Origin of the sequence: Bacillus cereus group sp. BfR-BA-01380 (assembly GCF_022663535.1) — a bacterium.
Taxonomy (GTDB): domain Bacteria; phylum Bacillota; class Bacilli; order Bacillales; family Bacillaceae_G; genus Bacillus_A; species Bacillus_A cereus_BB.
Genome location: NZ_JAKUFS010000007.1, coordinates 57,672 through 173,014 on the forward strand (window position 1 = coordinate 57,672; position 115,343 = coordinate 173,014).

Here is a 115,343-nt window from a genome sequence, read left to right on the forward strand (position 1 = left end):
GTACCTGTTATTTGTATTGTCATTGGTGAAGGTGGAAGTGGCGGTGCATTAGGCCTTGGTGTAGGTAATTATGTACACATGCTAGAAAACTCCACATATTCGGTTATTTCGCCTGAAGGAGCAGCGACAATTCTTTGGAAAGATGCTACGAAATCAAAAGAAGCTGCAGAAACGATGAAAATTACAGCAGCTAATTTGAAAGAATTAGGTGTCATTGATGAAATTATTCCAGAAGCTCGCGGCGGTGCACATCGCGATGTAGTGAAGCAAGCGGAATATATGAATCGTACATTGCAGAAAACATTCCAACAATTAGAAGGCGTTTCGAAAGAGCAACTAGTCGAAAATCGCTATAAAAAATATATGAAAATTGGGCAAGTTTCGTTTTCAAACGCTTCCATTGGGGTAAAATAGAAAAAGCGTGCGTTCCATCTCGCGAATGCACGTTTTTCTTATGAAAAGACACATCTTCTCCATTGTCATTTTGTATTTCTTCATGTTATTTTAATATAGGGCAAATAATCTTTATGAGGTGAGTACTAATGAAACGTATTGGTGTTTTAACAAGTGGTGGAGATTCACCTGGAATGAACGCTGCTATTCGTGCGGTTGTTCGTAAAGCAATATATCATGATCTAGAGGTATATGGTATCTATCATGGATACGCAGGATTAATTTCTGGTCATATTGAGAAATTAGAATTAGGTTCTGTAGGTGATATTATTCATCGCGGTGGAACAAAATTATATACAGCAAGATGTCCTGAGTTTAAAGAACTAGAAGGACAATTAAAAGGGATTGAACAATTAAATAAATTTGGTATTGAAGGACTTGTTGTTATCGGTGGGGATGGTTCTTACCAAGGTGCGAAAAAATTAACAGAGCACGGTTTCCCATGTGTTGGTGTACCTGGCACAATCGATAATGATATTCCTGGTACGGATTTCACAATTGGTTTTGATACAGCTTTAAATACTGTTATCGATGCAATTGATAAAATTCGTGATACAGCTACATCCCATGAACGTACATATGTAATTGAAGTAATGGGGCGCCATGCAGGTGACATCGCATTATGGGCTGGTTTAGCAGACGGTGCAGAAACAATTTTAATTCCAGAAGAAGATTACGATATGGAAGATGTAATTGCTCGTCTAAAACGCGGTAGTGAACGCGGAAAGAAACATAGTATTATCGTTGTAGCAGAAGGCGTTGGCAGTGCGATTGAAATCGGTAAACAAATCGAAGAAGCGACTAATTTTGATACACGCGTTACAGTATTAGGTCACGTACAACGCGGAGGATCTCCAAGTGCGATGGACCGTGTATTAGCGAGTCGTCTTGGTGCAAGAGCAGTTGAGCTTTTATTAGAAGGAAAAGGTGGCCGCTGCGTAGGTATTCAAAATAATCAACTTGTTGATCATGATATTATCGAAGCATTAGCGAAAAAACATGAAATTGATGCAGAGATGTATCAGTTATCAAAAGAATTATCCATCTAATTGGTGTAATGCAAAGTTAATGGTAACGTTTTCATAAATATTTGGAGGTGCGGTATGCGCAAAACTAAAATTGTATGTACGATTGGTCCTGCTAGTGAAAGTATTGAGAAGTTAGAACAATTAATCGGAGCAGGTATGAATGTTTGTCGTTTAAACTTCTCTCATGGTAGTCATGAGGAGCATGGATTACGCATTAAAACGATTCGTGAGGCTGCAAAGAAAACAGGTAAAACTGTAGCAATCTTACTTGATACAAAAGGTCCAGAAATTCGTACACATGACTTTGTAGACGGACAAGCTGAACTAAAAACAGGTGCAGAAGTTGTTATTTCTACAGAGCAAGTATTAGGAACTGCTGAAAAGTTCTCTGTAACTTATGCAGGACTTTACGACGATGTAGACCCAGGTTCTCGTATTCTAATTGATGACGGTCTTATTGAGTTAGAAGTAATTGAAAAAGCAAACGGCGATATTCGCACAAAAGTATTAAATAGCGGTATGGTGAAAAATAAAAAAGGTGTAAACGTACCGAACGTAAGCATTAAGCTTCCTGGTATCACAGAAAAAGATATTCAAGATATCGTCTTCGGTATCGAGCAAGGCGTTGACTTCATTGCAGCTTCTTTCGTACGTAAAGCATCTGATGTATTAGAAATTCGTGAGCTATTAGAAGCACACGGTGCAGATTACATTCAAATTATTCCGAAAATCGAGAATCAAGAAGGTATCGATAATATTAATTCTATCCTAGAAGTTTCTGATGGTTTAATGGTAGCACGCGGTGACATGGGTGTGGAAATTCCACCAGAAGAAGTACCGTTAGTACAAAAGCGTCTAATCAAAAAATGTAACGTATTAGGAAAGCCGGTTATCACAGCGACGCAAATGTTAGATTCTATGCAACGTAACCCTCGTCCGACACGCGCAGAAGCAAGTGACGTAGCGAACGCTATTTTCGATGGTACAGATGCAATCATGCTTTCTGGTGAAACAGCAGCAGGGTTATATCCAGTTGAAGCAGTGAAAATGATGGCAAATATTGCATTGCGTGTTGAAAAATCATTGCAATATGAAGATATGTTCCAAAAACGTCTTAAAGAGCAATCTTCCACAATTACAGATGCAATTAGCCAATCTGTTGCACATACAGCGCTTGCACTTGAAGTAGCGGCAATCGTAGCTCCTACAGAGAGCGGTTATACTGCAAAAATGATTTCTAAATATCGTCCGAAATCTCCAATTGTAGCTGTAACATCTAATGAACAAGTATGCCGTCGTCTTGCGCTTTCTTGGGGTGTACAAGCGTATATGGCAGAAGAAAAAGCAAAATCTACAGATGAAATGCTAGAAACAGCTATTCAAACAGCTATGGATGCAGATATGATCGGTCTTGGTGATACAGTTGTAATCACTGCTGGTGTACCGCTTGCTGAAACTGGCACAACAAACTTAATGAAAATTCATGTTGTTGGCGAACAAATCGCTAAAGGACAAGGGATTGGCCGTAAAACAGCAAAAGGTAAAGTTGTTGTAGCGAAAACAGCTGAGGAAGCATTAGCGAACGTAACAGAAGGTTCTATTCTTGTTACAGTAAGCACTGATAAAGATATGATTCCGGCGATTGAAAAAGCAGCAGCACTTATTGTAGAAGAAGGCGGATTAACAAGCCATGCAGCAGTTGTTGGTGTATCAATTGGTATTCCAGTTATCGTTGGTGTAGCAACTGCAACTTCTACGCTAAAAAGTGGCCAAGAAGTAACAGTTGATGCAGCGCGTGGAATTGTATATAATGGACATGCGGAAGTGCTATAAGTAATAATATGTGGGGAAGGATGCGGATCCTTCTCTTTTTTTTACAAAAAAATAATATAAAAACCCCTTTCTTTTTAGGGGGGGCGAGAGCGTCTGGTCATGCATAGCAGCGGCTTATAAAGTGAAACTTTAATCAGTGGGGGTTTTCTTCATCCCCCACTGATTATTAGTTGAACCAATCGGGCTTTTACGGGCAGTTTATCTCCCGCCTAACTTCTTTGCTTTCGCTGAATTTTGAGGTGGGAGTATTACTGCCCGTTAATGCGGGATAAAGAAAGCGGAGTATACTGTTTAGACATGAGGGTCTAGAGGTTGGAGCTAGACAAAGATGTTGAAAAATTAAAATGGATCTACACCTCGCCGCCTTTCTTTGTTTTAAAACTTTGCGCGTGGCACAGGATCTGGCCTTGACCGCTCTTGTGCATAGCCAGTCCCTCTCGCCCGTTTAAAAAAATGCTTTTAATGGATTTATATAGAGGGAGAGGTGAGAGGAATGAAGGTATTTCTCTTTTTGTTTATTTTAATTCCAGCGTTAGAAATTACGGTGCTGATCGGATCGAGTCAATGGATTGGGTTATGGCCGACATTTTGTGTTATTATGCTAACGAGTATAATGGGAGCATATATAGCAAAGCGTCAAGGGTTAGCAGTATGGAGAGAGATTCAATATCGGTTCAGTAGAGGTGAACTTCCGGGCGATGCTGTATTGGATGCGATTTGTATTTTTGCAGGTGGTATACTTCTAATGATCCCGGGCTATATAACAGATTGTGTAGGAGTAGTTTTATTGATTCCGGCAGCGAGAAAACCGGTGAAATATATGATAATCAAATGGATGGAACGCAAAATAAATCGAAACCATACCATTATCGTGCAAAAATAACGCTTGAGAGAGAAGAACTCTTCAAGCGTTATTTTTTGTCGGAAAAACAGATGTATATTTATTCATTTGTAGAAAAACAAAGAAAAATATAGTATTTTTATTCATTTTTATAAATAAAAAAACAAGGAGGGATCTCTCCTTGTTTTAGCTGATTTTTATTAATGAAGTTTCACTTTACCCTTTTATAAACTTCCAAAGATCTTTAAATACATTTGCTTTATGCAATGTATTTAATAAAACGAGTGTTACAGGACCGATAATTAATCCTAAAAAACCAAATAGTTTAAATCCGATAAATAAAGAAAATAATGTTGGTAGTGGATCAAGTCCAATGTTAGATGATAATACCTTTGGCTCCATTAATTGACGCTGTACAATGACAACGATATATAAAATAAGCAACCCAAGCGCGAAGGTGGTATCTCCTGTAAAAAATACATAAATAATCCATGGGATGAAGACAGCCCCTGTTCCTAAATATGGAAGTAAATCCACAAATCCTGTAATAAGGGCGGTCGTAATTGCATACGGTACACGCAAAATTAATAGGCCAATTAGAACAATAATAGTCGTCATAGATATGAGTGTAAATTGTGCTTTTACAAATCCAAACAAAGCTTTTCGTAAATCCACAAAAATTGTTTTTCCATAACCGTGTAACCGATTAGGTAATAACTTTTCGACTTTACAAGCAAGGCGGTGCCAGTCAAAGCTAATAAAGAAAGTGGCTAACAAAACGAATACGAGAACAGTTAAGGTGGTTGGAAGAGCGCTAATGAAGTTTGTTAATCCGCTTATAATAGCTGTCAAAATAGATTTCATTTGCTGCGTTGCTTCCGCACCGAGATTTTGAATGTTTGTTGTAATCGTACTTTGTTGTGTTGCGCCGAGATGGTTAAACTTAGCAATTAAATCATTGTAGAGTGGCATAATATTGGTAAGTGCAAATTCCTGTAAATACTGAACTAGAGACGGGAATTTGTCTGGTACGATTTGTAACAAATATGTTGCTGCGGAAATCGCTTCTGTTACAAGATACGTAACGAACCCAACGATGGCGCCAAACACAAGAATGAGGCTGATAAGTACAGACAAAGCACGAGGAAATCGTAGTTTTTGATCGAGAAAGTTTACAACTGGATTGATCAAATATGCAATTGCAAAAGCGATAATAAATGGGTAGACAAGACTTGATATATATAATAGTGCGTATACTCCTAATATAGTTGCTGCAATAACAAAGAGAAGTCGAAGTGCCATGTAGAGTAAATTTCGATTCAAAGGTGTTTTCCCTCCCCTGTAAGAATGTTACGTATGAGTGAAACTTGTGTAATTATTCACTTGAAAATATGCATCAAATGATGAGATGCTTTCATGCCTCTTCTGTAAATGGTATGATATAATATAGGTTTTTTCTTTCTTATTTTACCTTTTTCTTATAAGAAAGAAAAGGAAAGTAATCACTTTTGATGTAAGTGGAAACGATTCTCTATTTAAAGAACGAATTCCTCTTTTTCTTTCAGAAAAGGGGCATATTTGAGAGTTCTTCATTATTCTCAGAAAGGATGTAACATCATGATTAGTCAGTCGACTTTATTTTTATTCATACTTCTTATTATTGGACTTATCGCGAAAAATCAATCTTTAACAGTGGCGGTTGGCGTTTTACTTTTGCTGAAGTGGACGTTTTTAGGAGATAAAATTTTCCCTTATTTGCAAACGAAAGGAATTAACCTCGGGGTTACCGTTATAACAATTGCGGTCCTTGTTCCGATTGCGACAGGAGAAATTGGCTTTAAGCAGCTTGTAGAGGCGACAAAATCTTATTATGCTTGGATTGCTCTCGCTTCAGGTATTGCTGTAGCGCTTATTGCAAAAGGCGGCGTACAACTTTTAGCACATGATCCGCACATTACGACCGCTCTTGTGTTTGGAACAATTCTTGCTGTAGCATTATTTAATGGAGTAGCGGTAGGACCGTTAATTGGAGCAGGAATTGCATACGCTGTGATGAACATTATACAGCTGTTTAAATAAAAAAATCTATTTTAATATAAATTTTTCGAATTCTATCCATTCACAAGAGTCAGATAATTGTTTATAATGTATTTAGGCACTTCTTCGATTTATATAACAGCATAGACCTACACCAGATAAAATAAAAACAACATGAAATAATTTTGTTAATATTGTTTTATACTGTTTTTATAAGTAAGCTCTCCGAAATTATATTTCCTCACTATGTATCGTTTGTAGCGTGGGGGTTCGGGGAGAAGCTCACGTCCATGCTCCAAAGCATGGGGCGATAAATAGATGTAAAAATGGTAATGATTGTGCCATTGTGTATTTCACTTGTTTAAGAGGTGAACGGATGCTCATTCACTTTCTTGAACAGTGAAACACACATTTTATTGAGACAAAGTATAAGGCTAGGGAGAAATTTCGAGGAAGAGGAGAGATTATAATGACTGTTATTCGAGGTTTAGAAGGGGTAGTAGCAACAACATCATCTGTAAGTTCTATTATTGATGATACATTAACTTATGTGGGATACAATATCGATGATTTAGCTGAAAATGCTACATTTGAAGAAGTTGTATATTTATTATGGCATCGCAAACTTCCAAATGAAGTAGAATTAGAGGAATTAAAAACACAGTTAGCTGAGTATGCAGCAGTGCCAAAAGGTATTTTAGAATATTTAAAAAGCACAAACTTAACAAATGCGCATCCAATGTCTGTTTTACGTACAGTAATTTCCATGTTATCATTGTATGATGAGAGTGCTGAATTAATGGATGAAGCGTCCAATTATTTGAAAGCGGTTAAATTGCAGGCGCAAGTTGCAAGTCTTGTTGCAGCATATGCGAGAATTCGTAAGGGGTTACCGGTTGTTGAACCTCGCAAAGATTTATCATTAGCAGCAAACTTTTTATATATGTTAAATGATCGTGAACCAAATGAAGTTGAGATTGAAGCGTTTGATAAGGCGCTTGTACTTCATGCGGATCATGAATTAAATGCATCTACTTTCACAGCGCGTGTTTGCGTGGCTACACTTTCTGATGTATATTCCGGTATTACAGCAGCAATTGGTGCTTTAAAAGGACCACTTCATGGCGGAGCAAATGAAAACGTAATGAAGATGCTAATGGAAATTGGTGAAGAAGAAAATGTAGAATCGTATATTCATAATGCACTTGATAATAAAGTGAAAATTATGGGCTTTGGTCATCGTGTATACAGCAACGGTGATCCACGTGCAAAACATTTACGTGAAATGTCTAAGCGATTATGCGTGCTAACAGGACAAGAGAAGTGGTATAATATGTCTATCAAAATTGAGGAGCTTGTAACTTCAGCAAAACCGCTTCCACCAAATGTAGATTTTTATTCTGCATCTGTGTACCATTGCTTAGGAATTGATCATGATTTATTTACACCAATCTTTGCAGTCAGCCGTATGTCTGGTTGGTTAGCTCATATTCTAGAACAATATGAAAATAACCGCCTCATTCGTCCGCGTGCAGATTATACTGGTCCGATTAACCAACGCTATGTACCAATCGGACAAAGAATATAGTGCGCTTTCATAAGTCTGACTTTTTCGTAAAGATATAATGATTGAAATATTTAAACTTAATTTATGATTTGAACTGAGGGGTTTATCCCTCAGTTTCATATATATGAAATTTCAAACATGGGGGTAATCACATTGACTACAGGAGAAAAAATTACCGTAACGAATGGCGTTATGAACGTACCTAACAATCCAATCATTCCTTTTATTGAAGGGGATGGAATTGGACCAGATATTTGGGCGGCAGCATCTCGTGTGTTAGAAGCAGCTGTTGAAAAAGCATATAATGGCGAGAAGAAAATTGTTTGGAAAGAAGTGTTTGCAGGGGAGAAAGCATTTAATCAAACAGGTGAGTGGTTACCAGAAGAAACGTTAGAATTGATTCGCGAATATTTAATCGCAATTAAAGGACCGTTAACAACTCCTGTTGGTGGCGGAATTCGTTCTTTAAACGTAGCACTTCGTCAAGAATTAGACTTATACGTATGTTTACGTCCTGTTCGCTATTTTGATGGGGTTCCTTCTCCTATTAAGCGTCCGGAAGATACTGATATGGTTATTTTCCGTGAAAATACGGAGGATATCTACGCTGGTATTGAATATGCGCAAGGTTCTGAAGAGGTTCAAAAGCTTCTTGCGTTTTTACAAAATGAAATGGGTGTAAAGAAAATCCGTTTCCCAGAAACTTCTGGACTTGGTATTAAACCAATTTCTGAAGATGGTACAAAGCGTCTTGTTCGCGCTGCAATTCAATATGCAATTAATGAAAAACGTTCTTCTGTTACATTAGTTCATAAAGGTAACATTATGAAATTCACAGAAGGTGCTTTCAAAAACTGGGGTTATGAAGTAGCAGAACAAGAATTTGGCGACAAAGTATTTACTTGGGCTGAATATGATCGAATTGTTGAGAAAGAAGGAAAAGATGCTGCGAATAAAGCGATGTCAGACGCAGAAGCGGCTGGGAAAATTATCGTAAAAGATTCAATTGCAGATATTTTCTTACAACAAATCTTAACGCGCCCACGCGAGTTCGATGTTGTAGCAACAATGAACTTAAATGGCGATTATATTTCTGATGCACTTGCAGCACAAGTTGGCGGCATCGGTATTGCACCTGGTGCTAATATTAACTATGTTACTGGACATGCTATTTTTGAAGCGACACATGGTACAGCTCCAAAATATGCAGGTTTAGATAAGGTAAATCCATCTTCAGTTCTTCTTTCAGGAGTATTAATGTTAGAACATTTAGGATGGAATGAAGCAGCGAACTTAGTTACTAATTCTGTAGAAAGAACGATTGCTTCAAAAGTGGTAACATATGACTTCGCACGCCTTATGGAAGGTGCAACTGAAGTGAAATGTTCCGAATTTGCTGATGCTCTTATTAACAATATGGACGCAGCGGTTATTAAAAACTCATAATTCAAAGTGGGGGAGAAATTATGACAATCAAACGCAAAAAGGTTTCAGTCATCGGTGCAGGATTTACAGGGGCAACAGCAGCATTCTTATTAGCGCAAAAAGAATTAGCAGACGTTGTATTAGTGGACATTCCACAACTTGAAAATCCAACAAAAGGGAAAGCGTTAGATATGTTAGAAGCAAGCCCTATACAAGGTTTCGATGCTAACGTTATCGGCACATCTGATTACGCAGATACAGCTAATTCTGACGTTGTAATTATTACGGCAGGTATCGCTCGTAAGCCAGGTATGAGTCGTGATGATTTAGTAGCAACAAACTCTAAAATTATGAAAAGTGTAACGCAGGAAATTGCGAAATATTCTCCGAATACAATTATTATTGTATTAACAAATCCAGTTGATGCAATGACATATTCTGTATTTAAAGAAGCTGGGTTCCCGAAAGAGCGCGTTATCGGTCAATCTGGTGTATTAGATACAGCTCGTTTCCGTACATTTATTGCACAAGAATTAAATTTATCTGTGAAAGATATTACAGGATTTGTTCTTGGTGGACACGGTGATGAGATGGTGCCGCTTGTTCGTTATTCTTATGCAGGTGGTATCCCGCTTGAAACATTAATTCCGAAAGAACGCTTAAATGCGATTGTTGAACGCACTCGTAAAGGCGGCGGTGAAATTGTAAATCTATTAGGAAACGGTAGTGCATACTATGCACCGGCTGCTTCTTTAGTAGAGATGGCTGAGGCCATCTTAAAAGACCAACGCCGTGTATTACCAGCTATTGCATACCTTGAAGGTGAATATGGCTATAGCGATCTTTACTTAGGTGTTCCAGTTATCCTTGGTGGTAACGGAATCGAAAAGATTATTGAATTAGATCTTCTTCCTGAAGAAAAAGAAGGATTAGATCGTTCTGTAGAATCTGTACGTAGTGTAATGAAGGTTCTTGCATAAAGTGAAACTTTAATCAGTGGGGGTTTTCTTCATCCCCCACTGATGGTTAGTCCGCCTAATCGGGCTTTTACGGGCAGTTTATCTCCCGTCTAGTACTGCTCGTTAATGCGGGATAAAAAAAGAAGGAAAAAGATTCGGGACTCCCGAATCTTTTTCCACTATTAGAAGGATATTTTTGTGAAATAATTTGAAAGCGTTAACAAAGGAGTGTCCTACACTATAATACGTAGACTTGTAGCGAATGTTCTCTTATCTTTATAAAGATTTATATAATATACCACTTCGAGTAGGATAATGAAAATATCGATTGGAGGGATTGTATCATGTTAAAGAAAAGAAGCAAATTAGGTCGTAAAATGGATGAAATTACAGTAGGAGAAAAGTTATCCGTTACAGAGAAAATAGAAGACAAAGATTTGTTATTATATTTAGGATTAACGAATGATTCGAATCCGTTATATATTCAGCATGATTACGCATCCCAAACTCCGTATGAAAAACCAATTGTACCAACTATTATGCTAACTGGGATTGTTACAACTGCAGTTACGAAGTACTTACCTGGTCCAGGAAGTCACGTCGTAAGACAAGAAATCGAATTTATAAAGCCTGTATATCACTACGCAACGCTCCAAATTCATTTTGAAGTTGTTTCCGTTGACCCAGAAAATCATTTCATTGAAATGCAAATGGTTGCGTACAATGAACAGGAAGAAGAAGTAATAAAAGGGTTACTAACAGTAGCACCACCGCATCATTTAACGACGATATTTGAAAGATCTTTAGATAACTTTTAAGTAGCTACACAGTTATCCTGTGAAAAAAGATTGAAAAGCATCTTTTTTTAATGGGCGAGAGGGACTGGCTGTGTATAGAGCGGTCAGGGCCTATTCCTGCCACGTCCCATATGTCTTATTCTATGGAGGACATATGCTTAAATATAATTTGAAAATTAGTGATATTCCCGCGATTTTATGGGGAGATAAGAGTGAAAAAATTTTTATTGCAGTACATGGAAATATGTCAAATAAGGAAGATGTAGTTATTCAAATATTAGCGGAAAAAGCCAATCAAAAAGGTTATCAAGTATTAAGCTTTGATTTACCTGAGCATGGAGAAAGAAAAAATGATAATACTCCTTGCAAAGTACAGTTTTGTGTTAGTGAATTATCTATAATTATGAATTACGCAAAAGAACATTGGAAAGAAGTAAGCGTGTTTGCATGTAGTATGGGAGCTTATTTTAGCCTTTTAGGCTATCAAAATGATGTGTTAGAAAAGGCATTATTTTTATCACCAGTAGTTAATATGGAACGAATTATCGAAAATATGATGAAATGGTTTAATGTAACACCAGAGCTTTTGCAAAAAGAAATGACTATAGAGACACCTATTGGTCAAAAGTTATATTGGGATTATTTATGCTATGTAAAAGAACATCCTATTAATACATGGAATACAGATACATATATTATGTATGGAGCCAAGGATGAACTGTGCGAATTTGAAACTATTAACTATTTTACAAAAAAACATTGTTGTGAATTAGAAGTCATAGAAACAGGTGAACATTACTTTCATACTGAAGAACAGCTAAAGATATTTGAACAGTGGTTACACAAACATATCGATTAACACAACGCGCATTTCCGATTTTATCCAACTATTCGCAGGCAGTGCTCATATGGATGAGTGGTTACAAATCTACAATGAAAAAAATCTTTTGATGTAGCGGTGAATGCAATTGCATACAAGAAAAAAGATAGATAAGGCATATGATTTTGTGCCCTATCTATCCTTTTTTTCTTATTATATTAATTATGTATAACGCCTCTTAGAAGAGAAGGGATTTTACCCACGCGGCCATAACATAATAAATACGCCGACGATACAAACAGAAGCTCCAGCCCAGTCGAATAAGTCGGGAGTTTTCTTATCAACCCACAAGCCCCACAGCAAACTCATGACAATAAACACGCCGCCGTAAGCTGCATACACTCTTCCGAAGCTTGAGAATACTTGGAACGTAGCGATAACACCATATAAAAATAAAATAACGCCGCCGATGATTCCAATTCCGATAGAACCACCTTCGCGCAGCCATTTCCAAATGAGGTAACCGCCGCTAATTTCAGCTAAGCCTGCAAGAAAAAAGATAATAAATGCTTTTAACATAAAAGCTCCTTTCTATTCTATATACATCTAAATTAAAAAAACGAAATAAAGTGAAACTTCCATCAGTGGGGGTTTTCTTCATCCACCACTGATGGTTAGTTGAACCAATCGGGCTTTTACGAGCAGTTATCTCCCACCTATCTTCTTCGCTTCTCTCTCTCAATCTTGAGGTGGGAGTATTACTGCCCGTTAATGCGGGATAAAACCATTTTTTTCGGTGGGCGAGAGCATCTAGCCATGCATAGAAACGGTCAGAGCCCTTTTCCTGCCACATGCAAGGTAAAACAAAGGGAGAAAGCAAGTGCAGGCTCTTCTGCATGGCCGCAATCTATATGTTGAAAAGGATCACGATTACTCCGTTAGATGCTCTCTAATTTTGAAAAGAACAGTGATTTTTAAACTTTTATATATAAAATGCATATTCATGTTTTCTTGTATAAGGGTAACATAAAGTAAAACAGTAGTCAGTAGCAGGACTACTTCTGAGATGTGGAATAAAGTCATGTTTTTCACAACACAATTGTATTGAGAGGGGTTTTGTTTTCTAGTATGATGGAAATATCGGGGAAGAATACTAGGGTGAGGAAGGTTTAGAGCCTATAACTTGGAGGAATAGAATGAGCAATCGAATTTTGGTCGTAGACGATGAGGAGTTTATTTTAACTTTAATCGAATTTAATCTGCAGCAAGCAGGGTTTGAGGTTATAACAGCGATGGATGGGGAAACAGCGCTGCATAAGGCGCAGACAGAACGCCCTGATCTCATTATATTAGATTTAATGCTTCCAAAGATGGATGGCATGGAAGTTTGTAAAGAACTGCGTCTAGGGCGTATAATGACCCCTATTTTAATGTTAACTGCAAAAGATGATGAATTTGATAAAGTATTAGGTCTTGAGCTTGGAGCGGATGATTATATGACAAAGCCGTTTAGTCCAAGGGAAGTAGTTGCGCGTGTAAAAGCTATTTTACGCCGTACGAAAATTCATGATGGACAAGCTCCGGAAGTAGAGGATGAAAATAGCATTGTAATTGCTGAATTAAGAATTTTACCAGATTTTTATGAAGCATATTTTAAAGGAGACAAGTTAGAACTTACGCCAAAAGAATTTGAATTACTCGTATATTTAGCGAAACATAAAGGGCGCGTGTTAACTCGCGATCAGCTGCTAAGTGCAGTGTGGAATTATGACTTTGCTGGTGATACACGTATTGTTGATGTTCATATTAGTCACTTGCGAGATAAAATCGAAAAAAACACAAAAAAACCAACTTATATTAAAACAATCCGCGGATTAGGTTATAAATTGGAGGAGCCAAAAGGAGATGAATAAATTTCGCTCAAGGCTTCTCCTTACTTTTATTTCTCTCATTGTACTTATTGTTGTAGGAACAGGGATATTGATGGAAAAAGTATTTGAAGGATTTTATGTTGATCATGTCCATGAGAGAATCGAGAAAGAAACAAAGTATATAGCTTCTGTTGTTGAGGCGGAAGGAATTGATCATGTTCTAAAGAACCCAAATGCATTTTCGAAATTAGAAGAGCATTTCGGTGTATACGTAACGTTTCTAGATGAACAAAAACAAGTTCAATATAATACTGCAAAAGAGCAGACGGTGTTACATAAAGAAGTGATAGAAGAACTTCTTCCTGAAGCAAGAAAACAAACGCATGCAGTTGTGATGAAGGAAACAAATGATAAATATCCTTATTATTATGTGACGTTTATTCAAGATACACAGGGGAAGAAAGGGTATCTTATTATTAACGCTTCTATGGAATCTTTGACAACTGTACATCCCAAAATGTGGGGCTTGTTAATTGGTGGCTTTATTAGTTCTTGTCTCGTTGTTATATTTCTTGGGATGAAAATTACAGCACAATATATTCGGCCGATTGAGTCTGTGACAAAAGTAGCTATTGAATTGGCTAAAGGGAATTATAAAGCGCGTGCTTATGAAAATCATTCAGACGAGACGGGAATGCTCAGTAAAGCGATGAACGTTTTAGCACGTAATTTACAAGAGATGACATTAGAGCAAGAAATGCAGCAAGATCGGTTGCATACACTTATTGAAAATATGGGAAGCGGTATGATTTTAATTGATAGCCGTGGTTATATTAGTCTTGTTAACCGCTCTTATAAAGAGATTTTCCATGTAACAGATGAAGAGTATTTGCATCGTTTATATTATGAGGCATTTACGCATAAAGAAATTGTCGAACTCGTAGAAGAAATTTTTATGACAGAGGTTAAAGTGCGAAAACAAATGTTGTTGCCTCTTGAAATTGAAAGAAAACATTTTGAAGTGTACGGTGCCCCTATTATTGGAACGAACCATGAATGGAAAGGGATTGTTCTTGTTTTCCATGATATTACAGAGCTTAAGAAGCTTGAGCAAATGCGTAAAGATTTCTTGGCAAATGTTTCGCATGAATTGAAAACACCAATTACTTCTATTAAAGGGTTTTCAGAAACATTACTTGACGGAGCGATGGAAAACCAGCAGTTTCGTGAGCATTTCTTACATATTATTTTGAAAGAAAGCGACCGAATGCAAGCGTTAATTGAAGATTTGCTTGATTTATCGAAAATTGAGCAACAAGAGTTTCAATTAAATATGGGTGTTGTCGACGTAAAGGAGTTATTAGAAGAAGTTGGTATGATATTAGATAATAAAGCAGCCGATAAAGACATTCATTTGCATGTTGATGTGAATGAACATGTTTCTGTCATAGGAGATGCAGTGCGGTTAAAACAAGTTTTTATTAACTTAATGAATAATGCAATTTTATATACGCCAGCTGGTGGAGCTGTTTCTGTTACGTTTTCTCATGATAGCCAAAACGTATATATAAAAGTGTCAGATACAGGTGTTGGAATAGAAAAAGAAGAGATTCCTCGTATTTTTGAACGTTTTTACCGCGTTGATAAAGCGCGCAGTCGTAATACGGGTGGTACAGGACTTGGATTATCTATTGTGAAACATTTAGTTGAAGCGCATCATGGGATGATTACTGTAGAAAGTAAGATTGGGGTTGGAACGACATTTACTGTTACTCTTCAAAAGTATAATAAAGTGAAACTTTAATCAGTGGGGGGCTTCATCCCCCACTGATTATTAGCCCGCCTAATCGGGCTTTTGCGGGCAGTTTATCTCCCACCGAACATTCTAGCCACTGGAGCTGGACAATGCTTTCGCTGAATTTTGAGGTGGGAGTATTACTGCCCACGAATAGCGGGATAAATAGACATTTACAGTATATTAACAATAGCTTCACTTTATATTAATAAAGGTCTGTTACTATAATACATGAAAACCCCTTCATCCAAGGATTAGTTTGGGACGAGAATAAGGAAGCTTATTCTCGTCACTTCCCTTTTGTATGACAAAATAGTTTCCACTTATTATGTTAAATATAGTTATTAAAGAAAGCCGTTATTTTTCTTCTCTCTTTCAATCGTGGTAATATAGAGAGAAGAAAAGGAACGGTTTTTTCTGTTGTATTGAGAAATCGTTTTAATTTTTTACAGGGAGGTTGTTCCATTTGGAAAAGAAAGTTGTTTTAGTTGATGGGAATAATATTGCGTATCGCGCTTTCTTTGCGCTGCCGCTTTTAAATAACGATAAAGGTATACATACAAATGCCATTTATGGTTTTACGATGATGCTCATGAGAATTTTAGAAGAAGAAAAACCAACGCATATGCTCGTTGCGTTTGATGCGGGGAAAACAACGTTTCGTCATAAAACATTTAGTGAATATAAAGGCGGCCGCCAAAAAACGCCGCCAGAATTATCAGAGCAGTTTCCGTTCATTCGTGAATTGTTAGATGCGTTTCATGTGTCTCGCTATGAATTAGAGAACTACGAAGCGGATGACATTATGGGAACATTGGCGAAAGAAGCGAGTGAGCAAGGTGTTCAAGTAAAAGTTATTTCTGGAGATAAAGATTTGCTTCAGCTCGTTTCAGACAATACGCGCGTTTGTATTCCGCGTAAAGGAATTACAGAAGTGGACGAGTATACGAAAGAAACATTATTTGAAAAATATAGCTTATCTCCAAAGCAAATTATTGATATGAAAGGGCTGATGGGAGATCAATCAGATAATATCCCGGGTGTCCCTGGTGTTGGCGAGAAGACAGCTATTAAATTGTTAACACAATTTGAAACAGTAGAAGCTGTATATGAAAATTTAGATAAAGTGAGCGGTAAGAAATTAAAAGAAAAGCTTGAGGAAAATAAAGAGCAAGCGTTGATGAGTAAAGAGTTAGCAACAATTATTACCGATGCACCAGTTACAATTCATTTAGAAGACATTGCTTATAACGGATATGAACATAGCGATTTAATTCCGGTGTTCGAGAATTTAGGGTTTCACTCTTTGTTAACGAAGTTAGGCGCAAAGGTTGCAGAAACACCTGCAGCTGAGTTAGATGATATCTCATTTGAAATTGTAGAAGAAGTAACGGAGGAAATGTTGCAGCAGGATAGCGCAATCATTGTAGAAGTGCAAGAAGATAATTATCACGAAGCGGATATTCAAGGGTTTGGTATTCAGAACGAAAATGGATGTTACTTTGTTCCGGCTGATATTGCTTTATCATCACAAGCTTTTACAGACTGGTTAGCGAATCCAGAAATGAAGAAGTATACATTTGACGCAAAGCGTGCAATTGTTTCGTTAAAATGGAAAGGCTATGAAATTAAGGGGATCGACTTTGATTTATTAATTGCAGCGTATTTACTTGATCCAGCGGAGACAGATAAAGATTTCCGTGCTGTTGCGAAAATGAAAGATACGCATGCTGTGCGATCAGATGAAGAAGTATACGGAAAAGGGGCAAAACGAGCTGTACCAGAGCAGGTAGTTGTCGCGGAACACGTAGCACGAAAAGTACATGTGTTATATGATGTACAGCAATCGTTTGCTGAAGAATTGAAACATAATGAGCAGTACGAATTATTTACTGAACTGGAAATGCCGCTTTGCCGTGTATTAGCTGATATGGAATGTAAGGGCGTTGCAGTTGATACAAATCGTCTCCGCGCTATGGGTGATGAATTGGCTGCGCAGCTAAAGAAAATGGAAGAAGAAATTTACGAGCTTGCAGGAACAGAATTCAATATTAATTCACCGAAGCAACTTGGTGTAATCTTATTTGAAAATTTAAACTTACCAGTTATAAAAAAGACGAAAACTGGTTATTCTACATCGGCTGATGTTTTAGAAAAATTAATGGAGCATCATGCAATTATTCCGAAAATCTTGCATTATCGCCAGTTAGGGAAATTAAATTCTACGTACATTGAAGGGTTACTAAAAGTTGTGTATACAGATTCATCTAAAATTCATACACGTTTTAACCAGGTGTTAACACAAACAGGACGTTTAAGCTCAACGGAACCTAACTTACAAAACATTCCGATTCGTTTAGAGGAAGGAAGGAAAATCCGTCAAGCGTTTATTCCGTCAGAAAAAGATTGGATTATGTTTGCTGCAGATTATTCTCAAATAGAATTACGTGTATTAGCACATATTTCTAAAGATAACGGTTTAATTGAAGCATTCCAACATGATATGGATATTCACACAAAAACAGCGATGGATGTGTTTGGTGTTGAAAAGGATGATGTAACTTCTAATATGAGACGCCAAGCGAAAGCTGTAAACTTCGGAATTGTATACGGAATTAGTGATTATGGCTTATCACAAAACCTTGGTATTACGCGAAAAGCAGCAGCTGATTTCATTCAAAAGTATTTAGAAAGTTTTCCGGGAGTCAAAGAGTACATGAGTGATATTGTGCAAGATGCAAAACAAAAGGGCTATGTATCGACATTACTGAATCGTCGCCGTTACATCCCGGAAATTACGAGCCGTAATTTTAATGTACGCGGCTTTGCAGAGCGCACAGCAATGAATACACCTATTCAAGGTAGTGCTGCTGATATTATAAAAAAAGCGATGATTATTATGGCGGATCGATTAGAAGAAGAAGGATTACAAGCACGCCTTCTTCTGCAAGTGCACGATGAACTTATTTTTGAAGTGCCGCCAGAAGAGGTAGAAAAGCTAGAGAAGCTTGTACCTGAAGTTATGGAGCATGCAATTGAGCTTTCCGTTCCATTAAAGGTTGATTATTCATACGGTCCAACGTGGTATGACGCAAAGTAAGGAAGTGATAGTATGCCAGAATTACCAGAGGTTGAAAATGTAAGACGAACGCTAGAGCAACTCGTCAAAGGAAAAACAATTGAAGAAGTAATTGTAACATATCCAAATTTGGTGAAAGAACCAGATGATGCCGAGCTTTTCAAAGAGATGCTGCGCGGTGAAACGATTGAAGAGGTCAGACGCCGCGGCAAGTTTCTTCTTATATATGTAACCCGTTACGTCATTGTGTCTCATTTGCGAATGGAAGGAAAGTATATGCTTCATGAAAGTGATGATCCAGTTGATAAGCATACACACGTCCGTTTTCGTTTTACAGACGGTACAGAACTTCGTTACAAAGATGTACGGAAATTCGGTACGATGCATGTATTCAAAAAAGGTACAGAGTTTACAGTTATGCCGCTTGCGGATTTAGGGCCGGAGCCTTTTTCAACTGAGTTAACATCTGCATATTTACAAGAAAAATTGCAAAAAACGGCTCGGAAAGTAAAAGTTGCCTTGCTTGATCAACGTATTTTAGTAGGCCTCGGTAATATATATGTAGACGAAGTGTTATTTCGTTCACGTATTCATCCAGAGCGAGAAGCGTCTTCTTTAACAGACAAAGAATTTGAAACGTTGTATGAAGAAATTGTGGCAACGTTAACTGAAGCGGTAGAGCGCGGTGGAAGTACGATTCGTACATATGTGAATTCACAAGGAAAGATCGGTTCATTTCAAGAGCGTCTTTACGTATATGGGAGAAAAGGTGAGCCGTGTGTAACATGCGGCACTTTACTGGAAAAAACAGTTGTTGGCGGACGTGGTACACATTATTGTCCGGCTTGCCAGCCGAAAAGTTAAACAACTGAAGCAGTTGTAAAAAATATTTACTTACGGCAGTATCATTATATTTTTCACAATAACATCGGATAGGCTTCTGTCATATATATAAGCAAAGCTATATATAGGGAAGGAGCTTATCGATGTATCATTATTTCTCTCTTATTTTATTAGCTTTTACGTTAAGTTTAGATAGCTGCAGTGTAGGGCTCACGTACGGGCTCCGGAATGTTCGGATTCCACTGAAATCAATTATTGTAATTGGGATTTGTTCAGCTGTTGTGATGATACTCTCAATGGGAATCGGACATATGATTGCTCAAATTTTTTCACCGGTGCTAGCGAAAAGAATTGGAGGATTCGTTCTTGTAGCAATCGGTGCGTGGGTGTTGTATCAGTTTTTTCAAAGTGATAAAAAAGAGGATGCGCTGCAAGAAGAAAAAGTCTGGAACTTAGAAATTGCGTCTCTTGGTCTTGTCATTCAAATTTTACGAAAACCGACTGTTGCTGATTTTGATAAGTCTGGGATTATTTCTGGAATAGAAGCGCTTCTTCTTGGGATGGCACTTTCATTAGATTCATTTGGAGCTGGGATTGGGGCGTCTTTACTTGGATATTCTCCGTTCATGATGGCAGGATTAGTTGCGGTAATGAGCTCGCTATTTTTGTTCAGTGGAATGAAAGTAGGAACAATATTATCAAATATGCGATGGTTACAAAAGTTCACGTTTTTACCAGGTGTATTACTTATTATTATTGGAATTTGGAAAATGTAGGAGACGTGAAACGATTGTTTCACGTCTTTTATTATAAGGGGGATTATGATGACAGTTGTAATTGGATTAACAGGCGGCATTGCCAGTGGAAAAAGTACAGTATCAAAAATGTTTCAAGGTTTTCACATTCCAGTCATTGATGCGGATATTATTGCAAGGGAAGTTGTGGAGCCTGGTAAGGAAGCGTATAACGAAATTGTAAAAGCATTTGGAAAAGAAGTGCTTGAGGAAAATGGAGAATTAAATCGTCCAAAGCTGGGCGGCATTGTATTCCACAATGAAGAAAAACGATTGCTGTTAAATGGTATTGTGCATCCCGCTGTACGAAAGGAAATGAATGCACAAAAGGATCAATACATAAGAGGAAATGCGCAAGCGGTTGTGCTTGATATTCCACTTTTATTTGAGAGTAAATTAACAAGTCTTGTAGATCGAATTTTACTTGTTTATGTAGATAATGAGACGCAAATCACAAGATTAATGGAACGTAACAATTTTACAGAAGAAGAGGCAAAAGCGCGAATTGCTTCGCAAATGCCATTGCAAGAGAAAATAGCATTAGCAGATAAAGTAATGAATAATAATGGCACAATAGAAGAGACGAAAGCGCAATTGAGTAGCCTTTTAAAGGAATGGAACATTATTAAATAAAAAATTTGAAAATGATGAAATTGTTTAGTGACATATCTTCTTTTTGTGTTATACTATTATTGGGATTAGAGAGAAATAGTATAACGCAATCAAGGGGGATAACATATTATGATTCGTGTGGCAATTAATGGGTTTGGACGTATTGGGAGAATGGTGTTTCGTCAGGCAGTAAAAGAAAGCGCATTCGAAATTGTAGCGATTAATGCGAGCTACCCATCTGAAACGTTAGCACATTTAATTAAATATGATACAGTTCACGGTAAATTTGATGGTACAGTAGAAGCGTTTGAAGATCATTTATTAGTAGATGGTAAAATGATTCGCCTTTTAAACAACCGCGATCCAAAAGAATTGCCTTGGAAAGAGTTAGAAGTAGACATTGTAATTGAAGCGACAGGTAAGTTTAATTCCAAAGAAAAAGCAAGTCTTCATGTAGAAGCTGGTGCGAAAAACGTTATTTTAACTGCGCCAGGAAAAAATGAAGATGTAACAATTGTTGTTGGTGTAAACGACGAGCAACTTGATATTACAAAACATACCGTTATTTCAAATGCATCTTGTACAACAAACTGTTTAGCACCTGTTGTAAAGGTGTTAGATGAGCAGTTTGGAATTGAAAACGGTTTAATGACAACAGTTCATGCATACACAAATGACCAAAAAAATATTGATAATCCACATAAAGATTTACGCAGAGCTCGTGCATGCGGCCAGTCTATCATTCCGACAACAACAGGTGCTGCGAAAGCGTTAGCAAAAGTTCTTCCGCATTTAAATGGAAAACTTCATGGTATGGCACTTCGCGTTCCGACGCCAAATGTATCTCTTGTTGACTTAGTTGTAGATGTAAAACGCGACGTAACAGTGGAAGAGATTAATGAAGCATTTATGAATGTTGCGGGCGGTGCATTAAAAGGAATTGTCGCATTTAGCGATGAGCCGCTTGTTTCTATAGATTTTAATACAAATACGCACTCTGCAATCATTGATGGTTTATCTACAATGGTAATGGGCGAGCGAAAAGTAAAAGTACTTGCTTGGTACGATAACGAATGGGGTTATTCTCGTCGTGTTGTAGACCTTGTAAAGCTTGTTGTAGATCAATTTGCGAAACAAGAAAACGTACAACATATTTAATAGATGAGAAAAGGGCAGGCGTTAGCCTGTCCTTTTTTCTTTTTGTAATAGAAAAATATTACATATACTTTCTGTGTAAATCACTTAGAACAGCTATGGTTACTGTGATTTTGAATCTTTTCCTTTTTTTTAGAAAAGTAAAAGGGAAAGTGGAGTCGGAAAAATAAAAAAACTGTTGTTGCAAAATGAAAATAAACAAAGTATACTAACATTCGTAAACTTAAGAGCTGAGGTGGTAGTCACTACTTAAAGGGTTAGGACCTCTCTGGACTAACTTTCCCCCGTGGTAGTGGAGCAAGCCAAATTGCAAATTAGTTTTCAATTCGAACAGTTAAATTAAATTTACAAGGGGGAACTGTAGAATGGATACTATGGACACTATGGGTCGTCACGTAATCGCGGAACTTTGGGATTGCGATTTCGACAAGCTTAATGATATGCCTTATATTGAAAAATTATTTGTGGATGCAGCGCTTCGAGCAGGCGCTGAAGTGCGTGAGGTTGCTTTCCATAAATTTGCACCACAAGGTGTAAGTGGAGTTGTAATTATTTCTGAATCTCACTTAACAATTCATAGCTTTCCGGAGCATGGTTATGCAAGTATTGATGTATATACTTGTGGGGATCGCATTGATCCAAATGTTGCTGCGGAGTACATCGCTGAAGGCTTAGGAGCAAAGACGAGAGAAAGTATTGAACTTCCTCGCGGTACAGGTAGCTTCGAAATTAAGCAAAGAGAGACAAAAGCTCTTTAAAAAAGAAGATAATTGATTTAAAATGTAAAGAGGTGTATAATACACCTCTTTTTAGTTTATCCCGCTATTTGTGGGCAGTAATACTCCTACCTCAAAATTCAGCGAAAGCATTGTCCAGCTCTAGCGGCTAGAATCTCCGGCCGTTTCGCCCCCTCGGACGAGGCAAAAAGCGCCTCTCCGCCCTGTGCGTGGGCGTCCTGTGATTCTGAGCGAGCCGCTTCCGCTTTTCTTAAGAAGTTAGGTGGGAGATAAACTGTCCGTAAAAGCCCGATTGGTGAGGGCTGATTAAAGTTTCACTTTATATTGTATTACTCGTATATCTATTATATAAGAAGGAATTCGTTTATACATAAGTGTATGTAATCAAGTGCTTATAATATAGAAGAGAAAATTCTTGTTTAAAATGTTTTAGTTTTGTTAAGATAAAATTAAAGTGTAAAGGAGTGAACGGATTGCGCTGTCCATCCTGTTTTCACAATGGTACGAGAGTATTGGATTCACGTCCGGTTGACGAAGGACGATCAATTCGCAGAAGAAGAGAGTGCGAAAGTTGTCTCAATCGCTTTACAACATTTGAACGTGTCGAAGAGCCGCCGCTCATTGTTGTAAAAAAAGAAGGGACACGAGAAGAATTTAACAAAGAAAAAATTTTGCGTGGTTTAATTAAAGCGTGTGAAAAGCGACCTGTAACATTAAGACAATTAGAAGAAATCACGCAACATGTAGAACGGGAATTGCGTAACTTAGGAATGTCAGAAGTAAAAAGTGATATGATTGGTGAAATGGTCATGGAAGCGCTTCGTGACATTGATGATGTTGCATATGTGCGTTTTGCATCTGTTTATCGACAATTTAAAGATTTGAACGTATTTATTGAAGAGCTGAAAGATATTCTTCAAAAAGAACGAAAATAAAAGAGCTAGAAGCGTAAGCTATTAGCTCTTTTTTCACTCATAATGATAATAAGAATGGATGATAGAAAGGATTTGCAAGGATGGAAAGACAGTCATGGATGGAACTGTTGCCAATTGACCGTTATAAAGTAAGTGCAAGGGGGCTGCTCAGCAACTATGATCGTAAAGTGCTGACAATGTTATATCAACCACTAATTGGCAGTAAAGCTTTTAGCCTATATATGACGTTGTGGGGCGAGTTAGAGCAAGAGCGTTTATTTGGAAAAGAAAATACACATCATTCTATTATGGTAACAATGCAAATGCAGCTCCCGGATATTTATGAAGAACGTCTAAAGTTAGAGGCGATTGGACTTTTAAATGTGTATGTGAAAAAAGAAAAAGATATTCGCATGTTTATTTATGAGTTACGGCCACCGCTTATGCCAAAGCAATTTTTTGATGATATTGTATTAAGTATTTTTTTATATAACCGCTTAAGCAAGGCGAAATATAATCAAGTAAAGCAATATTTCTTAGAAGAAGAATTTGACTTTGCTTCATATGAAAATGTAACACGATCTTTTAATGATGTGTTTGGTTCTTTTAATCCAGGACAAGTTGAGCATGCCAAGGAAGAACTGCTTATACCAAATGCAACTGTGATGCCGAGCAGAGCAGAGGGGAATGCGCCGCAAATTTGGAATGATTTCTTTGATTTTTCATTATTTGTAGAAGGATTATCCGCGCTTGTGCCGCGCAGAGCAATTACGGATCAGATGCGTGAATGTGTGATTATATTAGCTTACGTATACGGCATTGATCCGTTATCCATGCAAAATATTGTTCTTGGCGCTGTTACGGAGCATAATACAATTGATATGGAACGATTGCGAAAAGGTGCGCGTGATTGGTACCAATTTGAGAATGGACAGGCACTTCCTAAGTTTAGTGAGCGGACGCAGCCATTGCATGCACGGACGATGAAGGAGAAAGAACCGACAACACAAGAAGAGATGCTCATTAAACAGCTAGAAGAAATTTCACCAAGAGAGTTATTAAGAGAAATTTCGGGCGGGGCTGAGCCGACGAAGACGGATTTGCAAATTATTGAAGACGTTATGTTGAGTCAGAAATTAACGCCAGGTGTTGTAAATGTACTTATTTATTATGTCATGCTTCGTTCTGATATGAAGTTAGCGAAATCGTATGTAGAGAAAATTGCCGGACACTGGGCCCGTAAAAAGATTACAACAGTAACGGAAGCGATGGGACTTGCGAAAGAGGAAAATCGTCAATATCAAGAATGGGCAGAAACAAAGAAAAAAGGAAGAGCAACGAAGAAAACGGTCCGTAAAGAACTTGTGCCAGACTGGTTAAAGGAACAAACAGAAGATAGCGAGCCATCACATCGCAGTGAAGAACAGGGAAAATTAGAAGAAGAGCGTAAAAAGTTAGAGGAAGAGCTGAAAAAATATAAGCGAAACTAATAGAGGCGAGCGCCCTTTGAGGTGAAAAAATGGAACCAATTCAAAATACATTTGCGAAGTTAATGCAAAATGAAAATTTTAAAAATAGATATGAAGTACTAAAAGAAGAGGTAATGGCGCATCCGTGTGTAAAAGCATTTATAGAAGAACATCAAGGTGAAGTAACAACGACGATGATTGAGCGCAGCCTTGTGAAGCTATATGAGTACATTGGGCAAAGCGTTGGATGTAAAGATTGTCCGAACTTAGAATCATGTAAAAACATGATTCAAGGGTACGAACCTAAGCTTATTATTCAAGGGAAGATGATTGATATTCAATACGATCGCTGTGTGAGAAAAGTGGCTTATGATGAGCGGAAAAAGCATGAGAAACTGATTCAAAGTGTATATATGCCAAGCGATATTTTGCAAGCTTCGATGGAAAATTTAGATCCATCTGATTTAGAACCACGTATTCAAGCGATTCGTGCTGCAAATGAATTTTTAAGTGAATATGAGGTAGGGAAAAAAGTGCAGGCACTCTATTTCTACGGATCATTTGGAGTAGGAAAAACATATCTTTTAGGGGCAATTGCCAATGAACTAGCACTGCGCAAAATTAGTTCTATGATTGTCTACTTACCAGAATTTTTGCGTGAAATTAAAAGTTCATTGCAAAATAATACAATAAGCGAAAAAATTGATGCGGTAAAACGTGTTCCGGTACTCATGTTAGATGATATTGGAGCGGAAGCGATGTCAAGCTTTGTGCGCGATGATGTACTGGGGGCTATTTTACAATTCCGTATGCTGGAGAACTTACCGACGTTTTTCACATCTAACTTTGATTTTAAGCAGCTCGAGCATCATTTAACGTATACACAGCGCGGAGAAGAAGAAGAAATGAAAGCAGCTCGCATTATGGAGCGTATTAAATATTTAGCAAAGCCGATTCCTATTGGCGGGAAAAACCGCCGTCATACGTAAAGAGCAAGCAGCGAGCTTGCTCTTTTTTCGTAAAAAAAAGGCTGAAAAGCATTTTTTTAAATGGTCGAGAGGGACTGTCTATGTATGGTAGCGGTCAGTGCCTATTTCTGCCACGTGCAAAGTTTTAAAACAAAGAGAAGTGTCCGTTTTTATCCCGCTATTCGTGGGCAGTAAGACCCCCACCTCAAGATTCAGAGAGAAACGTTGTCCAGCTCTAGCGGCTAGAATCTCCGGTCGTTTCGCCCCCTCGGACGAGGCAAAAAGCACCTCTCTGTCAGGGGCTCCAATGTCCTGCGATTCTGAGCGAGCCGCTTCCGCTTTTCTAAAGAAGATAGGTGGGGGATAACTGCCCGTAAAAGCCCGATTGGGTGGGCTAACCATCAGTTGGAGATGAAAAAACTCTCCACTGATGGAAGTTTCACTTTATCTTCGTGGCAGTAATCTATGTGCTGAAAAGTATTTTCTTAGTAAAATTACACAATGAAAATAGCTTATGAATATAAAAAAATTCATATTAGCTTGTATCATTTTTTGTACATCTCCCTAATATATATGGAAATAGCAAGAATTATAAAAGGGGGGACAAAAGTGATTGAAATCTGCTTCGAAGAAAAAAATGATGCTATTGTTATATATAAAGAGCTTAAAAAAAGAACAGATTATATATATGAAGAAATAAGCATTTATTTGTACGAACAAATGGTAATTGTGCATATACCAATACAAGAGTCGCGATATATTGATAAAGTGGTTATTCCTGTATTTGTGCAATATATTATCAACACAAAACAAGATGAATGGATAAGTGCGATTTTAAAAGATAAATTTTATTACGAAGAGCGGGAAGAACGAAATCAAATTTTACATATGACTCATTCTATTTTAAAAGGGAAACGAAAAGGATTAATAGATGCACCTTCGAAGGAAAGAGGGAAAGAATTGGTGCTTTCTTCTTTACAAGGATGGATGTGCGATGCAATGTCGTTTTCGTTTGGAGCATATATTCGTTTTCGCTTGAGAAAGTACAATGAATTTTTATATCGAACGGCGGAGATGGCGATCGATGAATATAAGTTAGAACAGGAATATCAAATGTTCGTAGAAACACTTCGCCAACAAGTAAGCAGTCGGAAATCACGTTTATCTTGTTTGCATCTCGTGTTTAATGATAGTTGTATCTTTTATGATGAAAAGGGGCGACGTTTAAAAGAAGAAAAACTTGTTCAGTATATAGAAGAAGAATTACTCTCTCAAAAAGATGTATACATTGATCCGAACATTATGGCACCGCTTCTGTCAATCGCGCCTAAAAAAATTCATCTGTATACGAAAGAACAAGACCATAATATGATTGTAACGATTCAAAATGTATTTCAAGAGAGAGTGCAGTTATATGCGCTTCATGAATTTGAAAAGAATGTGACAAAATTTAAAAATAGAGGGAACGCTCTTGATTTTCTAAATTTTTGAGCATATAATTACGTACATACACGAAAATACATCAAAATGTTACGATGAGGACATGAGTAGTTATCTACGATTTTCAGAGAGAGAAGCCTTAGGCTGTGAGCTTCTTAATACGAGATTATTGCTTACCACCTCTGAACTTCAGCAGTGAACGAATGTCTAGTAATTGCTGACGGCAAGTGCCGTTATCATGAACTTGAGCAGTTAACAATGTGTTAGCTGGAACAAGGGTGGAACCACGAATTCAACACTCGTCCCTTTTTATAGGGATGGGTGTTTTTTATTTTGACTATGAAAAAGGAGTGACTAAAGATGGCAGATGTAGTAAAAATTACATTTCCAGACGGAGCTGTGAAGGAGTTTCCAAAAGGAACAACAACTGAAGACATTGCTGTTTCTATTAGCCCTGGCTTAAAGAAAAAAGCGATTGCAGGGAAATTAAATGAAGAAATGGTAGACTTACGTACACCGATTGAGCAAGATGGTGCAATTTCTATCGTTACATTAGATTCTGAAGATGGGCTATACATTTTACGCCACTCAACAGCTCACTTATTAGCGCAAGCATTAAAGCGTTTATATAAAGATGTGAAGCTTGGAATTGGGCCTGTAATTGAAAATGGCTTCTATTACGATATCGATATGGAAGAAGCAATCACAGTTGAAGATTTCTCGAAAATCGAAAAAGAAATGCAAAAAATCGTAAATGAGAATCTTGAGATTGCTCGCCATGAAGTACCACGTGCTGAAGCGCTTCGTCGTTATGAAGAAATTGGCGACGAGCTAAAATTAGAATTGATTAACGATCTTCCAGAAGATGCGGTTATTTCAATTTATGAACAAGGCGAATTCTTCGACCTTTGCCGCGGAATTCACCTTCCATCTACAGGGAAAATTAAAGTATTTAAACTGTTAAGCGTTGCTGGTGCTTACTGGCGCGGTGATAGCAATAATAAAATGCTGCAACGTATTTACGGTACTGCATTCGTAAAAAAAGCAGAATTAGATGAGCACTTACGTATGCTTGAAGAAGCGAAAGAGCGTGATCATCGTAAATTAGGTAAAGAGTTAAAGCTATTTACAAATAGCCAAAAAGTAGGACAAGGTTTACCGCTTTGGTTACCAAAAGGTGCAACAGTCCGCCGTATTATCGAGCGTTACATTGTTGATAAAGAAGTAAGCTTAGGATACGATCACGTATATACTCCAGTACTAGGAAGCCGAGAGCTTTATGAGACTTCTGGTCACTGGAATCACTACCGAGATGGCATGTTCCCATCAATGGAAATGGATAATGAGGAATTGGTACTTCGTCCAATGAACTGTCCTCACCATATGATGGTGTACAAAAACGATATCCACAGTTATCGTGAATTACCAATCCGTATTGCGGAGCTTGGAACAATGCATCGTTATGAAATGTCTGGTGCGCTATCTGGATTACAACGTGTACGCGGGATGACTTTAAATGATGCGCACATTTTCGTTCGTCCAGACCAAATTAAAGAAGAATTCAAACGCGTTGTAAACTTAACTTTAGAAGTATACAAAGACTTCGATTTAGAAGATTATTCATTCCGTTTATCTTATCGTGATCCAGAGGATACTGAAAAGTATTTTGATGACGATGAAATGTGGGAAAAAGCACAATCAATGTTAAAAGAAGCTATGGATGAAATGGGTCTTGATTACTATGAAGCAGAAGGTGAAGCGGCATTCTATGGTCCGAAACTTGACGTACAAGTTCGCACTGCGCTTGGAAAAGACGAAACACTTTCAACTATACAATTAGACTTCTTACTTCCAGAACGCTTTGAATTAACTTACATCGGTGAAGACGGTAAGCAGCATCGTCCAGTTGTTATTCACCGCGGTGTTGTATCAACTATGGAACGTTTTGTTTCCTTCTTAATCGAAGAATACAAAGGTGCATTCCCAACTTGGTTAGCGCCGGTTCAAGTACAAGTAATTCCAGTTTCTCCGCAAGTACATTTAGACTATGCGAAGAAAGTACAAGAAGAATTACAACGTGCTGGCATCCGTGTTGAAGTGGATACTCGTGACGAGAAAATTGGTTACAAAATCCGTGAGGCACAAATGCAAAAAATTCCGTATATGCTTGTAGTAGGTGACAATGAAGTTGCTGAAACTGGTGTAAACGTCCGTAAATACGGTGAACAAAAATCAGAAACAATCTCATTAGATGCATTCGTTGACCTAATTAAGGTTGAAGGAAAACGATAAGAAAAAGTCGCGGCTTGTCCGCGGCTTTTTTGTGCATTTTTAATTGGTAATAAGAACCAAAGCTCGCTTTATATAAAAAAATGTTGCATGTATTCATTTTGTTTGTTACAATATTTTTTGTTGTTACTTAAGAAGCAGGACTTCTTGACATGCATTACGTCCTATGGTAAAATCATCAAGGATAATTGAATACGGATTTGTGGAACAAGTAGAAGCACCCGCTTCTCACCTGATTGACGCGAGAGCAGTTGACAGGTAAGTATTTCTTATTAGAGATATTATAAGTGTGGGTGTCCTATGCCTGCACTTTTTTGTTTGGGTTCTGCCTTCCCAAAACGTATTCCCATAAAACCTTGGAGGTGGCTTACTATTAGCAAGGACATGATGATTAACGAGCAAATTCGTGCACGTGAAGTACGTTTAGTTGGTGCAAATGGTGATCAACTTGGAATTAAGTCTCGTCAAGAAGCATTAGATATGGCTGCGAACGTAAATCTTGATCTAGTATTAGTTGCTCCAAATGCGAAACCACCAGTATGCCGTATTATGGACTACGGAAAATTCCGCTTTGAGCAACAAAAGAAAGAAAAAGAGCAGCGTAAAAATCAAAAAATCATTAGTATGAAAGAAGTTCGTTTAAGTCCAACAATTGATGAACATGACTTTAACACAAAACTTCGCAATGCTATTAAATTCTTGGAGAAAGGCGACAAAGTTAAGGCGTCTATTCGCTTTAAAGGTCGTGCTATTACTCATAAAGAAATCGGTCAACGTGTTTTAGATCGCTTCTCTGAAGCTTGTGCTGAAGTTAGTACAATTGAATCTAAGCCAAAAATGGAAGGACGCAGTATGTTCTTAGTTTTAGCACCGAAAAATGATAAGTAATAAATAGAGGAGGAAATCACTATGCCTAAACAGAAAACTCACCGCGGCGCTGCAAAGCGTTTCAAAAAAACAGGATCTGGTAAACTAAAGCGTTCTCACGCTTACACAAGCCACTTATTCGCTAACAAATCTACAAAAGCTAAACGTAAATTACGTAAAGCTGGTGTAGTAAGCGCTGGTGACTTCAAACGTATTCGTCAAATGCTTGACAACATGTAATTCATATTTTGTTCAGATAGATATCTAGGAGGGAAATAATATGCCAAGAGTAAAAGGTGGTACGGTTACTCGTAAACGTCGTAAAAAAATTATTAAATTAGCAAAAGGTTACTACGGTTCTAAACATACATTATACAAAGTTGCTAACCAACAAGTAATGAAATCTTTAATGTATGCGTTCCGTGACCGTCGTCAAAAGAAACGTGACTTCCGTAAACTATGGATCACTCGTATTAACGCAGCTGCTCGTATGAACGGTCTTTCTTACAGCCGTTTAATGAACGGTCTTAAGCTTGCTGGTATCGAAGTAAACCGCAAAATGCTTGCTGACCTAGCTGTTCACGATGCAAAAGCTTTCGCTGAATTAGCAACAGCTGCTAAAACTGCATTAAACAACTAATTGTTGATAAATCCTTAGGACATTGCTCCTAAGGATTTTTTTATTGAATCGCGTCACCTTCATAAAATTAACGATACAATTGCTGAAATGGAAGAAGGAAAGATTAATGGCCGTGTTTGAGCATAAAAATTTCAATAATATAAAAGAATAAACATAAAAAATCGGAGAGGTTCTCTGGCTTTTTATGTTTATTTATCCCGCATTAACGGGCTGTAATACTCCCCCTCAAAATTCAGTAAAAGCATTGTCCAGCTCTAGCGGCTAGAATCTCCGGCCGTTTTGCCCCCTTGGACGAGGCAAAAAGCGCCTCGTCCAAGGGGGCGTGGGCGTCCTGCGATTCTGAGCGAGCCGCTTCCGCTTTTCTTAAGAAGTTAGGCGGGAGATAAACTGCCCGTAAAAGCCCGATTGGTGAGGGCTGATAATCAGTGGGGGATGAAGAAAACCCCCACTGATTAAAGTTTCACTTTATATACAAGGAAATTTAAAATACGACATCTGTTTTGGAGAGGCGAGAGCATCTGGCCGCGTGCGAGGTTTCAAACAAAGGAAGACAGTAAGTACGGGTCATGTTGTACTTTGTATAGCAACGATTTATACGTCGGAAAATAAAAATAGATATAAAATATGCTGCGAAAAGGGTGCTTGACTTTAGATAATCTTGTCTTTCCACACGAAACTGACACTGTTATAATGTAAGAATATAACGTGGTTATTTGTTTATATTTACCATTAGAATGGAGCAATATCGAGTAATTTTATTCGATATTGAAGGAGGAGTACGTTTTGGATTTACTACAACTATTTAAATTACAAAAAGAATTAGATGATCGTATTACGAAAGAACATAATCTAGAGCCGAAAAAATTATTAAAAGAAAAAATGCTAGCGCTTCTTGTAGAAATTGGTGAACTTGCAAATGAAACACGCTGCTTTAAATATTGGAGTAACAAACCAGCATCTGAGCGTCAAGTTGTACTAGAAGAGTACGTAGATGGACTGCATTTTATTTTATCTATTGGAATCGATTTAGGAATTGATAAAAATTTCTTGTTTTATAAATGTGCACTAACAAATAAAACGCAAGTAGAAATTTTCTTAGATGTATATGCGAAAGCAATTCGTTTTAATGAGCAGCCATCTATTACAAATTATATTGAATTGTTTACGAGCTATCTTCGTTTAGGACAAGCGCTTGATTTTGGTCAAGAAGAGATTGAGAAAGCATATTTGGATAAAAACGAAGTGAATCATCAACGTCAAACAGAAGGGTATTGATGAATTTTTTTGAACATTATTTTCCTCTCTTGTATAATTGATGGGATGAAGAAAAAGGAGGACATTGTCTAATGACAAAACTAGATGCGACATTGACGATGCTAAAAGAATTAACAGATGCACGCGGGATTGCTGGAAATGAACGTGAGCCGCGTGAGGTAATGAAGAAATATATCGCACCGTTTGCTGATGAAGTATCAACAGATAACTTAGGAAGCTTAGTTGCGAAAAAAATTGGTGACGGCAATGGTCCAAAAATTATGGTAGCCGGTCATTTAGATGAAGTCGGTTTTATGATTACGCAAATTGATGATAAAGGTTTCTTGCGTTTTCAAACAGTTGGCGGCTGGTGGTCACAAGTTATGTTAGCGCAGCGCGTAACAATTGTTACGAGTAAAGGTGATGTAACGGGTGTCATTGGTTCCAAACCACCGCACATTTTACCAGTTGAAGTACGTAAAAAGCCAGTTGATATTAAAGATATGTTTATTGATATTGGTGCTTCTAGTAAAGAAGAAGCACTGGAGTGGGGCATACGCCCGGGAGATCAAGTTGTACCATATTTCGAATTCCAAGTAATGAAAAACGAAAAAATGTTACTTGCGAAAGCATGGGATAATCGCATTGGCTGCGCAATCGCAATCGATGTTTTAAAACAATTAAAAGATGAAAAACATCCAAATATTGTATACGGTGTTGGAACTGTACAAGAAGAGGTAGGTCTTCGCGGAGCGAAAACATCTGCATATTATATTCAACCTGATATCGCATTTGCAGTAGATGTTGGAATTGCTGGTGATACACCAGGAGTAAGCGAAAAAGAAGCACAAGGAAAAATGGGTGATGGCCCACAAATTATTTTATACGATGCATCTATCGTTGGGCATAAAGGTCTTCGTGACTTCGTTGTTGGCGTAGCAGATGAATTAAATATTCCGTATCAATATGATGCTCTTCCTGGCGGCGGAACGGATGCAGGAGCAATCCATATTTCTGTGGACGGTATTCCGGCGATGGCAATTACAATTGCAACTCGCTATATTCATTCTCATGCGGCAATGTTGCATCGTGATGATTATGAAAATACAGTGAAGTTAATTGTAGAAGTTGTGAAACGTCTTGATACTGAGGCTGTACATAACATTACATTTGATTAATAGAAAAAAGAGCGAGAGGGCATTTCTTTCGCTCTTTTTTATTTAAATGACTCTTCTAATCCTGCTGCTGTATATGGACCTAAAATAATCAAACGAGCTAGCTGCAGGGCCATATAATGAGGGGAATATGGCATATTTTGTTTTAGCCATGAAATGATCATTCCTAAATGTGCACCTGTTACATAACTAATAAGGATGTCACGCGGTACAACTAATTTATCTTCATTTGGTTGTGAAATAGAAAGGCTAAGAAGTAAATTCGTTTGAATGGCTTTCATCATTCGAGAGGAAAACTTCGGAATCCCATTCTCTCCAAGCATCACTTGATAAAAGAAAGCATTCTCAGCAATATGACTAAACAAAGATAGAAAGACAGGGTGAGGAGTATCAAGGGTAAGTTTAAACTCACTCTTATCTAATTCTTTCGGTTTGAGAATGTCTGCAAATGTTGCTAACATTTCTTCGGTGCTTTTGTCTAGTAGGTCATATTTGTCATAATAATGGCTATAAAAGGTCGCGCGGTTGACAGTTGCCTTTTCAGCAATATCTTGAACTGTAATGCTATCGAACCCTTTTTCATGTATTAAAGATATAAGGGCATCACGTATTGCTTGTCTCGTTCGTTTTACGCGTGGATCGTTTGAGTTTTTAATAGACATTTTCGTTCTCCTTGCTGAATTTTATTCACTTAACCAACACATGTTTAGTAAAGTGTTGGTTAAACAACATACATACTCAAATTGTTGGTTGTAGATTCAAAATAATTATTTATAATTATAAACGATATTCCTTTAGAAAACAGCACCACTCGCATGCAGATAAAAAGACTGTTTTGTCATGCAAAAGGTGTGCTTTTTTTGGTTAATTGTTAATATAATTAACAATTAAAGAGTATAAACAAAAGGGATATAAATAGTTTAGAAAAAAATTATATGCGATATAAGGAGAGGAAAGCAATGAATCAGTTTCGAAGAATGATAATTATCAACATTATCACATTGATTGTATTAGTTGGCGGCGGATTTGCTGGTTACTATTATTACAATCAATCAACAAATTATTTAAAAACGGACAATGCAAAAATTGATGGGAAAGTTGTCCCTATCGCATCTCCAGTTGCAGGGAAATTAACAGACTGGAAAGCGGAAGTAGGAAAAAGTTATAATGCTGGTGATAAAGTAGGTTCTGTAATGAGTAACGCTGGGGGTACTGCACAAGAAGTAGATGTTACAGTTCCAGCAAATGCAACGCTTGTTCAATCAAACGCAACGCAAGATTCTTATATTGCGCCGGGAACACCGCTTGCATATGCCTATAATATGAGTGATTTATGGGTAACGGCAAATATTAAAGAAACAGAAATCGACAGCATTCAAAAAGGGCAAGACGTAGATGTATATGTAGATGCATATCCTGATACAACGTTAACAGGGAAAGTAGAGCAAATTGGTTTAACAACAGCAAATACATTCTCTATGTTACCATCTAGCAACGCAACAGCGAACTATACGAAAGTAACACAAGTTGTTCCTGTTAAAATTTCATTAAGTCATAGCAAATCATTAAATATTGTCCCAGGCATGAATGTCACAGTTCGGATTCATAAGTAAGGGGGAATGAAATATGTCCTCGATCTTTATTGTAGGATACGCTCTTTTATGTATTGTCGTGTTCATTATTGTAAATCTTGTTTTTAGAAAAAAAGGAAAAAGGATAGAAGAGCCAGTTCGAGCACAAGGGATTTCAGATAATAAAAAAGAGGCAGTAGGAAAACAAGAAATACCTGAAGTTACGGAAGAAGAAACAATTGAAAAACAAGAACAACCAAAACGAGAACAATCAAAACAAGAACAACCAGAACAAGAACAATCAAAACAAGAACAAAAAGCAGAAGGCACAAAGCAGAAAGCTTCTCGTTCCCAAACGGTGCTCCCTGAATTTAACGTAAAAGTCGTCTTAGCTGTTCTTATTTTCGGAATGTTCGTTTCGATTTTAAATCAAACGTTAATTAACGTTGCTTTGCCAGCATTAATGAATGAATTTAATGTATCGACATCTACAGCACAGTGGCTTACAACAGGATTTATGCTGGTGAACGGGGTATTAGTGCCAATTAGCGCATTTTTAGTCTCGCGGTTTACGTACCGAAACTTATTTCTCGCGGCTATGCTGTTCTTTACAGCAGGTTCGATGATTTGTGCGGTATCTGGAAGCTTTACGATGATGATGACAGGACGTGTTGTTCAAGCGGTTGGTGCTGGTATTTTAATGCCGGTCGGAATGAATATTTTCATGACACTCTTCCCGCCTCATAAACGCGGGGCTGCGATGGGGCTGCTTGGTATTGCAATGATTTTAGGACCTGCCATTGGGCCAACACTTACAGGATGGGTTATTGAAAACTATACATGGAATGTGATGTTCTATGCGATGTTTATCATTGGTTTAATTATTATCGTATTAGCACTAAAATATTTTACGCTAAAACAGCCTGTGACTAAGGCGACACTAGATACTTTTGGTGTGATTGCTTCTAGTATTGGACTTGGAAGCTTACTATATGGTTTTAGTGAGGCAGGAAATAACGGTTGGAGTAGTATGGAAGTTATCATTGCAATTGTCATTGGTATCATCGGACTAAGTCTATTCATCTGGAGACAGTTAACGTCTGACAATAAAATGTTAGACCTTCGTGTATTCAGCTATTCTGCATTTACTTCGACGCTTTTAATCAATGTCGTTGTTACGATGGCATTATATGGCGGGATGCTATTACTTCCTGTATATTTACAAAACATCCGTGGATTTACACCGATTGATTCAGGATTACTCCTTCTTCCAGGATCTTTAATCATGGGAATGATGGGGCCATTTGCCGGGAAATTATTTGATAGATACGGCATTCGACCACTTGCTATTTTTGGATTAATCCTTACAACATATGCAACATATCAATTTACACATTTATCGTTAGAGACGCCTTATAGTGAAATTATGAGAGACTATATTATTCGTTCGTTTGGGATGTCCTTTATCATGATGCCAATCATGACAGCGGGAATGAATGCTCTGCCAATGAAACTTATCTCTCATGGAACGGCAACGCAAAATACATCAAGACAAGTTGCAGGCTCCATTGGAACTGCGCTTTTAATCACAATTATGACGCAGCAAACGACAAATCATGTGGCAGATTACGCAAATGCAATTACAACAACAAACCCGATTATCGTAGGCAAACTATCGCAAATGGGACAAAGCGTTGCTGCAATGACAGGATCAGCTCAAGCAGGAAATGCATTAAGTTCACAAATGCTATTCGGGCAAGTTTCGAAGTTATCCGTCATTAACGGAATTAATGATGCATTCTGGATTGCAACGATCTTAACGGCTATTGCATTAGTCTTATCATTTTTCTTAAAACCAGGAAATAAGGCGAACAGAAAAGCAGAGAGATGATCTCTGCTTTTTTGTGTTTTTACTATTTTAAACGACGAAAATTTATAAGTGTAATGAACCTATATAAATATAAGTTGAAAAAAACGATATAAAAAACCTCTTTTTTTAGGGAGGACGAGAGAATCTGGTCACGCATAGAAGCGGTCAGGGCCTTTTCCTGCCACATGCTAGGTTTAAAACAAAGAGAGCCAGCAAGTGCAGGTTATATTGTGTTCTGCATAGCTGCGATTTATGTGTTGGAAAATTAAACTGAATTTATATAGTCACAGTTAATGGACAAGTAAGTTAATAATATCCATACATATATTCCTCGTCTATTTTGGTAAGTACTCTCAATGCATTTAATGGTTGCACCTGTATTACATAAGTAATAAAAAGGTAGCGAATAAAACAGAAAGAAATATGATGATGCTTTTTCCTTTCGTTTTATACCACGTTTGAACAGCATATATCCCACCGCCTATTACTAAAGGGATACAACCGATTACTTGCAAAATAGTTAGGGATAGTAAGCGCCCTAAAGTTGATAAAAAAAGTCCTAGTAAAATAATCCCATTTGTGAAAAGAAATTGAGAAGATTTAAAGGTAGTTATAGCCGCTTTTTGTTCCTCTTTATTCATTTTAAAGTATGCTCTCATGCTAAAAAAAATCGGTATCAACCAAATAAATAAAAAGCTTACCAGTTTATCGATGTCTATATACAAAGATAAGGCTCCTTCCAAGAGAATTACATCATTTCATGAAAAAATATCCCTGATGCAACAAGCAAACATACTGTAATCCCTACACGTTTAATGCTCGTCATTTGATGGCGCGCTCCGCTAATTCCTGCTAATAAACTAGCGATAGCTAATAGCCCCCAGTACATAGACGTCGAAAGTGGGAGGGACTGTTCTACATCTTTTCCGATCCCTGCAAAAATAATTGGCAGAAGAACGAGTGAAAAACAAACGATGCCCATGAGAAGAATAAGCAATTTTTTATGTGCGATTCCTTTTATCATAAAAAATAATCCCCCGCCAATACCGCATAGTACAAGAACGGGTACGAAACATATCCAAAGTAAGACGAAGATTTGCATGTGTAAAAAAGCCTCCTGTGTTATGAGTGTTGTTTTGAAATGTTAGTTACATTTTACAATATAAGTATTATTTTGGATATTAAAAATATGGATGGTTGATAGAAATCAACGTTATACATATGAAATTATACATATTCGGATAAAATGTATTAGGGATTAATGTTACATAATAGTTCGAAATTTCATAATCAAAGTAAAAATCACCTTAGCGTTTACTAAGGTGATTTTTGTTCTGTTATTGATTAACATATTTGCTCTGCTTTTTTATTGGTAGAAAGATGAGCATGGGATGTCGATTGTTGAACTTGTAATTCACGATCTACCATCTTATCTAATCGCTTGATTGCTTGCAGTGCTTTTTCATAAGAGATTGCTCGGTAGTGATGTGCCCCGCCCGGTTCTTCATCGGCTTCGTCTGCCCATTTAATAATATTTTGGAGAGGTGTTCTCTCAAGTGATTGTTCTAGTAGAAAAGAATCAGTGTGCAGGAGAATGGCAACAGAAATTTCCTTTGCTTGTTTTGGATGTTCTCCTAATCGGATTAGCAATTTATGAGCTCTTTCTGCTCCTTTAATGGCGTGTATATCATTCTTTTTATATAATTCATAGTCCCATTCCCCATCACGATACCATGTATGATGTCCGATATCATGAAGAAAGCCAGCCTTTGTTGCCGCGTCGACTGAGGCGTGATGCTTTTTTGCTAAGTGAAACGCATGATAAGCGACGGCAATCGCATGGACCATTCCAGAACGGTTTACATACTTTTGTGTAATATGGTGTTGGAAAATTTGTTCAAGCGTGATACGGCGCATAAAGCATTCACTCCTTTTGTTCATTGATGTATATGATGAAAACGAATAGATAGCCATAAGTATATTTTGAACATTTTACTTCATCATATTGTGTTAGTAAAGTAATTAGTGATGTAATAGGGAAATTTTTATTCTACTTTTACTTGAATATAACCAGCATCGCCTTGCTCCCAAAAAACGCCGATATAATATACGTATGTTCCAGGTTTACTTGGAAGAGGAATTGTATTGTGAGTTGTATTTCACACTATTAATTTTATTTCGGATAGGAAAAGAGAATCTAGTATTTGCTAGAGAAGACCATGTCGTTAGGGTTGATAGAAGAGATAAAAAAACTCATAATATAGAGCGAGGTATCAAAAATCCTACTGGTACAGAAATCATGCCCAACTTTGGAGATATTTTAACAGAATGATCAAGAATTGTATAAATGTCTATTTCACATAGCCATATTTGGTCATATATATATGGTACCCCTATAAAGAAAGGATTTGACTTTATGGCTCTTTTAACTAACTGTGAAACCTGCACTCCTCCTGCGGGTTCAACACCTATTCTCACTCTGAATGTACCTGGTGGGCTTGCTATTGACCTATTAGGAATTCATATTGAAGCTTGTCCAATCTGTGTTACAGTATTCACTGATGGTGGTACACTAACAGCTCAACAACAAGACATTGTAGATAACCTTCTTCAGACTGTTCGTATTTTTAATCCGGATATTAAAAACTTTCAAAAATAAATAAACTAATAAGTGTATAGATATATCAAAAAGCCTTCGGTTTTCTCCTTAAGGCTTTTTGAAGTGAACCCATAAAGTTAGACGGGTTATTTGATTATGCGGCGGTTAAGGTCTGAACTCGGTATTGTTACTTAGTTCAGGCCTTTTAATTTTGCCTTAATTCGTTTGTGATTGTAGTAATCTATATATTTCATTAGTTCTTTCTTAATTGATCTACACTTTCAAATTCCTTCATAATGCGTTGCACTTTTTTAGGTGTGAGTTCTGGCTAGTCGTTTTGGGAATACTCCACGAATTTAACGTAACTGGATATAAAAAAATCGGATTGCTTATAAAAATGCACAAAACCCCCGAATTGTGGACGAAAAAAATTTCCATGATTCGAGGTACAGTTCACACATGCATGCTCCCTCTGTTTTAAACCTCGCCCGTGGCAGAAAAAGGCCCTGACCGCTTCTACGCATAGCCAGAAGCTTTCGTCTCTCGAAAAAGAAGTTTGGTTTTAATTAACTGATTAGTTCGAAAAAAACGTTCTGTTTTGACTAATCAATTAAATAATTATGTTAAAATTAAATTACATTTATTTGGAAAGGTTGTGTTTGTTTGGAAAATGAAATAGTTATTCCAAAGAAGAACGGTATAATTAGTTATCTTTCTTTGGTTATTGGAATTATTTGTTTTTTTATCGTTTTTGTAACACCGACAAGAATAGCGAATATCGGAAGTTTAGTTGGAGATTATATAACATTTTTTCTTACGGGAATAGGTATCATACTTTCTATAATCGGGATAGCGAAGAAAACAGAGAAAAATGTAGTTCCTATAATATCTTTAATCCTCTCCTCTTCTTTCTTTATATTTTGGATAATCGCGATTTTCTTATTGGTGACGGGTCAAATTGAATTTGCTCCGTAGCATGCAAATACCTTTAAACTATAGTTCAAAAAGAATAGTAAAATATTTCGCCAAAAAACGCTCAGACTTCTGAGCGTTTGAATTTTTTAACAAATAAGTCGCTGCTATGTAAAATACAACATGCCCCGTACTTGTTTGCTCTTTTTGTTTTAAACCTCGCCCGTGGCAGAAAAAGGCCCTGGCCGCTACTATGCACGGCCAGAAGCTCTCGTCCTCCCCTAAAAAAGGGTTTTTTATATCTGTTTTACCCCTGCTTATTTTTTTACACCTTGCTCTAGCGTCGCTAACATCTCATGCTTTTCACTATCATCAGCATTTTTCCAAATCACTTCGAATAACACACCAAGTCCTGGAAGCATTTTTTCTTCTCCGCTTTGAATCGCATCGACAATTGTTTCTTGTAATTGGTCTTGTGTATTTCCAGCTATGTTTGCTAATACAGCACCGCGTAAATTAAAGTTCATCGCTTTCACCTCTTTTTAGGAATGGAAACTGACGTTAGTTTTTGTTCTTTTTTATGTAAATATGTATGAAAAATAGGCTATAATGAGAAGACAAGAAGAGAGGGAATGCATAGAATGAAAAACATTGATTCAGTACAAAATCCGCGCGTAAAGCAGTGGAAGAAGCTGCAGACGAAAAAAGAGCGCGATAAAAAAGGATTATTTTTTGTAGAAGGATTCCATTTAGTTGAGGAAGCTTTAAAAGCAGGCGTTGTAACAGAGTTAATCGTCTCAGATCAGACGGATCTTCCGAAAGATTGGACGGTTGATGATGTAGAAATGTATATTTTGTCTGAAGCGGTTGTAAAATTGTTATGTGAAACAGAAACGACACAAGGAGTATTTGCGGTTTGTGAGAAACATGAAAAAGAAATTGCTCTTACAAATGGGAAGTTTCTACTATTAGACGGCCTGCAAGACCCAGGGAATTTAGGGACAATCATTCGTACCGCAGATGCAGCTGGACTTGATGCTGTTATCCTTGGAGAAGGATGTGTCGATGTATATAACAGTAAAGTACTACGTTCTACGCAAGGTTCTGTATTCCATTTACCGATTGTAAAAGGAAACTTAGAAGAATGGGTAGACAAGTTAACTGAAAATAACGTTCCTGTATACGGAACAGCACTTGAAAATGGTGTTCCATACGGTGAAGTAGCACCGACAGGAAGTTTTGCATTAATTGTAGGTAACGAAGGGAACGGCGTTCGCCAAGAGCTTCTTGCGAAATGTAAGCAAAACTTATATATTCCGATTTACGGAGGAGCAGAATCATTAAATGTTGCGGTTGCAGCAGGTATTTTAACGTATTATTTGCAAACTTCGGTTGCGAATCGATAAAAAACTTCTTATAATAGGTGGAAGTGAAATAGTTTAAAAAACGATGATAGAGAAGAGTAACTTGCAAAATCGCCATATAGGGAGAGAGTGCCATAGACTGAAAGCATTCTTATGGTAGACGGAAGTGAATTCACCTCTGGAGTTGACGCCAGGACCATGTAAATGTAAAGGCGTTCCGGCCTAAAAAGCCGTTATAACGAATTAAGTGGGCAGACTCGTTCTGTCAATTTAGGGTGGTACCGCGAATTTACCTCGTCCCTTTTTAGGGAGCGAGGTTTTTTTATTTTTATCATTAGGAGGGTTCCAAATGGAAGCACGTTTAAAAGAGCTAAAGCAAAAAGCGTTAGAGCTGATTGAAGAAGCGAAAGAGCTAAAGGGCTTAAACGATGTACGCGTTGCGTATTTAGGAAAAAAAGGTCCGATTACAGAAGTACTGCGCGGCATGGGGAAATTATCTCCAGAAGAGCGCCCGCTTATGGGAGCTTTAGTAAATGAAGTGCGCGAGGCAATTCAAACGCGTTTAGAAGAAAAAGTTAATCATTTAGAAAAAGCAGTAATTGAAGCAAAATTAGCATCTGAAACTATTGATGTTACATTACCAGGTCGCCTTGTAGAAACAGGTTGTCACCATCCGTTAACAGCGGTTGTTGAACAGATTGAAGATGTGTTTATCGGTATGGGATATGAAGTTGCAGAAGGAACAGAGGTAGAGAAAGACTACTATAACTTCGAAGCATTAAACTTACCGAAAGATCACCCAGCGCGTGATATGCAAGACACTTTCTACATTACAGAAGAAACATTACTACGTACACATACATCTTCTGTGCAAGCAAGAACAATGGAAAATAATAAAGAAAAAGGCCCAATTAAAATTATTTGCCCTGGTAAAGTGTATCGCCGTGATGATGACGATGCAACGCATTCACATCAGTTCATGCAAATTGAAGGCCTTGTAATCGACAAAAACATTCGCATGAGTGACTTAAAAGGTACATTAGAAGTATTCGTGAAAAAAATGTTCGGTGAAGATCGTGAAATCCGTCTTCGTCCAAGTTTCTTCCCATTCACAGAACCATCTGTTGAGATGGATATTTCTTGTATGATGTGTCACGGGAAAGGTTGCGGTACTTGTAAAGGGACTGGCTGGATTGAAATTTTAGGTGCTGGTATGGTTCATCCGAACGTACTTGAAATGGCAGGCTATGATTCAAAAGAATATCAAGGTTTCGCATTCGGTATGGGTGCAGAGCGTATTGCAATGTTAAAATACGGCGTTGATGACATTCGTCATTTCTATACAAATGATGTACGTTTCTTACAACAATTCAAACGAGCGTAAGGGAAGGAGAGGATAAATATGTTCGTATCATATCGTTGGTTACAAGAGTATGTAGATATTAAAGATGTAACGGCACAAGAATTAGCAGATAAAATCACGAAAAGTGGTATTGAAGTAGAAGGCGTGGAAGTATTAAATAAAGGCGTAAAAGGTGTTGTCGTTGGTCACGTATTAGAGTGCGAAAAACACCCGGAAGCTGATAAGTTAAGCAAATGTTTAATCGACATCGGCGAAGAAGAGCCAGTACAAATCATTTGCGGTGCTCCTAATATTGCAAAAGGTTTAAAAGTACCAGTTGCAAAAGTTGGTGCTGTTCTTCCTGGTAACTTCAAAATTAAAAAAGCAAAGCTACGCGGTGAAGCTTCTCACGGTATGGTTTGTTCCTTACAAGAGCTTGGCGTTGATGGAAAATTAGTTGCAAAAGACTATGCAGAAGGTATTTTCATTTTCCCAAGTGATGTGGAAGTTGGTGCAGATGCACTTGAAATCTTAAATTTACATGATGAAGTACTTGAATTAGGATTAACGCCGAACCGTGCGGATTGCTTAAACATGTTAGGCGTTGCGTATGAAGTAGCAGCAATTTATGGCCTTGAAGTGAAACTTCCAGCAGCAGACTTACAAGAAGCAGCAGAAAAAACATCTGATTATATTTCTGTAAGTGTAGAAGCAACAGAACAAAACCCATTATACATGGCGAAAATGGTGAAAAACGTAAAGGTTGGTCCATCACCAATGTGGATGCAAACGCGTCTTATGGCAGCTGGCATTCGCCCGATTAGCAACGTAGTTGACATTACAAACTACATTTTAATTGAATACGGTCAACCATTACATGCATTTGACTACGATAAATTAGGTTCAAAAGAAATCGTTGTTCGTCTTGCAAAAGAAGGCGAAAAGATTCAAACATTAGACGATCAAGAACGTACATTACAAGCGCATCATCTTGCGATTACAAACGGAACAAAAGCATTAGCTGTTGCTGGTGTAATGGGCGGAGCTGAATCTGAAGTTGATAACGATACAGTAAACGTTCTAATCGAATCTGCATACTTCGAAGGTCAAACGGTGCGCCGCGCATCAAAAGACTTAGGTCTTCGCAGTGAATCAAGTGCACGTTTCGAAAAAGGAATCGACCCAACACGTACATTCGAAGCAATTCAACATGCAGCTGCTTTAATGGCAAAATACGCTGGTGGCGAAGCGCTTGAAGGTGTAGTAGAAGTTGATAACTTACAAGTACCAGAACATACAGTATCAGTTACAGCTGAAAAAGTAAACCGTGTATTAGGTACAGAAATCTCTGCAAGTGAAATGGGTACAATCTTTACAAACTTGAAGTTCCCATTTACAGAAGTAGAAGGAGCATTCCATGTAAACGTACCAGCACGTCGTCCTGACATTACAATTGCAGAAGATTTAGTAGAAGAAGTAGGTCGTCTGTATGGTTATGATCATATTCCAGTTACATTACCAGCAGGTACAATGACGCGTGGTAAATTAACAGTAGCGCAAGCGAAACGTCGTAAAGTACGTCGCTACCTAGAAGGTGCTGGTTTATATGAAGCAATTACGTATTCATTAACAAGCGCTGATAAAGCGAAACAATATATGGTTGAGCCGAACGAAAAAGCTCCTGTAAATCTTGCGCTTCCAATGAGTGAGGAACGCAGCCAGCTTCGTTTAAGCTTAATACCACAATTGCTAGAAGCAGTTTCATATAACAACGCTCGTAAAAACGACAGTGTTGCATTATATGAAGTAGGTTCTATCTTCTTACCAACAGCAAAAGGTGAGCTTCCAAAAGAAGAACAACATCTTGCTGGCGTTATGACAGGTCTTGCTCTTCACCATGCATGGCAAGGTGAGAAGAAAGTTGTAGACTTCTTCGTTGTAAAAGGTATATTAGAAGGATTATTCGATGTACTTGGCGTTGCAAGCAGCATCACATATGCTCCTGCACAACGTGAAGGCATGCACCCAGGACGTACAGCCGATATCTTACTAGACGGAGAAGTAATTGGCTTCATCGGTCAATTACACCCAGAAGCGCAAAAACAATTAGATGTAAAAGATACATTCGTATTCGAATTATCTCTAGTAAAAGTATTTGCTGCTCGTGCAGAAGATACTTACTACTCAGCAATTCCGCGTTTCCCATCTATGACACGTGATATGGCAGTTGTAGTAGCCAAGGAAGTAAAAGCTGGTGAAATGAAGCAAGCGATTAGCGAAGCAGGCGGAGAACTTCTAAAAGAAGTAACACTATTCGATTTATACGAAGGCGAAAAAATGGAAGAAGGCAAGAAATCACTTGCATTCTCTATGAACTACTTCGATCCAGAACGTACATTAACAGATGAAGAAGTAACAGAAGCACATAGCCGTGTATTAGCAGCGGTAGAAGAGAAATTTGGTGCGGAGTTGCGTAAATAATTTTTATATGTGAAAGAGAGGATTGTCACTCATGATAAGAGTGATGATCCTCTTTTTTTATGAAAAGAAAAAATGAATGCAACCAAATACCGGTTTTCAGTATCTAATAGGGTGTAAAGAACATGAAAACAAACGTATATTGAAATGAGTTAGCAAGGGGGTTCTGATATGGGGAAGCTAGAAGCCTTGGTGAAAAAGGCAAAAAAGGGAGATGGAGAAGCTTTTGTTTCTCTTGTACAGTGCTATGAAGATGTGCTGTACAAAGTCGCAAGTAGATTGTTACAGAAAGATGAGGATGTCGCAGATGCGATGCAAGAAGCAATCACATTGGCTTATGAAAAAATACATACACTCAAAAATGAAGAGTACTTTAATACATGGATTTGTAAAATATTGATTAATACATGTAATGGTATGTTAAACAAAAAGCAAAAGATTACTTTAGTAGATGGGCACATTGAACAAAAACAAAACAAAAATGAATTTTTGAAAATAGAACTAGAAGATGCATTAAATAGTTTAAATAAGGATTATAAAGTAGCGATAGTTTTATATTACATCGTTGGGCTTAGCATAAAAGAAATAAGTGCGTTTTTAAAAGAACCAGAAGGAACGATTAAATCAAGACTGTCCAGAGCCAAGTCGATATTACGTAATCATTATTACAGTGGTGAAGGAGTGAGCGTAAATGAAAAGTAACTTCGAAAAAGAATTTCAGCATGTGTTACATGAGGAAAAAGAAATACCTAGTATTGTTAGAAAGTCTTTAGATCATTCCTATGATGTGATACGCATGAAAGCAAAGAAAAAGAAAAGAAATGTGATGTGGCGAAAATTTGCAGTAGCAGCTTGTTGTTTTGTGATAGCTGGTGGTGTTTTTACAAATGAGCATGTACGAGCTAATATAAATAAATTCTTTCATTTTAATGATAAAGGAATTGAGCGAGCGGTTGATGAAGGATTTACACAAAAAAGCAATAGTAGGGCTACTGATAAAGGGATCACAGTAGTGCTTGACCGTTATTTTACTGATGCGAATAAACTAGGATTTAGTTTTCAATTGGTATTTGAGGATACAAGCATATTCGAGAAACCAGTGAGAGAAGTGTCTTTTGATTACCGGTTAAAAAATGGAGACGGTGAATATATTATGGAGGCTATTCCGGACACAAAGCCTTTGAAAGGCAAAAAAATGTATATGTCTGGAGGAGAAGGGAATAACCCATATATAGATGTGAAAACTGGAAAAGTTCTATATGAAGCAATATGGGAATCGAATCAAGGGGCGATTCCTAAATTGAAAGATGCAGTGTTAGAAATCGAGAGCGTCAATGTTTTTTATGAGAATAATGAACTGAAAAAAATTGATGGAATATGGAATTTACCGATTAGCGACAAAAAGAAAGAAGGAGTAAGATCAACGGTTGAATATAGGTCAGCAGAAACAACGTCTAACATCCAAATTGTATCTGCAAAGGCAAATCCAACCTCGCTTAATCTAACCTTTTCAGTTAATGAAGTAGTAGAAGGTGAAAATACTTTTATGGATATGAAGATGATAGATGAAACAGGAAAAGAATATAAATCAAAGGGGTATAGCATGAGCGTCGAGAATGCTAAAACGACTGTACATGTTAATTTCCCGATTACTTCTTATGACAAAGCAAATACATTGAAGCTCCAAATGAAGAAATTTGGAGAAGTAGAGTTAGTTAGGAAATAGAGTGCAATCAAAATCATCTGCACTTGATTTTTAACACTACATGTGGCAGGAAAAGGCCCTGACCGCTGCTATGCACGGCCAGACGCTCTCGCCCATCAAAAAAAGAGTGGTTTTATGAAGGTTTTTTAATTTGTATTTATATATAAACCACACCTTGCATCTTTCAAAGGAATGTAGTACATTAATTTTAACTTAACAAAAGAAAAGACGATGATAAGGAAAAGTAGTATATACTATAATCCAAAGCGAGTCAGGGACGGTGCGAGCCTGATGAGGCGGTATATGTGAAGAACACCTTGGAGTTGCTAACCGAAATTGAATTGTATATTCAAGAGTAGACTTAGACGGGAATCCGGCCTGTTACAAACCGGGAAGTATGTGTAATACATACGAGTTAGAGTTGGTCTTTATGACAAATTGGGTGGTACCGCGAAGTTTAACCTTTCGTCCCTTTATGGATGGAAGGTTTTTTTGTATTTAAATATAAGAAAAGGAGAATTTCAATATGGAAAACACATTAATAAAAAGTCTGTATAGAGAAACTGATAAGTATGTAGACCAAAAAGTACAAGTATCAGGTTGGATCCGTAACTTACGTGATTCAAAAGTATTTGGTTTTATCGAATTAAACGATGGTAGCTTTTTCAAAAGCGTTCAAATCGTTTTCGATACAGAATTAGATAACTTTACTGAAATTACGAAGCTTCCATTAAGCTCATCTGTTAAAGTAGAGGGAACACTAATTGCAACGCCAACTGCAAAGCAACCGTTTGAAATTAAAGCGGACAAAATCGAAATCGAGGGATTATCAGATTCTGATTACCCATTACAAAAGAAACGTCACACGTTTGAGTACTTACGTACAATCGCTCATTTACGTCCAAGAACGAATGCATTCTCGGCAACGTTCCGTGTGCGTTCTATTGCAGCATTTGCGCTTCATCAATTCTTCCAAGAGCGCGGTTTTGTACACGTTCATACACCAATTATTACAGGTAGTGATACGGAAGGTGCAGGCGAAATGTTCCGCGTAACAACGCATGATATGAACAACGTGCCAAAAGGTGAAGATGGAAATGTAGACGATTCAAAAGACTTCTTCGGCAAAGAAACAAACTTAACAGTAAGTGGACAATTGAATGCTGAAGCGTATGCATTAGCGTTCCGCGATGTATATACATTCGGCCCAACGTTCCGCGCTGAAAACTCAAACACAACTCGCCACGCTGCTGAGTTTTGGATGCTTGAGCCTGAGATTGCCTTCGCTGAATTAGAAGATGTAATGAATTTGACAGAAGATATGCTGAAATATGCAATGAAATACGTATTAGAGCATGCACCAGAAGAAATGGAGTTCTTCAACAGCTTTGTTGATAAAACAGTTCTTGAGCGCATGAATAACGTAATCAACTCTGACTTTGGACGCATCACATATACAGAAGCAATTGAAGTGCTTCAAAAATCAGGTGCAGACTTCAAATACCCAGTAGAATGGGGAATTGATTTACAAACAGAGCACGAAAGATACTTATCAGAAGAAGTATTCAAACGTCCTGTATTCGTAACAAACTATCCGAAAGATATTAAAGCATTCTACATGCGCTTAAACGATGATGGCAAAACAGTAGCTGCAACAGACCTACTTGTTCCTGGCATCGGCGAATTAATCGGCGGAAGTCAACGTGAAGAAAGAATGGATGTTTTAGTAGATAGAATTAAAGAACTAGGCATGAACGAAGAAGACTACTGGTGGTACTTAGAACTTAGAAAATACGGCGGTACAAAACATGCTGGATTTGGTCTAGGTTTCGAACGCTTCTTAATGTACATTACTGGTATGGGGAATATTCGTGACGTAATTCCATTCCCAAGAACACCAGGTTCTGCGGAGTTTTAAGATTGAAAAAAAGGTATATCAACAGCAATTAAGCTGTTTGATATACCTTTTTATTTTTCTTTTGAGCAGGGAGAGATGCGGGATAAGGAGAAACATTATGTGGAAGAGAAAGGAGCTGAATTTGTGAAAAAGAGAATGATATGTTTCATAGCAATCATGCTAATCAGTTTAAGTGCATGTGGAAAGGAAAAAGAGAAACAAGAAAAAGTAGTTCCAACATCACAAGAGGCAGAGGTTGTTACGTTTCAAGGAAAAGAGATAAAAGAAATTCAGCTGACATCTACGAAAACAAAAGGGACAAAAGTATTGAAAAAAGCAAATGATATGAAACAGCTTGTATCTGCGATGGAGCAAGCGGGATTGGCGGAAAATGGCGATGAACCAAAAACACTATCGCTAGATGAAGCAGCTAAATTGGCTATTCATTACAACATGTCTATTGATTATGGTGATGGATCGATTGGAAAATACTTTGTTTGGGTAGAAGATGACGGAGAAATTGTAATTGGGCACAAGGATACGCCAGAGAAAGAACGTGTCGAGTTTTATGATTTAAAAGAAGGTTCAAAAAAAGTTGCAGAGATGTTTAAAACAGAGTAGTAAAAGCAAAGGAGCTGACTAAAAAGTCCACTTTTTAGCCAGCTCTTTTCATTTTTCGGTATGATCCAGTTCAATGGCTCGACTACTTGTATGTCGAATAATGTCGGAAAATCGATATATTGTGTCGAAGCGTCGATATATCGGTGGTCATGGAAAAAGGACTTTGGATCAGCTCCTTGTTTAGTCTATACGTATCCTGTCCATACTGAAAAATAACTACTTCTTCAACAATCGAAACGCCTTTTCTGTGTTCGCAAAATGTAATTTCACAAACTCAGGTAATCTTTCTTTCCCAAGTTTTTGAATCAATTTTGCCGCCGCAATATCGACGTGTTTTCCGGCACCTTTTGGAAGTGACATGCCCGCTTTTTTGCTTAGTTCATCAAATTGTTTTACGAATGAATAACGGGCTAGAATGGAAGCTGCTGCAACGGCGATATGTACGCTTTCGCCTTTTGTAGCGAAATAGACATTTTCGCGTTGAACGTTTTTTTGTTTGGCTAAATATTTATAATATGTAGCCGGCTGTGTGAATTGATCAATTAAGATGCCTTCTGGTTTCGTTGGCGCTATCTTAGCCAATAAATTTGTAATGGCTTTATTATGAAGCATTGCTTTTAGTTGTCCTTGATTGTAGCCTTTGTCAAACATTTCGTTATATTTTTCGTTATGCAGAACAAGAGAGCTGTAAGGGACAACCGCCAGTAGTTGTTTTGCAATTTCACAAATTTGTGTATCGTTTAAGTTTTTTGAGTCCTTGACACCCAGTTCTTTTAATAATGGAATTTGCGTCGCATCGACATATACGGCAACAACTGTCATCGGTCCAAAATAGTCTCCTGTTCCAACTTCATCTGAACCGAGAATAGACATTGCACTGATGGAAGCTGGCGGTGCATAAGAATGGTCATTTACATTTTTCTTTCCAGAAGTTTTTGGGGGCGCGGCATTTGCTTGCCACTGACTCGCTTCTTCTGTCGCACGTCCACCTTGAAACATGACTTTTCCTGATTTATAGGCTGTAATTGTGCAAGATGGAACCTTTGCCATGAAGACACCGCCTTGAGGAACTTTTGGCTGTACTGCTTGTGCGTAATGTGTTTTCATATCCGCTATAACTGCAGAACTTACTTGAATGACAATATAATTTGACAAAATGGTTACTCCTTTTTCATTATTTATATTTTTATCATATCGAATAGTCGTTTCTGTTTCCATATGATGTTTTTTCATGGTATGATAATCTTTAGGATTCTGTACGGGATTGGAGGACAGAAAGTTGTCACAACAAAATGGAAATCGAAGTCGAATTAATGTAGAAATTTACGGTCAACAATATTCAGTTGTTGGCGATGAAAGCACAAGTCATATACGCATTGTCGCAGCGATTGTGGATGATAAAATGCGCGAACTGAATGCTAAGAATCCTTCGCTTGACACAAATCGATTGGCGGTGTTGACAGCAGTCAATGTCGTGCATGATTATATAAAATTAAAAGAAGAAAATGAAAAGTTGAAAGAAAGAATGAGACAAAAAGGACTGGAATAACATGGTTGATATTATAATTGTTTTATTGCTTGTTATGGGGTTTCTTCTTGGTTTAAGAAGAGGACTGGTATTGCAGATTGTAAAGTTAGTAAGCTTTATTATTGCCTATCTTGTCGCATATTGGTATTGCAAAGATTTAGCACCTGCATTGCAAAAAATGATTCCGTACCCATTTAAGCAAGAAGTACATGTACCAAATTGGATCAATGCAAATAATATGGAAACAGTTTTTTACCAAGCAATTGCGTTTATTGCGTTATTTATTATTACAAAAATCGCGCTAACATTACTTGGACAGCTTTTGAACATGTTTACAGAGATCCCTGTTGTGAGACAGGTTAACGCATTAGGCGGAGCGATTTTAGGTTTTTTAGAAGTATATATTATATTGTTTGTATTAATTGTGATTGGTACGATACTTCCAGTTGAGCAAGTACAAACGTCGCTTAATACATCAACAATAAGCAAAGTAATTGTAAATGATACACCGGTTCTTTCTGAAAAAGTTAAGGAATTATGGCAAACGGGTAGCAAAGTATAACTTCTCTTCTTTAGAAAGAGGAGTTTTTTTCTATGATGGGGAGGCGGGAGAAGAATGAAAGTAAATAAAAAACAAGTGATTAAGTTACTTGAGACAATTGCACTTTTCATGGAACTAAAAGGGGAAAATCCTTTTAAAATATCAGCATTTCGTAAAGCGGCAGCAGCGTTAGAAAGTGATGATCGCAGCCTTTCAGAAATTGAAGATTTTACGAAAATACAAGGAATCGGAAAAGGAACAGCAGCTGTTATTGCAGAATATATTGAAGTTGGAACATCAGAAGTGCTTACAGAGCTTGAAAAAGAAGTACCGAGCAGCTTATTACCGCTTTTGAAATTACCAGGTCTTGGCGGTAAAAAAGTCGCCAAGTTATATAAAGAACTTGGCGTTGTAGATATAGAAACATTAAAGAAGGCTTGCGAGGACAATCAAGTTCAAGCACTTGCTGGGTTTGGTAAGAAAACGGAAGAGAAAATATTAGAAGCAATCGCTCAAGTTGGCTCTCGTCCAGAACGACTTCCGATAGCAATGGTGCTTCCTATTGCCGGGGAAATAGAGCGGAAATTGTCGAATGTACCAGAAATTATTCGTTATTCTCGTGCGGGCAGTTTGCGCCGTGTTCGTGAAACAGTGAAAGATTTAGATTTTATTATTGCAACAACAGAACCAGAAAAGGTGCGCGAGCATTTACTACAGTTTGATAATATGATTGAAGTGATCGCAAGCGGCGATACAAAAGTTTCCGTACGCCTTCAGTATGAGTACGATATTTCTATTGATTTCCGTCTTGTGAAGCCGGAAGAATTTATTACTACTTTGCATCACTTCACCGGTTCAAAAGACCACAATGTAAGAATGCGCCAAATTGCAAAAGATAAGGGCGAGAAAATTAGTGAATACGGCGTTGAAAACTTAGAAACGGGAGAAGTGCAAACATTCGAAACAGAAGAAGCGTTTTTTGCACACTTTGGACTTCCATTTATCCCGCCAGAGGTGCGTGAAGATGGAAAAGAGATTGATCTAATTGAGCAGTATCCGAATTTCGTTCAGTTTTCTCATATTCAAGGTGATTTACATATGCATACAACGTGGAGTGATGGTGCTTTTTCTATTGAAGAAATGGTACAAGCATGCCGCGCTCGCGGATATAAGTACATGGCGATTACTGATCATTCTCAGTACTTAAAGGTGGCGAATGGATTAACGAAAGAACGCCTTCGTGAACAAGGAAAAGAAATTGAACGTATGAATGAAAAATATCCAGATATCACCATTTTTCGCGGTGTTGAAATGGACATTTTACCAGATGCAAAGCTTGATTTTGATGATGATGTATTAGCAGAGCTTGATTATGTCATCGGTGCCATTCATTCTAGTTTCTCACAAGACCGTGAAACAATTATGAAGCGTCTGCGCGCTGCAATTGAAAATCATCATGTAACAATGATTGCGCATCCGACAGGCCGCTTAATTGGTCGCCGCGAAGGTTATGATGTCGATACAGATTTGTTAATTGACCTTGCGAAAGAAACAAATACTGTACTTGAATTAAATGCAAATCCAAACCGTTTAGACTTAAGTGCGAAGCTGCTAAAGCAAGCGCAAGATGCGGGTGTGAAAATCGCCATTAATACAGATGCTCATACACTTGAAATGTTAGAGGATATGGAAGTTGGCGCTGCAGCTGCGCGCAAAGGTTGGATTCAAAAAGATACAGTTATTAACACGTGGGATATTGAACGTTTATTAGATTATATTAAGCGTAATAAGTAACACAAGGGGGACGTGCAACTATGTTAGAGCGAACGTTGCGTGTATTAGAATATGAAAAAGTAAAAGAACAATTACTAGAACACGTTGCTTCTTCACTTGGACGAGATAAAGTAAAAGGACTTGTGCCGAGCACAGATTACGAAGAAGTGGTAGTAATGCAAGAAACAACAGATGAGGCTGCGAAAGTCATCCGTTTAAAAGGACATGTGCCGCTTGGCGGGATTTTTGATGTTCGTCCAAATGTAAAGCGTGCGAAAATTGGTAGTATGTTAAGCCCGCATGAACTTTTAGATATTGCAAGTACGATGTATGGCAGCCGTCAGATGAAACGATTTATTGAAGATATGATTGAAAATGGTGTGGAACTGCCGATTTTAGATACGTATGTAGCGCGCATTGTGTCTTTATATGATTTAGAAAAGAAAATTACAAATTGTATTAGCGACGGCGGAGAAGTAGTTGATAGTGCGAGTGAAAAACTACGTGGCATTCGCCAGCAAATTCGCACAGCGGAAAGTCGCATTCGTGAAAAGTTGGAAAATATGACGCGCTCTTCTAACGCACAGAAGATGTTGTCAGATGCAATTGTAACGATTCGTAACGACCGCTATGTAATTCCAGTTAAACAAGAATACCGCGGTGTATATGGTGGTATCGTTCATGATCAGTCTGCATCTGGTCAAACGTTATTTATCGAGCCGCAAGTTATTGTAGAACTGAATAACGCACTTCAAGAAGCGCGCGTGAAAGAAAAACAAGAAGTAGAACGTATTTTAATGATGTTAACAGAAGAAGTAGCAGCTGAGGCTGATATTATTTTAGAGAACGTTGATGTTGTGGCAGAGCTTGATTTCATTTTCGCAAAAGCTTTCTATGCAAAACGATTAAAAGCAACAAAACCAATTTTGAACAATGAGCGTTATATGAACTTACGCCAAGCACGTCATCCGCTTATTGATCCGAAAGTTGTTGTGCCAAACGATATTGTGCTTGGAAAAGACTTTACAACAATCGTTATTACTGGGCCTAATACAGGCGGTAAAACCGTTACATTAAAAACGGTAGGGATTTGTATTTTAATGGCACAATCTGGTCTACACATTCCTGTTTTAGATGAGTCCGAAATTTGTGTGTTTAAAAATGTGTTTGCCGATATCGGTGATGAGCAATCCATTGAGCAAAGTTTAAGTACATTCTCATCTCACATGGTAAATATTGTTGATATTTTAGAACAAGCAGACTTTGAAAGCTTAGTATTGTTTGATGAATTAGGAGCAGGGACAGATCCGCAAGAAGGGGCTGCACTTGCGATTTCAATTTTAGATGAAGTGTATAATCGCGGCGCGCGTGTTGTTGCAACGACGCATTATCCTGAGCTAAAAGCATATGGCTATAATCGTGACCAAGTCATTAATGCAAGTGTTGAGTTTGATGTAAATACATTAAGCCCAACATATAAATTGTTAATCGGTGTACCAGGGCGAAGCAACGCTTTTGAAATTTCAAAACGTCTTGGGTTATCTGACCGTGTAATTGATCGTGCTCGTGGTCATATTAGTACGGAATCAAATAAAGTAGAAAATATGATCGCTAAGCTTGAAGAAAGTCGAAAGAACGCTGAGCGTGAATGGAATGAAGCAGAAGAGCTTCGTAAGCAATCTGAAAAACTTCATAAAGAACTGCAGCGTCAAATTATTGAATTTAACGAAGAGCGTGATGAAAGACTATTAAAAGCACAAAAAGAAGGCGAAGAAAAAGTCGAATTGGCGAAGAAAGAAGCGGAGGAAATTATTCGTGAACTTCGTCAATTGCGAAAAGCAAAGCTTGCTGATATTAAAGATCATGAGCTAATTGAAGCGAAAAGTCGTTTAGCAGGAGCAGCGCCGGAGCTTGTGAAAAAACAACAAACAAAAGTGAAAAACACAGCGCCAAAACAAGTGTTAAGACCAGGCGACGAAGTAAAAGTATTAACGTTCGGTCAAAAAGGGCAGCTTCTGAAAAAAGTAAGCGATAACGAATGGAATGTCCAAATCGGAATTTTGAAGATGAAAGTGAAAGAGTCCGATATGGAATATATTAATACACCAAATCCTGTTGAGAAAAAAGCAGTGACAGCGGTAAAAGGAAGAGACTATCACGTTTCGTTAGAACTTGATCTTCGCGGCGAACGTTTTGAAGATGCGCTAGCACGTGTGGAAAAGTATTTAGATGATGCACAGCTTGCGAGCTATCCGCGCGTTTCGATTATTCACGGAAAAGGAACCGGAGCACTGCGTCAAGGGGTACAAGATTACTTGAAAAAACACCGCGGCGTGAAAAGCTTCCGTTACGGTGATATGGGCGAAGGCGGCCTTGGTGTGACAGTTGTAGAACTGAAGTAGGAAACGAAGCAAAGGGGAAACGGCTATGTTTATGGACAAACTTGCAAAAGTATTGTTAGCTTGTTGCGGAACGTTTTTTATTATTGGGGTTATATATTTGATGTTTTTTGCGAAATAAGGGAGAGGACACCGCTTTTTTGGTGTTCTTTTTCATTGTGTTTTCTAGGCACGAGTAGAAGATGTTATGTATAATAGAGAATGTTATACAGGAATAGAAGGGGACGCTATGATTACAACAAAAAAACTGTTAGAAGAAGCAACTAATTTTATTACAGATTGCTACAACGAGCTAGAAAAATCTCATGAAATACAAGATAGATTATCACAAATTGAATCTGAAATACAAATGACGGGAACGTATGAACATACTTTTGAGGAGCTTGTTCACGGGGCGCGAATGGCGTGGAGAAATAGTAATCGCTGCATCGGTCGTCTGTTTTGGAATAAACTACATGTATTAGATGCGCGCGATGTAAACGATGCAGAAGGGATATATGAGACACTGCTTCATCATATTCAATATGCGACAAACGACGGGAAAATCCTACCTACGATTACTATTTTTAAACAATATCAAAATGAGCAAAATCATATTCAAATTTATAATCACCAATTAATTCGCTACGCGGGATATGAAACCGAGCAAGGCATTATCGGTGATTCTCATTCCCTATCATTTTCATCATTTTGTCAAGAACTTGGCTGGAGTGGTAAAGGAACACATTTTGATGTGCTTCCGCTTGTATTCTCAATTGATGGAAACGAACCAGTGTATATGCCAATCCCAGAAGAGCATGTAAAAGAAGTGCCGTTAGAACATCCAGAATATCCATTTTCCTCTTTGGAAGCAAAATGGTACGGTGTTCCAATCATTTCAGATATGCGCTTAGAAATTGGCGGTATCTCTTATACAGCTGCTCCTTTTAACGGCTGGTATATGGGAACAGAGATTGGTGCACGCAACTTAGCTGATCACGATCGTTATAATCTACTTCCAGCTATTGCGGAGATGATGGGATTAGATATGTCGAGAAACAGTACACTTTGGAAAGATAAAGCATTAGTAGAATTAAATGTAGCAGTTTTACACTCTTTCAAAAAACATGGGGTAACGATTGTAGATCACCATACAGCAGCGCAGCAGTTTAGTCAATTTGAAAAGCAGGAAGCAGCATGTGGTCGTTTAGTCACAGGGAACTGGGTATGGTTAATTCCGCCTGTATCTCCTGCAGCAACGCATATTTATCATAAACCTTATCCAAATCAAGTACTTACGCCTAATTTTTTTCATAAAAAAAGATAAGAGCTTGTTGTGTGGATAAAAGAATAACGTGTATAGTTAAAAGGGACCGTTTTTAGGTGATACTAAATAAACGGCCCTATTTTTGTGCTTCTAACATAGAGTGGTTTCATACATAAGAAAAGTTGTTACAAAACTTCTGACTTCGTATAGGGCCTTTCTTAACAGCTAGAAAGCATTGGAATGGAAAGGTAGGATATGTAATGAAAACAGAAGTTATTTTAAAGGTTAAGGCGAAATACGCAAACGAATTAAAAAGTGGCTATCCACTTATTTCAAAAGAAGCGATTATCAATTTACATGATGTGAATGTAGAAGGTACAATCGTAAAACTTGTAGACGATAAAAATAAGTTTATTGGTACAGGATATTATGGAAAGCAAAATAAAGGATATGGCTGGATTTTAACAAGAAAAGAACAAGAACAAATCGACCAAGCCTTCTTTGAAAAGAAGATTAAAACGGCTTTAAGCAAACGTAAAACCTTTTATGAGGATTCAGATACAACAGCATTTCGTGTGTTCAACGGTGAAGGTGATGGAATCGGCGGCTTAATCATTGATTATTATGATGGGTATTACGTGATTAGTTGGTACAGCGAAGGTATTTATCAATTTAGTAAAGAGATTATCGAGTCCTTACAGAATGTGACTAAATTTAGAGCAATCTATCAGAAAAAGCGCTTTGATACAAAGGGACAATATATTGAAGAAGACGATTTCGTAACAGGAGAACGCGGAGAATTTCCGATTATCGTCAAAGAGAATGGTGTCAACTTTGCGGTATATTTAAACGACGGAGCGATGGTCGGTGTATTTTTAGATCAACGTAATGTTAGAAAGCAAATTCGCGACAAATATGCAAATGGCAAGACGGTCTTGAATATGTTCTCTTACACAGGTGCGTTTTCTGTCTTTGCAGCACTTGGCGGAGCGGCAAAAACAACAAGTGTGGACCTTGCGAACCGCAGCTTAAGTAAAACAATTGAGCAATTTAGCGTGAACGGCGTTGATTATGAAGCGCAAGATATTATCGTAGAAGACGTATTTCACTATTTCAAATATGCAGTAAAGAAAGCATTGAAGTTTGATATGGTCATTCTAGATCCGCCAAGCTTTGCACGCTCAAAAAAATATACATTTAGTGCTGCGAAAGATTATAAAAACTTATTAAAAGAAGCAATTGCGATTACAGAAAATAACGGTATTATTGTGGCTTCTACAAATTGCAGTGCTTTCGGTATGAAAAAGTTTAAAGGCTTCATTGATACAGCATTTAAAGAAATGAATGGCAAGTATAAAGTATTAGAAGAACATTCATTACCAGAGGACTTCCGAACGATTTCACAGTTTCCAGAAGGTGATTATTTAAAAGTAGTATTTATTAAAAAAATAAAGTAAAAACCTTTTTTAGATGGGCGAGGGCATCTGGCCATGCATAGAAGCGGTCAGTGCCTATTTCTGCCACAAAATAAAGGGAAAAAGTGAGTGCATGTCGTGGTAGGTCTTGCATACTAGGAATTTATAGGTTGAAAAATCAAAATGGGTTTATTTAACCTTTTAAAGTAAGAGCGTTTCTCTGTAATGAGAAATGCTTTTTATTTTTGCCAAAATTAAAATGATATTTCAATAACAATAATAATATAATGAAAAACAGTATGAATTTATTGTGAAACGATAAATTGCGTGCTAAAATCATGTTTAAATAAGTGAGGTGTTTTAAATGAATGGTAAACGAGGTTCAACCACTTTCTTAAAGGTAATTATTTTTCTGGCTGGAATTGCAGTTCTTGCTTTATGTGTATTTTTCGTGCCCCATATGGCGAATTTTGCAACAAAATTGTATCCCAATATTGCCCCAATGAAATATCTCGTTTTCATCGTGATGTATGGAGCGGCTGTGCCTTTTTACTTTGCCCTCTATCAGGCTTTGAATCTTTTACGGTACATTGACGAGAACACAGCGTTCTCGGAATTATCTGTAAAGGCGTTAAAGAACATAAAGTGTTGTGCGATTACAATCAGTGGTTTGTATGTATTAGGTTTGCCACTCTTTCATTTTATAGCGAAGAAAGTTGACCCTCCTATTGGATTAATGGGACTCATCATCATTTTTGCTTCGTCGGTTATCGCCGTTTTTGCTGCTATCCTCCAACGGCTTTTACAAGAAGCGATTAACATAAAATCAGAAAATGATTTGACGGTCTGAGGTGAAGGATATGGCAATTATTATTAACATTGATGTGATGTTAGCAAAACGAAAAATGAGCGTAACGGAGCTTTCGGAGAGGGTTGGGATTACTATGGCGAATCTTTCTATTCTGAAAAATGGGAAAGCAAAAGCGGTTCGTTTTTCAACATTAGAAGCGATATGTAAGACTTTGGATTGTCAGCCAGGTGATATTTTGGAGTACAAAAGCGATGAAGACAATCAATAAACGCAAAGAAGGGATAGCCATTAAGCTATCCCTTCTTTGCGTTTATTGATGTTATTTACTCAGAGAATTGCATTGATATTAGTGAAAAAAATATGATGTGATTTGCAATGTTTGCAAATCAAAAGGGAACCCGTTAGATAAAATGAGCTCCTTTTTTATTGTACAATGTGCTGTACTCTGCCAACCTGTCCGTCTTGTAAACGTATTTTTATGCCATGTGGATGAGAAGGTGAGTTTGTCAAAATGTCTTTCACTATCCCTCGCGTTAGCTTTCCAGTACGCTGATCTTGCTTTAGTACAATATCAACTTCGAGACCAGGTGATATGTTTGCGCGTTTTTGTCCGTTCATTTATACACCTGTGCGTCTACGTTGATTGTTTGGTTTCTTCGTTTGTTGATTTTGTAGCTTCTTCGTTGCTTGATTTTGATTTTTTGCATTAGCTCCATTTCCATTTCCTTGCTTTTTCTTCGCAAGTTGCTCACGCATTAAATCGGCTAAGCTTACTTTACTATTTTCTGACATATGAAATCTCCTTTTATATACAGTGAATTGAAAACAATCATAGTGAACTCCATCATATCATTGTTGAGGGAAGAAATGAAGTTGCACTATAGGTAAATAAGAAGTTCTATAGGGATTTTTAGGTGGGAAATGGGTCGTGGACCTTTAATAGCGTAATAAACATGGGAGAGCGACGACAGGTTTGGTTGAAGATAGTCCATGAAGAACCCCCGCCGTTTTTAAATTTTTTGGCTCTGTTTAACTTGTTTTTTTATTTTCTTCAAATTAATAAGCGTATTCGAAATGAAAGTCGAATACGCCTATTTTTTAGAGTTAATCCTATCTAATTGTTGAACGTAATGAGCAAATTCTAAAGGCTTTTGCTTTTTTAAATAATAATTTTCTGCTACCCAATATCTATTTTGGTATTTCTTTAATCGTTCTTCCAAATTCCCTATGTATGTATCACGATGAAGTACACGCTCGTATCTTATCTCTCTAGGGCAATCTAAGAATACTACGTAATCATAAAATGTTTTCCATTCTTCCCTCAAAAGAAAAATACCTTCAATGATTACGATACTTTTAGGTGATATCTTTATTGTTCTCTGTGTAAATGTATCTTTTTCCTTGTTGTAAAATGGCAAAGATAGATACTTTTCATTTTGGTACAATTTTTCGTATAAGTGTTCTTTTAGATAATTAGTATCCCATTGTAACTGATAGTATTCAAACCATTCATCGTGCCCTGTATTATATCTCTTAGCTTTCTCAACAATATGGTCATCTATATGGATAATTACTACATTATCTAGGACATTTTTTAGTTGATGTACTAATGTCGTTTTCCCAGCACCACTTAAACCATCTATCGCAAGAATAAAGGGTCTATCTACATTATGCGTTTTGTATTTTTCTTTTATTTGTTGCTTTAAACAATCCCATTTATCCATTCAAATTATTGTCCTTTCTGCCTTTTTCTTTCATTACAGACTATTATTCTGCAAATATTCCCAAAAACCTTGTTATGCTATCATTTTTCTTAATGGAATCATTGCGCTTGTTTCGTTTATCCCGCTATTCGTGGGCAGTAATACTCCCACCTCAAAATTCAGCGAAAGCATTGTCCAGTTTCAGTGGCTAGAATGTTCGGTGGCTTCGCTTCTTCCTGCGAGGTAAAAATCACCTCTACGTCAGAAGCTCCATCCCCCTCACATTCTGGACGAGCCACTTCCACATTTCTTTGTTGTCCAGCTCTAGCGGCTAGAATCTCCGGTCGTTTCGCCCCCTCGGACGAGGCAAAAAGCGCCTCTCTGTCAGGTGCGTGGGCGTCCTGCGATTCTGAGCGAGCCGCTTCCGCCTTTCTTAAGAAGTTAGGTGGGAGATAAACTGCCCGTAAAAGCCCGATTGGTGAGGGCTGATAATCAGTGGGGGATGAAGAAAACCCCCACTGATTAAAGTTTCACTTTATCGGGTATAAGCAACTTTCCACCGCAAATATGCAAATGCTACCTTCATACCTAGCGCAGATTCCGGATTCTCGAGAAGAGCAAAGAATTTTGGCAGGACCAGTTTTATAGAACAGATGAAGAGGTGCTGCATATGGAAACACGCAGTGAATTGCTAGAATTAGTGAAAACACTATCGTATAAGCACCGTGAAGTGATCATTATGCGGTATTTTCATGAATACAGTTTGGGATATTAGATTGGAAAAATTGTCGTAAAAGACTTCTTTTGAAAATGAATCGGTAGTCCATGTATCGATCCAATTAACGAAAAGCCCCTTCAGTGTATGAACTGAAGGGGCTTTTTACTCGCATCTCCTGAATCGTGGATAATATAATAACCTGTTTCCTTATGGAGTGATAAGTCTAAGCGGAGCGAAAGGATAATGTGGAAGATCATGTGAGACGGCAGGAGTAGATGAAAACTGATGATGCAAGATCGTATTTCCTTCTTGCGGAATACCCGCAGTATTGACTCCAAATGTGTTCATGATGATACAGTTGGCAGGTCCATATTGAGAGGTTACAAGTACTTCGTAGCAAGGACTTGGCGGCTGAAAAGAATTTGGGAGAAATGCGTGAATGACGAAAAGATTGCGTGGAGGAATTGTAAACGTAAACGGTGTGAGAATCGGTTGAACGTTGTCAGGCGGAACGATGCTGCTTTGCTGAGGTTGAATCGTTTGTGCGGTGTTTAAAGGTGGATTGACGACTTGTCCACATAAAAATGCAAACTTGACAATTTCGGCTGAATTACATGTATTTTGCCAATCTAACACGGATACGGTGACGGTTTGGGGCATGTTGTAATCCTCATTTAAAAGCGTAACGATCACGACCTCGGTATTGGGATTTTTCAATATAGATCCTGTCGTAAATACAGCGGATTCCCTTAGATATGTTGGAACCGGAGCAGGACACCCATAAGAATTAAAGTATTTTGCTGACAAGAATAATAAAACTCCTTTCTGTTAAAATATAATTTAATTATATGAAATTGTGCCCTTTTTGCTTGTATGCTTGTCCGAGCAATAAGATTATTGAGCATTTTGTTTTTTGGAAATGAAAGCTATTTGAATGTAATTGTATTCATATAGGAGGAATTGAAACGAGGAACGATGCTACATGCTAGTAGGGATAAAAGAATGATAGGAACATGGTTATATTTATCCCGCATTAACGGGCAGTAAGACCCCCACCTCAAGATTCAGAGAGAAGCAAAGAAGATAGGTGGGGGATAACTGCCCGTAAAAGCCCGATTGGTTCAACTAACCGTCAGTGGGGGATGAAGAAAACCCCCACTGACGGAAGTTTCACTTTATCCCGCTATTTGTGGGCAGTAATACTCCCACCTCAAAATTCGGCGAAAGCATTGTCCAGCTCCAGTGGCTAGAATGTTCGGTGGCTTCGCTTCTTCCTAAGAGGTAAAAAACACCTCTACATCAGAAGCTCCATCCCCCTCACATTCTGAACGAGCCACTTCCGCTTTTCTTAAGAAGATAGGTGGGAGATAAACTGCCCGTAAAAGCCCGATTGGTGAGGGCTGATAATCAGTGGGGGATGAAGAAAACCCCCACTGATGGAAGTTTCACTTTATATGTGATCCACTCTGTATATTTTATTTACCAAATTACACCACCAAGTTACAATATACATATAAATTCTTCTAGAAAATGGGTGATGGTGTGCAACATAAAGTTTTATTGGTAGAAGACGATATATCGATTCAAGAAATGGTGAAGGGCTATTTAACGAAAGAGGGGTTTGTTGTAGCGGTAGCTTCTGATGGAGAGGAAGGGTTTGCTAAGTTTTTACAAGATCAGTTTGATTTAGTTATTCTTGATATTATGATGCCTAAAATAGATGGCTTAGAAGTGATGAATATGATTCGGAAAAAGAGCTCTGTTCCGATTTTAATTATGTCAGCAAAGGATACAGATCTTGATAAGGCATTAGGACTTGGGCTTGGCGCCGATGATTATATTTGTAAGCCGTTTTCTATGATTGAGTTGTCTGCGCGAGTGAAGGCTGGAATTCGCCGGTCGACTACGTATTCCGCTCCGCAGCAAAAGCAAGATGACATGATTGTGGTTGGGGATTTGAAAGTTGATACGGCTAATTTTACTGTTCAGAAAAATAACGAAGCTATTAAACTTACATCGAAGGAGTTTGAGCTTTTAAAATTATTTGCGACCAATCAAAATCGCGTGTTTACGAAGGCGCAAATTTATAGCTTAATTTGGAATGAAGAATATTACGGTGATGAGAATGTCATTAATGTCCATATGAGAAGGCTGCGAGAAAAAATTGAGGACGATCCATCAGAGCCGCAATACATTAAGACATTATGGGGCATCGGTTATAAGCTGGAAGTGATATAGAATGGTTTTATTTTTAACGGCAATTATTTTTCTATTACTTTGTGTAATTTATTTTCAATATCGCACAGGAAAAAATCGAAGTGCAAATTTACGTTATACATATGAAAAGCTTCATATGATTCTAGAAAAGCAAACGAGTGAAAATTTATTAGTTGTGACAGATGATAAAGAATTGAAGTCATTATTAGTGGCGATTAATTATTTATTAGATGAAAAGAAAAAAACAATCGCTAAGCATTCAAAACTGGAAATCTCCATGAGAAAAATGCTTTCTAACATTTCGCATGATTTAAAGACGCCGCTTACTGTGGTTCTTGGTTATGTAGAAATTTTAAATGTAGATAAGACGATAAGTGAAGAAGATCGGGAGGTATTATTAGAAAAAGTTCATACGAAAACGTTAGAAGTGCTCGATCTTATATATAAATTTTTCGATCTTGCTAAATTAGAATCCGGTGATAAGGATATTGAAATGACGCGGATTTATATGAATGAAATTTGTCAGGAACATATGCTGTCATTTTATGATTTGTTAACAACGCAAGGATTTGACGTTCATATCGATATACCGGAAACACCGATCTATGCGCACGGGAATACAGAAATTATCGGAAGAATTATGAATAACTTAATTTCAAACGCGATTGCCTATGGGGGAGACGGAAAAACATTAGGGATTACACTGCGAAGTGATGATCAATTTGTATACGTGGACATATGGGATAAAGGAAAAGGAATCTCTGAATCTCATATCGATAAAGTATTTGAACGTATGTACACATTAGAAGATTCACGAAATCGTTTGTATCAAGGCAGTGGACTTGGACTTACGATTACGAAGCGGCTTGTAGAAGCATTAGGGGGAGAAATTCATCTATCTAGTAAACCTTATGAGAAAACAGTATTTACAGTTATGTTAAGAAGAATCAATTATTAGCTTGTAGAAGGAGCAATTCTACAAGCTTTTTTAACTTAAGAAATTTGTAAGGAATAGGTAAGAAAAAAGAGAATTTCATTTCTTATTATATAAATATAGAACGGGAGCGAAAGGGGAATGAAAGATGACGTACGTATTGAAAACGAATCAATTAACGAAAGTGTTTCATGGTAAAGAAGTTATTTCTAACGTAAATATGCATGTGAAACAAGGTGAAATATATGGGTTTCTTGGGCCAAACGGTGCTGGTAAAACAACGATTATGAAAATGATCACGAATTTAATTAAACCGACGAGCGGTGAGATTGAGATTTTCGGTGAGAAATTAACGAATACTTCATATGAAGTATTAAAGCGAATGGGGACAATTATTGAATATCCAATTTTTTATGAAAAACTAACAGCTAAAGAAAATTTGAATTTACACTGCGAATATATGGGGTTCTATGACAAGAAAGCAATTGATCGAGCGTTAGACCTTGTAAATTTACACAATGTTGATGATAAACAAGTAAAAGATTTTTCACTTGGGATGAAGCAGCGACTAGGAATTGCAAGAGCGATTACAACAAAACCAGAGTTGTTAATTTTAGATGAACCAATCAACGGTTTAGATCCGATCGGTATTAAAGAGTTACGAGAATTATTTAAAATACTTTGTAAAGAATATGGGATTACGCTGTTAGTGTCTAGCCACATTTTAGGTGAAATGGAACAAATGGCAGATACAATTGGTGTCATTCAAAACGGAAAGCTAATAAAAGAAGTTTCGATGAAAAGTATTAATGGGCAACAAACGGAGTATGTTGAGGTCACTGTTCAAGATGTGAAACAAGCAGCTTATCTGCTAGAAAATAGACTACATCTGACAAATTATAAAATTATGAGTGAAAATATAATTCGCATTTATGACATGTCAGCAACGCAACAAGCTATTTCGAAAACATTGATTATGAATGATATAGCAATTGAAAGTATCAATAAAAAGAATAGTTCATTGGAAGAGTATTTCTTAAATCTTATGAATGGAGAGGGAATCCATGCTTAATTTAATAAGATTAGAACTTGTTAAATTTAAATTATGGCCAGTCATTAAAGGGGCTTTCATAGCACTTCTTGTTATGCTGGGGTTTGTTACATTAATTATGTTTGATGGAGAATTTAAAAGTTACGATGATGCTTTTCGGTCTATTGATATTTTTGTGAAAGCAGTCTTTATGATATTTGGGGCAAGTTTAATTGCTAAATTTATTATTCAGGAATTTAAAGAAAAGACAATGATCATTATGTTTATGTATCCGATTAATCGTAAAAAAATGATGATTGCAAAATTGTTCATTATTATGATCTTTACATTTCTTTCGATTGTTATTTGTGACATTGTAATTTTTAGTTTCTTTTATGTATTAAATGTATATTATTCAGTCATAACAGAGCCGTTAACGATGACAATTCTTTTGCAAAATGGATCTAAATTATTAATGAATGCCATCGCGGCAACTGGAATTAGCTTGATTCCCTTATATTTTGGTATGAAAAAGTATTCAGTGCGGACAACGATTGTATCGGCGGTTATTATTATGTCCCTGCTAACATCGAGCTTATCTGGTCATTATTCCTTATATGATATTATTTTGGTCCCGATTACATTAGCTTGTGTTGGACTATTGATTGCTTATATGACTGTAAGAAAAATAGAGCAAGTGGATCTGTTTAAATAAATTAGGCGAACTAGGAGGAGAGGCCATTATGCTACACCTCATGAAGCTAGAAATGAAAAAGTTTAAGTTTGGCTGGTATGTAAAAGGAGCAGTACTTGCCAACATCATTATTACGGCTTTGTTCATTTTTATGAACTATGTACAGGAAGTAGAAAAGGATGTAATTATGACGAATGCTGAGGAAGCTTTTTTATTGATAGGGATAATGATAAGGGCAACGTTTATTGTGTTTGCGGCAGTATTGCTTGCGCAATTAGTTATTGAAGAATATAAAAATAAGACAATTATGCTCATGTTCTCTTATCCGGTCAAGCGGAAGAAACTCTTTGCGAGTAAATTAGCCATTATAGCGCTACTGACATTTATAACGATTTGGTTATCTAACGTAGTTGTTACAGGTGCTGTCTTTGTTTTACATGGATATTTTTCATTTATATCATATTCAATCACATTTACTGACTGGATGAAGCAAGCAATCAACATGATTCCCTTTGCAGTCGCTGCAGCAGGTACAAGTTTAATTCCGCTATATTTCGGAATGCGTAAACATTCTGTTCCGATCACAATTGTATCATCATTGCTTGTTGTTTCATTCGCTTGTTCTAATAATCCAGGATTCACGGTGGCCGCGATTATTCCCATTCAGTTTGTCCTTGCAGCTGTTGGAATTATGATTGCCTACTTAGCAATTCGAGATATTGAGAAAAAGGATGCGATTTAGAAAGGTATATAAGGGCGACGAGAGCATCTGGCCACGTATAGAAGCGGTCAGGGCCCTTTTCTGCCACATGCGAGGTTTAAAACAGAGGGAGAAAGCAAGTTGCGGTCATGGTGTATTTCAAAGACTTATATGTCAAATATCTATTTAGGGGGAACGGTTATGGATTTACTTGTACTTAATCTGGTAGGTGGATTGATAATACTTTTAATAGGAGGAGTCTTATATTACAGAAAACCAGAGAAGAAGTTTTTTTTACTTCTAATGATGATAGGGACAGTAAGCGTAATTATAAATGGAATGAGAATGCTTTTATAATAGGTGATGATAACTGCGAATCACAATTATAAGAAAAACGCATTCATCTGAGTCCGGTAGAATATCGAACGCAGGTGAGTGCGTAACCATATACCTCTTTTTTTTAACTTGATAGAAAAAATTAGTTCTTTCTTTTCATAAATTCCAACAAATCGTCAAAAACTTCTTGTTGATTCTGCCATAGTTCAGGTAAGTTATCTAAGGGAAAAAATTTTAGCTGTAAGCTTTCTTCGTTATCAGTATGTAATGTTCCGTGAAAATCTTTACAAATATAAGTCAACTTCACTAAGGCAACTTGATCACCGTTAGCAAGCGTTCTTTCGTATTTCTTTCCAGAATACACATTAAAGAATTCAAGCTTACCTAATTGTAAACCAGTTTCTTCAAACACTTCTCTTCTTGCTGTATCTTCAACTGTCTCACCAAACTCCATAAATCCGCCAGGCTGGCCCCACTTGCCGTTATCAGATCGTAATTGCAGAAGCACTTCATTTTTTTCATTCAAGACAAAACAACCTGCCACCACCATAATTACTTTTTCATGCCCAACCATATTTCGTAAATAACTTATATAATCCATGCGTTTCAGCTCCAATATTCATTTGTATCCATTATAAATGATTCCAGAGAAATTTGTTTTGTTCGCATAGAGAAGCTGCCCCAAAAGGCACATAATTGCCTTTTGAAGTCGGCCCTTTTTTCCGTTATCGACTGTTCCTTGCAATATATCGGCGACTCGACACGATTTAAAGACACTTCGACGATATTCAACATGCAAGTAGTCGATTTGCTGAGCTGAATAAAAGTGAAAGAATAAGAAGCTGCCCAAAAGTGAAACTTTGGGGCAGCTTCTTAGTAAGCAAACATTACCTCTTTGGCTCTTCCATTCCAGCTGCAGCCCATTCTTCTTTTGCCGGGCCGTAAATGCCAGGAACTTTCAATCCTGCCTGGCGCATAAGGACTGTCATTTGTCCGCGGTGGTGGTTTTGGTGATTGATAATTGTCATAAGAAAGATTGAATTGGGCATTTGCTGTCCGAAGAAGTCATTTAAAGTAGCTAAGTCTTTGTCTGTCCATTGTGTTTGAATTGCTTCAACAAATGCACTGGCAGTTTGACGATAGCTATCTGCAATAAACTGAGCTGAAGTTGGAACAGGGAAGTCATTCGCCGGTGCGTCAAACTGGAGTCCTGTGCGTGATGCGATAACAGGAATAGCTTCCACAATATGCCACGCAATGCGTCCTAGCGTCCAGTTTTCTGGTGTAATTTCTTGTGTCAGTGATTCATCAGTTAGCATATCTAATACTTTTTGTGTTGAATCTGCTTCGTATTTCCACGCTTTTAAAAAAACTTCTACAGTTTGGAACATAGAAAAAACCTCCTATGGTTAGATTCAAATGGTAAATTCGTGAAAGTTTTGTCGTTTCCTTCTAGTATTTTAATTTACAAGAGATTTTTATCAGAGTTACAGAAAGATATATGATAGAAGGAGTTATATATAAATTAAAAAACGACATAAAAACCCCTTTCTTTTAAGGGGGAACGAGAGCATCTGGCCGTGCATAGAAGCAACTTATATGTTGGGAAATTAAAATGGATTTATATAGTATTTGAAAAAAATCCTATAAAATGCAACCATTTGAATCTCTATATAGTCTAATAGGTGTACAAAGATATATACGTATATGAATCTTTTAAAGGGGGAGCTATATGGAGTTACTCTTAAAGCGAGCACAAAAGGGTGATGAAGAAGCCTTTATTGAGGCAATTGATATTATAATGCCGCAAATGTATAAGGTCGCAAAAGCACGTCTCAAAAATGAAGAAGATATAGGCGATGCTGTGCAGGAAACCATTCTTGCAGCGTTTAGCAATTTGAAGAAATTAAAAGAACCGCGATATTTTAAAACATGGATTATGAAAATATTAATGAATAAGTGTAACGATATAATAAGAAAAAATAAAATTGTATATGTCGAAGATTACGAGCAAGTTCCGAGTCAGCATGCGATGAATGAAAAGATAGAACAAAAATTAGATTTCGAAAGTATTTTAAACCATTTAAGTGTCGAGTACAGATTAGTGATTGTTTTATTTTATGTAAATAAATTTACGACAAAAGAAATAAGTGAAATTTTAAGTGAAAAAGAAGGAACGATAAAATCGAGATTAAGTAGAGCAAGGCAGCAGTTAAAAACATACTACTTACAAGAAAATCAAACATTAAGTAATGGGAGGAGTTCAAATGAATTTTAACTTTGAGAAGCAGTTAGAAGAATCATTAAATGAAGATACCTTAATCCCTAAAAGTGTTATAGAAAAGAAAGAATTTGCTTTTGAGCAAATCAGAAACAGTAAAAAAACGAAAAAACGATTTTTATATAAAAAACAAATTGCTGCTGTGATTACAGGCTTATCTATTGCGGGTCTTGCTTTGTATGGTGAGTCTCCTTTGGCGATGGTAAAGGAAATCTTCCTTACAAAAGATCGAGGGGTACAAAAGGCTGCAGATAACGGATATATGCAAAAAGTAGAGAAAAATAATAGTATGAAAGATAGTGGAGTTACAATTCAAGTAAAGGACATAGCGTATGATAAATCAAAAATCGTATTTTCATTACGGTATAAATTTGATGATAAAAGTGTGTTGCAAAAAGTTTCCGGATTAAACATGGTATACGATTTAACTGACAATAAAGGAAGATATATAGAAAAAGCTGATACAACAACTGGTTTAACGGAGGAGAATGGAGAAATATTGGCAGGCGGAGAACAAAGTATACGGGTAGATGCAGAGCATGGTGAACTGACAGGTAATTTTGTTTTATACCCAATGAATCCGATTACTGATATTAAGAGTTTGAATTTCAATATACAATCAATCCAATTATTTTCATCGTTAGAAAATCAAGATACTACATTTATGACAGAAGCAGAAACAAAATCTAATATCGAGAAAGAAAATATTTTTGCATTTCATAAAAGTGGCATGCAATTAAATAAAGAAATTCTTGGAAAATGGGAAAATAGTATCACAGTCGATAATAAATTTAATAAAAATTATGATATCAAATATATTCCTCAGCAAGAACTGGAATCGTTAAAAATTTCTTCTGCTGAATTGTTGCCAACAGGGATGAATATCACGTTTGAATTTGATTCTGTAGAGGATGTTGAAAAGAGAAAACAAATAAACCAGACAATTAATAGTATTACGTTAATTGATCATAAAGGAAAAGCGTATCAATCAACATTGAAGGGATATTCAAAAACTTTAAATAATGAGAAGAGCATTAAGGTGAAAACATTTGATATTACTTCTTTTGATGAAGTAGGAGATTTTAAAGTGATTTTGAAAGATGAGAATGGAAAAGATGTTGAGATTAATTTAAAGAAAGAATAATTGATCAGGAAAGAAGACTTTTTGTTAAGGAAGTCTTCTTTACCAATTCAGTCTCTACATCGTTAAGGGTTTCACTTTATATCGGTAGAATGTAATATTTGTTGAAGGGAATAACATGAGTCTCTTGAATTTATATATTAAAGAAGATGTGTGGTTCATAACCCGCATCTTTTTCTTATGCAAAGGGAAAGAATGGGGAGATAAGATGGGATAGCGAAAGAAAAAATCGTAGTACATAATAAGCGGCAGGAGTTTCTAAAAGGAATGAAGCACATTTTACCGATTGCCTCTGCAAGTATTGTTGATGGACTTATTTTTGGTATTCTTGCAAAACAAACGGGATTAGGCGTTCTTGAAGTGTTGCTGTTAAATATGACTTCCTCACAATTTGCAGCAATAGGATTTATTACGCAAGGAGTGGTTGGATGGCCCATGATTTTGTCCACGACGCTTTTAAATGTAAGACAAATGTTATATGGATTATCGTTAGGACCGGCACTCCGTAATGTTTCTACCGGCAAGTTAATGATGATGGCGTGGATGTTAAATGATGAAATGTATGCTTTGAAGTCTGCGTATGTAGCGAAAGGTAATAAGGCTAGTTTACCTTATTATTTTGGAGCAGGTGCGTTAGATTATGTCATTTGGAATGTAAGTACACTTGTGGGATTGTATTTTGGCACTTTTATTTCGAATCCAGAAGAATATGGTCTTGATTTTGCGTTTGTTGCAACGTTTTTAGGTTTTTTAGCAACGAGTATTGTTTCTCGCTTTTATGCAGTTGTTGCGCTTGTTTCGGGAGCGGCTGCATGTATGGGATATTATATAGGAGGAACGACGTTGGCGGTTGTATTTGGTACCATTAGTGCTGTAATTGTAGGGGTGATGCATCGTGAATAGTATGTTACTTGTATCGATTTGTATTATGGTTTTACTGACATATGTAACTCGTTTTCCAATGCTCTTGTTAAGTTCTCGTATTTCGTTTCCAAAGTGGGCGGAAAGAGGTTTGAAGGTTGTTCCAATTGGTATTTTTGCTTCATTAACAATTCCGCTTGTTCTGTTCCATGAAAAGGGAGGAACATGGAGTCCTGAGTATATAGTTGCAGGGATTGTAGCATTTGGTGTAGGCGTATGGAAAAGGCAAGTTGTATTTTCGTTATTAACTGGAGTTATTACACTTGTGTGCTGGAGAATATTTGTAGGGTGGTAATAGGTTTGTAATAGTCCGAATATTATGATTGTAACAGGGGAATCCCTATACTATAATGAAAATAAGCAACATGAATACACATTCATTTATTTTAGAACGGGCGTACCGCAGAGAAGTTATGTTTTTATAATGTAGAGAAGGGGGAGTTAGAAGTGGAAAAACCATGGTTGCAAAATTATCCAAAGGAAATTCCGCACACGATTTCTTTTGATATGAAGCCTCTTCATGTGTATTTGCAGGAAGCCGCTTCACAATACCCAGAAAAGAAAGCGCTTCATTTCCTGGGGAAGGATATTACGTTCGCAGAGCTAGATCGTAAAGTCAGGCAATTTGCCAATTACCTTCAGAGGCTTGGATTAGAAAAAGGGGACCGAGTTGCGATTATGCTGCCAAACTGTCCGCAAGGTGTTATCGGTTATTACGGAACACTATTAGCTGGCGGTGTTGTCGTGCAAACGAATCCGCTTTATACAGAAAGAGAGCTTGAATACCAACTTCATGATTCAGGTGCGAAAGTTATTCTTTGTCTCGATATCGTATTTCCGAAAGTCAGCAATGTTCAGTCTAGAGCGAATATTGAACATGTCATTGTGACACGCATCGCCGATTATTTACCATTTCCAAAAAATTTATTGTATCCATTTGTACAGAAGAAACAAACAAATCTCGTTGTTCATGTAAAAGAAAGTGAGAATATTCACGTTTGGAAATCTATTGAACGTACAGAGGATGAAGCGGTAGACGTGCCGTGCAATCCAGAAGAAGATTTGGCACTTTTACAATATACAGGCGGAACGACAGGATTTCCAAAGGGCGTTATGCTTACTCATAAAAATCTTGTATCTAATACAAGGATGGGAATTCATTGGCTTTATAATTGCCGGGCAGGTGAAGAGGTTATTCTCGGAGTATTGCCGTTTTTTCATGTATATGGGATGACAGCTGTTATGAATCTGTCAATTATGGAAGCGTATAAAATGGTCCTCATTCCGAAATTTGATATTAAAATGGTATTAGAGGCGATTAAAAAACATCGCGTTACGTTATTTCCTGGAGCTCCGACTATTTATATTGCACTATTAAACTATCCTGAACTTCATAAATATGATGTTTCTTCTATTAGCGCATGTATTAGCGGATCAGCTGCTCTTCCAGTTGAAGTGCAAGAACAGTTTGAAAGTGTGACAGGCGGAAAGCTTGTAGAAGGATACGGTTTGACAGAATCATCCCCGGTTACGCATGGTAACTTTTTATGGACAAAGCGAGTGCCCGGAAGTATTGGCGTGCCATGGCCGAGTACAGATGCGCGTATTCTTTCACTAGAAACAGGTGAACCGTTGCCGATAGGTGAGGTTGGTGAAATTGTTGTGAAAGGCCCGCAAGTAATGAAAGGTTACTGGAATAAGCCGGAGGAAACAGCAGCGGTGCTGAAAGATGGATGGCTGTATACAGGTGATGTTGGATATATGGATGAAGACGGCTTTTTTTATGTGAAAGATCGGAAGAAAGATATGATAGTGGCAAGTGGATTTAACGTATATCCGCGTGAAGTAGAGGAAGTATTATATGAGTATGAAAAAGTGCAAGAAGTGGTTGTTCTTGGTGTACCTGACCCGTATCGTGGTGAAACGGTAAAAGCGTTCGTTGTTGTGAAAGATAGTGTAACATGTTCAGAAGAAGAATTAAATGCATTTGCTCGCAAATATTTAGCAGCATATAAGGTGCCGAAAGTATATGAGTTTCGAAAAGAATTACCGAAAACAACTGTTGGTAAGATTTTGCGTCGTGTGCTTGTTGAGGAAGAGTTGCAAAAGCAAGATGATGAGCAAACGGGCTAATGCCCTTTCTTTTTTTGAGTGAATAGCATTGACAATAGTTGAAATAGTCAGTATTATTGAAATGTGAATGAATCATCATTCAGTCATCTTCTTAAAGGGGATAGTACTGTGAAAAAGAATCGACCTAAATATAATCAAATTATTGATGCAGCGGTGATTGTCATCGCAGAAAATGGATACCACCAAGCCCAAGTTTCAAAAATAGCAAAACAAGCTGGTGTTGCCGATGGAACGATATATTTATATTTCAAAAATAAAGAAGATATATTGATATCCTTATTTCAGGAGAAGATGGGAGAATTTATCGAAACAATTCGGCAAAAAACAGCAGGAATTGAAAGCGCTGTAGAGAAGTTATTTATGTTGGTAGAAACGCACTTCTCTTTACTTTCGCAAAATGATTCTCTTGCTATCGTTACGCAACTAGAACTTCGCCAATCTAACCAGGACTTACGCCTCAAAATTAATGAAGTGCTGAAAGGGTACTTGCAAGTCATTGATGAAATTTTAGAAACTGGCGTACGACAAGGAGAATTTCGCACGGATTTAAATGTCCGTGTGGCGAGACAAATGATTTTCGGAACAGTAGATGAAGTTGTTACCAACTGGGTAATGAGCGATCATAAATATGATTTGGTCGCAAATTCGAAAACGGTGCATGAGCTATTAATAGCAGCTTGTGGTTACCGCAATTAATGGGGAGGGAGTACATTTGAATTTCCTATCTGTAACGGTGGAGGATTACATAGCAATTGTAAAGATTAATCATCCGCCAGCAAATGCGATGTCTTCACAAGTTATTAGTGAAGTTGGTGAACTGCTTGATGCAGTGGAAACGGATGAGAATGTGCGCGTTGTCCTTGTTCATGGAGAAGGCCGCTTTTTCTCAGCGGGAGCGGATATTAAAGAGTTCACTTCTGTTGAAGAAGCAAAAGAGGCAACAAAATTATCACAACATGGACAAGTGATCTTTGAACGTGTTGAAAAATTTACAAAGCCAATTATTGCGGCGATTCACGGCGCAGCGCTTGGCGGAGGATTAGAACTTGCGATGTCTTGCCATATGCGCTTTGTAAGTGAAACTGCAAAAATCGGTTTGCCAGAGTTAACGCTAGGATTGATCCCAGGATTTGCGGGGACGCAGCGCTTACCGCGTTATGTTGGGAAAGCGAAAGCTTGTGAAATGATGTTAACAAGCGATCCGATTTCAGGTGTGGAAGCAGCTGAGGTTGGGCTTGCAAACCGGGCATTCCCTGAAGAAGTATTATTAGAAGAGGCGCTGAAGGTGGCGAAAAAGATTGCTGGAAAAAGCGCAGCATCTGTCCGTGCTGTATTAGAACTGCTACAAACAACGAAGTCTTCTCATTATTATGAGGGAGTACAACGTGAGGCGCAAATATTTGGTGAAGTGTTCACTAGTGCAGATGGAAGAGAAGGTGTAGCAGCGTTTTTAGAAAAACGTAAACCTTCTTTTAGCGGCAGGTAGTTCTCTATTTTTTTAATATAAATTAACGGAATATTATAATTAACTAAATTTTTCTTAAAAAACAAGGGGGTAAATAGAATGAACATCTACGTACTCATGAAACGAACATTTGATACAGAAGAAAAAATCGCAATTAAAAACGGTGCAATTTACGATGGCGAAGCAGAATTCATCATCAACCCTTACGATGAATATGCGATTGAAGAAGCAATTCAAGTAAGAGATGCAAATGGCGGTGAAGTTACAGTAGTTACTGTTGGCGGTGAAGATAGTGAAAAAGAACTTCGCACGGCATTAGCGATGGGCTGTGATAAGGCGGTACTAATCAACATTGAAGATGATGTTGAAGATGGCGATCAATATACAACAGCAAAAGTGCTTGCTGAGTACTTAAAAGAGAAGGATGTCGACTTAATTTTAGGTGGTAACGTAGCGATTGACGGTGCATCTGGACAAGTTGGACCACGTGTAGCGGAAGCGCTGAATATCCCATATGTAACAACAATTACAAAGCTTGAAATTGACGGTACAAACGTGAAAATCGAGCGTGATATAGAAGGAGATACAGAAGTAATTGAAACATCGTTACCTCTGTTAGTAACAGCGCAGCAAGGTTTAAATGAACCGCGTTATCCATCGCTTCCAGGTATTATGAAAGCGAAGAAAAAGCCGCTAGAAACTTTAGAATTAGATGATTTAGATTTAGATGAAGATGATGTAGAAGCGAAAACAAAAACGATTGAAATCTATTTACCTCCTAAGAAAGATGCTGGAAAAGTGTTACAAGGCGAACTGCAAGATCAAGTAAAAGAACTTGTATCGTTATTGCATACAGAAGCGAAAGTAGTTTAAAAAATACTAGGATATTCAGGAGGGAAAACATATGGCTCGTAAAGTATTAGTAATGGGAGAAGTTCGTGACGGTTCTTTACGTAACGTTTCATTTGAGGCAGTAGCAGCCGCAAAAACAATTGCAGAAGGCGGACAAGTGGTCGGTCTTTTACTAGGTGAAAACGTCGCTTCATTCGCACAAGAACTCATTTCTTACGGTGCAGATCGCGTTGTGACAGTTGAAAGCGATAAATTGGCTTCATATACGTCTGATGGATATGCGCAAGCATTTTTAGCAGTGTATGAAGAAGAAAAACCAGAAGGAATTGTGTTTGGACATACGGCATTAGGAAAAGATTTATCACCAAAACTTGCAGCGAAATTAGAGGCAGGTCTTATTTCTGACGTGACAGCGTTAGAAGTGGCTGGTGGCAATGTTGTGTTCACACGTCCAATTTATTCTGGTAAAGCATTTGAGAAGAAGATTGTAACAGATGGGGTCTTATTTGCGACAATTCGTCCAAATAACATTGCACCGCTTGAAAAAGATGAAGCGCGTACAGGCGACGTTTCTTCTATGACAGTCGATGTAAAAGATTTACGTACAGTGATTAAAGAAGTTGTTCGTAAAACAGCAGAAGGCGTAGACCTTTCCGAAGCAAAAGTGATTATTGCAGGCGGACGCGGTGTGAAAAGTGAAGATGGTTTCAAGCCGTTAAAAGAACTAGCAGATGTACTTGGCGGAGCAGTCGGTGCGTCTCGTGGAGCTTGTGATGCAGAGTACTGCGATTATTCACTGCAAATTGGGCAAACAGGTAAAGTTGTAACGCCAGATTTATATATTGCATGTGGTATTTCTGGTGCGATTCAACATTTAGCTGGTATGTCCAACTCAAAGATTATTGTAGCAATTAACAAAGATCCAGAAGCGAATATTTTTAAAGTAGCTGACTATGGCATTGTTGGTGACTTATTCGAAGTATTGCCGCTTCTAACAGAAGAATTTAAAAAGTTAAAAGTACACTCTTAAGTTGCGCATAATGAGTTCCTAGTAAGTAATTACCCCTATATAAATAAAGGAAAGCGAGAGGTCCCCTGCTTCTCGCTTTTTCGCTCAGAAGAATTTTTTCTAGTATAAAGGTTAATTAATTTGTTAAAATACTTAACGATACATATTATTCGCCACGTATATAAGATAATGATATACTTTGGTTAGAAAGTTCATAAAGGAGGAAATAAAATGGCAATTGTAAACGCAACTGACCAAACTTTCGCAGCTGAAGCAAGCGAAGGTCTTGTATTAGTAGATTTTTGGGCACCTTGGTGCGGCCCTTGTAAAATGATTGCTCCTGTATTAGAAGAAATCGATGCAGAATTAGGCGATAAAGTAAAGGTAGTAAAAGTAGATGTGGATGAAAACCAAGAAACAGCTCGTAAATTCGAAGTAATGAGCATCCCAGCTCTTTTCGTATTAAAAGATGGTCAAGTGGTTGATCAAGCATTAGGTTACAAACCGAAAGAAGCGTTAGCTGAATTAGTATCTAAACACTTCTAATCCGAGAAAAAGCTGCCACGTGGCAGCTTTTTTCTTATGTGGGAAAATGTGAAAACGTGTATAATGTTTTCATTTTTTTCTGCTTTCCATTACAATAAAAGAACGTATGTTGGGAAAATAAGAATGATAAACATGCAAGAAACGGAGGAATACGAGTGCACCAGCATTTAAAAGAGAAGTTAGCGATTTTACCGGACCAACCGGGCTGTTATTTAATGAAAGATAAGCAAGGAACAGTTATCTATGTCGGGAAAGCCAAGGTGTTAAAAAATCGTGTGCGCTCGTATTTTACTGGTTCACATGATGGGAAAACACTTCGGCTTGTAGAAGAAATTGTTGACTTTGAATATATTGTCACCTCCTCGAATCTAGAGGCTCTCATTTTAGAGTTAAATTTAATTAAAAAATATGATCCAAAGTATAATATCCAATTAAAAGATGATAAAACATACCCATTTATTAAAATTACAGCTGAAAAAGAGCCGCGTTTGCTTATTACGAGAAATGTAAAAAAGGATAAAGGAAAATATTTTGGTCCATATCCAAATTCACAGTCAGCTCATGAAACGAAAAAGTTGCTAGATCGTATGTATCCGCTTCGGAAATGTACAAATATACCAGATAAAGTTTGTTTATATTATCATATGGGACAATGCTTAGCGCCATGTGTACAAGAGGTAACAGATGAACAAAATAAAGAACTTGTCGATGGAATTATTAAGTTTTTAAATGGTGGACATAAAGAAATTCGTTCGGAATTGGAAGCAAAAATGTATGAAGCATCAGAAAAATTAGAGTTTGAACGAGCGAAAGAATTGCGAGATCAAATTGCTCATATGGATGCGATTATGGAAAAACAGAAAATGATTATGAGCGACTTAGTTGATCGCGATGTGTTTGGTTATGCGGTCGATAAAGGGTGGATGTGCGTGCAAGTATTTTTCGTTCGAAAAGGAAAGTTAATTGAACGGGATGTTTCGATGTTTCCGATTTATGATGATCCGGAAGAAGGGTTTCTAACATTTATCGGGCAATTTTATGAACAAAATAATCACTTTAAACCGAAAGAAATTGTTGTACCAAGCAGCATTGATCATGAACTGATCGGAAAATTTTTAGACGTAGAAGCAACGCAGCCAAAACGGGGCAAGAAAAAAGAACTTGTCGATTTAGCGAGTAAGAATGCGAAAATTGCACTGCATGAAAAATTTTATTTAATTGAACGCGATGAAGAACGCTCCATTAAGGCGGTAGAAAACTTAGGAGAACATCTAGGAATTGAAACACCGCATAGAATTGAGGCATTTGATAATTCTAACATTCAAGGGACAAATCCGGTTTCCGCGATGATTGTCTTTATCGATGGGAAACCTGCCAAAAAAGAGTATCGCAAATATAAAATTAAAACGGTGCAAGGACCCGATGATTATGAATCGATGCGTGAAGTTGTGCGCCGCCGTTATACGCGTGCTTTAAAAGAAAGCTTACCCCTTCCAGATTTAATTGTCATTGATGGTGGGAAAGGTCATCTCGCTGTAGTAGCTGATGTGTTAGAAAATGAACTCGGTCTTTCTATTCCAACAGCAGGGCTCGTGAAAGATGATAAACATCGTACGTCACATTTAATAATTGGTGAACCGCCGGAACCTGTTCTGCTAGAGCGCAACAGTCAAGAGTTTTACTTATTACAGCGTATTCAAGACGAAGTGCACCGTTTTGCGATTACGTTTCATCGTCAAATTCATGGGAAATCTGTCATTCAATCGGCATTGGATGATATACCAGGAGTCGGAGAAAAACGTAAGAAAACACTTTTAAAACATTTTGGTTCTCTTAAGAAAATGAAAGAATCGTCTGTTCCAGACATTATAGAAGCTGGAATGCCGCAAAAAATAGCAGAAACCATTCATGCGTATTTAACAGGGAAGACATTGTAGGTGGCAATGTCTTCTATTTTTTTGTTGGAATCCAAGAATGTCACAAATCGTATAAAGTGACTGTTATATTATATATAAGTTAAAAAATCTCTTTCTTTTTTAGGCGGGTGAGAGCATCTGTTCATGCATAGAAGCGTCAGGGCCTTTTTCTGCCACAACAAAGTTTAAAACAAAGGGAGAAGCCGAATGTGCTATATTTTTTATTCTGCATAGCAGCGACTTATAAAGAAAAGCGGAAGCCGCTCGCTCAGAACAAGAGGGGGATGGAGCTTCTGACATAGAGGCGCTTTTTGCCTCGGCGGAAGACGCGAAGCCACCGACTGTTCTAGCCGCTGGAGCTGGATTATAAAGAAAAGTGGAGCCGACTGTTTAGACATGAGGGCCTAGGAGGCAGAGCTAGACAAAGATACCGGGAAATTAAAATGGATTTCTATAGAGAAAGTAAAACTTCCATCAGAAGAGCGCATGCTCACAAATAGTGGGATAAAAAAAGTCAACTGGACATGGTCATGTCTAGTTGACTTATGAATGTGCATTATGCTTCGACAGGATCTTTTACATCCCATTGCACAAGAAATGTAACAGAGTTAGAGCGCTTTTTCTGTTCTTCGTAAGATTCAGCAATCACATTACGCTGCTTCTGAATTTGCTCAGCAATAAAACCAGCTTCTAATTGGTAAGAAGAATGTCTTTTTTGTTGCTGGCGTTCTTCAATAAGAGCACCTGTTAGTTTAAAGTACATTTCACGACGTTTATGTTCAAAAATCGTTAAGTCACCCCAACCAGCCTTTTCGAAAAATTGGCTTATTTCATCGATTGTTTCTAACGGGTATTTTCGTGCTAAGTTTCTGCCAGCCCAATATAAAATGGCATCTAATTCTTTCCCTATTAAGTCAGGAAGTAATTCTTCACGAAGCAATTCATAGGCAAACGCATTGATTGAAATATTTTGTAAAGATTCGCTCTCAATTTTTTTTGTACTCACTATATTCCCCACTTTCTATACTGCCCATATTATATACCATTTTATATAGATAAACACAGCTATTTCTTTAGAAAAAATCTGATATAGAGAATGAAAAAAGAATATAAAAATTATATACAGATTATGTATACGTTTTCTTGACGCTTCGACAAAAATAGGAGTAAAATGAATTTGTTATCAAATTATGCTGAAATATTTCGAATAATTTTTTCAGTTTTTCTTATAACAATAGTGGAAAAATGCTATTGTTATAAAGTAATGTGCAAACAGCAATCAAATATTCGAGGGGGTAATGGGGACATGAAAGGCCGCGAGTATACATTTCGCAAGTGGCACTCGTTACTGGGTGTCATTCCAATTGGCGTCTTTATGACGCAACATTTAGTAATAAACAACTTTGCAACAAGAGGAGCAGAGGCTTTTAATGGTGCTGCTCATGTTATGGAAATGCTTCCATTCCGGTACGCATTGGAGATTTTTGTAATTTTCTTACCATTGCTGTATCATGCTGTATACGGTTTATATATCGCATTTACAGCTAAGAACAATGCAACATCTTACAGCTATTTCCGTAACTGGATGTTCGTTCTGCAACGATTTACAGGGGTGTTTACACTTATATTCCTAGCTTGGCACGTTTGGGAAACTCGCATTCAGGCTGCGCTTGGGCAAACGGTAAACTATGATATGATGGCAAATATTTTAGGTAATCCATTTATGTTTGGCTTCTATTTAGTTGGGATTTTATCAGCTATTTTCCACTTTGCAAATGGATTATGGACATTCTTTATTAGCTGGGGTATCACAGTATCACCACGTTCACAGCGTATTTCTACGTATGTAACATTAGCAGTTTTCTTAATATTATCGTACGTAGGAGTGAGCGCATTATTTGCGTTCATTAATCCGAATCTAGCAAACTTGTAAGGAGTGGGAGAGCATGAAAGGGAAACTTATCGTAGTTGGCGGTGGATTAGCCGGCTTAATGGCAACGATTAAAGCAGCGGAAGCAGGCGTGAACGTAGAACTATTCTCTTTAGTACCAGTGAAACGTTCTCACTCTGTATGCGCGCAAGGCGGCATTAACGGTGCTGTAAATACAAAAGGTGAAGGGGATTCTCCATGGATCCACTTTGACGATACAATTTATGGAGGAGATTTCTTAGCGAACCAACCTCCTGTAAAAGCGATGTGCGATGCAGCACCTGGTATTATTCACTTAATGGATCGCATGGGTGTTATGTTTAACCGTACGGAAGAAGGATTACTAGACTTCCGCCGCTTCGGTGGAACGCAGCATCACCGCACAGCATTCGCTGGTGCAACAACAGGACAGCAATTATTATATGCGTTAGATGAGCAAGTACGCCGTCATGAAGTAGCGGGTCTTGTTACGAAATATGAGGGCTGGGATTTCTTACGCGCTGTTGTAGATGACGAAGGTGTATGTCGCGGAATCGTAGCGCAAGATTTACAATCTATGGAGATTAAAAGTTTCCGAGCTGATGCTGTAATTATGGCAACAGGGGGCCCTGGTATCATCTTCGGAAAATCTACAAACTCTATTATCAATACAGGTACAGCAGCATCTGCTGTATATCAACAAGGTGCATATTATGCAAATGGTGAGTTCATTCAAATTCATCCGACTGCAATTCCTGGGGATGATAAGTTACGTCTGATGAGTGAATCTGCACGTGGTGAAGGTGGACGCGTTTGGACGTATAAAGACGGTAAACCATGGTACTTCTTAGAAGAGAAATATCCTGCATATGGAAACCTTGTACCTCGTGATATTGCAACGCGTGAAATTTTCGATGTGTGCGTTGAGCAAAAGTTAGGTATTAACGGTGAAAACATGGTATATCTAGATCTTTCTCATAAAGATCCGAAAGAACTAGATATTAAACTTGGTGGAATCATTGAAATCTATGAAAAATTCACAGGTGATGATCCTCGTAAACTACCGATGAAAATCTTCCCAGCTGTTCATTACTCAATGGGCGGACTATGGGTTGACTATAAGCAAATGACAAGTATTCCAGGGTTATTTGCAGCTGGTGAGTGTGATTATTCAATGCATGGTGGTAACCGACTAGGTGCTAACTCATTACTTTCAGCGATTTACGGCGGAATGGTAGCGGGACCAAATGCAATTGAATACATGAAAGGACTTTCAAAATCATCTGATGCTGTTTCATCTGCTGTATATGAGCAAAATGAATTAATCGAAACAGAAAAATTCAACAATATTTTAACGTTAGATGGTAATGAAAATGCATATGTTCTTCATAAAGAGCTTGGAGAATGGATGACAGATAACGTAACAGTAGTTCGTGATAATAAAAAATTATTAGAAACAGATGCGAAAATCGAAGAGTTAATGGCGCGATATAAACGCATTAACATTAACGATACAGCGAAATGGAGTAACCAAGGTGCTTCATTTACACGTCAATTGGCAAATATGTTGGAATTGGCTCGTGTTATTACAATTGGTGCATATAACCGTAATGAAAGTCGCGGTGCGCATTATAAACCAGAATTCCCAGATCGTGATGATGAGAACTTCTTGAAAACAACAATGGCGAAGTTTGAAGGAGAAGGAGTGGCGCCAGCATTCCATTACGAAGACGTTGATATTTCATTAATTAAACCACGTAAGCGTGATTATTCTTCAAAACATGAAGTAGCTGGTAAGGGTGAAGAGAAGGGGGATAAGCAACATGTCTGAGAAAACAATCCGCCTTATTATTACAAGACAAGATGACCAGAACTCACAGGAGTATGATCAAGAATTTGAAATTCCATATCGTCCAAATATGAATATTATTTCGGCATTAATGGAAATTCGTCGTAACCCTGTTGATGCAAAAGGGAACAAGACAACACCTATTGCTTGGGATATGAACTGTTTAGAAGAGGTGTGCGGAGCATGTTCGATGGTAATCAACGGAAAACCACGTCAATCATGTACAGCACTTATTGATCAACTAGAACAACCAATTCGCTTAAAACCAATGAAAACATTCCCGGTTATTCGTGATTTGCAAGTGGATCGCAGTCGTATGTTTAACGCGTTAAAGCGTGTAAAAGCATGGATCCCGATTGATGGTACGTATGATTTAGGTCCAGGGCCAAGAATGCCAGAGAAGAAACGTCAATGGGCATATGAATTATCAAAATGTATGACTTGCGGTGTATGTTTAGAGTCATGTCCAAACGTAAACAATAAATCTGATTTTATTGGTCCAGCACCACTTTCACAAGCACGTTTATTTAATGCACATCCAACGGGTGAAATGCATAAAGCGGATCGTTTACGTGCAATCATGGGTGATGGCGGACTTGCAAACTGCGGTAACTCACAAAACTGTGTACAATCTTGTCCAAAAGGAATTCCATTAACGACATCGATTGCTGCATTAAACCGTGATACAACGATTCAATCTTTTAAAGATTTCTTTGGTAGTGACAATAACTATTAATTTAAATTGCCTCTTCAGTTTGAAGAGGCAATTTTTGTAGGTATATAAATACACAACATAAAAAAACTTTTCATTTAGGGTGGACGAGAGAGTCTGGCTATGCGTAGAAGCGGTCAGGGCTTTTTTCTCGCCACGGGCGATGGTAAAACAAAGAGAGAAGACAAGTGCAGGTCCCTTTGTGTTTTGCAAAGCAGTACATTTTGGTTTTAAATTTCCGAAAAATCAAATAATATTAAAGGGAGTAAGCAAGAAGGAGATGGATGTTTGTGAAGAAGATTCATTATATTGAACATTTTGAAGAGTGGGCGAGTGCATTTTCATTTTATATTCCTGTAAAGGTTCGTTTTGGTGAAACGGATATGTTTGGGCATATGAATAACGGTGTTGCGTTTACTTATTTTGAATTAGCTCGTATTGAATTTTTTAAAGAACTTGGTTTTATGCAAGAGTGGGTGCATGAATCGTCAGAAACGATGATTGTAGTAGCGGATTTACAATGTAATTTTTTGAAACAGGTATTCTTTGATGAGAACTTAAAAGTGTATGTAAAAGCAGAAAATGTGGGAAACTCGTCTTTAGATTTACACTATATGGTGAAGAATGAGGCGGGAGAGATTTGTTTAGTGGGACGCGGAGCGATGGTACAGGCTTCTAAAAAAATGGGAAAAGGAGTACCTTGGTCAGTAGAATGGAAAGAAAGGTTAGTAGATTAAAAAAATAAGAGAGCGCATAGCTCTCTTATTTTTTGTCTTCCGTCGCTTCTTCTAATGTTAGGTGATGCGTATATAAATATGTGGCATGCGGATTGCCGACAAAACGAAGATGCCATGGCTCATAAGCATATTCTGTAATGTTTGTTTTATCTTTCGGATAACGGATAATAAATCCAAATTCGTGCGCATGCTCTGCCACCCATTTTCCTTCAGGTGTTTCTCCGAATACAGACTCCAATTGAAGATTTGCTGAATTAGAGCTAATATCTATAGCAAGTCCTGTTTGATGCTCGCTTGTTCCAGGAACGGCACTTAACGAATCAGCAGCTTCTTTTCCTTGACGATCTACGTATGTGTTGTGTAATGACTGTTGTCGTTTATAAGAGCGAAATCCAGATACAGCTGAAAGCTCAATTCCTTGTTTTTTTGCTATTTCAAACATTGTTTCTAAGGCATCTGCTGCTGGCTTACGAAGTAATGTTTTTTCTTTATCTTTCGGAGATAAAAATGGAACATTTGGTTTTGTTAAATCACTTGGTGTATAAGAGTCTGGTAGCTTTCGATGCTTGTTGACTAATACGAGTAATGAATCAGGATTATTGACAAGGCTATATTGATCATCTGTTTTTTTTGCTGTCGTACTTGCTTTTGGGAACGGTGGAATCTCTTCTTTTGGATGTTCAGCATGCCTTTTTGTTTCAACTGTTTCAACTGCTTCTGCTTGTTTGTGTATGAAGGATTTAGAGAGAAGAGTTATTAAAGAAATAACAATGATAATAATAATCGAAATTAAAAGGGTCCTTTTTATAATTCTTTTTTTAATCATTTTTAACCGATGTAGTCCTTTCTAAAATGCTCGTACTTGAATATCTTTTTACATTATAAATCTATCTTATATAAAAAGGAACAAAGGAGTTGTGATGTAATGAAAATGAAAAAAAATTGTAAAAAAATGTCGATTATTATTCCGTTTGTTTTAAGTGGCACAATTATAACCTTCCGTTAACTCTATTTTTATGTTATAAGAAAAAAATAAAGGATGGCACAGTGCCACCCTTTATTTTTTATCTTCAAATGCTTTTAAGTTGTCTCTGCGAATTTTATCTTTTTCTGCATCTGTTTTTTTAAAGTCATAGTTATATAAAGAGCCTTCCCAGTCACCATACATAGGATTTGGGAAAACAATAAATTTCTCGCCAAATTGCGCTTTTAATTCTTCTACTTTCTTATTACGATCTTGCGTGGATAATCCATCAAAACCAATGAAATCTGATAAATTATCACCAAATAATAAGACGATATCATGCGTTTGTGAAACGAGTTCACGACGTTTTTCTTTTCCTTTTTCTTTCGGCTCTTGTAGCAAGACGTGTTCTTTCGTTGCTTGTGGAGCACCGATGCGCTCTAAATTTTTAATCGTTGCATCTAATTGATTTGTTTTACGATTTGAAATGTAGTAAATATCTACACCTTTTGATTCTGCGTGTTTTAAGAAGTCAATTGCGCCAGGAAGAGCTGCCGCTTCGGCTTTATTAATCCAGTCATCCCATTTATAAGGATAGCCTTTTCCTGTTTTCACAGACATTGCTTGATGTGGACTGTTATCAACAACAGTTTCGTCTAAGTCTAGTACAACAGCTGGTTTCTTGCTCGTCCCCTTAGCAAGAGATGCATCTAGCTTTAGTGTACCGATGTTGTAGCCTTGGTAGTATAATGCTTTCGCTTCACCAGATGTCTGATACCATAAGTCAGCCATTAATTGTTGATCTGTTAGTTGGACCTTTTCTTCTTTTGCTTTTGCTGATGTCTGTTCTGCTGTTGTGTTGCATGCTGTTAAAGTTGTAGATAACAATGCAACAGATAACAGTGTTGTTAATGTTCTCTTCTTCATAGCGTCCTCCTAAGGTGTGTAATTCGATTATTGAGTATATTATGATGATATAATTAATTATATCACAATAACATAATGAAAAGCGCATGCAATTTTGCATATTGATATACGTATATATTTTAGTATGTGCAATGTTATAATAAAATATGGAAAAAACATACGTATTTTGAATATTATTAAATTTATAGGACTAAATTTGAAGGAGAGAAAAGTATGACATTGCAGATTCAACAATTAACCAAGCGGTTTGGTGAAAATGTTGCAGTGGATCATTTAAATCTTACCTTACCAAAAGGTGAAGTATTAGGACTTCTAGGACGAAACGGTGCAGGAAAAACAACAACCATTAAAATGTTGTTAAGTTTATTAACGTCAAATGAGGGTAGCATCACGTGGGATAAGAAAGAGATTTCGAAGAGTGGTGTAACAATTGGTTATCTTCCTGAAGAGAGAGGTTTGTATACGAAAAGTCGAGTAATTGATCAGCTTCGCTATTTTGGGAGATTAGAAGGAATGACAAGGAAAGAAGTAGATACAGCCATTGATTTTTGGTTAGGAAAATTAGCGATCCCTGAATATAAGTATAAGCCTGCAGGGGAACTTTCGAAAGGGAATCAACAAAAAATTCAATTAATCGCAGCACTTCTACATGACCCGGAGTTACTTATTTTAGATGAACCGTTTAGTGGATTGGATCCCGTAAATGCTGAAATGCTAGCAAATATTATTGAAGAACAAATTCAAAGAGGGAAAACAATTATTTTATCAAGTCATCGTATGGAACAAGTTGAATCGTTTTGTCAGCATGTGTGTATTTTAAAGAAAGGTGCAGCGATTGTAGAAGGTCACTTAAGTGATATAAAAAAAGAATATGGATTTCGAAATTTAACAATTGAAGATAACGAAGAAAATGAAAAAGCATTGCAAGCATTACAGGTTGTGTATGAGAAACGTCTTGGTTATCTTTATATTAAAGTTCGGGAAGATACAGAAGCCCTATCAATCTTGCAAAAATTACAAGATCAAGGTGTGCATTTACGTCAGTTTAAAATGCTAGAACCGACCTTAAATGAAATCTTTGTGGAAAGGGCGAAATAAGGATGCGTAAATTTTTTCATGTGTTTTCATTTTATTTTAGAGAATCATTTCTTTCCAAAAAATCACTGATTACAAGTGGGGTTTTATTTTTGGTGGTATTTGGAATTTTTGCTTTTAATCACTTTACCTCTGATAAAGATAAAAATAAAGACAAAGATAAATTGGCAATCGTAATGGATAGTTCGACATATATAGTGCAAGAAGAGATGTTAAATAAAGTTCTTCCGTCAGCTCAAATACAAGTGGAAAAGAAAGAACAGTTAGAAAAACTTCATAAACAAGTTGAAGAAGGAAAGCTAGATGGTCTCTTTTACGTTACAGAGAAAAATGGAGTTCCCGAAGTAACGTACATGTACAACGGTTTTCCAAGTCGAGAAACGTCTACTATTATAGCAAACTATTTGAAACGGCAATATACGCAAGTGATTCTTTCGGAACATAAGGTGCCGTCTGATGTAGCGCAGCAATTACAAACAGATATTTCGGTGAAAGAAGAAGCGATAAAAGATCGTGCTTCCTCCTTCGGTATTGCATATGTGTTTATATTTGTACTATATATGTTTATCATGGCGTTTGGAAACACAATTGCGATGAATATCGCATCAGAAAAATCCTCTCGTGTTATGGAAATTATGCTTTCGAAAGTGAAACCGCTGTATATGATGTACGCTAAAATTCTTGCTGTTGTTACAACAGCGTTATTACAAATTGCTATCCTTGCATGTGGTTTTCTCGTTCCAGTTTTAATTGGATGGATTGACTTAGATCATGCGTCTGTATTTGGTCTTCCAGTTGATTTTGCGAAGTTAGATGCAAAAGTTATTAGTCTGTTTATTGTATTTTTTATTACTGGCTATTTATTATACGCGATGATGTATGCAGCAGCTGGAGCTGTTGTATCAAAAACAGAAGACTTACAATCAGTATCATTTCCAGTCGCAATTTTAATTATGGCAGCGTTTTTCGTTAGTATGAAATCATTATCAGATCCAAATAGTACAATTGTTGTGATTAGTTCATATGTTCCTTTCTTTACGCCGATGGTTACATTCTCACGAGTTGTAGCTGGAGAAGCTGGCGCTTTAGAAATTAGCATTACCTTATCGTTATTACTTGCGACAATCTTCCTTTTAAACTTTATTACAAGTCGTATTTACGTAAACGGTGTCATGAACTATTCCGATAAAGTGAAATTTAAAGATCTTACTAAATTTATAAAGCGTCATTAATACAAAAAAAATCCTGATTCTTCATAAGTAAATCAGGATTTTTTCTCTGGATTTACAATGCTTTTTATTTTATCCCGCTATTTGTGGGCAGTAATACTCCCACCTCAAAATTCGGTGAAAGCATTGTCCAGTTCCAGTGGTTAGAATGTTCGGTGGCTTCGCTTCTTCCTGCGAGGTAAAAAACACCTCTACGTCAGAAGCTCCATCCCCCTCACATTCTGGACGAGCCACTTCCACATTTCTTTGTTGTCCAGCTCTAGCGGCTAGAATCTCCGGTCGTTTCGCCCCCTCGGACGAGGCAAAAAGCGCCTCTCTGTCAGGTGCGTGGGCGTCCTGCGATTCTGAGCGAGCCGCTTCCGCTTTTCTTAAGAAGTTAGGCGGGAGATAAACTGCCCGTAAAAGCCCGATTGGTGAGGGCTGATTAAAGTTTCACTTTATCTTACTGATGGAAGTTTCACTTTATATAACGAAAGAAAGTGGTATATAATAAAAGATACGTTATTTTTTATGAACGATAGAGAATGGAATAAAGGAGGGGAATACAAGTGGGGATTAGTAGTCGTTTTACGGTGGCTGTTCATATGTTAACATTATTAGCAGTTGATAAAACTTCACGCTGTACATCTGAATGGATTGCTGGTAGTGTCAATACAAACCCAGTCGTTATTCGCCGAATTACAGGAATGCTAAAAAAAGCAGGACTAGTTGATGTACAAGCTGGAAAAGGCGGTACTTCTTTAGCTCGGGATTTAGACGAAGTGACGTTACTTGATGTATACAAAGCAGTTGAAGTTGTGGAAGAAGGACATTTATTTTCTTTTCATGATAATCCAAATGTACAATGTCCGGTTGGAGCAAATATTCAAAATGTGTTAGAAATTATATTGTTACAAGCGCAAGAAGCGATGGAAAATGTTCTTGCAAATGTAAAGGTAAAACAGCTCGTTACGAATTTAGAAGAAAAAATAAAACAATAAAAGAACCTAGCCTTCTATCATGCAAGGCTAGGTTCTTTTTCGTTAAGCGTTACGTACTGTGAAGCGTTGACGTAGGAATTGCGGAGTTGCTATTTCGTCTAATAAAGCAACCGCGTAGTTTGGAATGGAAACGCGACTTTCACCGTTTTCATCTGTTAATAACTGATCTGTACCTGTTATATATTTGCCTGTGCGTTCTCCTGGTTCGATCATTGCAGCAGGACTTAAATTCGTCCAGTTAAAATCGGATTGTTTATATACCTCTAAGGCATCGCGGTGAGCTAATGCAATTGACTTCCATTCTGTAGGAAAGTCTGGTGTATCGACAACTTGTAAGCCCGGTGCTACCTCTAAGCTACCTGCGCCTCCAACTGACACAAGACGAGAGACGCCAGCTTGTTTTGCTGCTTGTAATAAAGAATGTGTTGCTTCTACAAGTTTCTCATCTTCACCATGTTTAGGACCAAATGCACTAATTAAAACGTCATGATTTGCTGCCTCTTTTGCAATGCTGCTTGCATGAAAGATATCACCCGTTACAACATGTAAATTTTCATGTGTTGTTTCTACGCGAGATGCGTTGCGTACAATCGCTGTTACTTCGTGTCCGCGTGTTAAAGCTTCCTCAATGATTTGTTTTCCAATGTTACCAGTTGCGCCTACTACTGCGAGTTTCATGTTCATGCTCCTTTTTCACTTTATTGTATATAAAAATGTATCTATTTGTATTTAAGTTGTAACGAATTTTGTTACAAGTCAATGTAACCATTATAGTTACACCTATTATTCTTTGTCAACATAAAAAACAATTTAGATAAAGGAGAAGTTTCCGTTTAATTTGAAACAAACCGAAAACAAGGGGAATAAAATAAAGTGAAACTTCCACCAGTGGGGGATAACTGCCCACGAATAGCGGGATATAGAAAAGGCACCGCAAAAAGCAGTGCCCTTATTCATAAGAACTTGGCATGAGCAATATAAGAATGAAATAAGCTAAAAAACCTGTTCCAAAACATAAGATAGCGATTAGCCAAAGAATGCGGATCATACTTGTGCTTACACCGAAATATTCTCCTAAACCACCGCATACGCCGAGAAACACTTTATCTGTTGAAGATTTATATAATCTTTTTTCTGTCATGAACGCCTCTCCTTTCCATGATTCATCATTTTTTATGTAGCAATGAACAGGAACGATTGAATTATATTGCATTTTTAGAGAGAAGATGACTGCTTTATCCCGCATTAGCGGACAATGCTTGTGGGAGTGAAAATAATTTTTTATAAATACATGCAATTTCTGCTTATTTGTATTCACCACGACTTGCTTCTATTCATACAATATCTTGACTAAATAAACACCCAACTTACACACATACAGCTCTGGCTTAAGCAAGGAGGGTTATACCAATTGAAGGAAAAAGAATATCAATCTAAACCGTTGCTCACAAAAAGAGAAAGAGAAGTGTTTGAGTTACTCGTTCAAGATAAAACAACAAAAGAAATTGCAAGTGAACTATTTATTAGTGAAAAGACCGTACGTAACCATATTTCAAATGCAATGCAAAAGCTAGGAGTTAAGGGACGCTCACAAGCAGTTGTCGAGCTCCTTCGTATGGGAGAGCTTGAACTATAAAGAATAAAGCCGGCTTTCAAGTAAAGAAAAGCCGGTTATTTTTGTATCTTGCAAATTACTAGGAAAAGGAGGAAAATGAAAAGGTCTATACATGTACATAAGGTGAAACTCCTATTATTCTATGAATAATGAGTGCGCTGCTTGGAAAGGTACAGTTAGATTATGAAAGAGAAAACGGGGCGATTGTTTTGAATAGAGCGATTGGTGTAATTGATTCAGGTGTTGGTGGTTTGACAGTAGCAAAAGAATTAATTCGGCAATTACCGAAAGAGCGAATTATATATTTAGGAGATACAGCACGTTGCCCATATGGTCCACGATCTCGTGAAGAAGTAAGACAATATACATGGGAAATGACAGAGCATTTACTAGCGCAGGATATTAAAATGCTCGTAATTGCTTGTAATACTGCAACGGCAGTTGTGCTTGAAGAAATGCAAAAGAAATTATCTATTCCAGTTGTGGGTGTCATTCATCCAGGTGCGCGTACCGCACTTAAAGTGACAAATACGTACCATGTGGGTGTAATTGGAACGATTGGAACAGTGAAAAGCGGTGCATACGAAGAAGCGTTAAAATCGATTAACAACCGCGTATTAGTAGAGAGCTTAGCTTGCCCGCCGTTTGTTGAGCTTGTGGAGAGCGGGAATTTTGAGAGTGAAATGGCGTACGAAGTGGTAAGAGAAACATTGCAACCATTGAAGAAAATGGAGATAGATACATTAATTTTAGGATGTACGCATTATCCGATTTTAGGGCCAGTTATTCAACGGGTTATGGGCGATTCTGTACAATTGATTAGTTCAGGTGATGAAACAGCTCGTGAAGTAAGCACGATTTTATATCATAGTAAGATGCTATATGATATAGAAGAGCAAAGTGATCATCTTTTTTTAACAACAGGAGAAATTGACGTGTTTAAAGAAATTGCTTCAAAATGGTTTGGACAACCAATTGAGAATGTGAAGCATATCGTTTTATAAAGCTGCTGTCTATGTAGCTAGTAAGTTAAGAAAAATATATAAAGACCACCCTTATGTGTGTATTTGAATAAGGGTGGTCTTTTGTTTGCTTAACTATCTATTAGTTGTGGAAGAACAGTTGATAGCTCTTGTTTGATTTGCTTGGCAAATGATGGATGTTTGCCTGAAGTGGATATACTTACAATATACTCGTTATTTCGAATAACGGCAGGTGTATGAAAAGATGATTGTGTGCCGTCACTTACGATATTAACCCACTGAAAATCATGCGCTGCCTGTTTGACTCTCATATTTACATCGTGATGATTTGTTGCGGCATAAATGAGATGAGCATCTTTTATATCTTCATCTGTAAATGCTTTTTGTTTCCATGTAATATAGGAGAGTTTCTGCATTTCCTCGCAAATGTCCGGACTCACAACGGTGACAAGTGCTCCTGTATCCTGTAATCCGCATGCTTTTCGGTATGCAATTTTGCCGCCTCCGATAATGACAACACGCTTGCCTTCTAGATTACATATAAGGGGATATAAGTTACGCATGTACATATTCCTCCATTCGTTCTAATAATGCGGACTTCATATAGGGATCAAATTGAAGGCAGTTACACGTTGTAACGTTCGTATATGTGTGTGCATGGCGCTCAATTTTCCGAAGTAATAATCCGGTAAAGAGAAGGTATGGCATGACATATACGTGTTGAGCCGCTGCTGCTATATGATTAAGTTCTTCGGTAAAAGAAGGCGCTCCTTTTGTTAAAAAAGAGCAGGAAACGGGTATGCCAATTTTTTGCTCAACTGCTAATCCGATTTGCTGTAATTCATGTATAGGTTGAGAATCACTACTACCTCGGCCGATGAGTAGAATTTCGCTATCTTGTATGGGCATGGCTTGACGTATTCTTTTGATTACAAGCTCGATCATGAGCGGGTGTGTACTGAAAGGTGGTACAACTGAAAATGTAATATGCGGATAGCGCTTTTTCGATTGCTCAATTTCGAAAGGAACGTCACGTTTATAATGAGCTGCTGCAAATAATAAAACAGGGACAAGTAAAATCTCAGTTGCTCCATCTACAATCGCTTCTGTAATCGCATCTTGGACAGTTGGTGTTGTGAGTTCAAGAAAGCCAATTTTTTGGATATTTTCACTCCGCTCCTTTATAACGGACTGGACGAAGTGGATGAATTGTTTATTGCCTTCTTGTAATCGACTGCCGTGCCCGATATAAACAATCCCTTTCATTGTTCCGCCACTTCTTTCTCATTAAAAATCGCTTGTAATTCATAATCGATGTTCTGGAATCCGACTTTATTTGCGTACTGTAAAGTTAGTTCATCTGTATACGAGAATGGTAAATTGACAATATGCATGAAACCAAGGCGTTTCACTTCTGCTATAAATGTATCAATTGCGGCGCGCCCTTCAAATACAATGCTATCCCATGTAAATTCAGAGAGCATACGTGTATGAATTTCATCAAAACGATGATCTATTTTATATTCATGGGTCATTATATAAGAGCCAGGGCCGATTTTTTCTTGAATGACAGCAATTCGGTTAATGTTTCGTCCTAGATACACAGTTGTTTTTGTAGAAAACCTTGCTTGTTCACTGAAGAGTCCATATTTCATAAGTGCTTCCTCGGCAGCATGATTCATATGCTGGAGAACTCCTTGTAAGGAACGGATATCTTTCCGATGCTGTGCGCATGATTGTAATAAGATTGCTACGCTTTCGGCTGAACAGAAAACAAGACGCTTGGCATCAAATATTTCACGGAGTTGTTCCTGTGTTAAAGTGTAATCTCGTTTTTGGAAAGTTGGAATTTGATATGTTTCTGCTCCAGCTTCTTGTAATTTTTGCTCTGCCTTACTTGTTTTATTTGATGAAGAGGCGAGTAAAACTTTTTTTCCATGTAATGGCTTATGTTCTTTCCAAGCGATTTGTTTTCGTAAGGATACGACATCCCCAACAATTGTCATGGAAGGATTTGAAATGTGTTCTTTTTTGACGATATCAACAATTGTGGACAGTGTACCTGTAACAACTCGCTGTCTTCCAGTTGTGCCCCATTCGATGACTGCTACTGGTGTATCTTTTTTCTTTCCGGTTTGCAGTAAGTTTTCGCAAATGGTCGGTAAGTTTTTAATGCCCATGTAAAAGGCAACAGTATCACTATTTAAGAGTGAGTTGTAGTTAACATGATCCTGAATCGGCCCCTTTGTATGACCAGTTAGTAACGTCACGCTATTACTGTAGTCGCGATGGGTGAGAGGGATGCCGGCATACGCGCTAGCGGCGATGCTAGATGTAATACCTGGTACAATCTCATAGGGAATGTTTTCTGCTGCTAAAGCGGCCGCTTCTTCGCCAACTCGGCCAAAGATAGAGGGATCTCCGCCTTTTAAGCGGACAACAGTCTTACCTTCTTTGGCAAATTGAAGTAAATGCGTGTTAATCATTTCTTGGCGCATCACATGATTTGTTGGCATTTTTCCGCAATAGACAAGTTCGCATGTTGACTTTGTATAGCGAAGTAAATTTTGATTCAATAAGCGGTCATATAAAACAATATCTGCTTTTTGTAAGCACTCTATCGCTTTTTTTGTAATAAGCCCTTCATCACCAGGTCCTGCACCAACTAAATATACGTATCCGTTCATCTCTACACCTCATCTGTTTTTACTGGAAAGGAAGCCGAGAAGAGGCTTCCTTGTGTAAGTTACATGTATATATAAATATCGCCATCAATAATTTGTACTTCATACGTTTGAATACAGCCGTCATCAGGTTTTTGTACTTCACCTGTTCGTAATGAAATTTTCCAATCGTGCAGCGGACAAAAGACAAATTCGCCAGAAACAATCCCTTCCGCTAATGGGCCATTTTTATGAGGACACCGATTTTCTACAGCGCGAATGTCGCCGTTTGCAAGGTGGAATAAGGCAATAGACATGTCCTTTATGCGCACTTCTTTACCGATTTGTACAGGAAGATCTGCGGCAGGCATAATTTTTATTTTTTCTTTCGTTTGTAACATATGAATCGCTCCTTATTTTACAATCTCTACTTCATACATCGTTTTTAGTGATTGTGTTTCTAGTGCTTGTCCCCAAGCTTCTTCATAGGTATTTCGTGCTGTTTGGAAGCGTTCATTTAATTTAGCGATCATACTTTCATCATGCAGCACTTCTTTTATTTGATCTAAGCCTATTCGTTCTACCCAAGGAGCTGTGCGTTCGCCGTAAATACCAGTTTCACGATAGTATTGTACGTACGCTGTGGCGATGCGAATTACATCTTCTTCCGAAGAGACAATCATTACAAAATCAGCTTCACGTACTTCTGTACCGCCGTTACCTCCGATATAAAGTTGGAAGCCATTTTCAACACAAACGACGCCGAAGTCTTTCGTTAATGCTTCTGCACAGTTGCGCGGACAACCTGTTACACCCATTTTCATTTTATGTGGTGTATCCACCATTTCTAATGACTGCTCAAGCAACATGCCAAGTCCTAATGAATCTTTTGTACCGAAGCGACAGAAGCGGGATCCGACGCATGATTTTACATTGCGAAGAGACTTCGAATAGGCGTAGCCAGAATTCATATCAAGATCAGCCCACACTTTTGGTAAATCTTCTTTTTTAACACCATATAAACCGATGCGGCTTGCACCTGTTATTTTCACGAGTGGGACGTCGTATTTTTTCGCAACCTCTGCAATTTTCATTAAATCATCTGCTGTTGTAACACCGCCGTACATACGTGGAATAACAGAAAATGTTCCGTCATGTTGAATATTTCCATTCAGTCTTTCGTTAACGAAGCGTGATGCTTTATCATCAGCATACTCTTCTGGACAAGTCATACGTAAATAGTAATTTAATGCAGGACGACATTTGGAACAGCCTTCTTCGTGTGCGAAGTTAAGGACGTTTCGTACTTCTTTCGGTGACTTTAACCCTTTCTCATGAATTGCGGCTACAACTTCATCGCGAGATAATGTTGTACATCCGCACATGCCTGCAACTTGGACAGAAGCATCAAAGTTATCTCCAAGTGTATGAGATAAAATTTGTTCAACAACTGGGCGACATTTACCGCAAGATCCTGCCGCTTTTGTACACCCTTTTACTTCTTCGAATGTCTTTAAGTCTTGTTCTAAAATAGCATTAACAATTGTTCCTTTTGTGACACCGTTGCATCCGCAAACAGTTTCATCAGCACTCATACTTGCAACGTCAAGTCCGTTATCTTCACCAGCTTTATGAAGAAGAGAAGCTGGTGTGTATTCTTGTATATCTTCTTCTTTTTTTAACATGCTGAAGAGGCGTGTACCGTCAGTTGTATCACCATATAAAACAACACCAACAACTTTATTGTCCCGAATCAGAACCTTTTTATAGGAACGTGTATATTCGTCAAAAATGGAGATTGCTTTTGTGACATCATCTTCATAAATTTGACCAGCGGAGAATAAATCGCATCCTGCAACTTTCAACTGTGTACCGACGATGCTGCCAGTATATCCATCTGTTTGTGTATTTGTAATGTGTTTTGCTAATATAGCACCTTGTTCATAAAGTGGTGCAACAAGTCCATATGCAATCCCGTCATGTTCTGCGCATTCTCCAACTGCATATATTGCTTCATCATTTGTTTGCATATAGTCATTGACTACAACACCGCGGTTTACAATTAAATCAGCATCTTTTGCTAATTGTGTATTCGGACGTATTCCAACAGCCATCACAATTAAATCGCATGTTACAATATCGCCATCTGCAAATTGAATGCCCTCAACGTGGTTTGTACCAAGAATTTTTACTGTTTTCTTTTCCATAAGGAACTTCATACCTTGTGATTCTAAATCTTCACGTAGTAGTGAAGATGCCTTAGCATCGAGTTGTTGTTCCATTAAGTGCGGCATTAAATGAACAACATGCACGTCCATTCCTAAGTCAATAAGCCCTCGGGCGGCTTCTAAACCAAGTAATCCGCCGCCGATAACAACTGCTTTTTTATATTGCTTAGCGGTATCCATCATAAATTGTGTATCTTCAATTGTGCGAAAACCTGTTACACCAGGAAGATTTGCACCTTCTACAGGTAAAATAAAAGCACTGGATCCTGTTGCGATAATGAGTTTGTCGTACATAACAAGACGATTCTTTTCTGTAACAATGACTTGTTCTTTCCGATCAATTTGCAGTACTTTTTCATTTGTATACAACGTAATATTATTTTCTTCGTACCAACTGTATTCGTTCATAATGATATCTTGTATATTTGTTTTTCCTTGTAGGACGTGGGAGAGCATAATACGATTGTAGTTTGGATGCGGTTCATCTCCAAAAATGGTAATGTCGTATAAGGTATCGTTTTGTTTTAAAATTTCTTCGATACAGCGTATTCCAGCCATACCATTCCCGATCATGACTAAACGTGTTTTCATATTCATTTCCCTTCTTTTTTGTGAAATGTTTAACAAACTTTTATGCTTGTATTATAAAAGTTTTGGGAAATAAGGAGATGTGATATTTATCACAACTTTGGAGGATTCATAAATTGTTCAAAAATGTATGTAGTCTACTTTTGCATTTGATGATTTGATCCTACTAGTTATAAGTAGTAATCCACGGCTAATAGAAAATTCCCTTTATCCAGGTGTTTTTTAAAAGATAAGTTGTCATTGCTTGTTCTAAAGTGAAAACGAGGCTCGTATACATATAGTACAAACTTAGATTTTTTAGGGGGAAAGTGTATGCCTAAATCAACTTTCAAATGGCTTGTTTGTGCTACATTAAGTACAGTTTTATTAGCAGGGTGCGGTTTGTTTAGTAAGGAAAAAGCGACAGAGCAAATTGATCCACCTAAGAAAATAACGTATACGGACGGTGAGAAGAAAGAAACTGCGAAACAAGGAGAAACGAAAAACTTAGATTTATATCTTGTAGATAAAAATGGTTATGTTGTGCCGCAAACGGTACAGTTACCTGCTCCGAAAGATAACGCGGTGATTAAGCAGTCATTACAATATTTAGTGAAAGACGGGCCGGTAACAAACTTATTGCCAAATGGATTTCAAGCTGTGCTCCCAGCGGACACAGAAATGACAGTTGATGTGAAAAAAGACGGGACTGCAGTTGTTGATTTTTCAAAAGAGCTGAAAAACTATAAAAAAGAAGAAGAACGCCGCATTGTAGAAGCGGTTACTTGGACATTAACACAGTTTAAAGAAGTAAAGAATGTGAAGTTCAGCGTGAATGGGCAAGATTTAGCGAAAATGCCTGTTGCTGGTACGCCGATTGGTAATGGGCTAAGCCGAGCAAATGGCATTAACTTTGATGATGAACAAGTTGCTGATCTTGCAAATACAAAACCGATTACACTGTATTTCTTGGCGCAAAGTAATAAACAAAATTATTATGTGCCAGTAACGCGCCGCGTTGCAGAAGGGAAGGAAAACGCAGTAGCGACAATTGTAAAAGAACTCGTGAAAGGACCGTCGCAGAAGTCGGCGTTAACATATGACTTTAATCCAGACGTGAAGTTAATCAATGAACCGAAACTTGAAAAAGGGACGGTGACATTGAACTTTAATGAAAATATTTATGCGAATAAAGATAAAAGTATGATTTCTAACTATGTACTGCAGTCGCTTGTATTATCTTTAACAGAAAAACAAGGTGTAGAAAATGTGTCCATTCAAGTGAATGGAAAGGCGAATCTTGTTACAGAAAAAGGCGATAAATTAATAAAGCCGGTTGATCGTCCGAAAAACGTGAATACAGGTAGTTTTTAAACAGAAATAATTTGATATACTTAATGTAGGAAGAGAAGGGGAATGCATCTAATTCCCCTTCTTTTGTTGCGATACATAACATAAATTTTTAATGGGCTATACTAACAAGTAGTAGTTACAAGGAGGTTATTTTTTATGCGAGTAGATGGTAGACAAGCATCAGAGCTACGCCGTATACATATTCATACGAATTATTTAAAACATCCAGAAGGGTCTGTACTAATTGAAGTTGGTGATACAAAGGTTATTTGTACAGCAACGATTGAAGATCGAGTTCCTCCGTTTATGAGAGGTGAAGGAAAAGGATGGGTTACCGCAGAATATTCCATGATTCCTCGTGCAACAGAACAACGTACCATTCGCGAATCAAGTAAAGGAAAAGTAACGGGACGTACAATGGAAATTCAACGTTTAATTGGACGAGCATTGCGTGCTGTTGTTGATTTAGAAGCACTTGGTGAAAAAACAATTTGGATTGACTGTGATGTAATTCAAGCTGACGGCGGCACGCGAACAGCTTCTATTACTGGTGCGTATGTAGCGATGGTATTAGCGTTTGAGAAGCTTGTATCAGCAGGGAAAATATCGAAACTTCCAGTGAAAGATTTCTTGGCGGCAACGTCTGTTGGAATCGTTGATGAACATGGTATTGTATTAGATTTAAATTATGCAGAAGATTCTAAGGCGAATGTTGATATGAATGTCATTATGACAGGAAGAGGACACTTTGTTGAAGTGCAAGGTACAGGAGAAGAAGCAACATTTAGCCGCGGTGAATTGAACGAGTTGCTTGATGCAGCAGAACAAGGGATTTTACAGCTTGTTGAAATGCAAAAAGAAGCATTAGGTGATATTGTAACTCATATGGAATAGAGGTGGAAATATGAAACAAGTTGTCGTAGCGACAAAGAATGCCGGGAAAGTACGTGAATTTGCCGAGCTATTTGAAAAGTTTGATTTAGAAGTAAAATCACTTTACGATTTTCCTCATATTGAAGAAGTAGAGGAAACGGGTGAAACGTTTGAAGAAAACGCGATTTTAAAGGCGGAACATCTGTGTAAACAGCTAGGTGAAATTGTCATTGCAGATGATTCTGGTTTAATTGTAGATGCTTTGCAGGGGAAACCAGGTGTTCACTCTGCTCGTTATGCAGGTGAGGAAAAGAATGATCAAGCTAACATTCAAAAGGTGTTAGACGGATTAAAGGATGTTATAATGGAGAAACGTACAGCACGTTTTTATTGCGCATTAGCTGTTGCATTTCCGCAAGAAGATAAAAAACCATTGATTGTAAATGGAACATGTGAAGGAAAGATTTTAGAACAGCAGCGCGGGGAAAATGGTTTTGGGTATGATCCTATTTTTTATGTAGAAGAATACAAAAGCGCAATGGCAGAACTGTCGTCAGATGAGAAAAATAAAATTAGTCATCGCGGACGTGCGCTACGTAAATTAGAAGAAAAAATTCCAGCCTGGTTTTTAGGAGAAGAATAAAGTGAAACTTCCATCAGTGTGGGTGGCTTCATCCCCGCCTGATGGATAGTTGAACCAATCGGGCTTTTACGGGCAGTTGTCCCCCACCTATCTTCTTCGATTTTGGGAGATCTTACTGCCCGCGAATAGCGGGAGAATAAGGGAGCGAAACCGATGAAGGCGTTAATTGTGAGCGACAGTCACGGTTCTGTGAAAGAGCTAAAGCAATTAAAAGAACAGTACGAGGGAAACGTAGATGTGATGATTCATTGCGGTGATTCGGAATTAACATCGCAGCACGCTGAATTAGAAGGATTTCATGTGGTGAAAGGAAACTGTGATTTTGCTTTGGACTTTCCAAATGACATCATCACAGAAGTACAACATACACGATTTCTCGTTACACATGGACATTTATACAATATTAAAATGACGCTGCAAACACTTTTATATCGTGCGAAAGAGGCTGAGGCAAATGTCGTTTGCTTCGGTCATTCGCATGTATTAGGTGCAGAAATCATAGACGATATTTTGTTTATTAATCCAGGAAGTATTCTCTTGCCGCGTTCGCGAAGAGAAAAAACATTTGCTTTACTCGAAATACAAGAAGGTCAAATAGACATACGTCTCCTTACTTTAGAAGGTGTAACTGTAGCGCAAAAAACGTTTCAAATAGGGTGAAAAGAAATTTTTTCACCCTATTTGAAAAAAATGTTGACTTTAATTATTAACGATAATATAATGAATATTGTCGATGAGGCATTAGAAAAAATTTCATATTATGCGGGTGTAGTTTAGTGGTAAAACAAGAGCCTTCCAAGCTCTGGTCGAGAGTTCGATTCTCTTCACCCGCTCCATGTCCCAGTAGCTCAGCAGGATAGAGCAACGGCCTTCAAGAATAGGAGCCTTTATAGGGAAACGAGAACCTATAAAGTGGACGACACTATATCGGTGAAGCCTTAACAGTTTAAGCTGATGGTAATACCGAGGAAACTTACGATCTTCTAAGAAGATTGAGGAGTTTTGAATGATCAAGGAAACACCTTGATGGTAAAAACTCTAAAGTATGATGAAAATCATCGTGAGGTTCCGTAGAGACTACACGTGTCGCACCTGAGATGGTGAAGATATAGTCCAGACTACAAACAGTATTTGCTGGTAGCGAAAGCTATGGTGGTAAGCTAAGCCGTCGGTCGGGAGTTCGAATCTCTCCTGGGACGCTAAAAAAACCTTGTTATCTTTTGATAACAAGGTTTTTTGTTTTTTAATGGAATTCTTTCTCATGATGTTACATTAATTGTTAATAAACTTCTCAAATACAAACCCAAAATCTTTTACATTGTATTGTTTCTTTGTATCAACAAGCCAGTTGAATGCAATTTGATTAATTTCTTTAAACTGTGCTGCAAGATCTAATTCAGCATTTTTTACATTACTTAATGTAGAAGATGCCATTTCTAGGCTTTTATGTGCGTACTGTGTTGCGATGTCATTTTCGTGAGTAATTTCAGCGATTTTTAGAAGGGCTTTATATAAATCTTTTACTTCTTCAATATGTTTTTTATGTATATCAATGGAGTAATGCTCCCCGCCCATAGTAAATTTAATTTCAATATCTAAATCGACAGTTCCAGCCGTTTCGAGCAGGACGTTAGAAACTTTATGAGTGTTGTAGTTATAACGGCGAAGTGTACGTTTCTTACTTACCGCACTCGTTCCGTCAACGTGAATAAGAGCAGTATTTGTAAAGCAATATTCGTCTGTTTTTGATTTGATTAAAAAATAAATTTTTTCATTTTCTTCATGCATGACATAATCATCAGCATCTACTTTATCGTAATCAGCAGGGGTAATAACGGATCCAATATCACTTAAGCCAAGCATATCAGCTGCGACCTTTTTGAACATAGTGAATCATCCTTTCGTTATTGATTTCAGAATCATCGCAATAATATTATATCATTTGTGCGGAAAGAAATGTTAAATATAAGAAGGAAGAAACGAACGGTGGAATGAAATTTTATAGTGGTAATTCCGTTTGAGAAAATCTCTATAGGTGGTGTTATTGTGTATCATCATACAAAAACAAAAGGAGATTTAGGAGTATTAAAAGCACAAGTTGATTTATATGAAAAGGGTTATATGATACTTGTTCCTCATACTGAGCATGCTCCTTTTGACCTTGTAGCTTATAAAGATGGCGTGTTTAAACGGATTCAAGTGAAATATAGAGAATTAAATGACAAAGGAATTCTTGAAATAAGGTTTCGTTCCAGTTATTCAACCGGGAAAGGGATAGTTATGAAAAATGTAGATAAAGGAGAAATTGATGTTTATTGTGTGTATTGTCCTCAAACTGATGTATGTTATTATTTCGACCCTAAAGTCTTTCGTAAATCAATTAGTTTGAGAGTTAAAGCTCCGAAAAATTATCAAGAAAAGAATATAAATTTTGCAGATGGATATAGGGAAATACCGTAAAACTACCTCAGTATATGTACATGGAGGTAGTTTTTATTTTAAGAAATCGTAATTACTCAGCCATACATTTTATTTAGAAGTTTGGTAAGGGGTAAGTTACAATCCATTTTAATTGTTCGTCATCTAAGTCGCTGCTATGCAGATTACAACATGCCCGCTACTTGCTTTCTTCTTTTGTTTTAAACGTTGCACGTGGCAGAAAAGGGCCCTGACCGATCCAAGCATAGCCAGTCCCTCACGCCCATCTAAAAGAATGCTTTTTTTCTTTTTTCACAGAGTGCCTGAGTAGTAACGTTATTATTATTCAGCATACAGATTGCTGCCACGAAGATAAAAATGGCCATGCACCTCGCTACCTATCTTTGTTTTAAACGTTGCGCGTGGCAGGAAAGGGCCCTGACCGCTCCAAAACATAGCCAGTCCCTCACGCCCATCTAAAAAAATGCTTTTCTGCTTTTTTCACAAAATGACTAAGTAGTTACAAGAAATCTTACAATTCTGTAAGGTACATGTAAGGTAGTTCGATGGTAACTATTTCTAAACATTTTATAATAAAGGTAACAAAGATGAATCGAGGAGGAAAAAATGATGAAAGGATTAGCTGTAGCAGCTTTAACAATTGCTTTTGGAGTTGTTGCGTATGACAAACTGGCTCACATGATCGAGGTTGTAAAACAGTTAATAGCATAAATAAAGATTTAAGGGGACAGAGAATGGAATGGCTATTAGGAATGATTGGAGTTTGTAGTGTAATCTTATTATGCATGTTTCCAATTGGATTATTAAGTTCAAGTACAAGTATATTTTTCGTGTGTTCAATCATCTGTACAATCATAATTATTATGTTGTTGATGAAACGTAGTAAGCTTATTTTCTTTTTTAGCGTCATTGTGATGACGTTTATTGTTCTTCAAATGATAACCCTCTTTGTATATCCTTCTATTATAAAAGCTTTCCATTGAAACTCTCCGCATCGGTAGCCGAGGGTTTTTTGTTTTATCCCGCATTAACGGGCAGTAATACTCCTGCCTCAAAATTCAGCAGAAGCATTGTCCAGTTCCAGTGGCTAGAATGTTCGGTGGCTTCGCTTCTTCCTACGAGGTAAAAAACACCTCTGCGTCAGAAGCTCCATCCCCCTCACATTCTGGACGAGCCACTTCCACATTTCTTTGTTGTCCAGCTCTAGCGGCTAGAATCTCTGGTCGTTTCGCCCCCTCGGCCGAGGCAAAAAGCGCCTCTCCGCCTTGTGCGTGGGCGTCCTGCAATTCTGAGCGAGCCGCTTCCGCCTTTCTTAAGAAGTTAGGCGGGAGATAAACTGCCCGTAAAAGCCCGATTGGTGAGGGCTGATAATCAGTGGGGGATGAAGAAAACCCCCACTGATTAAAGTTTCACTTTATCTTCATTTGTTTATGAAATTTCTACTTTCGTATTTCTCTCTGATATATTTGATTTTTGTGTAGAAGAAATCGACGTTTTCTCAATAAAAACGAACAGATTCCAATTATTGTGTTCCGAACTGTCATTTGTTATATTAACTTTAAAGTGTATTGAAAATCTAAAAAAAGAGGCGAGCGTATGGATAAAAAAGAAAGTACGGTCGTATTGTTTCCGCAATTGTCAGCGCGATTTACTGACGAGGGGTTTATTGCATTGCGTGAACGCCGGTTTGAAGAAGCGTTAAAAAACTTCGAAATGTTGCGCCAATACGGAGCGCAGACAGAGCAATCAGAATTAGCTTCAGTTATTTGTTTGCTAGAATTAAAAGAAATAGAAGAAGCGAAAGAACGATGCGTGAAATTGCTTGAAACAGGAGAATTCTTATTTCAAGATATTCTTGAAACGTATATTACGATTTTAGTGCAAACAAATGATTATGAAGGCATTATTGAAACGGTGCAATCTGTTTTACAAACGAAAGAAATAACAGTAGAGCAAAAAGAAAAATTAGCACAACTTGCCTTGTTTGCAAAGAGTATGCTAGATAGTGAAGAAGTAGTAGAGATAGACGGCGGTTTATCTTTTGATGAACCTGCGTTTGCGGATGCTTTGCTGACTGGTGACTACGGGGAGCAGCTGCGCGCAGTGAATCGTCTTGCAACTAAACATGTCGAGAAGGCTTTGGCGACGTTGCGTACATTTTTATTAGATGAAACGAAACACCCGTATATTAAAACTTCTATCTTATACGTATTAATGGACTTTGGAATACGAGAGAAGATAGAGGTAGAGAAGTTTGGTGAGACAATAACAGTTATACCGGCTAATTTGGCTTATAATCAATATGATACAGGAAAAGTGTTACATATATTATCTGAACGATTAGAGCATGATAATCCATCGATGTATGAGGCAATTATTACATATTGGAAAGAAATGCAGACAAGTCTCTTCCCGTTTCCTCTATTAACAGACAAAGACGAGTTATGGGCAGCTGTTTTAGAGAGAGTTGGAAGGAAACGCTTTGGAATGCCAATCGATGAAGAGAAGCTTCTTCGTGAGTATGATATTACATTGGAAGAATACCATATTGCATATCAGTGGTTTTTACGTATTGAGAAAGAGGGATTTATGCCAGTATAATGAAAAAGAATGTTTCAGTTATTGAAACGAGAGTATTCTATGTTATAATGTAAGGGTTGCAAAAAGGCTTAAATCTGCCTTTTTATAAGAGAATAGAAACAAATATTCTCTTACTTATATGTTTCATATTATTCTCGAACAAAATATACCGTATTTGTCTTTTGGACAAATAGTAGATTGAGAAGTGTATGTCCAAAGTTTTTTATAGTGGATAGAAGGCTGAATTTATCAGTTTGCGTTTGTTGTTTCTTTTTGAGAAATGATAAAGGCCTCAATCTCTAAAGGTATGTGCATACATTATTATAGTTGGAGGGAAAGAATAAAATGGCTGCAAAATGGGAAAAATTAGAAGGTAACGTTGGCGTTTTAACAATCGAAGTTGATGCGAAAGAAGTAAACAACTCTTTAGACGCTGCGTTCAAAAAAGTAGTAAAAACAATTAATGTACCGGGCTTCCGTAAAGGGAAAATGCCTCGTCCTCTATTCGAACAACGCTTCGGTGTAGAATCTTTATACCAAGATGCTTTAGATATCATCTTACCACAAGCATACGGTGAAGCAATCGATGAAACTGGTATCTTCCCAGTTGCTCATCCTGAAATCGACATCGAGAAATTCGAAAAAGGTCAAAACTTAATTTTTACTGCAAAAGTTACTGTAAAACCTGAAGTGAAATTAGGCGAATACAAAGGCTTAACAGTAGAGAAAATGGATGTTACTGTAACTGACGAAGATGTAGAGAACGAATTAAAATCTTTACAAGAGCGTCAAGCTGAGCTTGTAGTGAAAGAAGATGGCACTGTAGAAAACGGTGATACAGCTGTAATCGACTTCGAAGGTTTCGTTGATGGCGAAGCATTTGAAGGTGGAAAAGGCGAAAACTACTCTTTAGCAATCGGTACTGGCACATTCATCCCAGGATTTGAAGAGCAATTAGTTGGTCTAAAAGCTGGCGAACAAAAAGACGTGGAAGTGTCATTCCCAGAAGAATACCATGCAGCTGAACTAGCTGGTAAACCAGCAACATTTAAAGTAACAGTTCATGAAATTAAAGTGAAAGAACTTCCTGCTTTAGATGACGAGTTCGCGAAAGATGCAAACGAAGAAGTAGCAACTCTTGATGAGTTAAAAGCAAAAACTCGTGAGAACTTAGAAGTAAGCAAAAAGCAAGAAGCTGAGCACAAAGTTCGTGACGAAGCAGTAGAAAAAGCTTCTGCAAATGCAGAAATCGACATTCCAGAAGCTATGATCGAAACTGAATTAGAGCGTATGGTTCGCGAATTCGAGCAACGCTTAAGCTACCAAGGCATGAACTTAGAACTTTACTACCAATTCACAGGTACTGATGAAGAGAGCTTAAAAGGGCAAATGAAAGAAGACGCTGCAAAACGCGTAACAACTAACCTTGTTCTTGAAGCTATCATCAAAGCTGAAAACATTGAAGCAACAGATGAAGAAGTAAATGCAGAAATTGAAAAAATGGCTGAAATGTACAACATGCCAGTAGACGCTGTGAAACAAGCTCTTGGTAACGTTGAAGGTGTAAAAGAAGAACTTCAAGTTCGTAAAGCAGTAGATTTCTTAGTAGATAACAGCAAGACTGCATAATAAAATAACAAGGCGCGACATTGCTCGTGCCTTGTTTTATAAATATAAATATATTTGTAAAACATTTTGTTATGAAGAAGGAAATGATTCTTCAAAAGTCGAATATACATATTTCAAAAGTTTTAAAAATTTTTTATTTGTACATAACTAACCATATTATTTGTATTTCTCGCCACGTAGTGACATAATATGTATTTACATACGATACATTTATCGTGTACATACGAAGGCAAGGTTTTAGCACTTTGTAAGGGGTGTGAAAATATGTTTAAATTTAATGATGAGAAAGGACAATTAAAATGTTCTTTCTGTGGCAAAACACAAACGCAAGTTCGAAAACTTGTGGCAGGTCCTGGAGTCTACATTTGTGATGAATGTATAGAACTTTGCACAGAAATCGTGCAAGAGGAGCTTGCAAAAGATGAAGAAGTAGAATTCAAAGATGTACCGAAGCCGGTAGAAATTCGTGAAATTTTGGATGAATACGTAATCGGACAAGATCAAGCGAAGAAAGCATTAGCGGTAGCGGTATATAACCATTACAAGCGCATTAATTCTAGCAGCAAAATTGATGATGTAGAATTAGCGAAAAGTAATATTGCTTTAATTGGGCCAACAGGTAGCGGTAAAACGTTATTAGCTCAGACATTAGCGCGTATTTTAAATGTTCCATTTGCAATTGCTGATGCAACATCTTTAACGGAAGCTGGATACGTAGGAGAAGATGTGGAAAACATCTTATTAAAACTTATTCAAGCAGCTGATTATGATGTAGAGAAAGCGGAAAAAGGAATCATTTATATTGACGAGATTGATAAAGTGGCTCGTAAGTCAGAAAATCCGTCAATCACACGTGACGTATCTGGTGAGGGTGTGCAACAGGCACTTCTTAAAATTTTAGAAGGAACTGTAGCGAGCGTTCCGCCTCAAGGTGGTCGTAAGCATCCACATCAAGAGTTTATTCAAATTGATACAACAAACATTTTATTCATTTGTGGCGGTGCATTTGATGGTATTGAACCAATCATTAAACGCCGTCTTGGTGAAAAAGTGATTGGTTTCGGTTCTGAGAAGAAAAATGCTGATGTAACAGAAAAGCATGTTTTATCGCATGTATTGCCAGAAGATTTATTAAAATTCGGATTAATTCCAGAATTTATTGGTCGTCTTCCAGTTATTGCGAACTTAGAGCCACTTGATGAAGGTGCTCTTGTTGACATCTTAACAAAGCCGAAAAATGCGCTTGTGAAGCAGTTCCAAAAGTTATTGGAGCTTGATGATGTTGAATTAGAGTTTGAAGAAGAAGCTCTTGTTGAAATTGCCAAAAAAGCAATTGAACGTAAAACAGGTGCACGTGGACTTCGTTCTATCATTGAAGGTCTAATGCTAGATGTGATGTTCGAACTTCCATCTCGTAAAGACATTGAAAAATGTGTCATTTCAAAAGAAACAGTAACAGAAAATGCCACGCCAAAATTGGTGCTGCAAGATGGTACTGTACTTGAGCAAGATACAAAAACATCTGCATAAAGTGTTTTGAATAATGGGGGCTTTGGCCCTCATTATTTATGAAGTGGAATATAAACGATAGAAACAGCAATTATATAATTGCTGTTTCTTCTTATGTTTAGCGTGTTTCCTCCCAGGGGATACTGAAGAGTAAAACATAGCGGGAGGAAATGAATATGAGCTGGACAAATATTTTTTTAATCGTTCAACTTGTCTTTGGTGTAATTGTTGGATTATATTTTTGGCATTTACTCCGAAACCAGCGAACGCAAAAAGTTTCAATCGATAGAGAATCAAAGAAAGAGCTAGAGCAACTTCGGAAAATGCGGGAAATTTCTTTAACAGAACCTCTTGCTGAAAAGGTTCGTCCGGCGTCATTTGCCGATATTGTCGGACAAGAAGATGGTATTAAGTCATTAAAAGCAGCTTTATGCGGACCCAATCCACAGCATGTCATTATATATGGACCGCCAGGAGTTGGGAAAACAGCAGCGGCTCGGCTCGTATTAGAAGAAGCGAAGAAAAATACGAAGTCTCCGTTTCGCATGAATGCAACATTTATTGAACTCGATGCCACAACAGCTCGGTTTGATGAACGAGGGATTGCCGATCCATTAATTGGTTCTGTTCATGACCCAATTTATCAAGGGGCCGGTGCGATGGGACAAGCGGGTATTCCCCAACCGAAAAAAGGAGCGGTCACAGATGCACATGGAGGAATTTTATTTATTGATGAGATTGGAGAGCTTCATCCAATTCAAATGAATAAAATGTTAAAAGTGCTGGAGGATCGCAAAGTGTTTTTGGAAAGTGCATATTATAGTGAGGAAAATTCCTTTATTCCAACGTATATACACGATATTTTCCAAAAGGGATTACCGGCTGATTTTCGTCTTGTTGGTGCAACAACACGTTCACCGGAGGAAATTCCTCCAGCGATTCGCTCACGTTGTTTAGAAGTCTTTTTTCGTGAGTTAGATACAGAAGAGATTGAAGAGGTAGCCCAAAATGCAGCTGAAAAGGTATGTATGGAGATAGGGAAACAAGGCGTAGAAATGATTGGAATGTACGCACGAAATGGAAGAGAAGCCATTAACCTTGTACAAATCTCTGCTGGAATGGCAATTAACGAAGGGCGATCTTCTATAAAGGATGAAGATATTGAATGGGTGATTCATTCAAGTCAACTGACACCTAAATACGAAAAGCATATATATCCTATTCCGAGAATCGGTCTTGTAAGTGGCTTGGCTGTATATGGACCCAATACAGGGGCACTACTCGAAATTGAAGTAACAGCAATTCCGGCAAAAGAAAAAGGTTCTGTTGTGGTAACAGGGATTGTTGAAGAGGAGAGCATCGGCAATCAATCAAAATCGATTCGCCGTAAAAGTATGGCGAAAGGTTCTGTTGATAATGTTGTGACTGTCCTTCGTTCACTGGATTTATTACCAGAAGGGTATGATATACATATTAACTTTCCAGGTGGTGTTCCAGTTGATGGTCCATCTGCCGGCATTGCAATTGCAACAGGTATATATTCTGCAGTTCATCGTATGTATGTCAATAATGAAGTAGCGATGACCGGAGAGATTAGTATTCACGGGGAAGTAAAACCAGTCGGCGGCGTTTATGCGAAAGTAAAAGCAGCGAAAAAGGCTGGGGCAAAGAAAGTGCTTATCCCCGCAGAAAATATGCAGCCTATTCTTTATACAATTAAAGAGATTGAAATTGTTCCTGTCCGGAAATTAAAAGAAGTATTTGCATTGGCATGTATACAAGAAAAAATGGAGCGAACAGGTGATACGTTGCTCTCTTTCGAGGAAGATGATGCACAATCGATTTGAAAGAGAGTATTAGCGGGTCAATCGGACTCTTAGAGACAGTTCTCGCTAAGAAGGAAGTTAAATCACTCGGATATTCTAGGCTTTGCTTAAGTCGTTATATGCTTAGGCGAAGTCCTTTTTCTTGAACAGGAAACAGAGTATCAAGTCTCTGCGATTGCATAAGGCTTTATTGTAATATAAAATAGGGAAACAAAGATATTTATGGAGGTGCTATGTCTAATATGAATGCGAACGAAAGAATCGTGCCCCTCCTACCATTAAGAGGCGTTCTCGTATATCCGACGATGGTTCTGCATCTTGATGTAGGACGTGATAAATCGATCAAAGCGCTTGAGCAGGCGGCTATGGAAGAAAATATGATTTTCTTAGCGATGCAAAAAGACGTGAATATCGATGATCCGAAAGAAGATGATGTTTATAAAGTAGGTACGTTAGCAAAAGTGAAGCAAATGCTCAAATTGCCAAATGGCACGATGCGTATCCTTGTTGAAGGTTTACATAGAGTAGAAATGACAGAGTTCATTGAAGAAGATGATGTAATTACAGCTAATGTCCATACGTTAATTGAAGAAGAAGAAGGCGATTTAGAAGAAAAGGCGCTTATGCGTACATTAATTGAGTATTTTGAGCAATATATTAAGCTGTCCAAGAAAATTTCAGGTGAAACGTTTGCGACAGTTGTTGATGTTGAGGAACCGGGTCGATTAGCTGATCTTGTATCATCTCATTTGCCGCTCAAAACGAAGCAAAAGCAACAAATTTTAGAAATTACTGCAGTGAAAGAACGATTACATACGCTTATTTCTTTTATTCAAGATGAAAAAGAGTTATTAAACTTAGAAAAGAAAATTGGTCAACAAGTGAAACGTTCTATGGAGCGTACACAAAAAGAGTACTTTTTACGTGAACAAATGAAAGCTATTCAAAAAGAGCTTGGTGATAAAGAAGGAAAAGGCGGGGAAGTAGAAGACCTTCGCGAAAAGATTGAAGAATCAGGAATGCCAGAAGAAACGATGAAGGCGGCATTAAAAGAGCTGGATCGTTATGAGAAATTGCCGGCAAGTTCAGCGGAGAGCGGTGTCATTCGTAATTATATTGATTGGTTATTATCTCTTCCTTGGACGGAGGCAACAGAAGATCGTATAGATCTTGTACGAGCTGAAAATATTTTAAATGAAGAGCATTATGGGCTTGAAAAAGTAAAAGAACGTGTGCTTGAATATTTAGCGGTGCAAAAGCTTACCAATTCGTTAAAAGGGCCTATTCTTTGTTTAGTTGGTCCTCCTGGGGTTGGGAAAACATCGTTAGCTCGTTCAATTGCGACATCAGTGAATCGCAATTTTGTTCGTGTATCACTTGGCGGTATACGTGATGAATCAGAAATTCGTGGTCATCGTCGTACGTATGTAGGTGCGATGCCGGGCCGCATTATTCAAGGGATGAAAAAAGCAAAAACAATCAATCCCGTCTTTTTATTAGATGAGATTGATAAAATGTCCAATGATTTCCGCGGTGATCCTTCGGCGGCATTATTAGAGGTATTAGATCCAGAACAAAATCATAATTTTAGTGATCATTATATTGAAGAGCCGTATGATTTATCAAAAGTGATGTTTGTTGCAACTGCTAATACGCTTGCAAGCATTCCAGGTCCGCTTCTTGACCGCATGGAGATTATTTCTATTGCTGGTTATACAGAACTTGAAAAAGTACATATTGCCCGTGAGCATTTATTGACGAAACAATTGAAGGAACATGGGCTGAAAAAAGGAAATTTACAAGTGCGCGACGAAGCGCTTCTTGAAATCATCCGTTACTATACGCGTGAGGCGGGTGTTCGTACGTTAGAACGTCAGCTTGCGAAGCTTTGCCGAAAAGCAGCGAAGATTATTGTAACGGAAGAACGGAAACGCGTCGTTGTAACGGAGAAGAATATTACAGAATTGCTTGGAAAACGCATATTCCGTTATGGCCAAGCAGAAACGAAAGATCAAGTAGGTATGGCAACAGGTTTAGCGTATACAGCAGCTGGAGGAGATACACTTGCAATTGAGGTATCCGTATCTCCGGGTAAAGGGAAATTGATTTTAACAGGAAAACTTGGGGATGTGATGAAAGAATCTGCACAAGCGGCATTTAGTTATATTCGTTCTCGTGCAGAAGAACTGCATATTGCCCCTGACTTCCATGAAAAACATGATATTCATATTCATGTTCCTGAAGGTGCGGTACCAAAAGACGGACCATCAGCAGGGATTACGATGGCAACAGCTCTTATTTCAGCATTAACAGGTATTCCTGTTAGTAAAGAAGTGGGAATGACAGGTGAAATTACACTTCGTGGTCGCGTGTTACCGATTGGTGGATTGAAAGAGAAAACATTGAGCGCACATCGTGCAGGTTTAAAGAAAATTATTTTACCGGCAGAAAATGAAAGAGATTTAGAAGATATTCCAGAAAGCGTAAAGGAAAACCTTACGTTTGTGCCAGTCTCTCATTTAGATGAGGTGCTAGAGCATGCATTAGTAGGAGTGAAAAAATGAAAGTAACAAAAGCTGAGATTGTCATTAGCGCAGTCAAACCAGAACAATATCCGGAGGGCGATTTACCAGAAATCGCATTAGCAGGTCGTTCAAATGTAGGAAAATCATCCTTTATAAATAAAATTTTGAATCGGAAAAAATTAGTGCGCATTTCTTCTAAACCAGGAAAAACGCAAACACTAAACTTTTTCATCATTAATGATATGATGCATTTTGTGGATGTACCAGGTTATGGTTACGCGAAAGTATCTAAAACAGAACGAGCAGCATGGGGCAAGATGATTGAAACATATTTCACAACAAGACAGCAGTTAGATGCAGCTGTTCTTGTGATTGATTTACGTCATAAGCCGACGAACGACGATGTGATGATGTATGATTTCTTAAAGCATTATGAAATTCCAACAATCATTATTGCAACAAAAGCTGATAAAATTCCAAAAGGAAAATGGCAAAAGCATTTGAAAGTTGTGAAAGAAACGCTTGATATAGAACCAGGGGATGAAGTCGTATTATTTTCTTCAGAAACGGGTCTTGGGAAAGAAGAAGCGTGGAAAGCGATTCATAAGTTTACAAAAACAAAAAACGTGTGACGAGTGTCACACGTTTTTTTATGATCATTTGGTATAATCATACATATTTTCTTTCAATTGAAAGAAGCTAGTAAAAGATAGTTTTTTTAGCATAGATGGAATAGTTTCCATTACTTGATTCCGAAAATTTTTTTTGGTAACGTACAGATAGAATGTTATTATTTTATAATTATTATAAAGTGAAACTTCCCTTTTAGGAGTGTCTTTCTCCTAAAAGGGTTAGCTGAACCAATCGGGCTCAAAGGGACAGTATCTTCGTTGGATAAGCAGTTTTTACTGTCCCTTTGAGCGGGATAAAGTGAAGATTCTCTTTGAGTGGGAAGTGGGATATTACTATTCTTTACTTATCACGGGAGATGTCTTATTGTCAGATAAGTAAAGAAGAAAAAGAGAAGGTGTTCACACGATTGTCAGATTTATAAGAGGAAAGTTGTATTATGATAGTAGATAAGATGAAAAAACGGTTGAAGGGGGACGTGCTGCGTGCATATTCTTGTTGTTGGTGTTAACTATCGAACAGCCCCTGTAGAAATTCGTGAGAAACTA

Annotated in this window: 111 protein-coding genes, 1 tRNA gene, 2 pseudogenes and 4 other annotated features (2 of these 118 cut by a window edge); of the genes and pseudogenes, 88 read left to right on the forward strand and 26 right to left on the reverse strand. The window is 37.6% G+C overall.

The annotated features are described in order from the left end of the window. The 4 genes from accA to MR076_RS08685 all read left to right on the forward strand — a co-directional run. On the forward strand, positions 1-414 hold the final stretch of the coding sequence (accA, locus tag MR076_RS08670) for an acetyl-CoA carboxylase carboxyl transferase subunit alpha (RefSeq protein ID WP_242219695.1). Its footprint begins 561 nt before the window's first position; only the last 414 of its 975 coding nucleotides appear in the window; its start codon lies beyond the left edge, outside the window; its stop codon occupies positions 412-414. Positions 415-542: 128 nt separating this feature from the next. Further along, positions 543-1,502, forward strand: coding sequence for a 6-phosphofructokinase (gene pfkA, locus MR076_RS08675; RefSeq protein WP_242219697.1), 960 nt, complete (start codon positions 543-545; stop codon positions 1,500-1,502). Between the two features lie 54 nt (positions 1,503-1,556). Next, the gene (pyk, locus tag MR076_RS08680) at positions 1,557-3,314 is read left to right on the forward strand and encodes a pyruvate kinase (protein WP_242219699.1); all 1,758 of its coding nucleotides are present in this window, start codon (positions 1,557-1,559) and stop codon (positions 3,312-3,314) included. Positions 3,315-3,807: 493 nt separating this feature from the next. Beyond that, a complete protein-coding gene (locus tag MR076_RS08685) occupies positions 3,808-4,197 on the forward strand; it encodes an FxsA family protein (protein ID WP_242219700.1) in 390 nt (129 codons plus the stop codon). Between the two features lie 174 nt (positions 4,198-4,371). On the opposite strand, the gene ytvI is transcribed toward MR076_RS08685, so the two are convergent. Next, positions 4,372-5,478, reverse strand: coding sequence for a sporulation integral membrane protein YtvI (gene ytvI / locus MR076_RS08690; protein ID WP_242219703.1), 1,107 nt, complete (start codon positions 5,476-5,478; stop codon positions 4,372-4,374). A gap of 294 nt (positions 5,479-5,772) precedes the next feature. On the opposite strand from ytvI, the gene MR076_RS08695 reads away from it, so the two are divergent. From MR076_RS08695 to MR076_RS08720, 6 genes are all read left to right on the forward strand, one after another. Then, positions 5,773-6,234, forward strand: a complete 462-nt coding sequence (locus MR076_RS08695) for a DUF441 domain-containing protein (protein WP_242219705.1) — start codon at positions 5,773-5,775, stop codon at positions 6,232-6,234. Positions 6,235-6,661: 427 nt separating this feature from the next. After that, a complete protein-coding gene (gene citZ, locus MR076_RS08700) occupies positions 6,662-7,780 on the forward strand; it encodes a citrate synthase (RefSeq protein ID WP_242219706.1) in 1,119 nt (372 codons plus the stop codon). Between the two features lie 132 nt (positions 7,781-7,912). Beyond that, complete coding sequence (icd, locus tag MR076_RS08705; RefSeq protein WP_242219708.1) at positions 7,913-9,205, forward strand: NADP-dependent isocitrate dehydrogenase; 1,293 nt, start codon at positions 7,913-7,915, stop codon at positions 9,203-9,205. Between the two features lie 20 nt (positions 9,206-9,225). After that, complete coding sequence (gene mdh / locus MR076_RS08710) at positions 9,226-10,164, forward strand: malate dehydrogenase (RefSeq protein WP_242219710.1); 939 nt, start codon at positions 9,226-9,228, stop codon at positions 10,162-10,164. 323 nt (positions 10,165-10,487) lie between these two features. Further along, on the forward strand, positions 10,488-10,961 hold the full coding sequence (locus MR076_RS08715) for a MaoC family dehydratase (protein WP_242219712.1): 474 nt from the start codon (positions 10,488-10,490) through the stop codon (positions 10,959-10,961). Positions 10,962-11,094: 133 nt separating this feature from the next. Further along, complete coding sequence (locus MR076_RS08720; protein WP_242219714.1) at positions 11,095-11,799, forward strand: alpha/beta hydrolase; 705 nt, start codon at positions 11,095-11,097, stop codon at positions 11,797-11,799. Between the two features lie 216 nt (positions 11,800-12,015). Here the strand turns inward: MR076_RS08720 and MR076_RS08725 are convergent, their stop codons facing one another. Further along, complete coding sequence (locus MR076_RS08725; RefSeq protein ID WP_242219717.1) at positions 12,016-12,339, reverse strand: YnfA family protein; 324 nt, start codon at positions 12,337-12,339, stop codon at positions 12,016-12,018. Positions 12,340-12,956: 617 nt separating this feature from the next. Here MR076_RS08725 and MR076_RS08730 point away from each other — a divergent pair. The 18 genes from MR076_RS08730 (at position 12,957) to MR076_RS08815 (ending at position 33,665) form a co-directional block, all read left to right on the forward strand. Further along, positions 12,957-13,673 (forward strand): response regulator transcription factor, encoded by a 717-nt coding sequence (locus MR076_RS08730; RefSeq protein WP_242219718.1) that lies wholly within the window; start codon positions 12,957-12,959, stop codon positions 13,671-13,673. Further along, complete coding sequence (pnpS, locus tag MR076_RS08735) at positions 13,666-15,435, forward strand: two-component system histidine kinase PnpS (RefSeq protein WP_242219721.1); 1,770 nt, start codon at positions 13,666-13,668, stop codon at positions 15,433-15,435. Before MR076_RS08730 ends, pnpS begins: the two co-directional genes overlap by 8 nt. 457 nt (positions 15,436-15,892) lie before the next feature. Continuing rightward, a complete protein-coding gene (gene polA / locus MR076_RS08740; RefSeq protein ID WP_242219723.1) occupies positions 15,893-18,526 on the forward strand; it encodes a DNA polymerase I in 2,634 nt (877 codons plus the stop codon). Positions 18,527-18,538: 12 nt separating this feature from the next. After that, the gene (mutM, locus tag MR076_RS08745; protein WP_242219726.1) at positions 18,539-19,369 is read left to right on the forward strand and encodes a DNA-formamidopyrimidine glycosylase; all 831 of its coding nucleotides are present in this window, start codon (positions 18,539-18,541) and stop codon (positions 19,367-19,369) included. Positions 19,370-19,491: 122 nt separating this feature from the next. Beyond that, positions 19,492-20,124, forward strand: coding sequence for a sporulation membrane protein YtaF (ytaF, locus tag MR076_RS08750; RefSeq protein WP_242219727.1), 633 nt, complete (start codon positions 19,492-19,494; stop codon positions 20,122-20,124). 48 nt (positions 20,125-20,172) lie between these two features. Next, positions 20,173-20,775: a dephospho-CoA kinase gene (gene coaE, locus MR076_RS08755; RefSeq protein ID WP_242219729.1), complete on the forward strand. Its 603-nt coding sequence runs from the start codon at positions 20,173-20,175 to the stop codon at positions 20,773-20,775. A gap of 108 nt (positions 20,776-20,883) precedes the next feature. Further along, positions 20,884-21,912, forward strand: coding sequence for a glyceraldehyde-3-phosphate dehydrogenase (locus tag MR076_RS08760; protein WP_242219732.1), 1,029 nt, complete (start codon positions 20,884-20,886; stop codon positions 21,910-21,912). 371 nt (positions 21,913-22,283) lie between these two features. Further along, positions 22,284-22,667 (forward strand): adenosylmethionine decarboxylase, encoded by a 384-nt coding sequence (speD, locus tag MR076_RS08765; protein ID WP_170857660.1) that lies wholly within the window; start codon positions 22,284-22,286, stop codon positions 22,665-22,667. A 452-nt stretch (positions 22,668-23,119) separates the two neighbouring features. Beyond that, on the forward strand, positions 23,120-23,581 hold the full coding sequence (gene nrdR / locus MR076_RS08770) for a transcriptional regulator NrdR (protein WP_242219733.1): 462 nt from the start codon (positions 23,120-23,122) through the stop codon (positions 23,579-23,581). Between the two features lie 80 nt (positions 23,582-23,661). Then, entirely contained in the window at positions 23,662-25,050 is a 1,389-nt protein-coding gene (locus MR076_RS08775) for a replication initiation and membrane attachment family protein (protein WP_242219735.1), read from the forward strand. A gap of 29 nt (positions 25,051-25,079) precedes the next feature. Beyond that, positions 25,080-26,018 (forward strand): primosomal protein DnaI, encoded by a 939-nt coding sequence (dnaI, locus tag MR076_RS08780; RefSeq protein ID WP_242219737.1) that lies wholly within the window; start codon positions 25,080-25,082, stop codon positions 26,016-26,018. Positions 26,019-26,606: 588 nt separating this feature from the next. Then, a complete protein-coding gene (ytxC, locus tag MR076_RS08785; protein ID WP_242219740.1) occupies positions 26,607-27,488 on the forward strand; it encodes a putative sporulation protein YtxC in 882 nt (293 codons plus the stop codon). Between the two features lie 32 nt (positions 27,489-27,520). Further along, positions 27,521-27,747 (forward strand) — a binding site (T-box leader). 50 nt (positions 27,748-27,797) lie between these two features. Next, positions 27,798-29,729 carry a threonine--tRNA ligase gene (gene thrS / locus MR076_RS08790; RefSeq protein WP_242219742.1) on the forward strand — a complete coding sequence of 644 codons (1,932 nt, stop codon included), beginning with the start codon at positions 27,798-27,800 and terminating at the stop codon, positions 29,727-29,729. Positions 29,730-29,929: 200 nt separating this feature from the next. Continuing rightward, positions 29,930-30,048, forward strand: a sequence feature (ribosomal protein L20 leader region). A 62-nt stretch (positions 30,049-30,110) separates the two neighbouring features. After that, positions 30,111-30,614 (forward strand): translation initiation factor IF-3, encoded by a 504-nt coding sequence (gene infC / locus MR076_RS08795; RefSeq protein WP_020060081.1) that lies wholly within the window; start codon positions 30,111-30,113, stop codon positions 30,612-30,614. 21 nt (positions 30,615-30,635) lie between these two features. Next, entirely contained in the window at positions 30,636-30,833 is a 198-nt protein-coding gene (gene rpmI, locus MR076_RS08800; protein ID WP_020060080.1) for a 50S ribosomal protein L35, read from the forward strand. A gap of 40 nt (positions 30,834-30,873) precedes the next feature. After that, positions 30,874-31,233: a 50S ribosomal protein L20 gene (rplT, locus tag MR076_RS08805; protein WP_035431729.1), complete on the forward strand. Its 360-nt coding sequence runs from the start codon at positions 30,874-30,876 to the stop codon at positions 31,231-31,233. A gap of 783 nt (positions 31,234-32,016) precedes the next feature. Then, the gene (locus MR076_RS08810) at positions 32,017-32,508 is read left to right on the forward strand and encodes a dUTP diphosphatase (protein WP_090916430.1); all 492 of its coding nucleotides are present in this window, start codon (positions 32,017-32,019) and stop codon (positions 32,506-32,508) included. Between the two features lie 71 nt (positions 32,509-32,579). After that, positions 32,580-33,665: a M42 family metallopeptidase gene (locus MR076_RS08815; protein ID WP_242219744.1), complete on the forward strand. Its 1,086-nt coding sequence runs from the start codon at positions 32,580-32,582 to the stop codon at positions 33,663-33,665. 38 nt (positions 33,666-33,703) lie between these two features. Here MR076_RS08815 and MR076_RS08820 read toward each other — a convergent pair whose 3' ends face one another. Then, positions 33,704-34,324 carry a TetR/AcrR family transcriptional regulator gene (locus MR076_RS08820; RefSeq protein WP_242219747.1) on the reverse strand — a complete coding sequence of 207 codons (621 nt, stop codon included), beginning with the start codon at positions 34,322-34,324 and terminating at the stop codon, positions 33,704-33,706. A gap of 297 nt (positions 34,325-34,621) precedes the next feature. Between MR076_RS08820 and MR076_RS08825 the strand changes: the two genes are divergently transcribed. Beyond that, positions 34,622-35,275: an HlyD family secretion protein gene (locus tag MR076_RS08825; protein WP_242219749.1), complete on the forward strand. Its 654-nt coding sequence runs from the start codon at positions 34,622-34,624 to the stop codon at positions 35,273-35,275. A 13-nt stretch (positions 35,276-35,288) separates the two neighbouring features. Next, positions 35,289-37,124 (forward strand): DHA2 family efflux MFS transporter permease subunit, encoded by a 1,836-nt coding sequence (locus tag MR076_RS08830; RefSeq protein ID WP_242219751.1) that lies wholly within the window; start codon positions 35,289-35,291, stop codon positions 37,122-37,124. A 359-nt stretch (positions 37,125-37,483) separates the two neighbouring features. Here MR076_RS08830 and MR076_RS08835 read toward each other — a convergent pair whose 3' ends face one another. The 3 genes from MR076_RS08835 to MR076_RS08845 form a co-directional block, all read right to left on the reverse strand. Then, positions 37,484-37,744 carry a hypothetical protein gene (locus MR076_RS08835; protein WP_242219753.1) on the reverse strand — a complete coding sequence of 87 codons (261 nt, stop codon included), beginning with the start codon at positions 37,742-37,744 and terminating at the stop codon, positions 37,484-37,486. A 107-nt stretch (positions 37,745-37,851) separates the two neighbouring features. Next, positions 37,852-38,205 (reverse strand): ammonia permease, encoded by a 354-nt coding sequence (locus MR076_RS08840; RefSeq protein WP_242219755.1) that lies wholly within the window; start codon positions 38,203-38,205, stop codon positions 37,852-37,854. Between the two features lie 242 nt (positions 38,206-38,447). After that, positions 38,448-39,020, reverse strand: a complete 573-nt coding sequence (locus MR076_RS08845; protein ID WP_242219757.1) for an HD domain-containing protein — start codon at positions 39,018-39,020, stop codon at positions 38,448-38,450. A 499-nt stretch (positions 39,021-39,519) separates the two neighbouring features. Between MR076_RS08845 and MR076_RS08850 the strand changes: the two genes are divergently transcribed. Continuing rightward, on the forward strand, positions 39,520-39,762 hold the full coding sequence (locus MR076_RS08850) for a hypothetical protein (RefSeq protein ID WP_141771614.1): 243 nt from the start codon (positions 39,520-39,522) through the stop codon (positions 39,760-39,762). Positions 39,763-39,893: 131 nt separating this feature from the next. Here MR076_RS08850 and MR076_RS26540 read toward each other — a convergent pair. After that, positions 39,894-39,997, reverse strand: a pseudogene (locus MR076_RS26540) (IS3 family transposase); the annotation flags it as partial. Between the two features lie 368 nt (positions 39,998-40,365). On the opposite strand from MR076_RS26540, the gene MR076_RS08855 reads away from it, so the two are divergent. Then, positions 40,366-40,677, forward strand: coding sequence for a hypothetical protein (locus MR076_RS08855; protein ID WP_090996610.1), 312 nt, complete (start codon positions 40,366-40,368; stop codon positions 40,675-40,677). 254 nt (positions 40,678-40,931) lie between these two features. Here MR076_RS08855 and sspI read toward each other — a convergent pair whose 3' ends face one another. Further along, positions 40,932-41,141, reverse strand: a complete 210-nt coding sequence (gene sspI, locus MR076_RS08860; RefSeq protein ID WP_035431706.1) for a small acid-soluble spore protein SspI — start codon at positions 41,139-41,141, stop codon at positions 40,932-40,934. Positions 41,142-41,255: 114 nt separating this feature from the next. Here sspI and MR076_RS08865 point away from each other — a divergent pair, with 114 nt between their 5' ends. The 7 genes from MR076_RS08865 (at position 41,256) to MR076_RS08895 (ending at position 50,021) form a co-directional block, all read left to right on the forward strand. After that, the gene (locus MR076_RS08865) at positions 41,256-42,020 is read left to right on the forward strand and encodes a TrmH family RNA methyltransferase (protein WP_242219759.1); all 765 of its coding nucleotides are present in this window, start codon (positions 41,256-41,258) and stop codon (positions 42,018-42,020) included. A 34-nt stretch (positions 42,021-42,054) separates the two neighbouring features. Continuing rightward, positions 42,055-42,283 (forward strand) — a binding site (T-box leader). 44 nt (positions 42,284-42,327) lie between these two features. Further along, positions 42,328-43,362 carry a phenylalanine--tRNA ligase subunit alpha gene (gene pheS / locus MR076_RS08870; RefSeq protein ID WP_242219761.1) on the forward strand — a complete coding sequence of 345 codons (1,035 nt, stop codon included), beginning with the start codon at positions 42,328-42,330 and terminating at the stop codon, positions 43,360-43,362. Positions 43,363-43,380: 18 nt separating this feature from the next. Next, on the forward strand, positions 43,381-45,801 hold the full coding sequence (gene pheT / locus MR076_RS08875; RefSeq protein ID WP_242219762.1) for a phenylalanine--tRNA ligase subunit beta: 2,421 nt from the start codon (positions 43,381-43,383) through the stop codon (positions 45,799-45,801). Between the two features lie 168 nt (positions 45,802-45,969). Then, positions 45,970-46,500: a sigma-70 family RNA polymerase sigma factor gene (locus MR076_RS08880; RefSeq protein ID WP_242219764.1), complete on the forward strand. Its 531-nt coding sequence runs from the start codon at positions 45,970-45,972 to the stop codon at positions 46,498-46,500. Next, positions 46,490-47,524: a DUF4179 domain-containing protein gene (locus tag MR076_RS08885; protein ID WP_242219766.1), complete on the forward strand. Its 1,035-nt coding sequence runs from the start codon at positions 46,490-46,492 to the stop codon at positions 47,522-47,524. The genes MR076_RS08880 and MR076_RS08885 overlap by 11 nt, the downstream gene beginning before the upstream one ends. Positions 47,525-47,725: 201 nt before the next feature. After that, positions 47,726-47,979, forward strand: a binding site (T-box leader). A 50-nt stretch (positions 47,980-48,029) separates the two neighbouring features. Continuing rightward, complete coding sequence (gene asnS, locus MR076_RS08890; protein ID WP_242219768.1) at positions 48,030-49,421, forward strand: asparagine--tRNA ligase; 1,392 nt, start codon at positions 48,030-48,032, stop codon at positions 49,419-49,421. 99 nt (positions 49,422-49,520) lie between these two features. Next, entirely contained in the window at positions 49,521-50,021 is a 501-nt protein-coding gene (locus tag MR076_RS08895; RefSeq protein WP_242219770.1) for a hypothetical protein, read from the forward strand. Positions 50,022-50,237: 216 nt separating this feature from the next. On the opposite strand, the gene rnhC is transcribed toward MR076_RS08895, so the two are convergent. Then, a complete protein-coding gene (rnhC, locus tag MR076_RS08900) occupies positions 50,238-51,176 on the reverse strand; it encodes a ribonuclease HIII (RefSeq protein ID WP_242219990.1) in 939 nt (312 codons plus the stop codon). A 124-nt stretch (positions 51,177-51,300) separates the two neighbouring features. Between rnhC and zapA the strand changes: the two genes are divergently transcribed. The 8 genes from zapA (at position 51,301) to MR076_RS08940 (ending at position 60,002) form a co-directional block, all read left to right on the forward strand. Beyond that, positions 51,301-51,570: a cell division protein ZapA gene (gene zapA / locus MR076_RS08905; protein WP_139207680.1), complete on the forward strand. Its 270-nt coding sequence runs from the start codon at positions 51,301-51,303 to the stop codon at positions 51,568-51,570. A gap of 1 nt (position 51,571) precedes the next feature. After that, the gene (locus tag MR076_RS08910; protein ID WP_242219772.1) at positions 51,572-52,111 is read left to right on the forward strand and encodes a CvpA family protein; all 540 of its coding nucleotides are present in this window, start codon (positions 51,572-51,574) and stop codon (positions 52,109-52,111) included. 54 nt (positions 52,112-52,165) lie between these two features. After that, the gene (gene polX, locus MR076_RS08915) at positions 52,166-53,884 is read left to right on the forward strand and encodes a DNA polymerase/3'-5' exonuclease PolX (protein ID WP_242219774.1); all 1,719 of its coding nucleotides are present in this window, start codon (positions 52,166-52,168) and stop codon (positions 53,882-53,884) included. Positions 53,885-53,904: 20 nt separating this feature from the next. Next, a complete protein-coding gene (locus MR076_RS08920) occupies positions 53,905-56,265 on the forward strand; it encodes an endonuclease MutS2 (RefSeq protein ID WP_242219776.1) in 2,361 nt (786 codons plus the stop codon). 226 nt (positions 56,266-56,491) lie between these two features. Then, on the forward strand, positions 56,492-57,568 hold the full coding sequence (locus tag MR076_RS08925) for a nitric oxide synthase oxygenase (protein WP_242219778.1): 1,077 nt from the start codon (positions 56,492-56,494) through the stop codon (positions 57,566-57,568). A gap of 200 nt (positions 57,569-57,768) precedes the next feature. Further along, complete coding sequence (locus MR076_RS08930) at positions 57,769-58,965, forward strand: class I SAM-dependent rRNA methyltransferase (protein ID WP_242219780.1); 1,197 nt, start codon at positions 57,769-57,771, stop codon at positions 58,963-58,965. Positions 58,966-59,287: 322 nt separating this feature from the next. Beyond that, the gene (locus MR076_RS08935) at positions 59,288-59,773 is read left to right on the forward strand and encodes a DUF2975 domain-containing protein (protein ID WP_242219782.1); all 486 of its coding nucleotides are present in this window, start codon (positions 59,288-59,290) and stop codon (positions 59,771-59,773) included. Positions 59,774-59,783: 10 nt separating this feature from the next. Next, positions 59,784-60,002 carry a helix-turn-helix domain-containing protein gene (locus MR076_RS08940; RefSeq protein WP_013058154.1) on the forward strand — a complete coding sequence of 73 codons (219 nt, stop codon included), beginning with the start codon at positions 59,784-59,786 and terminating at the stop codon, positions 60,000-60,002. A gap of 155 nt (positions 60,003-60,157) precedes the next feature. Here MR076_RS08940 and MR076_RS08945 read toward each other — a convergent pair whose 3' ends face one another. From MR076_RS08945 to MR076_RS08955, 3 genes are all read right to left on the reverse strand, one after another. Further along, complete coding sequence (locus MR076_RS08945; protein WP_242219784.1) at positions 60,158-60,352, reverse strand: YwbE family protein; 195 nt, start codon at positions 60,350-60,352, stop codon at positions 60,158-60,160. Next, complete coding sequence (locus MR076_RS08950; RefSeq protein WP_242219786.1) at positions 60,353-60,526, reverse strand: hypothetical protein; 174 nt, start codon at positions 60,524-60,526, stop codon at positions 60,353-60,355. A 299-nt stretch (positions 60,527-60,825) separates the two neighbouring features. Then, on the reverse strand, positions 60,826-61,458 hold the full coding sequence (locus MR076_RS08955) for a kinase (RefSeq protein ID WP_242219788.1): 633 nt from the start codon (positions 61,456-61,458) through the stop codon (positions 60,826-60,828). 571 nt (positions 61,459-62,029) lie between these two features. Here MR076_RS08955 and MR076_RS08960 point away from each other — a divergent pair. After that, positions 62,030-62,203 (forward strand): annotated as a pseudogene (locus tag MR076_RS08960) (sigma-70 family RNA polymerase sigma factor); the annotation flags it as partial. A gap of 159 nt (positions 62,204-62,362) precedes the next feature. Here MR076_RS08960 and MR076_RS08965 read toward each other — a convergent pair. Beyond that, positions 62,363-62,815, reverse strand: a complete 453-nt coding sequence (locus MR076_RS08965; RefSeq protein ID WP_242219790.1) for a hypothetical protein — start codon at positions 62,813-62,815, stop codon at positions 62,363-62,365. An 882-nt stretch (positions 62,816-63,697) separates the two neighbouring features. Between MR076_RS08965 and MR076_RS08970 the strand changes: the two genes are divergently transcribed. The 6 genes from MR076_RS08970 (at position 63,698) to MR076_RS08995 (ending at position 68,087) form a co-directional block, all read left to right on the forward strand. Further along, entirely contained in the window at positions 63,698-64,393 is a 696-nt protein-coding gene (locus MR076_RS08970) for a response regulator transcription factor (RefSeq protein ID WP_242219792.1), read from the forward strand. Between the two features lies 1 nt (position 64,394). Further along, positions 64,395-65,330: a HAMP domain-containing histidine kinase gene (locus MR076_RS08975; protein WP_242219794.1), complete on the forward strand. Its 936-nt coding sequence runs from the start codon at positions 64,395-64,397 to the stop codon at positions 65,328-65,330. Between the two features lie 124 nt (positions 65,331-65,454). Continuing rightward, positions 65,455-66,378: an ABC transporter ATP-binding protein gene (locus tag MR076_RS08980; protein ID WP_242219820.1), complete on the forward strand. Its 924-nt coding sequence runs from the start codon at positions 65,455-65,457 to the stop codon at positions 66,376-66,378. Then, positions 66,371-67,051, forward strand: coding sequence for an ABC transporter permease (locus MR076_RS08985; RefSeq protein ID WP_242219823.1), 681 nt, complete (start codon positions 66,371-66,373; stop codon positions 67,049-67,051). The genes MR076_RS08980 and MR076_RS08985 overlap by 8 nt, the downstream gene beginning before the upstream one ends. A 28-nt stretch (positions 67,052-67,079) precedes the next feature. Then, on the forward strand, positions 67,080-67,772 hold the full coding sequence (locus MR076_RS08990; RefSeq protein ID WP_242219825.1) for an ABC transporter permease: 693 nt from the start codon (positions 67,080-67,082) through the stop codon (positions 67,770-67,772). 159 nt (positions 67,773-67,931) lie between these two features. Further along, entirely contained in the window at positions 67,932-68,087 is a 156-nt protein-coding gene (locus tag MR076_RS08995) for a hypothetical protein (protein ID WP_242219827.1), read from the forward strand. A gap of 121 nt (positions 68,088-68,208) precedes the next feature. Here MR076_RS08995 and MR076_RS09000 read toward each other — a convergent pair whose 3' ends face one another. Then, complete coding sequence (locus tag MR076_RS09000; RefSeq protein ID WP_242219829.1) at positions 68,209-68,667, reverse strand: NUDIX hydrolase; 459 nt, start codon at positions 68,665-68,667, stop codon at positions 68,209-68,211. A 286-nt stretch (positions 68,668-68,953) separates the two neighbouring features. Next, positions 68,954-69,457: a DinB family protein gene (locus tag MR076_RS09005; protein ID WP_242219831.1), complete on the reverse strand. Its 504-nt coding sequence runs from the start codon at positions 69,455-69,457 to the stop codon at positions 68,954-68,956. A 341-nt stretch (positions 69,458-69,798) separates the two neighbouring features. On the opposite strand from MR076_RS09005, the gene MR076_RS09010 reads away from it, so the two are divergent. From MR076_RS09010 to uvrC, 11 genes are all read left to right on the forward strand, one after another. Further along, positions 69,799-70,344 (forward strand): RNA polymerase sigma factor, encoded by a 546-nt coding sequence (locus MR076_RS09010; RefSeq protein WP_242219833.1) that lies wholly within the window; start codon positions 69,799-69,801, stop codon positions 70,342-70,344. Further along, a complete protein-coding gene (locus MR076_RS09015) occupies positions 70,334-71,491 on the forward strand; it encodes a DUF4179 domain-containing protein (RefSeq protein ID WP_242219834.1) in 1,158 nt (385 codons plus the stop codon). Before MR076_RS09010 ends, MR076_RS09015 begins: the two co-directional genes overlap by 11 nt. A 264-nt stretch (positions 71,492-71,755) precedes the next feature. Continuing rightward, on the forward strand, positions 71,756-72,391 hold the full coding sequence (locus tag MR076_RS09020; RefSeq protein ID WP_242219837.1) for an AzlC family ABC transporter permease: 636 nt from the start codon (positions 71,756-71,758) through the stop codon (positions 72,389-72,391). Between the two features lies 1 nt (position 72,392). Then, on the forward strand, positions 72,393-72,704 hold the full coding sequence (locus tag MR076_RS09025) for an AzlD domain-containing protein (protein ID WP_242219993.1): 312 nt from the start codon (positions 72,393-72,395) through the stop codon (positions 72,702-72,704). 152 nt (positions 72,705-72,856) lie between these two features. Continuing rightward, positions 72,857-74,542 (forward strand): long-chain-fatty-acid--CoA ligase, encoded by a 1,686-nt coding sequence (locus MR076_RS09030; protein ID WP_242219839.1) that lies wholly within the window; start codon positions 72,857-72,859, stop codon positions 74,540-74,542. Positions 74,543-74,650: 108 nt separating this feature from the next. After that, a complete protein-coding gene (locus MR076_RS09035; protein ID WP_472927082.1) occupies positions 74,651-75,238 on the forward strand; it encodes a TetR/AcrR family transcriptional regulator in 588 nt (195 codons plus the stop codon). Between the two features lie 16 nt (positions 75,239-75,254). Then, positions 75,255-76,028: an enoyl-CoA hydratase gene (locus MR076_RS09040; protein ID WP_242219844.1), complete on the forward strand. Its 774-nt coding sequence runs from the start codon at positions 75,255-75,257 to the stop codon at positions 76,026-76,028. 78 nt (positions 76,029-76,106) lie between these two features. Then, positions 76,107-76,880 (forward strand): electron transfer flavoprotein subunit beta/FixA family protein, encoded by a 774-nt coding sequence (gene etfB, locus MR076_RS09045; RefSeq protein WP_242219846.1) that lies wholly within the window; start codon positions 76,107-76,109, stop codon positions 76,878-76,880. 31 nt (positions 76,881-76,911) lie between these two features. Continuing rightward, the gene (locus tag MR076_RS09050; RefSeq protein WP_242219848.1) at positions 76,912-77,889 is read left to right on the forward strand and encodes an electron transfer flavoprotein subunit alpha/FixB family protein; all 978 of its coding nucleotides are present in this window, start codon (positions 76,912-76,914) and stop codon (positions 77,887-77,889) included. A gap of 210 nt (positions 77,890-78,099) precedes the next feature. Then, the gene (trxA, locus tag MR076_RS09055) at positions 78,100-78,414 is read left to right on the forward strand and encodes a thioredoxin (protein ID WP_242219850.1); all 315 of its coding nucleotides are present in this window, start codon (positions 78,100-78,102) and stop codon (positions 78,412-78,414) included. Positions 78,415-78,569: 155 nt separating this feature from the next. Continuing rightward, positions 78,570-80,351 carry an excinuclease ABC subunit UvrC gene (gene uvrC, locus MR076_RS09060; RefSeq protein ID WP_242219852.1) on the forward strand — a complete coding sequence of 594 codons (1,782 nt, stop codon included), beginning with the start codon at positions 78,570-78,572 and terminating at the stop codon, positions 80,349-80,351. A 535-nt stretch (positions 80,352-80,886) separates the two neighbouring features. Here the strand turns inward: uvrC and MR076_RS09065 are convergent. Then, positions 80,887-81,336 (reverse strand): YslB family protein, encoded by a 450-nt coding sequence (locus MR076_RS09065; RefSeq protein WP_242219855.1) that lies wholly within the window; start codon positions 81,334-81,336, stop codon positions 80,887-80,889. Between the two features lie 300 nt (positions 81,337-81,636). On the opposite strand from MR076_RS09065, the gene MR076_RS09070 reads away from it, so the two are divergent. The 4 genes from MR076_RS09070 (at position 81,637) to MR076_RS09085 (ending at position 85,537) form a co-directional block, all read left to right on the forward strand. After that, positions 81,637-82,263, forward strand: a complete 627-nt coding sequence (locus MR076_RS09070) for a succinate dehydrogenase cytochrome b558 subunit (RefSeq protein WP_242219857.1) — start codon at positions 81,637-81,639, stop codon at positions 82,261-82,263. 13 nt (positions 82,264-82,276) lie between these two features. Next, a complete protein-coding gene (gene sdhA, locus MR076_RS09075; RefSeq protein WP_242219859.1) occupies positions 82,277-84,070 on the forward strand; it encodes a succinate dehydrogenase flavoprotein subunit in 1,794 nt (597 codons plus the stop codon). Further along, the gene (gene sdhB / locus MR076_RS09080; protein WP_242219861.1) at positions 84,063-84,824 is read left to right on the forward strand and encodes a succinate dehydrogenase iron-sulfur subunit; all 762 of its coding nucleotides are present in this window, start codon (positions 84,063-84,065) and stop codon (positions 84,822-84,824) included. Before sdhA ends, sdhB begins: the two co-directional genes overlap by 8 nt. Positions 84,825-85,090: 266 nt before the next feature. Further along, complete coding sequence (locus tag MR076_RS09085; protein ID WP_242219863.1) at positions 85,091-85,537, forward strand: acyl-CoA thioesterase; 447 nt, start codon at positions 85,091-85,093, stop codon at positions 85,535-85,537. A 25-nt stretch (positions 85,538-85,562) separates the two neighbouring features. On the opposite strand, the gene MR076_RS09090 is transcribed toward MR076_RS09085, so the two are convergent. Both MR076_RS09090 and MR076_RS09095 read right to left on the reverse strand, forming a co-directional pair. Further along, on the reverse strand, positions 85,563-86,345 hold the full coding sequence (locus tag MR076_RS09090) for a M15 family metallopeptidase (RefSeq protein ID WP_242219995.1): 783 nt from the start codon (positions 86,343-86,345) through the stop codon (positions 85,563-85,565). Positions 86,346-86,594: 249 nt separating this feature from the next. Beyond that, positions 86,595-87,428, reverse strand: a complete 834-nt coding sequence (locus tag MR076_RS09095) for a 5'-nucleotidase, lipoprotein e(P4) family (RefSeq protein ID WP_242219865.1) — start codon at positions 87,426-87,428, stop codon at positions 86,595-86,597. 213 nt (positions 87,429-87,641) lie between these two features. On the opposite strand from MR076_RS09095, the gene MR076_RS09100 reads away from it, so the two are divergent. The 3 genes from MR076_RS09100 (at position 87,642) to MR076_RS09110 (ending at position 90,732) form a co-directional block, all read left to right on the forward strand. Continuing rightward, a complete protein-coding gene (locus tag MR076_RS09100) occupies positions 87,642-88,526 on the forward strand; it encodes an ABC transporter ATP-binding protein (protein ID WP_242219867.1) in 885 nt (294 codons plus the stop codon). A gap of 2 nt (positions 88,527-88,528) precedes the next feature. Further along, positions 88,529-89,755: an ABC transporter permease gene (locus tag MR076_RS09105; protein ID WP_242219869.1), complete on the forward strand. Its 1,227-nt coding sequence runs from the start codon at positions 88,529-88,531 to the stop codon at positions 89,753-89,755. Positions 89,756-90,300: 545 nt separating this feature from the next. Continuing rightward, positions 90,301-90,732, forward strand: a complete 432-nt coding sequence (locus MR076_RS09110) for an Rrf2 family transcriptional regulator (protein WP_090919615.1) — start codon at positions 90,301-90,303, stop codon at positions 90,730-90,732. Positions 90,733-90,774: 42 nt separating this feature from the next. On the opposite strand, the gene MR076_RS09115 is transcribed toward MR076_RS09110, so the two are convergent. Then, positions 90,775-91,410 (reverse strand): NAD(P)-dependent oxidoreductase, encoded by a 636-nt coding sequence (locus MR076_RS09115; protein WP_242219871.1) that lies wholly within the window; start codon positions 91,408-91,410, stop codon positions 90,775-90,777. Positions 91,411-91,681: 271 nt separating this feature from the next. Next, on the reverse strand, positions 91,682-91,873 hold the full coding sequence (locus MR076_RS09120; RefSeq protein WP_242219872.1) for a PspC domain-containing protein: 192 nt from the start codon (positions 91,871-91,873) through the stop codon (positions 91,682-91,684). 270 nt (positions 91,874-92,143) lie between these two features. On the opposite strand from MR076_RS09120, the gene gerE reads away from it, so the two are divergent. Both gerE and racE read left to right on the forward strand, forming a co-directional pair. After that, positions 92,144-92,368 (forward strand): spore germination transcription factor GerE, encoded by a 225-nt coding sequence (gerE, locus tag MR076_RS09125; protein ID WP_020060005.1) that lies wholly within the window; start codon positions 92,144-92,146, stop codon positions 92,366-92,368. A gap of 128 nt (positions 92,369-92,496) precedes the next feature. Continuing rightward, the gene (gene racE / locus MR076_RS09130) at positions 92,497-93,351 is read left to right on the forward strand and encodes a glutamate racemase (protein WP_277928430.1); all 855 of its coding nucleotides are present in this window, start codon (positions 92,497-92,499) and stop codon (positions 93,349-93,351) included. An 89-nt stretch (positions 93,352-93,440) separates the two neighbouring features. On the opposite strand, the gene MR076_RS09135 is transcribed toward racE, so the two are convergent. From MR076_RS09135 to nirB, 5 genes are read right to left on the reverse strand one after another with little or no spacing between them, the layout of a single operon-like run. Then, positions 93,441-93,893 (reverse strand): precorrin-2 dehydrogenase, encoded by a 453-nt coding sequence (locus tag MR076_RS09135; protein ID WP_242219874.1) that lies wholly within the window; start codon positions 93,891-93,893, stop codon positions 93,441-93,443. Then, positions 93,886-94,596, reverse strand: coding sequence for a sirohydrochlorin chelatase (locus MR076_RS09140; protein ID WP_242219875.1), 711 nt, complete (start codon positions 94,594-94,596; stop codon positions 93,886-93,888). The genes MR076_RS09135 and MR076_RS09140 overlap by 8 nt, the downstream gene beginning before the upstream one ends. After that, a complete protein-coding gene (locus MR076_RS09145; protein ID WP_242219877.1) occupies positions 94,593-96,017 on the reverse strand; it encodes a uroporphyrin-III C-methyltransferase in 1,425 nt (474 codons plus the stop codon). The genes MR076_RS09140 and MR076_RS09145 overlap by 4 nt, the downstream gene beginning before the upstream one ends. Positions 96,018-96,076: 59 nt before the next feature. After that, the gene (gene nirD / locus MR076_RS09150) at positions 96,077-96,394 is read right to left on the reverse strand and encodes a nitrite reductase small subunit NirD (RefSeq protein WP_242219879.1); all 318 of its coding nucleotides are present in this window, start codon (positions 96,392-96,394) and stop codon (positions 96,077-96,079) included. Positions 96,395-96,406: 12 nt separating this feature from the next. Next, the gene (nirB, locus tag MR076_RS09155; protein WP_242219881.1) at positions 96,407-98,812 is read right to left on the reverse strand and encodes a nitrite reductase large subunit NirB; all 2,406 of its coding nucleotides are present in this window, start codon (positions 98,810-98,812) and stop codon (positions 96,407-96,409) included. A gap of 309 nt (positions 98,813-99,121) precedes the next feature. On the opposite strand from nirB, the gene MR076_RS09160 reads away from it, so the two are divergent. From MR076_RS09160 to MR076_RS09180, 5 genes are all read left to right on the forward strand, one after another. Further along, entirely contained in the window at positions 99,122-100,162 is a 1,041-nt protein-coding gene (locus MR076_RS09160) for a GerMN domain-containing protein (protein ID WP_242219883.1), read from the forward strand. A 135-nt stretch (positions 100,163-100,297) separates the two neighbouring features. Further along, the gene (gene rph / locus MR076_RS09165; protein ID WP_242219885.1) at positions 100,298-101,035 is read left to right on the forward strand and encodes a ribonuclease PH; all 738 of its coding nucleotides are present in this window, start codon (positions 100,298-100,300) and stop codon (positions 101,033-101,035) included. Between the two features lie 10 nt (positions 101,036-101,045). Further along, entirely contained in the window at positions 101,046-101,657 is a 612-nt protein-coding gene (locus MR076_RS09170; RefSeq protein WP_242219887.1) for an XTP/dITP diphosphatase, read from the forward strand. 153 nt (positions 101,658-101,810) lie between these two features. Further along, the gene (locus MR076_RS09175; RefSeq protein ID WP_242219889.1) at positions 101,811-102,317 is read left to right on the forward strand and encodes a metallophosphoesterase; all 507 of its coding nucleotides are present in this window, start codon (positions 101,811-101,813) and stop codon (positions 102,315-102,317) included. A 102-nt stretch (positions 102,318-102,419) separates the two neighbouring features. Further along, positions 102,420-102,493 (forward strand) — tRNA-Gly (locus MR076_RS09180). Positions 102,494-102,929: 436 nt separating this feature from the next. Here MR076_RS09180 and MR076_RS09185 read toward each other — a convergent pair. Then, entirely contained in the window at positions 102,930-103,544 is a 615-nt protein-coding gene (locus MR076_RS09185; RefSeq protein WP_242219892.1) for a PH domain-containing protein, read from the reverse strand. Positions 103,545-103,703: 159 nt separating this feature from the next. Between MR076_RS09185 and MR076_RS09190 the strand changes: the two genes are divergently transcribed. The 9 genes from MR076_RS09190 to hemA all read left to right on the forward strand — a co-directional run. Further along, positions 103,704-104,117 carry a group I intron-associated PD-(D/E)XK endonuclease gene (locus tag MR076_RS09190; protein ID WP_242219895.1) on the forward strand — a complete coding sequence of 138 codons (414 nt, stop codon included), beginning with the start codon at positions 103,704-103,706 and terminating at the stop codon, positions 104,115-104,117. Positions 104,118-104,830: 713 nt separating this feature from the next. Then, complete coding sequence (locus MR076_RS09195; RefSeq protein WP_242219897.1) at positions 104,831-105,079, forward strand: hypothetical protein; 249 nt, start codon at positions 104,831-104,833, stop codon at positions 105,077-105,079. A 613-nt stretch (positions 105,080-105,692) separates the two neighbouring features. Continuing rightward, positions 105,693-106,697 (forward strand): hypothetical protein, encoded by a 1,005-nt coding sequence (locus MR076_RS09200; RefSeq protein ID WP_242219899.1) that lies wholly within the window; start codon positions 105,693-105,695, stop codon positions 106,695-106,697. Between the two features lie 324 nt (positions 106,698-107,021). Further along, complete coding sequence (tig, locus tag MR076_RS09205) at positions 107,022-108,305, forward strand: trigger factor (RefSeq protein WP_242219901.1); 1,284 nt, start codon at positions 107,022-107,024, stop codon at positions 108,303-108,305. Positions 108,306-108,569: 264 nt separating this feature from the next. Then, positions 108,570-109,835 carry an ATP-dependent protease ATP-binding subunit ClpX gene (gene clpX, locus MR076_RS09210; RefSeq protein ID WP_242219903.1) on the forward strand — a complete coding sequence of 422 codons (1,266 nt, stop codon included), beginning with the start codon at positions 108,570-108,572 and terminating at the stop codon, positions 109,833-109,835. Positions 109,836-109,990: 155 nt separating this feature from the next. Continuing rightward, a complete protein-coding gene (lonB, locus tag MR076_RS09215) occupies positions 109,991-111,661 on the forward strand; it encodes an ATP-dependent protease LonB (protein ID WP_242219906.1) in 1,671 nt (556 codons plus the stop codon). Between the two features lie 212 nt (positions 111,662-111,873). Beyond that, entirely contained in the window at positions 111,874-114,204 is a 2,331-nt protein-coding gene (lon, locus tag MR076_RS09220) for an endopeptidase La (RefSeq protein WP_242219908.1), read from the forward strand. After that, entirely contained in the window at positions 114,201-114,797 is a 597-nt protein-coding gene (gene ysxC, locus MR076_RS09225) for a ribosome biogenesis GTP-binding protein YsxC (protein WP_242219910.1), read from the forward strand. The genes lon and ysxC overlap by 4 nt, the downstream gene beginning before the upstream one ends. A 483-nt stretch (positions 114,798-115,280) precedes the next feature. Further along, positions 115,281-115,343, forward strand: the 5' end (the start) of a protein-coding gene (gene hemA, locus MR076_RS09230) for a glutamyl-tRNA reductase (RefSeq protein WP_242219912.1). Its footprint extends 1,275 nt past the window's final position; 63 of the gene's 1,338 nt are visible here — the first part of the coding sequence; the start codon lies at positions 115,281-115,283; its stop codon lies beyond the right edge, outside the window.

Excerpts from the sequence above, each read along its gene's own strand:
- pfkA (WP_242219697.1), top strand. The coding sequence starts at position 543 with ATGAAACGTATTGGTGTTTTAACAAGTGGTGGAGATTCACCTGGAATG.
- pyk (WP_242219699.1), top strand. The coding sequence starts at position 1,557 with ATGCGCAAAACTAAAATTGTATGTACGATTGGTCCTGCTAGTGAAAGT.
- MR076_RS08685 (WP_242219700.1), top strand. The coding sequence starts at position 3,808 with ATGAAGGTATTTCTCTTTTTGTTTATTTTAATTCCAGCGTTAGAAATT.
- MR076_RS08695 (WP_242219705.1), top strand. The coding sequence starts at position 5,773 with ATGATTAGTCAGTCGACTTTATTTTTATTCATACTTCTTATTATTGGA.
- citZ (WP_242219706.1), top strand. The coding sequence starts at position 6,662 with ATGACTGTTATTCGAGGTTTAGAAGGGGTAGTAGCAACAACATCATCT.
- mdh (WP_242219710.1), top strand. The coding sequence starts at position 9,226 with ATGACAATCAAACGCAAAAAGGTTTCAGTCATCGGTGCAGGATTTACA.
- MR076_RS08715 (WP_242219712.1), top strand. The coding sequence starts at position 10,488 with ATGTTAAAGAAAAGAAGCAAATTAGGTCGTAAAATGGATGAAATTACA.
- MR076_RS08720 (WP_242219714.1), top strand. The coding sequence starts at position 11,095 with ATGCTTAAATATAATTTGAAAATTAGTGATATTCCCGCGATTTTATGG.
- MR076_RS08725 (WP_242219717.1), bottom strand. The coding sequence starts at position 12,339 with ATGTTAAAAGCATTTATTATCTTTTTTCTTGCAGGCTTAGCTGAAATT.
- MR076_RS08730 (WP_242219718.1), top strand. The coding sequence starts at position 12,957 with ATGAGCAATCGAATTTTGGTCGTAGACGATGAGGAGTTTATTTTAACT.
- pnpS (WP_242219721.1), top strand. The coding sequence starts at position 13,666 with ATGAATAAATTTCGCTCAAGGCTTCTCCTTACTTTTATTTCTCTCATT.
- mutM (WP_242219726.1), top strand. The coding sequence starts at position 18,539 with ATGCCAGAATTACCAGAGGTTGAAAATGTAAGACGAACGCTAGAGCAA.
- ytaF (WP_242219727.1), top strand. The coding sequence starts at position 19,492 with ATGTATCATTATTTCTCTCTTATTTTATTAGCTTTTACGTTAAGTTTA.
- coaE (WP_242219729.1), top strand. The coding sequence starts at position 20,173 with ATGACAGTTGTAATTGGATTAACAGGCGGCATTGCCAGTGGAAAAAGT.
- MR076_RS08760 (WP_242219732.1), top strand. The coding sequence starts at position 20,884 with ATGATTCGTGTGGCAATTAATGGGTTTGGACGTATTGGGAGAATGGTG.
- speD (WP_170857660.1), top strand. The coding sequence starts at position 22,284 with ATGGACACTATGGGTCGTCACGTAATCGCGGAACTTTGGGATTGCGAT.
- MR076_RS08775 (WP_242219735.1), top strand. The coding sequence starts at position 23,662 with ATGGAAAGACAGTCATGGATGGAACTGTTGCCAATTGACCGTTATAAA.
- dnaI (WP_242219737.1), top strand. The coding sequence starts at position 25,080 with ATGGAACCAATTCAAAATACATTTGCGAAGTTAATGCAAAATGAAAAT.
- thrS (WP_242219742.1), top strand. The coding sequence starts at position 27,798 with ATGGCAGATGTAGTAAAAATTACATTTCCAGACGGAGCTGTGAAGGAG.
- infC (WP_020060081.1), top strand. The coding sequence starts at position 30,111 with ATGATGATTAACGAGCAAATTCGTGCACGTGAAGTACGTTTAGTTGGT.
- rpmI (WP_020060080.1), top strand. The coding sequence starts at position 30,636 with ATGCCTAAACAGAAAACTCACCGCGGCGCTGCAAAGCGTTTCAAAAAA.
- rplT (WP_035431729.1), top strand. The coding sequence starts at position 30,874 with ATGCCAAGAGTAAAAGGTGGTACGGTTACTCGTAAACGTCGTAAAAAA.
- MR076_RS08815 (WP_242219744.1), top strand. The coding sequence starts at position 32,580 with ATGACAAAACTAGATGCGACATTGACGATGCTAAAAGAATTAACAGAT.
- MR076_RS08820 (WP_242219747.1), bottom strand. The coding sequence starts at position 34,324 with ATGTCTATTAAAAACTCAAACGATCCACGCGTAAAACGAACGAGACAA.
- MR076_RS08825 (WP_242219749.1), top strand. The coding sequence starts at position 34,622 with ATGAATCAGTTTCGAAGAATGATAATTATCAACATTATCACATTGATT.
- MR076_RS08830 (WP_242219751.1), top strand. The coding sequence starts at position 35,289 with ATGTCCTCGATCTTTATTGTAGGATACGCTCTTTTATGTATTGTCGTG.
- MR076_RS08835 (WP_242219753.1), bottom strand. The coding sequence starts at position 37,744 with ATGAATAAAGAGGAACAAAAAGCGGCTATAACTACCTTTAAATCTTCT.
- MR076_RS08840 (WP_242219755.1), bottom strand. The coding sequence starts at position 38,205 with ATGCAAATCTTCGTCTTACTTTGGATATGTTTCGTACCCGTTCTTGTA.
- MR076_RS08845 (WP_242219757.1), bottom strand. The coding sequence starts at position 39,020 with ATGCGCCGTATCACGCTTGAACAAATTTTCCAACACCATATTACACAA.
- MR076_RS08850 (WP_141771614.1), top strand. The coding sequence starts at position 39,520 with ATGGCTCTTTTAACTAACTGTGAAACCTGCACTCCTCCTGCGGGTTCA.
- sspI (WP_035431706.1), bottom strand. The coding sequence starts at position 41,141 with ATGAACTTTAATTTACGCGGTGCTGTATTAGCAAACATAGCTGGAAAT.
- MR076_RS08865 (WP_242219759.1), top strand. The coding sequence starts at position 41,256 with ATGAAAAACATTGATTCAGTACAAAATCCGCGCGTAAAGCAGTGGAAG.
- pheS (WP_242219761.1), top strand. The coding sequence starts at position 42,328 with ATGGAAGCACGTTTAAAAGAGCTAAAGCAAAAAGCGTTAGAGCTGATT.
- pheT (WP_242219762.1), top strand. The coding sequence starts at position 43,381 with ATGTTCGTATCATATCGTTGGTTACAAGAGTATGTAGATATTAAAGAT.
- MR076_RS08880 (WP_242219764.1), top strand. The coding sequence starts at position 45,970 with ATGGGGAAGCTAGAAGCCTTGGTGAAAAAGGCAAAAAAGGGAGATGGA.
- MR076_RS08885 (WP_242219766.1), top strand. The coding sequence starts at position 46,490 with ATGAAAAGTAACTTCGAAAAAGAATTTCAGCATGTGTTACATGAGGAA.
- asnS (WP_242219768.1), top strand. The coding sequence starts at position 48,030 with ATGGAAAACACATTAATAAAAAGTCTGTATAGAGAAACTGATAAGTAT.
- MR076_RS08910 (WP_242219772.1), top strand. The coding sequence starts at position 51,572 with ATGGTTGATATTATAATTGTTTTATTGCTTGTTATGGGGTTTCTTCTT.
- polX (WP_242219774.1), top strand. The coding sequence starts at position 52,166 with ATGAAAGTAAATAAAAAACAAGTGATTAAGTTACTTGAGACAATTGCA.
- MR076_RS08920 (WP_242219776.1), top strand. The coding sequence starts at position 53,905 with ATGTTAGAGCGAACGTTGCGTGTATTAGAATATGAAAAAGTAAAAGAA.
- MR076_RS08925 (WP_242219778.1), top strand. The coding sequence starts at position 56,492 with ATGATTACAACAAAAAAACTGTTAGAAGAAGCAACTAATTTTATTACA.
- MR076_RS08930 (WP_242219780.1), top strand. The coding sequence starts at position 57,769 with ATGAAAACAGAAGTTATTTTAAAGGTTAAGGCGAAATACGCAAACGAA.
- MR076_RS08935 (WP_242219782.1), top strand. The coding sequence starts at position 59,288 with ATGAATGGTAAACGAGGTTCAACCACTTTCTTAAAGGTAATTATTTTT.
- MR076_RS08940 (WP_013058154.1), top strand. The coding sequence starts at position 59,784 with ATGGCAATTATTATTAACATTGATGTGATGTTAGCAAAACGAAAAATG.
- MR076_RS08945 (WP_242219784.1), bottom strand. The coding sequence starts at position 60,352 with ATGAACGGACAAAAACGCGCAAACATATCACCTGGTCTCGAAGTTGAT.
- MR076_RS08950 (WP_242219786.1), bottom strand. The coding sequence starts at position 60,526 with ATGTCAGAAAATAGTAAAGTAAGCTTAGCCGATTTAATGCGTGAGCAA.
- MR076_RS08955 (WP_242219788.1), bottom strand. The coding sequence starts at position 61,458 with ATGGATAAATGGGATTGTTTAAAGCAACAAATAAAAGAAAAATACAAA.
- MR076_RS08965 (WP_242219790.1), bottom strand. The coding sequence starts at position 62,815 with ATGCCCCAAACCGTCACCGTATCCGTGTTAGATTGGCAAAATACATGT.
- MR076_RS08975 (WP_242219794.1), top strand. The coding sequence starts at position 64,395 with ATGGTTTTATTTTTAACGGCAATTATTTTTCTATTACTTTGTGTAATT.
- MR076_RS08980 (WP_242219820.1), top strand. The coding sequence starts at position 65,455 with ATGACGTACGTATTGAAAACGAATCAATTAACGAAAGTGTTTCATGGT.
- MR076_RS08985 (WP_242219823.1), top strand. The coding sequence starts at position 66,371 with ATGCTTAATTTAATAAGATTAGAACTTGTTAAATTTAAATTATGGCCA.
- MR076_RS08990 (WP_242219825.1), top strand. The coding sequence starts at position 67,080 with ATGCTACACCTCATGAAGCTAGAAATGAAAAAGTTTAAGTTTGGCTGG.
- MR076_RS08995 (WP_242219827.1), top strand. The coding sequence starts at position 67,932 with ATGGATTTACTTGTACTTAATCTGGTAGGTGGATTGATAATACTTTTA.
- MR076_RS09000 (WP_242219829.1), bottom strand. The coding sequence starts at position 68,667 with ATGGATTATATAAGTTATTTACGAAATATGGTTGGGCATGAAAAAGTA.
- MR076_RS09005 (WP_242219831.1), bottom strand. The coding sequence starts at position 69,457 with ATGTTCCAAACTGTAGAAGTTTTTTTAAAAGCGTGGAAATACGAAGCA.
- MR076_RS09010 (WP_242219833.1), top strand. The coding sequence starts at position 69,799 with ATGGAGTTACTCTTAAAGCGAGCACAAAAGGGTGATGAAGAAGCCTTT.
- MR076_RS09015 (WP_242219834.1), top strand. The coding sequence starts at position 70,334 with ATGAATTTTAACTTTGAGAAGCAGTTAGAAGAATCATTAAATGAAGAT.
- MR076_RS09020 (WP_242219837.1), top strand. The coding sequence starts at position 71,756 with ATGAAGCACATTTTACCGATTGCCTCTGCAAGTATTGTTGATGGACTT.
- MR076_RS09025 (WP_242219993.1), top strand. The coding sequence starts at position 72,393 with ATGTTACTTGTATCGATTTGTATTATGGTTTTACTGACATATGTAACT.
- etfB (WP_242219846.1), top strand. The coding sequence starts at position 76,107 with ATGAACATCTACGTACTCATGAAACGAACATTTGATACAGAAGAAAAA.
- MR076_RS09050 (WP_242219848.1), top strand. The coding sequence starts at position 76,912 with ATGGCTCGTAAAGTATTAGTAATGGGAGAAGTTCGTGACGGTTCTTTA.
- trxA (WP_242219850.1), top strand. The coding sequence starts at position 78,100 with ATGGCAATTGTAAACGCAACTGACCAAACTTTCGCAGCTGAAGCAAGC.
- MR076_RS09070 (WP_242219857.1), top strand. The coding sequence starts at position 81,637 with ATGAAAGGCCGCGAGTATACATTTCGCAAGTGGCACTCGTTACTGGGT.
- sdhA (WP_242219859.1), top strand. The coding sequence starts at position 82,277 with ATGAAAGGGAAACTTATCGTAGTTGGCGGTGGATTAGCCGGCTTAATG.
- sdhB (WP_242219861.1), top strand. The coding sequence starts at position 84,063 with ATGTCTGAGAAAACAATCCGCCTTATTATTACAAGACAAGATGACCAG.
- MR076_RS09095 (WP_242219865.1), bottom strand. The coding sequence starts at position 87,428 with ATGAAGAAGAGAACATTAACAACACTGTTATCTGTTGCATTGTTATCT.
- MR076_RS09100 (WP_242219867.1), top strand. The coding sequence starts at position 87,642 with ATGACATTGCAGATTCAACAATTAACCAAGCGGTTTGGTGAAAATGTT.
- MR076_RS09105 (WP_242219869.1), top strand. The coding sequence starts at position 88,529 with ATGCGTAAATTTTTTCATGTGTTTTCATTTTATTTTAGAGAATCATTT.
- MR076_RS09115 (WP_242219871.1), bottom strand. The coding sequence starts at position 91,410 with ATGAAACTCGCAGTAGTAGGCGCAACTGGTAACATTGGAAAACAAATC.
- MR076_RS09120 (WP_242219872.1), bottom strand. The coding sequence starts at position 91,873 with ATGACAGAAAAAAGATTATATAAATCTTCAACAGATAAAGTGTTTCTC.
- racE (WP_277928430.1), top strand. The coding sequence starts at position 92,497 with ATGAGTGCGCTGCTTGGAAAGGTACAGTTAGATTATGAAAGAGAAAAC.
- MR076_RS09135 (WP_242219874.1), bottom strand. The coding sequence starts at position 93,893 with ATGCGTAACTTATATCCCCTTATATGTAATCTAGAAGGCAAGCGTGTT.
- MR076_RS09140 (WP_242219875.1), bottom strand. The coding sequence starts at position 94,596 with ATGAAAGGGATTGTTTATATCGGGCACGGCAGTCGATTACAAGAAGGC.
- MR076_RS09145 (WP_242219877.1), bottom strand. The coding sequence starts at position 96,017 with ATGAACGGATACGTATATTTAGTTGGTGCAGGACCTGGTGATGAAGGG.
- nirD (WP_242219879.1), bottom strand. The coding sequence starts at position 96,394 with ATGTTACAAACGAAAGAAAAAATAAAAATTATGCCTGCCGCAGATCTT.
- nirB (WP_242219881.1), bottom strand. The coding sequence starts at position 98,812 with ATGAAAACACGTTTAGTCATGATCGGGAATGGTATGGCTGGAATACGC.
- MR076_RS09160 (WP_242219883.1), top strand. The coding sequence starts at position 99,122 with ATGCCTAAATCAACTTTCAAATGGCTTGTTTGTGCTACATTAAGTACA.
- rph (WP_242219885.1), top strand. The coding sequence starts at position 100,298 with ATGCGAGTAGATGGTAGACAAGCATCAGAGCTACGCCGTATACATATT.
- MR076_RS09170 (WP_242219887.1), top strand. The coding sequence starts at position 101,046 with ATGAAACAAGTTGTCGTAGCGACAAAGAATGCCGGGAAAGTACGTGAA.
- MR076_RS09175 (WP_242219889.1), top strand. The coding sequence starts at position 101,811 with ATGAAGGCGTTAATTGTGAGCGACAGTCACGGTTCTGTGAAAGAGCTA.
- MR076_RS09185 (WP_242219892.1), bottom strand. The coding sequence starts at position 103,544 with ATGTTCAAAAAGGTCGCAGCTGATATGCTTGGCTTAAGTGATATTGGA.
- MR076_RS09195 (WP_242219897.1), top strand. The coding sequence starts at position 104,831 with ATGGAATGGCTATTAGGAATGATTGGAGTTTGTAGTGTAATCTTATTA.
- MR076_RS09200 (WP_242219899.1), top strand. The coding sequence starts at position 105,693 with ATGGATAAAAAAGAAAGTACGGTCGTATTGTTTCCGCAATTGTCAGCG.
- tig (WP_242219901.1), top strand. The coding sequence starts at position 107,022 with ATGGCTGCAAAATGGGAAAAATTAGAAGGTAACGTTGGCGTTTTAACA.
- clpX (WP_242219903.1), top strand. The coding sequence starts at position 108,570 with ATGTTTAAATTTAATGATGAGAAAGGACAATTAAAATGTTCTTTCTGT.
- lonB (WP_242219906.1), top strand. The coding sequence starts at position 109,991 with ATGAGCTGGACAAATATTTTTTTAATCGTTCAACTTGTCTTTGGTGTA.
- lon (WP_242219908.1), top strand. The coding sequence starts at position 111,874 with ATGTCTAATATGAATGCGAACGAAAGAATCGTGCCCCTCCTACCATTA.
- ysxC (WP_242219910.1), top strand. The coding sequence starts at position 114,201 with ATGAAAGTAACAAAAGCTGAGATTGTCATTAGCGCAGTCAAACCAGAA.